Origin of the sequence: Hymenobacter sp. YC55 (genome assembly GCF_029433095.1) — a bacterium.
Classification (GTDB): Bacteria; Bacteroidota; Bacteroidia; order Cytophagales; family Hymenobacteraceae; genus Hymenobacter.
Genome location: NZ_JARNTX010000001.1, coordinates 2,419,987 through 2,535,329, shown reverse-complemented (window position 1 = coordinate 2,535,329; position 115,343 = coordinate 2,419,987). Strand labels below are relative to the sequence as shown.

Genomic DNA, 115,343 nt, shown 5'->3' with positions numbered 1-115,343 from the left:
ATGGCGCCTCGGCTGAGGCGGCCTAAGTTGGTGAGCAGAGTGGGGCGGGCGTCGCCGTCGGGCCAGCCGTAGAGCATGCGGATTTCGCACTTCACTAACCCGTCAGGCGACTGAATAACGGGCTCGTACTGTACTTTACGCTGCAATAGGAAATTGTGCTTGTCGGGTATGACTTCCAGGTCGGCGGCCGTGACGTCGAGTTTTACGCCGCTGCCCGCGAAGGAAAACAGGGGCTTGAGCACGTAGTTTTCCAGGTCGGTAGGGTAGGCGGGCAGTTCGTCGAGGCGGTAGCTTGGAGGAATGTAGGGGCTTTGGAGCAGCGGCAACGTGTACTTGCTGATGCGGAAAAACCAGTTGGGGTGCCCTACCCATTCCACGTCCACGTCGTCGGTCAGCTCAAACTCGGTTTCGAGGCCCGGATAATGCGCTAACTCATCGAAGATGACCCGGTTGTAGATGCGCTTGATAGGAATACGGCGGCTAGCTTGCTCGTAGTACAGCTGCCGGCCTTCCTTGCGTACCTTGGTTAAACACACGGGCGCCACGCCCAAGGCGCGCTTGGTCAGTTCGAAATCAATCCGTGTCTTCTGTTTTTCCGGAAACAGCTCCAGCAGAATAACATTCTCCGGGTTCTCGTCGCCAACAATCAGCTCCCGAAGCTTCTCTATGTAGTCATCGGAGCTAGGGCCCTGAAAAAGGTGCGAAACCGAATCGGGCACGGGAAAGAACCGGCGGTAAACGCCCTGCAAATAGTCCTGAAAGGCATACAGCGAGGGAAATCCTTGTAGCTCAATAAGTTGCGGCTCAAGCTCCCCGCTTGCATTCCGGCAAACCGCGTAGTCAATGGCCAGAAATGAAGTGTGCGCATTCTCGTTCGGCACGCGAAGTGCGGGCGGCACCGCTTGTTCGGTACGGGCCTTAAAGTCGGGTGCCGTCAGGACATCAATAATGCTTTCACCGGCCTCTACCAGCTTATTCCGCAGCGTTGCCGGTACAAAAATCGGCGTTTCGGCCAAGCGGAACTCCAACTGACCCGGCAACTCCTGTTCTATCGTGCGCAACATTTCCTGGTAGCGCTCGGGGCTAAAGGCTTGGTTGTAGCGGGCGCGGAGTTCGGGAATCATAACTTGGTTGTGGAGAGGTTTATTGGAAGGATATAAACGCCTTTGACTAATTCGTCATACTGAGCGCAGTCGAAGCATCTCGCGTGCTGACGTTGCCAAAGTAACTGTCATGCTGAGCGTAGTGCAACGAAGCCGAAGCATCTCGCTCGAATCGTAGGGCAAGCGTTAGGGTTTACCACACTAGCGAGATGCTTCGGCTGTGCTCAGCATGACAATAGTATCACAACGTCAGCACGTAAGTTCTTTATGGAAGGCCTAATACGTGACGCCGGCGGGTTGCTGCTCAGTGGCAGTTGGAGCCAATACCGTTATGGCCTGTCGTAGGAAAGTTGGAATCACGAGAGACTCCGTCAGCTCAATGGTTTCGGGGTCTTGGAGCAGGCGCACCATTTCGTCGTATTTCGCTTCGCCGTGGTTGGCAATGATCTGCTCGCGCTTCTCGGTGGTTTGGAAGTGACGCAGCATGCCTTCGCCATCGGCTTCAGGGTGAAACTGCGTGCCGATGATTTCGGGCGTAAAGCGGATGGCCATGATGGCCCGGTCGAGGGGCACGTGCGGGCGCTCTTTTTCCATGGCCAGAATTTTGATACCCAATTCTGCCAAATGACCCTCGTTGGGCTCAGTAACCTGATAATCGCGCGAATCGACGGAGAAGAAGGGCTCAGGAAGAATGTGCAGCAAAGAATCAGCTTGTCCGTCTTCGGTTTTGTGCATAGGGAAGATGCCAAACGAAGTGGATTTGCGCTTACTCAACAAGCCTACCTTTAAATGCCGGCTGACCAGCTGAAACGAGTGGCAGATCAGAAAAACGTGCTTCTTCTGGTCGTGTTCCCGGTTCCAGGCAAACAAGCTATCGATGAGCTCGAAATAAGGTTTTTCCCAGGCTTCATCGGTTGGGAGAGGACTGCCCGGGCCGCCGCTGGAAATGAAGATATCGTAGCTCAGATCGGGCACTTCTACGTTGGCCCGCACATTGAATACATCGAAAGAAAGGCTAACGGGGCTGGTTTCTTGCGCCCGCCGCACGAGTTGGAGAATACAGCGCATGCCCTCATTGGGAGCATTGTTGTACATATCCAGAATGGCAATTTTCAGAGACTTCATATAGTAGAACCCGCCCGGTGGCTAGGGTATTTTAGAACAGTGAATTGGCTGCCTATATAAGTAGCAGGGGAGTGGCAGCAAAAAGCAAAAGTACAAAAATGAATATTGATCAGCTTTGAGCCAGTGCCAGCTTAGTTGACGACAGAAAACTTTCTGCTACAACCAGCTACACTGCCTCAAAACCGAATCGGAAAGGAGGGAAACGACATCCGGACGCCTAGCGTTTCCTAAATCTGTGATTATAAACCGTGGGTGGTTTCGTTTACAATGAAATCGACCACCTTTTTCAGGTCGTTGGTTTCCTTGAACACCTTGAGCTGCCGGTCGGCGCCGGTGCCCATTTCCAACATTTTGAGCACATATTCCACTTCGTGGCGGCTGCCAAGCTCGTCTAGCACGTCGTCGACGAAATCCAGTAATTCCATAATTAACTCCCGGGTTGGTACCTCCGATTCCTTGCCGAAGTCAATCATTTTGCTGTCGATGCCATACCGCGCGGCCCGCCATTTGTTTTCGTTGATGAGGGCTTTGCGGTAGAGCCGGAAATTGAGGTTTTGGCTCTTGAGCTTGTAGATCTTAGCCACCAACGCCTGCATAACGGCGGCCAGCGCCACAGTTTCGTCTACCCGCAACGGCATGTCGCAGATGCGGTATTCGATGGTGTCGAAGAACGGATGCAGGCGCAGGTCCCACCAAATCTTCTTGCCGTTGTCGATGCAGCCCGTTTTTACTAGCAGCGCAATGTACTCGTCGTACTCGCTGGCGCTGCTGAAGTAATCAGGAATGCCAGTACGCGGAAACCGCTCAAACACTTTGGTTCTAAACGATTTATAGCCTGTTTCGCGGCCTTCCCAGAACGGCGAGTTCGTGGACAAAGCAAAAATGTGCGGCAGAAAGTAGCGCAGCGTGTTCATCACATACACGCCCAGGTCCCGGTTTTCGAGCCCGATGTGCACGTGCATCCCAAAAACAAGGTTGGAGCGGGCGGCTTCCTGCAGTTCCTCTACAATCTTGTCGTAGCGGGCATCGGCCGTAATGGGTTGGTCTTGCCAGCGGGAAAACGGGTGCGTCCCGGCCGCGGCTATCTTGAGCCCGACTTTGTCGGCCAAGTCAATTACCATGCGGCGCAGGTGCGTTACCTGCTCGCGCGCCTCCCCAATGTTGTGGCAGATTGTGGTGCCGACTTCGACCACCGACTGGTGCATTTCGGCTTTCACCTGTTCCTGCAACACCACCTTGCCGCCCTCCACAATCTCCGACATATGGGAGCGTAAGTCACGGGTTTCGGGATCTATCGTCTGAAATTCCTCTTCTATTCCGAGCGTGAATTGGGGCAAGGTCATGGTTAAGGTGGTATAAGTGTAGAATAAGGTCAGTGTATTATGAACTACAAAAACGTCATGCCGAGCTTGCCGAGCATCTCGCGCGCTGATGTCAGATTAGTAATCCAGCGTCAGCACGCCAGATGCTTCGGCTGCGCTCAGCATGACGTTTTTGTACTGTTCGCTATGTTACAAGCTATTCTTTGTCTTTCTTTTTCGCTTTGGGCTTGGCCTCATCGTCTTTTTTCGACGCGGCTTTCTTGCTTGGAGCAACGGCCCCGCCCGCTGAGTTTCGTACGAACGTGCCCCACGTCAGGTTATCGCGGCCGGCTTTGTGGGCCTTGGCGCGGCTGATGGCCAGGTTGGCGGCGGCTTCTACCACCCACTCGAAATTCTGCTGACCTACAGAGTTCACATCGGCATCGGGAGCGGGGTTGCCGAAGTCGATAGCCAGCGGAATACCGTCGCGCACCGCAAATTCCACGGTGTTAAAATCGTAGCCCAGGCCTTGGTTTAGCTTGAGCACGTAGTCTTTCATGGTCGCCAGAAGCTTTTTACCGGCTTGGCCGGTGGTCTTCATTTCGGTGGCGTAGCGCAGGTGGGGCTCGTTGCGGGGCTCGTAGGGCATGATGAGCACGTCTTTGCCGCCGATGCAGTAGCAGCGGAAATAGTCCGTGAACTCCACGGCTTCTTGCAGCAGCATCACCAGCTGACCGGTTTCGTCGTAGGCCCGGAAAAACTCGTGTGGGTTATCGAGCTTGTACACGTTTTTCCAGCCACCGCCCGAATGAGGCTTCATGAAGGCCGGGAAGCCGATTTTGGCAAAGGCCTCGTCCCAGTTGGTCCATTCCAGGTTGCGGAACGAATTGTGGCTGGTGTCGGCGGGGCGCTCTTTCGAGGGCAGAAGCAGCGTGCGTGGCACCGGTACGCCAAGCTGCACGGCCAAGGCGTTGTTGAAAAACTTCTCGTCGGCGCTCCACCAAAACGGGTTGTTGATAACAGCTGTTCCCGTCAGGGCCGCGTTTTTGAGGTAGGCCCGGTAGAAGGGCACGTCCTGCGAAATCCGGTCGATGATGACGGCGTAATCGGTGGGTACCGCCTGCTCAACCTGGTTGATGCTAACGAATTCAGCCGCGAAGCTGCCGCCCGCTTTCTGGTTTACGCGGTCCACGAAGGCCTGAGGGAAGGTGTTCTCCTGTCCGAAAAGGATGCCGATTTTTTTCATAAGCTGAGCCCGGAGGGAAGAGTCCGGGCAGGGTTAAGGTGAGAAGTACAAGCGGAAATCCGCCAAATGAACTCTTAAATCTGCGACAAATAACGGGGAAACATTGCGCGCCACACCGGCCAGTCGTGGGTTCCGAACGGATCCACATCCAGCCAGTGCCGAATGCCTTTGCGGTGCAAAATATCGGACATCTGATAATTAGAGTCCTTACAGAAGTCGTGTTCGGCCGTGCCAAGCACAATATTCATCAGATGGAAATGCTCGCTCTGCGCGTCCGGCATAAAATCCGGCGGGTTGTTGTAGTAGACGTTCTCGTCGTAGTAGCCATCGAGAAACCGCCGAATATTGAAAGCGGCGCCCATGGTAATGAGGTGGGCTACCTGCTCGGGGTGGCGAAAGGCAAAGTTCATAGCGTGAAATCCGCCGAAGCTACAGCCGGCCACCCCAATCTTATCGACGTGGCACTCGCGCTGCAACATGGGCACCAATTCCTGGCTCACCATGCGGTCGTAGCGGATGTGGTTTTGCACCCGCTCGGCCGGATGCAGGTGTTTGCCGTACCAGGTGTGTTTGTCTACGCCATCAATGCAGTAGAACTTGAATTTATGCGTGTCGGCAAACCACTGTACGGCTTCTATCAGTTTGAAATCTTTGGCCTCGTAGTAGCGCCCCATAGAAGTGGGGAAAATAACGATGGGGTAGCCTAGGTCCCCGAAGACCAGCATTTCCACATCGTGGCCGAGATTGTGCGAGTAAAATGGACGGTAGGCTTCCTGCAAAACGGAGTTAGCTAGAGGTGAACAATGACAATAAGAAAAGAATAAGTTGAAACTTATTGAAAATCTCTGCGCTATTCTTTTTTCGCCTAAACGGCTATTGCGAAGGAGAGGTAATTGTAACGGCCAACAATTTTACTTTTGTGGATGTATTTGCCAACTGATTCCGAGCGCACTAGCGCCTTGCAAGTGGTGCGCGACACTGGGCTGCATTCCAATTTTCTGGAGCGGCCCGTCGTGCTCGATGTGGTGTTGCCGCCCGGCTACGACCCTGCCGCGCCCTCGCGCTACCCCGTACTTTGCCTGAACGATGGTCAGGATTTGCGGCGTTTGCGTCTGCCCGCCACCCTCCGCCAACTATACCGGCAGCGCCAATTGGAGCCATTTGTGCTCGTAGCCATTCATGCTCACCAGCGCATTCAGGAGTACGGTACCGCCGCGCAGCCCGACTACCTAGGCCGGGGCAGCCGGGCCGGTCAGTACACCGAGTTTGTATTGCACGAGCTTCTGGCATACGTTCGGCAGCACTACCACGTCACCGCCGACCCCAACCAAACCGTAGTTGGCGGTTTTTCGCTCGGCGGCCTCACCGCGTTTGATTTTGTGTGGCACCACCCCGATGTAGCCACGCGGGCGGGTGCTTTTTCCGGCTCGTTTTGGTGGCGCCGCCGGGCCATTGATGACGGCTACACCGATGCCGACCGGATTATGCACCGCCTTGTGCGGGCCCGCACCGCGCACCCCGACCACCGTTTCTGGCTGCAAACCGGCACCCTCGACGAAACCAACGACCGAAACCACAACGGCATCATCGACTCCATTGAAGATACCCTCGACCTGATGGCCGTGCTGGTCCGTCAAGGCCTGCCCGATGCGCGCATCCGCTACGTGGAGGCGGTGGGCGGCCGCCACAACCAGAATACCTGGGGCCACCTGATGCCCGATTTCCTGCACTGGGCGTTCGGTACGCCCGGTACCCGGCCGCCACTACCCGTTCTGCAAGTCGACAAAACGCAGCTAACAAGCCCCTGGAACATACGGCAGCGACTAAATCGGCGGCGGCACCTCGGCAGTAAGTTTTTTTCGCAGTACTTAGCGGCCTCAGTTCTACCTGTTTCGTCTATGTCCTCTTCGCACCGCCCCGCTGCCGGCCAGTACAACGCCTACTACGACACGTACATTCGCCTCGTGCCCGAGGGCTCCGACCCGCTACTGCAACTCCAGCAGCAACCCCAAGAGTTACACCGCCTCGTCGGCTCTCTCACTAATGAGCAAGCCCACTTCGCTTATGCTCCGGGGAAGTGGACCATCAAGGAGGCATTAGTGCATATAATTGATACGGAGCGCATTTTTGCCTACCGCGCTTTGCGCATTGCCCGCGGCGACCAGCAACCTCTGACTGGCTTCAACCAAGACGAGTACGTGCCTACCTCAGGGGCCAACGACCGTTCCCTGGAAAGCATTCTGAAGGAATATGACGCCGTACGGGCCGCCACATTGAGCTTGTTTGAGTCGTTTCAGCCCGCGGCTTACGACCGGATGGGCGTCGCAAGCGGGTTTCCTGTAAGTGTTCGGGCGTTGGCCTATATTTTACCTGGCCACGAGGCGCATCATCTGCATATATTGCAGGAACGATACCTGCCTCAATTGCCTGCTTAACCAGCAACATGCCGCCAGTAGGCTGCGTTATTTCTTCTACCTCACACTCCTAAAAATCCTCACACCATGGCTAAAGCGCAAGACGCCCGCAAAGAAAAAAAGAAGGAGCCTACCAAAACGACCAAAGAAAAAAAGGCCGCTAAAGAAGAAAAGAAACAAGCCCGCGCCCGCAAGCAAGAATAATTATTAAAAGGCCTAAACGCTACATTCAGTTTAGGCCTTTTTTATTTATTTAATTAATGGAATAAGGTAGCAAAAATAGCATAGGCATAGCAGGGCATGAAGTTTCCTGAAACGCCTGAAGATATTGTGAGTGCAATTCACATTGCTTCTGATAAGTATAAAATTTATGGTGACTTAAGAAGCAGACAATTAATTCGTATGGTAAATGCTGTAGCGGACGATATACTGGTAGAAGCTGTCATTCAAGTATTTGAAGAAACAAATAGGGTAGAGCTCCATTTCTTAGACCAAGAAGTTGTTGGGCGAATTCTAGAGGAAAGAAAACCGTTCACGAGCATTCACCCCGAGAAGCTTATAAAAAAATGTTTGGCGGGTTGGAATAAAAGCGTCGAACAGTTTCCTTTTTGGCTAATCGAAGTTTATGGCAAAGAAAAGACCCAAGCCGCTCTAGCTACTATTGAGACCAACGAGTTATTGAAAATAGAAAGAGAAAAATTAGCCACTTTGCGCTGGTGGATACACAATTTAGTATAGATAGAATAGTATAGATTTTTATAAAGTGTAATACACTTCTTTCTCTTTATCGTGGTGCTTTATATAGCCGTGAAGCGTCAGTTTAATTAATGTTCGGTAGGCGCGGCGCTGCCCAATATTGAGCAGCTTCATATATTGCGGCAGCGTGATACGTGGGTTTTGGCGCAAATAATTTAATACTGCTAGTTCTTCTTTGTTGAGCGGCAGTTTTTCTAGGCGCGGAAATGCTGGCTCGGTGCGTTCTAGTACCCGCTCGGTGAGTTGGCTAGTTTGCACGCTTTCGTCGCGTACGCGCACATAGCCGCGCCAGTCGCCGTCGGCTACTTGGGCGCGGTGCGGCTTGTGCAGGCTCTCGGGTACCGTCACAACTAAAATAGTACGGCCTTCTTCCTCGATTTCTTTGATTCTAAGCTTCAGGGGAGGGTCGGCGTACTGTTCGGCGGCTTGGCGCAGCAGATACATTTCCTCTTCGGCGTCGCGCACGCCCACAATGCGGCCGTCGTCATCGACGCCTACTAGTACCTGGCCGCCGTGGGTGTTGGCCAATGACACCAAGGTGCGTGAAATGCGGGTGGGATGGGTGGTTTTCTTTTTGAACTCCAGTCGTTCCCCCTCGCCCCGGCGGATTAAATCAGTCAGGTCAGACATAAAATTGCGTGAACTTCAGCTGATGTGTTCGGTGAAGACAGTAAGCAACTATAACTAGTAGGAAAACTAACTACAGCTTGAAATCAGGCACCGCTCCCGTACGAAGCGTGGCTGTTTTTCACTTACGTATTTTATCTTGAATCGGAGTAAGAAGGCCTGGCAGAACTTGCTACAGCGATAATCCGGTTTCTTCTTCTGAAATCCGCCAAAGCCGCGCCGCATCAGACCGATTTTGCGAGCGGGAAGAACTCCGCCCGGGCCGGGAGTTTTTGAAGTAGCTGCCACTGACCTTGGCTACTTCCGGAGCAGTTGCAAGATACAGAGTGGTTTGGGCTCCTCGTTCCGGACTAATCATGAAAGGCTTGGCTGGCCACCACAGCAGCTTCATGGCCCAGGAGCTGCCGGCATGAACTAAGCCCGTATTCACTAGCCCGGGATGCAAGCAGTTAGCTGTTACGTTGGTTAGCTCCAGGCGGTAAGCAAGCTCGTTTGTGAACAAGATGTTGGCCAGCTTCGAGTCGGCGTAGGCTGTAAGCCAACTATACTTTTCGGGGGCGTTGCGTACTTCCTGCGAAAACTCAATCTCGCCCAGCCAGTGCGCCTCCGAGGCCACCGTAACAATCCGCCCGGTTTCGGCCGCCGACAGCAAAGGAAGCAGCAACTGCGTAAGCACAAAAACCGACAAGTGATTGGTGACCCAGCTCAACTCGTGCCCTTCCGAGGTAAGGGTGTGCGGGCCGGGCATAATGCCAGCGTTGTTAACCAGGATATCTAGCTTGCTATAGTCCCGATTTACCTCTTCCGCCAATTGCCGCACATTGGCTAGCAACGATAAGTCGCAAAGGCGAATATCAAGCTGCGCATTTGGAACGGCAAACTGAATAGCCGTGCGGGCACGTTCCGTTTTTTCGGGGTTGCGAGCCACTAAAATCACTTTAGCCCCCCGCCGGGCCAATTCGCGTGCCGTTACCAGCCCAATACCACTGCTAGCGCCGGTAACTAACGCCGTTTTACCACTAAGAGAAGTACTTATAGAAACAGCCATGCGCGGCAAATACGGTGTAAGCAAAAACAAGCACAACCGGTGCGTCGGTCTGCGGCTATAAACGAGAAAAAGCTGACGGAAAGTTTATGGAAATTTCTGCAAAGCCGACTTGATAAGTATAAATCGGTCAGGCTGAGCTTGAAACATAAATATGTAGCACCTATTTCAACTAGTGGTAGAAGCCTTAGCTGTCTAGCTGCCAAAAAAATACCGCTTCCCGAAAGAGAAGCGGTATTTTCTAGAGTGGAGAGTGCCAAGAACGCTGCTTAGAAAGGCAGGTCGTTGTCATCATCGGAAGCAATCGGGGCGGCCGAAGCACGCAGATTGGGGTTCTGGTTGGCTGCGGGAGCAGCAGCGCGAGGCGCAGCAGCCTGCTGGCCGTAGCTGCCACCTTGCGGAGCCGAAGCTCCACCGCCTGCTGCGGGCTCAATGCGCCACGCTTCCAAGTTGGTGAAATACAGCATCTGACCATTTTTGTTGAAGCCGCGGCCCCGGAGGTTGAAGGCAATTTTTACCTCGTCGCCCACTTTGAATGGGTCGATGAGGGCGGTTTTATCCTGCACCAATTGGAACTTGATATGCTCAGGGTACTGGCCATCTACAACTTCCAGCACGAACTCGCGCTTGCGGAATTTCTCGCTCACCTGCTGTTCATCGAAGATTTCGTGCAGGCGGCCGGTAGCATCGTAAGCCATAAGGTAAATATTTTGGGGAGTGAAAACAGTAATTCAAACGTACGAAAAAAAACGGGGTTCGGCCATTCGATCGAGCACGGAGTGAGGTCAGCGACCTGCGTATCTTTGGCTTATCTTTTCTTTTTATCCTTGTTTTTTGTCGCGCATGAATCATCCTCTCGCCCTGGCCATTCACGGTGGTGCCGGTACTATTTCTCCCGCTCTCATGACGCCGGAAAAGGAATTTGCCTATCAGGCGGCCTTGCGCGAAAGTCTCGAAGCGGGCTATGAAATTCTACGCCAAGGTGGTCCGGCCCTTGATGCTGTTGAAATGGCCGTGCGCAGCCTCGAAGACAATCCGCTCTTCAATGCCGGGCGCGGGGCCGTCTTTACCCACGAGGGCCATCAGGAAATGGACGCGGCTATTATGGACGGGCGCAATCGGGCCGCCGGCGCTGTGGCTGGGGTGCGGGCAGTGCAGAACCCCATTCGGGCCGCGCGGCTCGTGATGGAAAAAACCGACCACGTGCTGCTCGCTTACCCTGGTGCCGACGAACTGGCATTGGAGTATGGCCTGCCCACCCAACCCGCCGAATATTTTTTCACTGAACACCGCTACACGCAGCTACAGGAAGCTTTGCAGGAAGGGCGGATGCGCCTCGACCACAGCCAAGCTTTACAAACAGCCACGCCGCTCGAAGAACCCGCTGCCTTTCCCAACGAAGACCCGAAAAAGAAAATGGGCACAGTCGGCGCCGTGGCCTGCGACCAGTCCGGCAACTTGGCCGCCGCTACCAGTACCGGCGGCATGACCAACAAGCGCTACTCCCGCATCGGCGACTCGCCCATCATCGGGGCGGGCACCTTCGCCGATAACCACACCTGCGCTATCAGCTGTACCGGGCACGGCGAATTTTTTCTGCGCGCCATGGTGGCGCACGATATCAGCTGCCTGATAGAATACTGCGGCCTAAGTTTGGCCGAAGCCTGTCGCATTGTGGTGCACGACAAGCTTGCGCCCGTAGGTGGGGAGGGCGGCCTCGTGGCCGTAGACGCGGCCGGCAACGTAGCATTGCCCTTCAATTCCGAAGGTATGTACCGTGGGAGCATCACGCCTTCCAACCTCTACATCGGGATTTACAAAGACTAGGAAAACAGTCTGGTTTTTGTACCTATATATATAAGGAGTAGGCGCTGAAATAATTAGCCGCTAGCCAAAAGACAAAAAACCGCGTTTCCAGGCAGGAAACGCGGTTTTTTGTTATAATGTAGCTATGCTTTCTACGAAGCGTCGGTAGAGACGGAAGAAGAGGAAATTTTAGGTTCCTCAACCGTTAGGCGGTCTGACTCGGCCGCTTGAAGAAGCAACTTCAGGTCGGGGTAGAATTCGCGCTGCGTGACATCGTACACGTTGCCTTTCACCAGCACGTGCAGCAGCATGTTTTCAATGGAAATAGCTTCCCCTTTACGAGCAGCGTGAGCATTGTTGTGCTCCAGCTTATGCCCGTCCATAATCACGACCAGGTTGGAGCCGATGGCTTCGAACTGGTGGCCGCCTGTGATGAGTACCCCTGTGTCTTCGCCCAACCCGATGCCAATAAGCTTGGGGTGCAAAGCCACTGCCTCGATAAGACGACCGAACCGACCGCGCTTCACAAAATGCGAATCGATAACTACGTTGTTGAGCAGGCCAAGACCGGTGCCCATCTTCACGGCTCCTTTCATTAAGGCATCCGGTACGCTACCCCCCGCAATCATGGCTTGCGACATGGCCATGGCTCCGGCTGAGGTACCCGCAATGATGAAGTTGGGCGACTCGTAATAGCGTTGTTTCAACACTTGTAGAAACTCAGTACCGCCAAACATTTGGGTGAGGCGCGACTGGTTGCCCCCACTTATCATAACCACGTCGGCGAGGCGCAGGCGCTCCACGTACTCGGGTAGCAAGGCGTCTTCGGGTGTGCGAATGTCCATAATACCTACTTGGTGGCAAGTGAGCATCGCGAAGGAAGTAACATAGATTTTGGCTACCTCCTCCGGTATCATAGAGGCCGTGGTAATAACCTCGATGCGCGGATCTTCTTTACCTGATTCGAGAACTACCCGTTTTAGGATTCCAAGCTCGAAAAAGTTTAGGTAATATTTCTTCTTCGTCCGGGGATTAGGGTAAGTACCCTTGTCTTCATTGCCCCCAATGGCAATGAGCTTACCCAAAGGTTTTGAATTATTCAACGCAAAAAATCAAACTAGTACAACACAATACAAGAGACCATCGCTGCTTAGGAGCAAGCTTCAGGCCAGGCAACTCAACGGTACCTACAAAAAACAACACATAGAGCCAGATTCCTAGCCAGCAGCAAAAGATTACTACATTTTTCAGCTGGCTATAGTGCCCTTGTGTTTAACAGAGTAAGTAGCATTCAGTTGTATTAAACTTGCCCGACCAGCGTATCGAAGGTGCTGGTTGCCACGGAGTGGTAGTTGGGGCGGGCCGCAGCATATAGTTGCCGAGCTCGTTCCAAGCCGCCGGGGGTAGCGAGCATAGCCTTATAGAGTGGCGTCAGAAATTTGCGCCGTCCCACGTGCGTCAAGAATTGGTACAGGGCCTCGTCGGCGGGGGAGTAGCCGGCCGCAATAGTACGCGGGAACCAGGCCGCCAAAATTTCGGCGTTGCCAGACTGCGTGAAGTTGAAAGCTGCATCTAGCTCCGCCAGCTTTTCCGAAGGTAGGCCCGACGGTAACCCATGCAGGAAGTGCACCCATTCGTGGCTGCTCCAACTGGTAGTGCGAAGGTCGGCGGCCGGGGTACCCTGTTGCCAATGTTGCAGGGCCGCGTCCACTGCTTCGAAGCGGGTCGAGCTTACGGGTGGGGCTACAGCCGGAATACCCGGGCCGTTCACCCATGCATCAAGTTGAAGCTTCTCTTCCAAGCCGGGCTGCTTGTCTAGTAGCTCGCGCCGCAGATATGCCACAAACGAGTTGGTGTCCATGCTCTGGAAGCTATGCCGAGCGAAGTACTCCTTAATAAAGGTGTCGAGAGCAGGCCGGCCCACTAGGTATTCGAGCGTGAGCAGGAGGTAGTCGCCCTTTTCATAGGCAATGTCGTTGAGGCCTTCGTCGGGGTCACGGCCCGCTAAGTCGAGGTGCAAGTGGGTGTCTTTGCTCTCGGGCCCAAGCTCCTCAATGGTATGTTGCAAGCCGGTGTGGCCGAGCACTTGTAACATGTCGGAATAAGAGCGGCCATACAAGTTCTCCATAATGCGCCGCTCGAAATAGACGGTAAAGCCTTCGTTTAGCCAGAAATCATTCCATGTTGCATTTGTAACCAGGTTGCCGCTCCAGGAGTGCGCAAGTTCGTGCGCTACTAAACTGGTTAAACTTCGGTCGCCGGCTAGAATAGTTGGTGTTACAAATGTTAAACGTGGGTTTTCCATTCCTCCGAATGGAAAGGAGGGAGGCAGCACCAGCAAATCGTACTGGTCCCAGCGGTAGTGGCCGTACAAAGCTTCGGCGGCAGCCACCATATTTTCCAAGTCTTGAAATTCGCTGGTAGCAACAGGGAGCGTAACAGGTTCAGCGTAAATTCCGGTGCGGGTGCTTAGCGGCTCGAATGCCACATCCCCCACGGCTAGCGCCATCAGGTATGCCGGTATCGGCTGCGCCATGCGGAAGCTATACTCACCACTGGCATTGCGTGCCTGCGGGTTCTCGGCGCTCATCAGGGCTAGCAACTCGACGGGCACTCGCACGTGGGCGTCGTAGGTGAACCGGACCCCCGGCGAGTCTTGGCACGGTATCCAGGTGCGAGCCAAAATGGCTTGCGACTGTGTGAACAGAAACGGGTGCTGCCGACCGGCTGTCTGCTCGGGCGTTAGCCACTGTAGTGCGGCCGCGCCGGGGGTGGTACGGTATCGAATGGTTACCTGCTCGGTCTCGAGTAGAATAGCAATATGTAGACGCTGCCCTAATACCGGGTCGGCCTCGCCTAGCGAGAAGTTGGTTTGCGTTCCGCTTAGGTCGCCGAGCAGTACGGCTTCGATGTCGAGGTTGCGGGTATCGAGCACCAACTCGGTTGCGCGGCTATGATTGACAAGTTGCCAGGTAGCGTACCCGGCCAGAGTACGGGCCTCGAAGTCGACGGCTAGGTGGAGACTAAGATGCTGTACACTCACCTCGGCTGGGCGGGAGTAGCTGTGTGGGTCGGGCATGAAGTGTGGCGTGGTAGGAGCAGGAGTGGTGGACATAGGTCAAGAAGAAAGAGCAAGAGATACAAGGAAAAGTAGCAACACGAGAAGAGCGCAAGGCAGCCTCAAAAATAGACCACCCACCCGTGCCCATTGAGAGGGCGGCGCTGAGAAGGCAGCGCCTGGAGGCGACGAGTGACGAAAAGAAAAAACGAAGGCGCTAAGTGGCGGGGCCTTTGCAATGGCTAGGATGAATAACAAGTGTATCGGCAAAACCCGTTAACTTGCGGGCAGTGGAGAATACGGTAAACCGAGCAACTTATCGACTCGGAAACCAGTAGAACGCGCAACTGACTGTTCGGTTAACTTGGATAGCTTTTTGCACCAAGCCCTGCAGCAGGTATTGTTCGTTCTTGCTTATTCCCACACCTCTGCATGAATTCATTATTTCGACCTGCTTTCTTATCCACGCTGCTGTTTTGGCTACTTAGCCTAACAGGGTTTGCAACTGCCTCGTGCAGCCAGGAACAGAAAGCGCAAATCAAGGAGTCGCTACCTGGTCTCTCATCTAAGGCAGGCGGCGCGCAGCCCAAACTCGACAGCGTGTACATTGTAAAGTACATGAGTGCCGAGCCTAAGTTCAAGGACCAGATTGAATGGGGCAAGAAATTTTACCGGGAGCGAGGCTTCCGGCTTGGCTGGTTTCGCGACCATGAAATAGTTCCTCAGGCTAAGACTATGCTCGGCGTCATCGATAAGGCTGCCGACGAGGGTCTTGATCCTAAAGAATACAAAACCAAGGACTTCGATAAGCTTTTTGCCGATTTAAAGGCTGTTCAAGGCGATTCTACCAAGCGCAATGCCCTGGAGAAAGAGATTGACGTGGCTCTTTCCGGCACGTATTTCAACTGGGCTTCCGACTTCTATCGGGGCATCGTAGACCCACGCAAGGTGAAGACGGTAGCCTGGGATGTGAAGCGCAACAAGATCAAGTTGCACAAGGCCCTCATGACGATTCTGAAGGAGCGGGAAAGTACGTATCCATACTACGAATTCGAGCCGCTGCACCCAGAATACGACCAGCTGAAGAAGGCCTTAGCCAGCTACCGCGACATCCAACGCAACGGTGGATGGCCAACCATTCCGGCCACTACCAAGCTCAAACCTGGGCAAGCATCCCCCGCCGTTTCGGTGCTGCGTCAGCGCTTGCTAGGAGCAAAGCCAAGTGCTGAAAGCGCGCCTCCCGTAGCCGCTAACACATCCGAAACTCCGGTTCAAACGGTGGCTAATAAGTCCACTACGGCGCCGGCTGGTACTTCGCCTACCGAGAAATATGAAGGTGAATTGGTAGCCGCCGTGAAGGAATTTCAAGCCCAAAATGGCCTCAAACCAGATGGGGTAGTAGCGGGTGAAACACTGCGTTTGCTTAACGTTTCGGTAGCTCAGCGCATCGACCAAATCATCATCAACATGGAGCGCTGGCGTTGGATTCCGAAAAAGTTCGAGCCCAACTATCTGCTGGTAAATATTCCCGATTACAAGCTCCACGTTGTCGAAAACAACAAGGAGGCTTTCAACATGAAAGTCATCGTGGGCAAGACGCTTAATGCCACTCCGGTGTTTAGCGACAAGATGGAATCGGTGGTACTGGCCCCCTATTGGAACGTGCCTTTTAGCATTATCGACAAGGAGCTGCGCCCCAAGTTAGCCGCCGATCCGCATGCTGTTTTAGACCGGCTCGACATGGAAGTTGTGAAAGGTTGGGGTGCCAAAGCCACCCCTATCGACCCCACTACTATCGACTGGGCCAACGTGACCCAAGCCACTTGGAAGTACACGTTGCGCCGTCGTCCGGGTCCTAAAAATGACCTCGGAGATGTGAAGTTTATCTTCCCGAACTCTCAGGATATTTACCTCCACGACACCCCCCACGACGAGTTGTTCAGCCAAGCCAAGCGGGGATTTAGCCACGGCTGTGTGCGGGTAGAAGAGCCATTGAAGCTAGCCGAATACCTGCTGCGCGACAAGCCAGGCTGGGACCTGACCAAGATAGAAGAGACGATTGCTGGCGGCCAAGAGCAGTACGTTAGCCTCCCCAAACAGCTACCGGTGTATCTGGTATATTTCACTGCTTGGGTTGATGAAGGCGGCAATGTGAACTTCCGCGACGATATCTATGGTCACGACAAGTCGCTGGCGAAAGAGTATTTCAACTAACCATTAGAGTTGCTCGTATCGCTTATGCTCCTCCGCAGAAGGTAGGCGGCACATAGCAGAAGTCGAAAGTAAAGCCCCACGTATTGCTGCTGGCAATACGTGGGGCTTTTCGCTTATAAGCAGGATAACCAATGCATAATTGCACTCTCGAGGTAGCTTTGCTGATAGCTCATAGCAGCGTTTCGGTAGTCCTAGCCGCTGAAAAATTGGCGTGAGGAACAGCAGAGGATACGTGAACTTAGATTAGAAATTGAACAGCGGCTGTGCGATTAAAAAGCCATAATAGATTACATATGTAATACAATTGTAATCAGTACAGTTCAGCGTTTACAATTGTCATAAGTAAATTAATAGAGGGCTCTTTTGTTAACATTGTTTAACTGCATATCAGGACTGCTTTCGATGTATTATTTGCCGTACATTTGTTAATCAATGCTTTTATAAGCTATGGTTGAACGAATTCGAGAAATTCTAAGCGTCCGTCAGCTGACACCAACGCAGTTTGCTGACACAATAGGTGTCGCACGGCCTATTGTCAGCCATATACTGAGTGGCCGTAACAAGCCGAGTCTGGAAGTGGTGCAGAAGATAATAGCCGCTTTTCCAGATCTGTCGTTGTCTTGGTTGTTAAGCGGTAATGGCCCTATGGAGGCCAGCAACCTGGCAACCGGAGCTGTAGACGCTTCCTCCGAGGAGCAGCCTTCTCGCCGTGTGAGCACCAAAGCATCAGAAACTGCCCGTCCTGCTTCTAATAAAGCAAAAGCGCAACCAGATAAGGTTGAGTTTACAGTAAGCACTCCTGGGGCGTTAAATGAAAGGGGAACTCCCCCGATCTATGCCAACGCCTCTGCTAGCGAAACACCATCTCTGCCTCTGTTTCCAACTCCTACGGCAGTCGCATCAGAGAACAGTCAAAGTGCTGCAACGCCTTCTGTCACAGCGCAGGTACCCCCTGTGCAGCAAGAAAGTGACGTTCACAATCAGGTAGTAGCCACTAAACCAGTGGCTGTTGCTGCCGTTCCTGCTACTGCCGCCACCACTACTTCAGCACCTTCTGCTGCCCAACCTTTCGTTGAGCCCGGAAAGGCCATTCGTCGTATCGTCATCTTCTATCAGGACGGCACGTTTACTGATTACCAGCCCGATAACAAGTAAGAAAAGTAGAGCAACTGCTACTTGATAGCTGCTTGCAACTATGGCCGGTGATAGGTGTCTCTGCAACATGCTAACTACTTCGAGCTATTGCGTGTAGTGCAATTTGGCAGTCCTGTTATCTCTAATGCTGAACACGTAAAAATGCAGGTGCTATTCTCTGCTCCATGTCGAGTGTGTTCATACAAGTCATATTAGTAAAGTTTAGAATTTACAGTGGTGTAACACGTGTACTTGATACGCAAAACTTTGCAGGCATAAGTTGTTGTATATCAGTTAAAAATTTTCATTTGCTTAAGTCAAGATGTAGGTAGTCTAAAGATTGTGGCCCTGTGGGATATAGGCAAAAATGGACGTTGCTAAAATGTCTGTATCTAACCTGTTTCGATGCTAAGGCAATTGACACGAGCTATAGAGTGAAAAATTTATAAAAAGCTTTTTGCTAACGTCGCTAACCCATTTAGCGGTGCTAAAATATTGATACGTCTCTGCCAGCTAATAGAGCAGTTTGCTTAGCGCAGGTGTCCCCCACAAAGCGCTAGGCAAATAGGTTAGAGGAATAGCAAGACTTAAGCAAAACTTACTCGAGTAGGTGACGTATTCTAGACAGATTGCAGTGGCCAATTCGCCGGGTTGTTTACAGATGTATATTTGTAAACAGTAGTGGATTCTACCTTGTGTTGAGTAGATAAATCACTGGACTTACGTTTAACCGGCAGAAGCCGGAAGTACACTTGGCCGTTTTCGGACCGGTGCTTACCTTTGGGATATGAAAAATTTCCGTCTGCTTTTCCTTCTCGCTGTCAGCGCCCCGCTTTTCCTCTCGTCCTGCTCGCAGGCTCCCGATGCCGAAAAAGATCCTGATGCCGATGCCGCTTACAAGCGTGAGCACCGTCAAGAAGGCTACCGCGAGGCGCAGCGCAGCAACCCTAACTAGTAGCAGTTCGGCAACTGCTCTAAGCTCAGCCTATGCCTAGGCTTGACTATAGAGTCTTTTCCTTTTGATATAGCAGCAGCTTTTTACCGTAAAACAAAGCCCCACCAGACGCGCGTCTGGTGGGGCTTTTGATTATATCTGAATTTAGGCCGAAGCTCGTTAGCTCGCTAAGACTGGGGTGCCAGTGGCAGCAGTGATAGGTAGCAGTTCAGGAAGTTGAATACCGGCGAGCAACTGATTTTCGAGCAGCGAGGCCCACGTGCGTAGGTAAAGCACCACGTCGTCGCGCTGGTTGTGGCGCAGAGCATCACGACGCTCGAAAGGAATGGCGGCCCGGATAGTTGGATCGGAGAGGCGCTCCAAGTGCGTGAGGTCGGAACGGGTAAACCCGAGGGCCAGCATTTCATCAATAGTGGCATCAATTGGCAGACCGCTGGTAGGGCAGTAGTCAATCAGTTGCCGCTCCCAATCGCCGTAGCGCTGCATGGCGCGAGCATGAATTTCACCTTTGCTTAAGTGCGTGATAGTCTGGGCCAGGTGGCCACAATTGCAGCTGCCCATATGGCCCCATTGGTACGGAGCCTGAGTAGCTAGGCGCTGAGCCGTGTCGCGGAGTGCCTGAATGACGGGAAGAGTGCTGTGAGCCATAAAACAAACGTCGTCAGAGGAATAAATAGCAACGGCTGTGTAACCGCCGTTTGTAAAATACAGATAACCGCTCTTTTGTTTGCTAAACTGGTTGTTTACCAGCTTCGAAATACCGTTGTAGTCGTCTTGTAGAGCAGTCCGTAGTCAGATTTCATTGAGTTCAATTGCCAAAGCAGTAAACCCAAACAGCCCCGGCAAATGCCGAGGCTGTTTGGGTAATAGATAAAGCAGGGCAGTCAGTTCGCTCTAGCGTCCGTTGCTGCTGTTGCCGCCGCGGTAAGACCTACGGCCTTGGCCTGCGTTAGAGTTGGCTCCACCTGCCGTCCGCTCGCCTGCTGGGCGAGAAGAAGCCGCTGGGCGGTTGCCAGTGGCCCGGTTGCGGTCAGATCCGCCACGCTGGGCGCCGGCCTCGTGGCTAGGACGGGAAGCACGGGGGGCATTTCCTTCCCGACCCGGCCGTGGGGGCCGACCTGAGGGGCCTTTAGGCCGCTTAATAGACTCGCCACCATGCAGCAACACCGGCGCTACCGAGCGGGTGGTGTAAGGATGATTGGTGATAAGGTCAATCTGACGCCGGATTAGCTTTTGAATGTCCTGTAAGTAGGCGCGCTCCTCGTCTTCCACAAACGTAAGGGCAGTACCGAAGGCACCAGCCCGGCCCGTACGGCCAATGCGGTGCACGTAGGTTTCCGGTTCGTTGGGCACTTCGTAGTTAATAACGTGCGTCAGGTCGTCGACGTCGATGCCGCGAGCGGCAATATCGGTGGCTACCAACACGCGGGTGGTACCCGCCTTGAAGTTGTTGAGGGCCCGCTGGCGGTGGTTCTGCGACTTGTTGCCGTGAATGGCTTCGGCAGGAATATTGGCCTTGGCCAGCGTCTTAACCACTTTGTCGGCGCCGTGCTTGGTGCGCGTAAATACCAGCACCCGCTTGATAGCAGCATCTTTGAGCACATGCTCCAGCAAGTCGGCCTTGTCGTTTTTCTCAACCAAGTACACGCCCTGCGTGACGGTGTCAGCCGTGCTCGAAACGGGCGTGACGGCTACTTTCACCGGGTTCGGCTTCAGGATGGTGTTGGCCAGTTCCTGAATCTGGGCGGGCATGGTAGCCGAGAAAAACAGCGTCTGCCGAGAAGTGGGCAGCTTCGGCAGAATGCGCTTGATGTCGTTGATGAAGCCCATGTCGAGCATTCGGTCGGCTTCGTCGAGCACAAACACTTCCACGGTGCGCAAGTCAATAAAGCCTTGGCTTATGAGGTCGAGTAGGCGACCAGGCGTGGCAATCAGCACTTCTACGCCGCGCTTCAGGGTTTGAACCTGCGCGTGCTGGCTTACGCCGCCGAAGATGACAGTGGAGCGCAACTTAGGCAAATGGCGGCCATAGGCCCCAAAGCTCTCGTTGATTTGAATAGCGAGTTCCCGGGTGGGCGTGAGCACCAAGCAACGGATGCGGCCCGGGGCGTGACGCTGTACCTGCGCCGTTTGGTGCAGGATTTGGAGAATGGGAACGGTAAAGGCGGCGGTTTTGCCGGTGCCGGTCTGGGCTACGCCTAGTAGGTCGTGGCCTTCCAGCACCTGCGGGATAGCCTGCTGCTGGATAGGGGTAGGGTTCGTGTAGCCTTCCTCGTGCAAGGCACGCAGGATAGGATCAATCAGGTTTAGTTCGTCGAAAGACATCAAAAAGAAGAAAAGCGAGGCCGAGCCCTAATGGTGGCCAGATGGGCTGTGGGTACTGGGCAAGAATGCAAAGGTCGGTGGTTTTGCGGCGAAAAAGGTGCCACTACGTTCTATTACCGGTACCAGTGAAGGAAAATGCCACCGCTTGGCCGCATATAGATCAAGTAAAAACGGCTCAACTGTAGCAATTGCCCACAAACTGGACTGCATCCTGGAAGGCAAAGAAAGTCGTATAAAATTTGACGCAGCGCTGGTGTAGAGGAAGATAAGTTGCTGGAACGTCTGCCAACCAACGGTAGACTTTCCAGGAATAGAACTTCGTCAACACCTCCCACTACATTTTCCGTTTACTTTTCTGAAAATTCTTCACGATTTGTCTGATCCATGGAAATAATCAACCGAGAAACCGCTTACGATGGTCATTACAAACTAAGGGTGCTCACCCTACAAGACGGCGACGAGCAGCTGAAGCGGGAACGGTTCGAGCCAGGAACCGCCGTAGGGGCCCTGGTGTGGGATACCAAGCAGGAGCGCTACTTGCTAACCCGGCAGTACCGGATAGGGGCAGAAGCCGAGATGGTGGAAATAGCTGCCGGCATGGTCGATGGCGACGAAGCTCCGGAAGCAGCTATTCGCCGCGAAATTCAAGAAGAGTTAGGCTACGACGTAGACCACTTAGAGAAAATTGCCCGCATCTACCCTTCGCCGGGTGCCAACGCCGAGATTATCACCATCTTTTTTGCCGAGGTCAGCAACAAGAGCGGCAAAGGGGGAGGGCTAGAGGAAGAAAACGAGAAGATCGAGCCGGTGATCTTCACGCACGAGCAACTGATTGCCGAACAGTTCGAGGACGCCAAGACACTGATAGCCGCGCAATGGGCGCAGCTACGGAAATAAGGCGTGAAAGCACCTGGTAGATTAGGATTGTTGTGCGGCGCTTGCTGCTAGAGAAAGTTGATTTACAATGCCTGCCTAGAAAATTTTAATGGCACTTAGCTATTAACCTCTACCACAGTACACTGGTGAACATAGCGGTGGCAGCAAACAGAGCGTAAGGGCTGTGCAACCATATGTATAAATAAAAAGCCCTGGTCACCAAATTGGTAGCCAGGGCTTTATAACGAATATATAACGTAACAATAAAGCAAATAAACTTATTGGGTCTTCACGATATACTCAAATGTTTGCTTGGTTTTTGCGTCGTTGATAAGCACTATTAAATCTTGCGGAGTCTCGGTTTTAACAAATGGTATAGTGCGTTTGCTCATATATAAGTCCCGATTCCAGAAGCGGCCATTGCCAGCTTCTAGGGCGGGAAGGTTAAATACTTCCTTGCCTTCCTTGTCTTTGGCAACTACACTCAGAAGGGCTGGATCGGCATTGGCCGAGCCGCGGCGGTACATCGTTACGCTCAGCTCGCCGCCGGGAGGCAACTGGCTGAAGCGCCGCTGGTAGGTGGTATCAGCCCAGTTCTTGATTTTCTTGAGGGCGTCGATTTCGGTGAGCAGATCAGCATAAGGGCGGTAGGCTACACGCGTCACGCAGGCATCCACCTCGGCATCTTCGTCGGTGTTTTTAGTAACGTTTAATACATACTGACACTCCTCATCCTTTTTAGCCACCATGTATTTCTTGCGGGGCTTGCCCGGCATGTATTGGGCCGAAGCCGCTAGGGTGCAAGTCAGGAGAGCCGCCAGGAGAATTATTCTCTTCATAGAAAAATCGAGATTTACAACTGAAATAAAGGTTTCAGGCTCTCAAAGGTAGGTAAGTGGCAAAAGCAGACTTGCTAGATTTCGTCCAAAAACGGGTTTCACCCGGTCGGTGAGGTTGGTTTACTGGTTGGATGACGGATACAACCGGGTTTGGCGAAACATGACGTAACGGTAATAGCCTCGTAACGCCTACTTCATAGGTGAAACCGAATTTTGGGACGGGTATAAACGGCTTTCCTTATGCACGCTCCCCTCACCTTCACCTTGTTGCGCCGGACGGTGCGCGGGCTGGCTTACGTGTTGTTTCAACTGGCTCTCGGGTCAGCCTTTTTGCTTCGCTCTATAGGGGCGTTGCGGATGCCTTTTCGGTTTCACAATGCCGACGAAGATTCGCAGGAAGCATCTCTCACCCGGCGCACACTGCCTAGTGCCCGCCTCAATCCGCGCCCGGCCCTTTGAGTGCTCCTGTCTTGGCTAGCAAGAAGCGCCGCCGGGTGGAAGTGGCCGTGATTTCGGATGTCCATCTGGGCACCTATGGCTGCCACGCCACCGAGCTGCTGCGTTATCTGAAAAAAATAAAGCCCAAAGTGCTGGTGCTTAACGGCGACATCGTGGATATCTGGCAGTTCAGCAAAAGCTACTGGCCGGGCACGCATATGCGGGTCGTACGCCACCTGGCTGGCCTGGCTGCTAAGGGTACCCGCATCCACTACCTCACCGGCAACCACGACGAGCTGCTGCGCAAGTTTGCTGGCACTCGCCTCGGGGCCTTCAGCATCGACAACAAGTTGGTGCTGGACTTGCCCCACGGCAAAACCTGGCTCTTTCACGGCGACGTGTTCGACGTAACGATGCAGCATTCCCGCTGGCTGGCTAAGCTTGGGGCCAAGGGCTACGACTTACTGATTTTAATTAACCGAATGGTGAACTGGGGCCTGTACCGGCTGGGCCGGCCCCGGGTAGCTCTTTCGAAAGCAGTGAAGGACCGGGTGAAAAGCGCCGTGAGCTTGGTGAGCGACTTCGAGAAAACAGCTGCCACTATTGCGGCGGATCAAGGCTATAGCTACGTGGCCTGCGGGCACATTCATTGTCCGGAAATCCGAACGGTCAGCACCTCGAAAGGGGAGGTGGTGTACCTGAACTCCGGCGACTGGGTGGAAAACCTAACGGCTCTGGAGTACACGGCCAAGACCGGCTGGCAACTCTACCGCTACGCCGACGACCCCAACATGCTGCCCGATACCAATCAAGACCCGGAGGAAGTGGACGAGGAAGATTCGGCGGCCGACATGCCCGTGGCCACGCTGCTCGATGGGCTGCTGGCCGAGTTTCAACTGCGCAGATCATGAAGCAGCTATTCCAAGTCCTCACTCTTACTTATCAAGCTTCACTTTTCGAATGCCCCGCATCCTTTACGCCATTCAAGGCACTGGCAATGGCCACCTGAGTCGTGCGCACGATATTGTGCCGTTGTTGCAGGAGCGCGCTTCCCGGGTTGACTTGCTGGTAAGCGGCCCGCCTGCCGACGTGCAGCTGCCCTTCAAAGTGCGTTACCGCTGCCACGGCATGGGCTTTATCTTCGGCAAGAAAGGAGGCATCAACTTCGTCAAGACCTTTTGGCAACTGAATTCGGCGGCCTTTCTGCGCGAAATGCGGCTGCTGCTAGTCGAGGACTACGACGTTGTCATCAGTGACTTCGAGCCGGTGTCGGCGTGGGCGTGCCGACTGCGTGAGGTGCCATGCGTGGCGTTGAGCCATCAGAGTGCCGTGCTGAGTGCAGCTGCCCCGCGGCCCAAGAATGATGATGCCGTGGGCCGGGCTGTATTGCGCTACTACGCGCCCACCACGCAGCAGTTCGGCTTTCATTTCGAGCGCTACGAGCCCCACATCTACACGCCCGTTATTCGGCAGCAGGTTCGGCAGCTAACGCCCCAAAACGATGGGCACTATACCGTATATCTACCGGCTTTCGACGAAGAGACGCTAGTACAGCGGCTGCGCTACCTCAGCCGCGACGTGCGTTGGGAAGTGTTCAGCAAGCACAGTCAGCAAGAGTCGGAACACGGCAAGGTGCGGGTGCGGCCGGTGAGCGGAGCCGCCTTCACCAATAGCCTCGCCCGTAGCGCTGGGGTACTGTGCGGAGCCGGGTTCGAGACGCCAGCCGAGGCGCTGTACCTCGGCAAGAAGTTGTTGGTGGTGCCCATGCGCAACCAGTACGAGCAGAGCTGCAACGGCGCCGCGCTGGCTGGCATGGGCGTGCCCGTGGTGAAGAATCTTAAAGACAAAAGCCTGGACGTCATCGACCAGTGGCTGCAAAATGGCCCTGTGGTGCCTGTAGAGTACCCCGACGAAACAGGCATGGTGTTGGATAGGCTTTTGGCGGAAGTAAGCACGCAAAAAATTATTACTCACCCATTTTAAAGCGGGCCTACTTTTTCAAGCGGTTGACGTATTCGCCTTTTTGGTTGCTACATACTGCTCTTTTTCCAGAGCTCGGGCAGCCAATTTCGTCTGCTGTTTGTCCTACCAAAGTCTGGGGCCCCACCTTCCCCTCGGCTTGTCTGTCTTATGTCCTCTACCGCTCTACCTACTGCCTTTTTCCCACCTACCACACCCGCCAGCTTTTCCCGGGCCGACTTCGGGCCGGACTTTCACTGGGGCGTGTCGGCGGCGGCGTATCAGACAGAAGGAGCGTGGAACCTGGACGGCAAGGGTCCAAGCATCTGGGACGACTTCGTGCGCCGAAAGGGCCGCATCAAGCGTGGCGAGACGGCGCAAGTAGCCACTGACTTCTACCACCGCTGGCCACAGGACCTGGACTTGTTGCAACAAATGGGAATCCGAAATTTCCGGTTTTCCATTGCTTGGTCGCGGGTAGTGCCCCATGGCATGGGGTTGGTGAATCCCAAAGGCATGGATTTTTATGACCGGCTGATAGATGGCTGTTTGGAACGGGGGATAACCCCGTGGCCAACGCTCTACCACTGGGACTTGCCATCGGTGTTGCAGGAGCTAGGCGGCTGGGTTAACCGCGACATTGTGGGCTGGTTCACCGACTATACCCAACGCGTAGCTGCCCGCCTCGGCGACCGGGTGCAAAACTGGATGGTGCTCAACGAGCCGATGGTGTTTACCGGGGCCGGGCACTTGCTCGGTATTCACGCGCCGGGCAAGCGTAGTTTGGGCGCTTTCCTGGCGGCCACGCATCACGCCACGTTGGCGCAGGCTGAAGGGGGGCGGGCCCTGCGTGCCATGCTGCCTACCGATGCTCAGATTGGCACCACCTTTTCCTGCTCCTACGTCACGCCCTGGCGCGCCGACCACGCCCGTGATGCTCGAGCTACCCGGCGCGCCGATGCCTTGCTCAACCGCCTTTTTGTAGAGCCGGCTCTTGGCTTAGGCTACCCAGTAGCGGACGTGCCGCTGCTCGGTTGGCTGGAACGCTACATCAAGCCCGGCGACGAGAAGAAGATGCCATTCAACTTCGACTTTTTGGGGGTGCAGAACTATACGCGTGAAGTGGTGCGGCACTCGCCCTTGGTACCGTTGCTATGGGCATCACTGGTGGGCGCAGCGCGCCGTGGAGTTCCGCACACAACCATGGGCTGGGAAGTGTACCCGGAAAGTATTTACCATATGTTAAAGAAGTTTAGCGCTTATCCAAATGCTCCACGTCTGCTGGTGACCGAGAATGGGGCGGCTTTTCCTGACACGCTAACTTCCGACGGCCGCGTGCACGACGCAAGCCGCCAAGCTTACCTGCAAGCCTGCATCGGGCAAGTGTTGCGCGCACGGCAGGAAGGAATCCCCGTCGACGGGTACTTTGCCTGGTCGTTTACCGATAACTTCGAATGGGCCGAAGGCTACAACCCGCGCTTTGGCTTGGTGCATGTCGAATACGAAACCCAACGGCGCACCGTCAAGGACTCAGGGAAGTGGTATAGTGAGTTTGTAGCGGGGGAAGACCGACGTCAAGCGCAAGCCGCTAGGGCCGCCTCTACTTCTTCCAACCAGTCGGTGTATTTAGCACCCGGTTCTTCTGCCTCCAGCATGTAGCCTAGCAAGGCAACTTAATTCAGGACGGAGCCATTTAATTATTGTTATATGCAAATGATAAACCATCGGTTGTGTCTTTATACAAATGAACATATAGCAAATGGTGCTACTTGTGGATGTGCCTATTGGCTTCACAATTAAATAATTAGCTGATAACTATGCCGTAATACGGTCCCGGTAGCTTTGGTACATCACCTTTCAACTTCATTGGGATGCATCGAACTTTACTTGCAGGCGGTAGATTAGGATTGGTGTTGTGGGCGTTGCAAATGGCTCCAGCAGCTGCGCAGAGTGTTCGCTTTACGGCGGCTACGGCCATAGCCAATGAAACCGCGGGTACCATTAGCGTTCCGGTGGCTATTACCAATTCTGGGGCGGCTAGCACCGTGCAGGTAGCCTTGGTAACCAGCCTAGGCACGGCCACAGCCGGTACCGATTTTACTTATCCGGCTACGCAAACGCTGTCCTTCCCTGCCGAGACGACCATCAACCAAATCCTGACGATTCCGCTGACGGATGACGTGCTGGCTGAGGGAACCGAGTATTTCACGTTGCGCTTGCAAAACCCCACCAACGCTACGCTTACGGCGGGAGCTACGGAAGTGCTGGTCTACATCCGCGACAACGATACGCAGGCGCCAGTCCAGACGCGCAACCTCACGCTCAACCGGCTCGGCTCGTATCAAAACGGCGCTTCAGGTACCAACTCCGCCGAGATTGTGGCCCACGATCCGAGCACCCAACGCCTGTACGTGGCCAACTCAGTTGGAGGGAAACTCGATATTCTAAGCTTAGCCAATCCGGCTGCCATTACGCCGGTTGCTTCCATCAACATCCAGCCGTATGGCGGTATCAACTCGGTGGCCGTGCGCAACGGAGTGGTGGCCTGCGCCATTGAAAATGCCGACCCGCAGCAAAACGGCAGCGTGGTATTTTTCGACCAGAATGGCGCGTTCCTCAAGCAGGTAACGGTGGGCGCGCTGCCCGACATGATTACCTTCTCGCCCAACGGCCAGTTGCTCGTCACAGCCAATGAAGGAGAGCCTAAGTCCGACTACAGCGTGGACCCCGAAGGCTCCGTATCCGTTATCGACTTTTCGGGCGGCGTAGCGGGGGTTACGCAGGCCAGCGTCACGACGGTCGGCTTTGGGGGCTACAACAGCCAGGCTGCCACCTTGCGGGCGGCGGGTATCCGGCTTTATGGCGGCACCGCAGCCGCCCCTAGTTCGGTGGCGCAGGATTTAGAGCCGGAATACGTGGCCGTGTCGGCCGATTCGCGGACGGCCTATATCACACTCCAGGAAAACAACGCCATTGCTACGCTCGACCTAAGCACGCGGCAGTTTACAAGCTTGCGCACCGTCGGCTACCAGGACCACAGCAAGGCCGGGTTTAGCCTCGATGCCTCCGACCAAACACCGGAAATCCTGATGGCTAACTGGCCTATTCGGGGGATGCGGCAGCCCGATGCCATAGCAGCCTTTGAAGTGGCTGGCCAGCGCTACTTACTCACGGCCAATGAAGGCGACGCCCGCGAGTACAACGCCCTCAACGAAATCAACCGTATCAGCGAAGCCGCCTACGTGCTCGACCCGACGGTGTTCCCGAATGCCGCTCTGCTGAAAAACGCACAGGTCCTCGGCCGGCTCAACGTCACAAACAAACTCGGGGACACCGATGGCGACGGGGACTTCGACGAAATTTATGCGCTTGGGGGCCGCTCATTTAGCGTGTACAACGCCAGCACCGGCGCGCTGGTCCACGACAGCGGCGACCTGCTGGAGCGCGTCACCAGCACCGACCCCACTTATGGCGCCATCTTCAACGCTAGCAACACCACCGGCAACCCTGCCCGTAAGAACCGCTCCGACGACAAAGGGCCAGAGCCCGAGGGCGTCACGACGGGTATGATTCGGGACACGGTGTACGCCTTTGTGTCGTTGGAGCGCATTGGGGGCGTCGCGGTATTCAACGTCAACGACCCCGCCCAACCCAAACTGGTGCAGTACGTCAACAACCGCAGCACCACTACCGGCGCCGGTGACCAAGGCCCCGAAGGCATCGTGTTTATTGCGGCCGCCAACAGTCCCACCGGCCAGCCGCTGCTGCTGCTTGCCAACGAAGTGAGTAGCACGGTATCGGTCTACAGCATGCAGGGCGGCGTGCTTAGCAATAAGGCGGCCCGCAATGCCGAGCCATTGCACCTCTATCCAAACCCGAGCCAGGGCGGCAAGGTGCAGTTAAGCCGGCCCGTAAGCGGTACACTCCAAGATGTGCTCGGCCGGCCGGTACGCACATTGCGCAGAGCCCAGCAGTTTGAAACCGCGGACCTTGCTGCGGGCGTGTACGTGCTCCGCGCCGAAGATGGCGCCAGCTCGAAGCTGGTAGTGCCCTAGATCTTGCCCCAGTGTTTTATCCCGCTACGTTACCTCCCTTATCAGTTATTCGAGGTTTATTGTTACGCAAGCTGCAAAGCCCCTACTAGTTAGTAGTAGGGGCTTTTGCTTGCTGATATTGCCGCGTAGCTCGGCGCTTTCAATGGGCTAAAATCCGGTCATCAATTCACCGGGGTTGCTGTATCTTAGCCTGCCGCGGCGCTGTGTCTATCGTTGCTATTCCAAGAAAATGCTCCTTACTATTTCCACCACGCACCAGCCCGCCACCGACTTAGGCTATCTGCTGCACAAAAACCCGGCGCGGCTGCAAGCCGTGGATATTGCCTACGGACAAGCGCACGTCTTCTATCCCGAAGCCAGCGCTACCCGCTGCACCGCCGCGCTGCTGCTCGACATCGATACGGTGGCGCTGGTGCGCAACCACCGGGGCCCGGCCGGCGAAGGCTTTGCGCTAGAGCAGTACGTCAACGACCGGCCCTACGTGGCTTCGTCGTTTTTGAGCACGGCCTTGGTGAAGGCGTTCAACACGGCCATGAACGGCACTTGCAAGGACCGCCCCGACCTGCCCGAAACGCTACTACCACTCGAAGCCACCGTGGCCGCTCTGCCCGCCGCCAGCGCCGAGCAACTGCGCCGCCTTTTCGCGCCCCTCGGCTACGAAGTGGAAACCGACGCCCACCCGCTCGACCCAACCGTGCCAGCCTGGGGCGACAGCCGCTACTATACGTTACGCCTCCGGCACGTCGCCTGCCGCCTGCGCGACCTGCTTACGCACCTCTACGTTCTTGTTCCCGTCCTCGACAACGATAAGCACTACTGGATAGGCCCTGCCGAAGCCGAGAAGCTGTTGCACCGCGGTGCGGAGTGGCTGCCCCAGCACCCCGACCGGGAGTTTATCACGCGCCGCTACCTGCGGTTTGCCGAGTACGTAAACCCGACGCTAAAACGTCTGCTAACTGCCGATGAAGCAGCCACAGACGATATGCAAGGAGCTGTGCCATTAGCGGCGGAAACAGCCGCTGCTGACGATCAAACTACAGGAGCAGAGCAGGCCCTGACGGGTAGCGACAAGGAGCCAACTGCAGAGAAGCAGAAGCTCCACGACCTGCGCCTGGCGCGCGTCGCCGAAGAAATCCGGCGGGTGGGGGCCAAGCGGGTGCTGGACCTTGGGTGCGGAGAAGGCAAGCTAGTGCGCCGCCTGCTTCAGCAGCCACAAATCGAGCACGTCCTGGGCATGGACGTATCGTATCAGGAGCTGGTACGGGCGCAGGAGCGGCTGCACGTTGCCGAGATGCCCCCGCGGCAGCGCGAGCGGCTAACCTTGGTGCAAGGCTCGCTGCTCTACCACGATCCGCGCCTGGCCGGCTACGATGCCGCGGCCGTGGTGGAAGTCATTGAACACTTAGACGAGGGCCGGTTGGCGGCGTTTGAGCAGGTGCTTTTTGCCCGCGCCCGGCCCGGTGTCGTGTTCCTGACCACGCCCAATGCCACTTACAACCAGAAGTTTGAAAAGCTCTCGGCCGGCCAGTTCCGCCATTCCGACCACCGCTTCGAGTGGACGGAAGCACAGTTCAGCGCCTGGGCCGCGGAGGTAGCCGCTCGCCATGGCTACCAGGTACGGGTAGAGCCACTTGGGCCGGAAGATGCACAGGTAGGAGCGCCCTCACAGATGGCTGTGTTTGAAATGATTGGCTAGGGCCGTACTACCTATTCGTAGTTTAACTTGGATACTGGTTTACTAAAGTATACCGGTGCGTTATGAGATACTCGCCTGATTTCTAACGATCTTTGGTTTATGCCACTTCCCGGTTCGTCTCCGCACTTGAATACCAAAGAATGCAACTCCGCCATGCGTTCCGTCCGCGACGCGCTTGACCTGCTCGGGGGCAAGTGGAAATTGGCCATCATTGTGTCGTTGTTGGATGGTCCGAAGCGTTTCAAGCAATTGCAACGTGATGTGTCGGGCATCACGGCCAAAATGCTGAGTAAAGAGCTGAAGGAGCTGGAAGTGAATGGCCTCCTATCCCGTAGCGTACAGGCGGATGTTGCACCTGTGGCGGTTACCTATACCCTGGCTCCTTACGGGGAGACCCTGCTACCCGTCATTGATGCGCTCCACCATTGGGGCAGCCAGCATCGGATGAACATCATGCATCCCCAAGAGCCAGTGGCCGCAAAAACGGAAGTTTCGGCACCAGTGGCGGCCTAATTGATAGGTACTAACCGGTAGCCTAGGCGTTGCTGTTGAGTAGCATCCGCCTCTTTCGTGCAGTTGCATAGTTAAATTCTAGCTAGCGAATAGCCTTTTTGGTTGCGGTGGTAGTCGCCTTCACCACTACGCCCTGCTGTGGCTGCCACTTATCGTATTCCATGTGTTGCGCTGTCTGTTGGGCCACGGCCTCGCCTCGTAACCTGGCGACTACGTGTAGTGCCCCGTCGATACCCGCGGAAATACCGGCGGTAGTAATAATCTGGCCGTTGTCGACGAAGCGAGTGTCGCGCAGAACGTTGGCTTTGGGGTTGGCGCGTTGCAGCGCGTTGATGTAGTTGTGGAAGGTGGTGGCCTGCTTGCCATCGAGCAGGCCTGCTTTACCGAACAAGGCCGCGCCTGTGCAAACCGAAAGCATCACCTCCGCGCTAGTGGCGCAGGTTTGAATCCAACGCACTAGGGGCTCGTTGTGCAGCAGCGGGTCGGTGGAGCCGCCGGGCACCACCACAATGTCGGGCGGCGGGCAGTTGGCGAGGGTGTAGTTGGGCGTAATCTTCACAAAGCCCTGGCTGTTGACTGGCTCCGCCGAAACGGCCACCGTGTACACGTTGAAGCCCGGCGCCACGGCAAATACCTCGCTCGGACCAGCAAAGTCCAGAATTTCCATGCCGCTGAACACCAGAACGGCCACGTTTTTTCGTGGGGCTTCCTGCTTTGCTTGGGCTTTTTGGGCTCGTAGCGAATCAATGGAGGCCACTGACCGTTGCGCCAGCGCCATGCCGCAGTGGCGGCAATTGCCCGGAACAGCGTAGGCCTCCAGGTCACAGTCGGCGCCGCAGGGCGGACAGTACAAGGCTACGGCGCTTGCATCAGTCAACGGCTGAGAGAGGCTTACTGCGGGCCATAGAGCTACCAGAAACAAGACGAGTAGGAGGGAAGGCGCTTTCATAGAACGGATGAGGTAGAAAGGAGAACAGGAGTGGAGCGGGTGGGCTTCGGCGAAATGCGTTGTAATTGCCGCACGCTTTGAAAACCACACCGGGCTGCTATGGCCTCCAGCGTGAGTGCGGGGTCGTGGCGTAGGGTTTCGGCCAGTTCTCGGCGCAGGGCCGTGGTGTACTCGTTGACGCTGATGCCGGTGGCTTTGCGAAAAGTGCGCGTGAGTGTGCGGGGCGTCATGTGCACCAGCTCGGCCAGCGTGGCCAGGGTAGCACCAGCGGCCAGATTCTCCGCCAGCCAGTCTTGCACCTGATGCACAGCCGAGTTGAGGTGATTACGGTAATCGAGGTAAATGCTTTGTTGGCTGTGCCCGGCGCCGCGGCGGGTATACACGACCAACTCGCGGGCTACTTTGGTGGCAAACAATGGCCCGTGCAATTCTTCCAACAGGTACAGCGCCAGGTCGATACCGGCCGTGACGCCCGCGCTGGTGTAGAGGCCGCCGTCGTGCACGAAGAGCGTGTTGGGCTGCGTAATCAGGCGCGGGTAGCGGGCTTGCAATTCTGCCAGTCGCCGCCAGTGCGTGGTGCACTTTCGGCCGTCGAGCAAGCCGGCTTCGGCCAAAACAAATGCTCCGGTGCAGATAGAGCAGATGCGCACCCCGCGCACTTGCTGTTCGCGCAACCAAGTGAAAAACGTTGCCGCTTCCCGCCGAAACTCCGCCGACCGTAGGTAGTCCATTTCCAAGCCCGGCACGAATAGAAAGTCATCTGCTTGCAGGTGCACATCAGCAAACGGTAGCAGCGGCCCCAAGCCCAAGCCTGCCGAACTGCTCGCTGTGCTCTGATAAGAGCAGTACGTCAGCGGGTAGGGCTTATCGTAAGTAGCGGCTTCGTAGAAAACCTGCACCGGCCCGGTTAGGTCCAGCAGGTGCACATGCGGCGGCACGACAAAGACAACGTGGGGCAGGGCTTTCATAGACAACTGATTACAAGGTCAAAAGTACCAGTTGCTGGACACCCATGTTGGTCATTCACCGGACATTTTGGGACAGGTTGAATTCGTTAGCGTGCGAGCAATGGGCAGCAGCTTGTGCAAGGCATGAGGCAGCTGAAATGGCCGATTACAAAGGCAGTGCTTTCCAATAGGACAGTATGCCTATTCATAGCATTTTAGGAAGTAGATTTGAAGGCGCTATTTCAAGCAGCTAGCTTATTCAGACGATGAAAAATTATTTACTCGTTATTCTTTTACTGGCTGTTGTGCCTGCCTTTGGGCAACAAACAAGCACTAGCCCGGCCTCTTACTCAGAACGCAAACTCTCAGTGGGGGTGTTTGGTACCTACAAAACGGTTGGCCTGCAAGCCGACTACCGCTTTGCCAGCCGGTGGGGCGTTAAAGTAGCGGGTGCCCGGCAGTTCGACTACGACCGGGAAAGCGAATATGGCTTGGCGGGTATTGGTCTCTTAACCTATTATCTGCCTACAAATTCGAAAGTGGTAGAGCCGCTGCTCGGCTTGGGCACCGTCCGCTCTTCCTATCATTGGGCGCTTGCGGGCCAGAGCGGCACAGTTACCGATTGGAATGTGGGCGGTGGATTCGGCACCAACTTTCGGTTCAGCGAGCGGTTCAAAACGGGCCTGAATGTGCTGCTAGTCAACGGCTTTCGAGCCGAGTATAATTCAGGAGCAGGCGATATGCTAGTTACCGGCCGAAGGCTGGTAGTTTTCCCCGCCCTAACCTTGGATGCGCTCCTGTAAATCCCTTAGTCTCCCGTTGCAATAGGGTGTTCGTTGCGCGACCATTCACTCCAGGAACCCACATAGAGCTTGGGTACTTCGAGCCCGGCATAGTCGATGGCCAAGAGCGTGTGGCAAGCCGTTACACCGGAGCCGCAGTGCACAATCACCCCCGCCGGGTATTGGTCAATCAAAGTGGAGTACTTCTCTTTCAAAGCTTGGGGCGACAAGAAGTTGCCTTCCGCATCGAGGTTGTCGGTGAATGGCACGTTTACGGCCCCCGGAATATGCCCGGCCACTAAATCAATAGGCTCGATTTCACCGCGGAAGCGGCGAGCTTCGCGCACGTCGATAACTAGGCCTTGGCCGGTTTGGGTGGCTTGTTGCACATCAGCGGCGGTAGCGGTAGGCCACTGCCAACCCGACGTGGGGTAGGGGGCGCTGCTGCCTGCGGCTTCCAGACCCGAGGCGGTGGGTAGTCCGGCGGACAGTGCGGCGGGTAGGCCGCCGTCGAGCACCTGTACCTGAGTATGGCCTGCTGCCCGCAGCATCCACCAGAAGCGCGCGGCGGCATTAGCCCCATTTTTATCGTCGTAGACCACTACGTGCGTGTTCGGTTGGATGCCGAGGCTGCCTAACAGCTTGGCGAACTGCTCTATCGGGGGCAGGGGATGCCGGCCGCCATTGGCGGCATCCACCACTTTCGCCGCCAAGTCCTGGTCTAAGTCAACGTGCCGGGCGCCGGCCAAATGAAGCTGCTGATACTGCTGCCGCGCCTCGGGGCCACTGCGGGCATCAACCAGAACCACTTGGTTGGCGGCGAGTAAGGGCAATAATTCTGTTGACTTGATGACCGGGACCATATTTTTTCGGCGTTTTTGTAGGTTGCCTGTGGTATTGGTCCCAATATTACGGCAAACTGGCAGGTTCAGAGGCGCAAGTTTGTAGCAGCTTTCACCTTGCATCCGCCAGGCCCCATTCGCCTAAGTAATTTGCAGGCGCCGCCCGAGCAAGCTGCAATTGGAAAGGGCACAGCAGCCGTTGCATCCTGCCTGAAGTGGGGCGCTATGCTGCTGGTTTTTCTTTGGTTTTCTATTCTCTCTGTTTGCGTTGCGTATGAAGTTTTTGCTGATGCTGGTACTAACGGTATGCTGGCTGAAGCTGTATGCGCAGGAGCCCGTGGCCACCAGCCTGTATACCGACACCAAGGTGCGTTACCAGTTTTCGTATCCGAGTGCTTGGCAGCGGCACCAAAACGAAGACAAAACGCAAGTAAGCTTTGTGGCCGGTGGCACCGAGCGGCCGGCCGTCGTCACGCTTACTACCCGCCCGCTTCCTGCCGAGCAGAAAGTGCTGGCCAGCCTACTGGCTAGGGGCCAGCAGGATACCTTGTGGCGCAGCATCCTGCGCCTGCCTCGGGCCCAAGTGCTACACCTCGAGCAGCGGACGGCGAGCAGCTACGAAGAACTGCGCTATGAGTACACCTTCGCTGCGCAGCCCGCCCCGGCGGCCCGCACCCGCGTGGTAGGCCGCCGAATATGGCGCGGCGGCGTGGAATTCAACCTGGAGTACCGGGCCGCAACTGCCCAAGACGGCCGTTACCGGACCGAGGGCGCGCAAGCAGTGGAGTCGTTCCGCTTCACGGGCAGCGCACCTACTCCGCCCGTTCCCATCCAACAGTGCGACGACAAGATGTATGGCATTGCGGCCCTGCGCATCGTCAACGACATGTGGGAAGACGACTGCCGCACCATTCACGAGTTTTCTGTCACTGACCCCACCGAGTCCCCGAAAATTCATCGGGAGGTGCTGCCTTTTCAGTCTTACGCCTTAGCCAAGGGCTTCGATAATTGCTTGTATTCGGTGACCAAAGCGCCCACCAACCGGCCCGAATTGGTGTACCGCTACAACCCTACCTCGCGCCAGGGCGAGTACACCACGTGGCGGTTGCCGGCCCAGGGCTCGGAAACCGTCTGGATTTCAGCTGCCACCGATGAGCACGGCGACTTATATTTCATGACGGCCGATGCCAACAAGCTCGTAAAAGTCAGTCCCGCCGATAACTCGGTAACGGTGCTCTGGACCAAGGACCCCGCCCGGCAGACGCCTTATTTCCCAATCATTGGGTTTGCGGGGGCAGGTTCCCACGGCAATTTCTGCATCGATGACGCCAGCACCCTCTACGAGGTGTACAGCACCGATGGCTCTTTGCTGAAAGTAAACATGAGCACTCGTCAGGCTGCCCCCGAAATGGTTACGCTCAGCGGCCTACCCGAGCGGGGCGGCTACAGCGACTTGCTGCTGCAACTAGACAAAGCCGGTCGCCGTCGGCTCTATATGGCGGGTCCTAAATCCTTGTATCGGGTAAACATGGAAACCGGTCAAGCCTACCGGGTCCGTCGGGGCGTTTATACCGATCTGGCGGGCTGCAACTTGTTTCGTGCCGTTCCTCCACCCCCGCCGAAGCCTGCCGCCGGAGCACCGCCGACGGCCCCTACAGCTACCACGTGGCGGGGGCGGGTGCTCGATGCAGTTACCTTACAGCCTTTGCCCCAGGCCCAGTTCCGCCTAAATAATGGCAAAGCGGAAACCAAGGTGCAACTCACCGCCGAAGGCACGTTTGCTGTGCCCGTCACCCCCGACCGGGCGTATAGGGCACACGCCCAGCTCGTTAGCTACCTGCCCACCGACAGCATCTATACCACCCTGGCGGGTCCCTACGTGCAGGATATTCTGCTCCAGCCCCTCACCGTCGGCACCACGCTCCGCCTGAAAAACGTGCAGTTCGACCAAGGCACCACCCGGATGCTCGCCGCTTCCTACGCCACCCTCGACCAGCTGATAGCCGTTATGAAGGAAGACCCGAGCCTGCTGATCGAAATACGCGGCCACACCGACAACGTGGGGCCCCCGGAGAAAAACCAAATCCTCAGTGAGCAGCGCGCCGCCGCCGTAAGAATCTACCTCATTGGGCTAGGCATTTCCGAACAGCGCATCACGAGTGTGGGCTTTGGCGGTACCCAGCCCCGCGCCAGCAACGCCCGCGAGTCCACCCGCCAGCTCAACCGCCGCGTCGAATTTCGCGTGACGGGCGGGCGGTAGACGACAAAGAGTGAAAAGAGGTGCCGTGCTACCTCTGATAAGGCAGAGCAATAAGACCGACGTTGTGGCTTCTAGGCCGCATAGCGGTCATAGGTTTGTAGCAAAAGCAACAAACAACACAACGTCCTGCGCCGCGTAGCGGTGCCAGAACCGTTACATAAGCTAGTAATTCAATACCAGTTTATTCAATCCACTCAAATAGGTACTTCTCATCGTATTCGATGGCAAATTTTTGCAGCAAGGATATGTATTCGTTTCGGAAACTAGTGCGGGCATGATGCTCCGGCTGACGCTGAATGTATTGCACAACTGCATCCAGCTGCGATTTTGCGTAGGAAAAAGCCCCATAGCCTCGCTGCCATGCAAAATGCTTTGGTAGCAGTTGATTGGTATTAATCCAGGTGCTAGAACTGCCTTTGATCTCACGTACTAAATCTGCAATGGCTTGATCGGGGTGAAGTCCAACAAGTAAGTGCAGATGGTCCGGCATGCAATAGATAGCCAAGACTTTGTGACGATGGTCACGGACAATACCGCAGATATATTGCTGCACCCGTTCCCGAACAGATTCGTTGATTAGTCGCTCGCGCCCATGCACGGCAAAAATGAGGTGGATATATAATTGGGTATATGTATTGGCCATATAATGCTAGAGTATTCTGGCACCGCTACGCGGCGCAACAACATAATAACCTGAATCTACAAACCTGTCACCGCTACGCGGTAGGCAGATGCATGAAGTTGGTTGCTAAATCTGAAAATGGTTGGGCGCGTAGCGGCCCATAGGTTTGTAGAAAAAGCCGTAAGAACGGTTAGCGCCGCGTAGCGGTGCCAGAAACGGTAAGGAGACCATGGAACAGGTACCCGTTCACTAAAGCAGCGTGGTATTTATGAGTTGTTGCAAGTTCAACTGAACCGCTCTTAACTCATCAGCACGACCAAGGTTGACAACAATCAGCCTATTAGCTACGCCATTAGCCTGTAGATAGGCCCTTTCTGCCTGAAAAGGCTGATCATCGAGCCAATAAAAATCTGAACTTGTATCGATGGCTTCTGTCTTAAGTGCATCCCAATTAGTTGGCAGAACTGTATGTTTGAGCTTTTCTATCGTTGATGATGGTAAAAAGTGTGACAGGTAACCAAGTACGGATGCGCTGTCACCTTTGCAATGAGTGGTCAGCCAATAACATTCAAAATGTGAGGTTACAAAATCAATGAACACCTCAACTTCTGGCGCCGCCTGCGTGTGTTTAGTTGTCAATAAAACACCGTCGATATCTAAGTAAAGCTTTGTCATTCGGCAAAATTATCAATTGCTATAATGCCTCAATCCCTAGCAACCCTCAAGCTTCCTGAACTATCCCTCGTCTTGCTCATCGGCACCTCGGGAGCGGGCAAATCCACGTTTGCCCGGCGTCTGTTTAAGCCCACCGAAATCGTGTCGTCGGACCAGTGCCGGGCGCTGGTGGCCGATGATGAGAACGACCAAGCCGCCACGCCCGACGCGTTTGCGTTGCTGCATTACCTAGTGGGCGTGCGCCTCAAGCGCGGCCTGCTCACGGTAGTGGACGCTACCAACGTGCAGCCCGAAGCCCGCAAGACGCTGGTGCAACTGGCCCGCGACTACCACATGCTGCCCACCGCCATCGTCCTCGACGTGCCCGACCATTTGGCCGAGAGCCGCAACCGCGCCCGCGCCGAGCGCCGCCACCTCGGCCGCCACGTGGTACCGCAGCAGCGCATGCAGTTGCGCCGCAGCCTCAAAAGCCTCAAGCACGAAGGGTTCCGCCACATCTACCACCTGAACGGCCCCGAGGAAATCGACGCCGTGACGACCGTAGTGCGCGACCCGCTCTACAACAACCGCAAGCAGGAAACCGGCCCCTTCGACATCATCGGCGACGTACACGGTTGCTACGACGAACTGGTGCAATTGCTCACCAACCTTGGTTATACCATCGAAGCCGAGCCGACGCAGGATGCGCGTGATCTAGGTGTGCGCGTGACGGCGCCCGCTGGCCGCCGGGCTATCTTCCTTGGCGACTTGGTGGACCGAGGACCTGCTTCGCCGGCGGTGCTGCGGCTGGTGATGCGCATGGTGCAAGACGGGGTGGCGCTCTGCGTGCCCGGCAACCACGATATCAAGCTGCTACGCCACCTCAACGGCAAGAAGGTAAACGACCAGCACGGTTTCGCCGAGACGCTGGCGCAACTGGCCACGGAGTCGGATACGTTTAAGAGCCAGGTGCGGCAGTTTCTGGATAGCCTCGTGAGCCACTATGTGCTCGATGGGGGCAAGCTGGTGGTGGCCCACGCCGGCTTGCGTGAAGACATGCAGGGGCGGGGCTCAGGCGCCGTGCGGTCTTTCGCGCTGTTCGGCGAAACCACCGGCGAGATAGACGAGTTTGGCTTGCCGGTCCGCTACAATTGGGCCTTAAAGTACCGCGGCCGGGCCATGGTGGTGTACGGCCACACGCCCGTGCCCGAATCGGAATGGCTCAACAATACCATTGATATTGATACCGGTTGCGTGTTTGGCGGCCAGCTCACCGCTTTGCGTTACCCCGAGCGGGAACTGGTAGCTGTGCCCGCCGCCCGCGTTTACTGCGAGCCGACGCGTCCGCTCAACTACCTGCGCCTCCAACAAGAGCAAGCGGCCGCCAACGCGCAAACCACCCCCGACCTCACCGCGCAGCAACAGCACGATGCCTTGCTCGACATCCGTGACGTGATAGGCAAGCAAATCATTCGGCCGCGCCTGTTGCCTTCTGTCACGATTCGGGAGGAAAACGCCATTGCGGCCTTGGAGGTGATGAGCCGCTTCGCCCTCAACCCCAAGTGGCTGCTTTACCTGCCGCCTACCATGTCGCCGACGGAAACCAGCCCGCTGCCCGATTTGCTGGAGCACCCCACCGAAGCGTTCGACTACTACCGCAAGATGGGGGTGGAGCGCGTGGTGTGCGAGGAAAAGCACATGGGTAGCCGCGTGGTGGTAGTGCTGGCTCGCGACGAGGATGTGGCGCGCCGCCGGTTCGGGGTGATTGGCGAGGGGCCCGGCAAGTGCTACACCCGCACCGGCCGCAACTTTTTCACCGACCCCGACCTGGAAAGTGCCTTCCTAGCCCGGTTGCAAGAGGCGCTAACCGGCGCTGGCTTTTGGGAAAAGCACCAAACCGACTGGCTCTGCCTCGATGCCGAGCTGCTGCCGTGGTCGGCCAAAGCGCAGGACCTAATTAAAAACCAGTATGCCGCTGTAGCTGCCGCGGCCAGCGCCGCGCTGCCCCTGGCCGAAGCTGCGCTAGAGCAAGCCACCGCCCGCAGCATCGACGGCCTCGAAGCGCTGCTGGCTCGCACCACCGCCCGCCGCACCGCCGCCGACCACTACGCCGAGGCCTACCGCCGCTACAGCTGGCCGGTGGAGAGCCTCGCCGATTTGCGGTTGGCGCCCTTCCACCTGCTCGCCACCGAGGGCCGCACTTACTTCGACAAAGACCACGCCTGGCACATGGAAACCCTGCGCGCCCTCAGCCTGCAAGACCATGGTTTGCTACGCGCCACGCCCTACCGCGTAGTCGCCACCCAAGACCCGGCGGAAGTGGAAGCGGCCATCCAGTGGTGGACCGACCTCACGGCCGCCGGGGGCGAAGGCATGGTGGTAAAGCCCTACGACTTCATCCCGAAAGGCTCGAAAACCCTGGTGCAGCCCGCCCTCAAGTGCCGGGGCCGCGAGTACCTGCGTATCATCTACGGCCCCGACTACCTGCTGCCCGGTAACCTGGAGCGCCTGAAGGAGCGCACCGTAAAGGCCAAGCGCAACCTGGCCCTGCGCGAGTTTGCTCTCGGCGTGGAAAGCCTGGAACGATTCGTAGCAGGTGCTCCGCTCCGCGAGGTACACCAATGTGTGTTCGGAGTGCTGGCGCTGGAAAGCGAGGCCGTGGACCCACGGTTGTAAAGCCAGAATCAGCTAATGGTTCTAGGAAAATGAAAAGCTTTCTGCTGCCCTTTACTACACTAATCCTGCTTCTTGCGCTTGTAGTAAGTCCGTATGTGTATCACTCAAAAGCACTTACTGATTTGCGCAACAGGTATTACACGCCACCATCGGATTTCCGGAGGCTGCTGAAGCGTTTTCAGCAGCTTAACGCTATTGATCAAGTTATTACTGCTGAAGACGCGCCTATTTTACCAATAGTGTATGAGGAAAAACAAAGTGGTGGTAAGCATGACTATAGAATTCAGTTTGGGGCTAAAGCGCTTGGGTTACGAAAAAGCCAGGTAGTACTGCATAATCCATTCTCTGCTGTCTCTTTTCCTTTATCGTTCTCGGTGCTCTACCAAGGCAACTTAATCGCCTTATTTGAGCCAGGCTATTTTGCCTGCTATCAAATAAAAGGACTAGAAAGAAATAAGCAACTGGAGCAACAGCTCAATACTAAAGAATTTCAGTATCACTGGTTATTAGATAACCAGCTAGTAGGTCTGTCTGGTAAAAACTATTATGTTTTCTCCAAAGCAGGTCAATGGGAGTTATATAAAAAACCAGTTCCTCTCAAAAAGCAGCCTAAGATATTCGAAGATGAACGTTATATATCCTGCATGACGTGTGATGGAGAGTGGGGTGGCCAAATTTATTTTTACGATAAACAAAAGCAAGTTTACTATTTAGCAGAGGCTACATGTGCAAATTCTATTATTAAGAAAGATGGGAAATATTTCGTTCTAGCATCCCATAGCCATATGTTAGGATTTGCTGACTTTCAGCAGATTAACGACCCCGCTGATTTAACGCGCTGGAGCGGAAAACGAATGCCACAGGATAGGGATTTTGAAAGTCGCCGGCGGGCTAAAATAAGTCGTGGTAGAAAACTGTTTGATTATTTAAGTATAGAGGTGTTATCTGCGTTTACACTAAATGCCGAGCAAGTATTTATAGTCAATTGGAATGGTAGTACCTTTTTAGCTACTTGGGCTAACAATATATTTAGTATTGTTGATCCGTTGTTTGATGATGGATTGTATGCATTTGATCCGGTAACAACCACTTACGGATCAAACCTTATATTAATGAATATAGGCTTGAATAGTGAGAGTCCCACGGAGTCTTCATGTATTCTTGTTTCAGGAAAAGACTTAGTTAAGGTTAACTGGACCAAGGAAACTATATCAAAGCCATCGCCTTATCTAGGAACATTGACGGAAGCTGACATGCTTCTCTTAATAAAAGATTCTGCAGATGCTTTGCCTTCATTATAGGTGCTAATTGCTTTTACTGCTGAAATTTTCAATTGCGATGATATTCATATGGCTAGCACTAACGGCTTATCATTCTATTACAAAATTCTCTCATCATATGTAGCTGCGCCTGTAGACTACAATAAAGTGTGCTTATAGTCGACTTCTCTTTTTAAGTGAATTGCGTATGAACGTAGCTTGGGCGGTGGATAGGATAAAGGACGCAGATGCGTAGCCCTTGTGTCCTTTAGTAAGATCCGCCCAAGATGTTTCTAACAGCAACCAATTCATGCAAAAGAAAACAGCGGCTCTTTTACTGGCTCCAGTCCTGACGGCGGGGTTTCTCACGTGGGTTTGGCGGAGCAAACCCTATACTATTCAGGTAGATAATTGTGCGCGTATCACGACAGCAGGCCGTATCCGGTTGGCCTTGCTGCGTCAGCTCATCAAGGGCGGGGCTTCTCGCCGCAAGGTACACTTCCCGAAAGTAACCATGCGTGCTATCGAGCAGCGGGAGGTGGCTACGGCGCACGGCGCGGCTCCTGTCACGTTTTATTGGCCCGAGGCCACTAATGGGCCGCTGCCGGTGTACGTCAACTTTCACGGCGGTGGCTTCGTGCTTGGCTTCCCGGGGCAGGACGACTTGCTGTGCCAGTACTTGGCGCACCATGCGAAGTGCTTGGTCGTGAACGTTGATTACACGCTGGCCCCCGAGCACCCCTTTCCGGCGGCCATCTACCAGTGCTACGAGGTGGTGAAGTGGGTACACGAGCAAGCGGCTACGCTTGGCTACGATGCCAGCCGCTTGGCCATTGGCGGCCACAGCGCGGGCGGCAGCATTGCGGCAGGGGTGGCGCTGCTGGTGAAAGAGCGGCAGGAGTTTGCGCTGGCGTTGCAGATTCTGGATTATCCTTCGCTCAACCTAGCCGAACGCACCAGCCACAAGCACGTCGTGCGCCGCAAGAAGCAGGTACTTTCTGTTGAGTTGGCGTCGTTTTTTAAGCACATGTACGTGCCTTGTCCCGCCGACCGCCTCAATCCGCTGGCGTCACCGTTGCTGGCCGAAGACCTAACCGGCCTGGCGCCCGCCCTCATCATCACGGCTGAGTACGACCTATTGCGCGACGACGGCAACGAATATGCGCAGAAATTGCGCGAGCAGGGCGTGGCCGTCACGCATCAAGAGTTTGAAGGCGTGGACCATGCTTTCACTCACTTCGGCCCCCAAGAGCCCGCCCAACGCGCCTGGAATCTGATGGCTACTTCCCTGAAACAGGCCCTTCACGAAGCCGTTCAACCCAACATAGTAGCCGAAACATCCGCGGATACGGTAACTGCAATGGCATCAAACGTCGTACTACCACACTCCTAAAAGCCAATCTAGCCCAAACAAAAGAACGGTCATGCTGAGCTTGCCGAAGCACTCCGCGTGCTGACACATGAGTAGTAACCGTCATGCTGAGCGGAGTCGAAGCATCTCGCTCGACTCGTTGCACTGCTAAAAGGGTTTACCACACTAGCGAGATGCTTCGACTGCGCTCAGCATGACGGTCATATCGTATTGGTAACCTCAGCACGCGAGGTGCTTCGGCAGCACCTCTGCATGACGGGCTAGGGGATAGGACCTTGACATTTAAACCACTTCTGTATGCCTACTAACACCATTCTTGTAGTCGGCGGCAACGGCATTATTGGCCGCAATGCTGTCAGCTACCTGCTTTCTACCGGCAACTGGAACACCCTGGTCACGTCGGCCTCGGCACTGGATTATGAAACCTCGGCGCACTATGTGCAGCTGGATTTGTTGGACCCGGAAGCGGTAGCCAAGCAGGCCGAGGAGTTGCGCGAGGTTACGCACGTGCTCTACGCGGCGTACATCGAAGGCAAAACCCTCGCCGCCCAAACGGACGTGAACCTGGCCTTGCTGCGCAACCTCGTGACCGGCCTGGAACAAGTGGCTCCCAACTTCCGGCATGTCACTTTCATTCAGGGTGGTAAGGCCTACGGTGCTCACCTTGGCCGCTACAAAACGCCGGCCTTGGAAGCCGACCCGCGTCATTTCCCGCCGAACTTCTACTACAGCCAGGAGGACTTTCTGCGCGAGCAGTCCGCCGGCAAATCGTGGAGCTGGACGGCCGTACGCCCCGATATTGTGGTAGGATTTGCCGTGGGCAACCCCATGAACTTGGCTAATCTGATAGCCGTGTACGCCAGCTTGTGCAAAGAACTTAAGGTGCCGTTCCGCTTTCCGGGCAGCTTGCAGGCCTATCAGGTACTGGTGAACGTGACCGATGCCACGCTGCTGGCCAAAGGCATGGAGTGGGTGGCGACGCACGACGAATGCCGCGAAGAAATCTACAACGTCACCAACGGGGACGTCTTCCGCTGGAGCCAGCTGTGGCCGAAGTTCGCCGAGTATTTCGGGGTGGAATACGCCGAGCCCATCACGTTTCCGCTGCAAGAGTACATGGCCGATAAAGCGGAGCTGTGGCAGCAAATGGTGCAGAAGTACAACCTTAAACCTCATACCTTGGACGAGCTAGCGCAGTGGCCCTTCGGCGACTTTATTTTCAACGTGGAAGCAGATGCCTTTTTCGACGTCAACAAGCTGCGCCGCGCGGGTTTCCACGACATGCACCTCGACAGCTTCACGTCCTTCCGCAATCAGTTCGAGCAGCTGAAAGCCGAGAAAATCATCCCGTAGCGAAAAGCGTGTTATTTAGTTTTGCTTGCCGTTTTCAGCCACTTTAGGGCCGCTGCTACTTTCGTGTCTTTGGTCAGGTCCGTGAAGTTGTCACCGCCGGTAATAAGCTCGTCGGGTGTGACATTGGAGCGGTATACAGCTTTGTTGCGGTCGGTTTCCTGCATGACAGCAATGGTGAGGTAGGAATTGCCGCTGATGCGGTAGCTATTATTGGCGGTCATGGCGCCGTAGGTAGGCTCCCCGAAAAAGCGGGTCGCGGGGCGACCTTTCAGGCTAATGGCAACAATTTCGCCGGAGCTGGCAGTCATGCCGCTCACGAGTACGGCCACGGGCTTATCGGTTTTCCGAACGGGGCAGCGGTTTTGCAAGGTGGTCACCTGTAGGGTATCCATGTAGAAGTTGCCTTGCTTGAGGTACCACTGCTCATCAGGCTTGCCGTCCTTATCCACGAAGCCGCCCAGGTAGCCGTCGCCGATGAGGGGAGCAATGCCGGCGAGCATGGGCGCCATGGCGCCGCCGGTGTTCAGGCGCAGATCGATAATCCAGGCTTTGGCTTTATCGGGGTTGAGGCGGCAAAGGGAATCCTGCACCACTTTGGCCGCGTTGCGCATGGCTTGTAAGCTGCCGCCAGCGTTGATGCCCGGCAACTGCACGTAGCCCACGTTGCCGGGTAGCATTTTCACTAGTACGCCCGGTTTCTTGGCAATGGCCTCTTTCACGGCAGTGTTGGCGTAGGCGGGGCGAGCGGCGTTGTGCCACTTGTAGGTTTTGCCTTGGTATGTCAGCCAGCCATGGTCATCCTTCAACTGCTCGAACACAAACGGGTAAATCGGCAGCAACTCCCGCACCGACTGCGCGCCTTGAACCTTCTGATACACTGTCTGGCGCAGCTGGGGCCAATTTACAGTGCCACGTTCCAGCGAGTACGTCTCCAGCAGCGTCAGACTCTTATCCAGAAAGGTCTTAACAGAATCGGGAAGTGGAGCGAGGGGAGTTTGGGCACTAGATGTGGAGGTAGCCGCCACGCATATGGTCAGTACCAATAATTTTTTCATATCGGGAAGATGCAGCTTCCGCCGAGATGCTTAACAAGTGCCATGTCTGTTCACTATTTTTAAGAATTAATGACTGCACGATCATGCTGACTACGACTACCTATATGCTGTTTTTATGCGTTGGTAGCACGCTTTTTATTTCCTGTACAGGAAAGCCCGAGGTCCAGGAAATAGCGCCCCTTGGGATGCTCGTGGACGAAGATAGTTTGCTTGTGGGAAGGACAAACCTGCAAAAAGCCTGCGCATCATTGCATATCCAGAAGACCAATTCATATGAGGAAACCTATTGCAGTGTTGTTGATTCTAATAGGAGCATACTGCGGGATACAATGTGGTATAGCTGCTATGTAGAGTATGATGCTTATAGACTGTGCTTTGCGGGCAGCAGTAAACGACGAATGCAGTTAACTTCCATTACAAAACAACAACGCGGACGAGATGCTTGGGGACATGCATTGCCTCTGTTGACTGTAGCAGCAATCAGAGAGTCTCGGCACCCATTAATAGGGTACTGTCTCTGCCATCATGAATGATTTTAAATCCGCTGCCTACTCTTCACCAGTAGATGGACTACTTCCCGGCCATACTCTTGTCCCGCGCGCCTTTGAACTCCGAGCCGGCGCGCCACTGCGGGAACGTGGTTTCGCCAGCCAAGCGCTGGCCGACGCGGAAGTAGAGCTGGGCATCCTGGGCTATTCCCGACAGGTCCCAACTCGGGTCGAACTGGTCGGCGGGCTTGTGGTACATGTTGGTGGTATAGTTCTGGCGCTGCTGGGCAATGTACTCCTTGCCTCGGGTGCGGCTCTCGAAGCCGCCGCTGGCGTAGAGGGACGGCACGCCCACGTGGGCGAAGTTGAAGTGGTCGGAGCGGTAGAACATGCCGGTTTCGGGAGTTTGGTCGGGCAGCACGTAGCGGTCTTGCTCTTTGGCTGCCGCGCGGGCATAGTCCTCCAGCTCTGATTGACCGTAGCCGATGACGGTCAGGTCTTTCATCTCACCGTAGGGCCAGAGCATGTCCATGTTCAGGTCGGCTACGGTTTTGTTGAGGGGGTAGGGCGGGTGCTGGGCGTAGTAGGCCGAGCCGAGCAAGCCCTGCTCTTCGCCGGTTACGGCCAGGAATACAATGCTGCGGGCTGGCTTCTGCGGTGCTTTTTGGAACGCTTCGGCGATGCTCAGCAAGGCAGCCAGGCCGGTACCATCGTCCACGGCGCCGTTGTAGATGGAGTCGCCGGCAATGGCTTTGCCCACCCCAAAATGGTCCCAATGCGCCGAGTAGACAATGTATTCGTTGGCGCGGGTAGTGCCGGGCAGCACGGCCAGCACGTTGCGGCTGGTCTGGCGGCGGAGCTTGTTGGCTATGCTGGCCGTAAGCGTAAGGTCGCCGAGGGGGCGGGGGCGGAAGCCGGGCTTGTTGGCCGCGGCGTAGAGTTGGTCGTAGTTCTGGCCGGCGGCCTGGAACAGCTTCTTGGCGGCGTCCATGGTCAGCCAGCCTTCCAGGGCGCACTTATCGGCGCCTTTATTAGGCGTTTGGGCGCGCAGCTTCGGGCTGGTGGCCCCACTCAACACCACCGACCAGGGGTAGGCAGCCGGCTTGGTGTCGTGCACAATCAGCACACCGGCCGCGCCGTGGCGGGCGGCTTCCTCGTATTTATAGGTCCAGCGGCCGTAGTAGGTCATGGCCTTACCGTTGAAGAACGTGGTGTCATTGCCGGCATTGCCGGGGTCGTTGACGAGCACCACCACCGTTTTGCCTTTCACGTCGAGGCCCGCGTAGTCATCCCACTTGTATTCGGGCGCCACCACGCCGTAGCCGGCAAACACCAGCGGCGAGTTCGTGACGGGCACCTGTGGTTGCTCGCGCTGCGTAAAGGCTACGAAATCAGTTTTGTAGTTGAAGCTCAGGTTCTGGCCGCTGCCCTTTATTTGCATAGTGGCAGAGGGGGTGCCGGTAATTTCCACCATAGGCACAGCCTGGAAGTAGCTGCCATCGGGGCCGGTCTGGAGACCGAGCTGTTTGAACTGGTCGGCTAGGTACTTGGTACTGCGCTCTTCACCCACCGTGAACGGCTTGCGGCCTTGCATTTCATCGGAAGAAACGGCTTGCAGGTACTTGCTGATGCTGGCCGTTGAAATAACGCCGGCTGGGGTAGCATCAGGTGCGGCAGCGGAATCAGCAGTGGTAGCTGCGTCAGCAGTAGCGTTGGACTTGGATTGACAGCCGCTCAAAGCCAAGCCAAGTAATACGGAGGCCGTTAGCGGACGAGTACAGGAAAGCAGGAAGGAAAGAGTCATAAAGGCATGTAGGTTGCTAGTTTGGCTGCCAGCGTGTAGAGCCAAGCCGCGCTTGAATTTTGGAAATGTAAGGCAAACTGCGGCCTTCCCCGTCACTGCTTGCTGGATTTTTCCTCGTAGCCGCTTTGCTTTAGAAAGAATTCAAAGTCTTTGGTGGTAAGCATATCAGCTAGAGCTTGCTTCTTGTCGGTAACCCGGGCGTAATAAGACTGACAGATTTTATAGCCTACATAATAGCCTAAATCACAGGGCTTTTCAGGGGTTTCTTGTTCGGAGTTGGCCAGCCAGTTTTTGGTGTTAGTGCCGTGCATTTCTTGCTGAAAGGCGAGCCACAATTGCTGTTCGTGGGCATTGCCGTACAGATGTAGGCGAGCATTATTGCCGAGCGAGCCAGTTACTAATTCTGCTACGAAGTCGGCCATGCCTTCCCGAATAGCAGCGCTAAGTAAGGTGCCGTCATTGCGCTGCTGGACGTTGTGAATCATTTCATGCGTTACCAGATTAGGCATGTTGGTGACGTGGCCGCAACGATTGCGCTGCACCAACGACAGTTCCGAGGTGTCTACGCCGGGACCGTTGGCCGTTTGGTCGGCACCGATAAGTAACCCAGGCGGCTGGGCGGTGCTACCGGCAAAACCGCCGATTACGAAATAGATGTGATTGAAGCGCACCGGCGGATACAGTTCCTGCAACCGCCGGAAGGCTGCTAGTATCTGCGGTTTTTGCTCGGCTATGGCTAGCGTGGTTTGCCGCACCGAGGCGTAGTAGCGCGGCCGTTGGGTGATACGGCGGGCAAAAATTACTGGGTCGGACTTGTATTTGCGCGCATAATACTCTTGAAGACCCTCAGAGGCCCTGCTGAAATATTGATCTTGAAAAACCTGATAAGCCCGAGCGGTATCACGCATGGCAACAGGGTAGGCCTTCCAGAAATTATCGATGTCTTTCGTAACCAGCTTAATATCCTCCACACGCTGAATGCTCGAGCATTGGGTGAGGTTGAATAGCAACAGCGTTCCTAGACTTGTAAGTAGCAGGCGCATAGAAGCAAAAAGGGGGATCGTTTCATTTTCTAGGTTGCTGGTTCTTAATGGAGTAACAAGTGATACGGCGGCCTAGATTTAGTTATTTCACCGGCATAAATACACCGATAATAGTGCACAGAACAATATGTCAACTGCTGGCAAGCGGTTATCAGTTGAAATATTATATCGACCAAATTAGCCTAGTGCGGACCTTATGTTTGCATTATGCCCAAACATACGGCGGAGATTATCTTGCAGAATATTGTCAAGGTTATGCCTTTGGTAATTTATAATTCTCCTATGCTCGCCCGCATCCAAACTGCTCTTAGCCAACTCGAAGCCGCCCACGGTATCCAAATTCTCTATGCGTGCGAGTCGGGTAGCCGGGCCTGGGGCTTTCCCTCCGCGGATTCCGACTACGACGTGCGGTTCATCTACGCCCACCCCACCGACTGGTACTTGACTCTTGATGAGGGCGCTGACACGCTCAACTTTCCAGTAGACGACGAACTGGACCTGGCCGGTTGGGAGCTGCGCAAAGCGCTAAAGCTGCTACGCGGCTCCAATGCGGCGCTTTTCGAATGGCTACAGTCGCCGGTGGTGTATGCGGAAACGACCGACTTTCAAGCGAAACTGACGCCGCACCTGACAAGCTGCTGGAACGCGCGGGCGGGGCTGAATCACTACACCGGACTGATGCGACGCGGGGTAGAAGACGATTTGGTTGCGGCAGACGTGCGGTTGAAGCGGCTTTTTTACGCCCTGCGCTCCTCGCTGGCGGCCCGCTGGATTCAGCTGCACCCCACCGAGGTGCCGCCCATGGAGTTTCGGTTGTTGCGCCAAGTGCTGCCGCAAGAGCTGAACGATACCGTAGACGAGTTGCTGGCTCGAAAGGCCACGGCAGACGAGAAAACCACGGTACCTCGTCCGGCGCTACTGGTCGATTTTCTGCAAGCGGAATACGAGGCCGCGCTGGCAGCACGCGCCACGCTGCCCATTACAAGAGTAGCCGATCCTACGCCCGCGCTAGACGCCTTGTTCCGAACCTTGCTTGTAGCTTCTTCCTAAATCTTTCGCGGACTTCTACGAACCCCTTGCCTCCGTTGCACGAATCAGCATCCGCGCCGAAAGCACAGCCCATGACCATTTCCGACCTGCGCCAGCGCGGCCTTATTCTCTTTGAAGCCATCAGCGGCAGCCGCGCCTACGGTACCAATTTGCCTCATTCCGATACCGATTTGAAAGGCGTATTTATTCTGCCGGAAGAAGAGTTTTACGGGCTCGAATACGTGCCGCAGGTGGCCAATGCCACCAACGACGAGGTGTTTTACGAGCTGCGCCGCTTCGTAGAGCTCTTGCTCAAAAACAACCCCACCGTGCTGGAACTGCTCGGCACCCCGCCCGACTGCGTGGTATACCGCCACCCGCTGTTCGAGGCGTTTCGAGCCGAAGATTTTCTCTCCAAGCTTTGCCGCCAAAGTTTTGCAGAGTATGCCATAGCGCAGATTCGCAAAGCCAAAGGCTTGAACAAGAAAATCAACCATCCCGAGCCCCCAAGCCGTAAATCGGTGCTTGATTTTTGTTACGTGACCGTAGGCGCGGGCGCGCAGCCGGTGCAGCAGTGGCTAACCCGGCAGGGCCTCAGCGCCGCGCAGTGCGGCTTAGCCAACGTGCCCCATCTCACCGACCTCTACGCCGTTTTCATCGACGAAGACCCTGACGGCGGCTACGGCTACCGGGGCCTCGTGCGCGACCCGGCAACTTCGCAGGATGTGCTGCTGTCGGCGGTGCCAAAAGGAGAGGAGCCGGTGGCGTATTTAAGTTTCAACCGCAACGGTTACAGCACCTACTGTCGGGTGTTTCGGGAGTACCACGAGTGGGTCGCCAAGCGCAATGCCGAGCGGTACGAAAACACGGTGCAACATGGCAAAAACTACGACGCCAAAAATATGCTGCATGTGTTTCGGCTGTTGCGCATGGCCGAGGAAATTGCCCTGAACAGCCAGCTCCAGGTGCGCCGCCCCGACCGGGAGTTTCTGCTAGCCATCCGCCGGGGCGAGTTCGAGTACGAGGAACTAGTGCAGCAAGCAGAAACCCTAGTGAAGCGGGTGGAGGCAGCCTTTGCCGCATCCAGCCTACCCGAGGCCCCCGACAAAGCCGCCACTGAGCTACTGCTGGTTCAAACACGGCGGGCGTGGTACGGAGCTGCTAAATAGCAAAGGCCCTTCGCCAAGTGCAGGAGAAGGGCCTTTCTATGGAAGCTACTTAAGTGAAGGCTTGCTCAGATGCGGCTGGAGCGAGTCTGAGTGCGCTTCACTTTAGCGCGGCTGCCTTTGAAGTTGAATAAGCTACGGTGGCCGCGTTTGCGGTGGCCTTTGTAAATTTTATAGCTGGGGCGGTGCGTGTACCGCTTGGCTTTCATCTTGGCGCGAGCATAGGCAGTAGGGCGGCCCGCTTCGGCCGGGGTAGATTCAACACCACTTACGAGTAGCAGGGCAAAAAACAGCAGCAGAGTCCGGATCATAGGGAGTAGGGGTCAGAGTTTACTTACACTTCTATAAACTCAAGAGTGGGGCCAGAAATTGTGCTTCATCCAGAAAACTTGAAATAGTTTCATTATGCTGCGCGTAAAAATTTTGTTATGAGCATGTTAAGTTAAATTTATTCTGGAAAAATTTTAATCGATTCAAGCAAGGACAGAAGTTGTTGCTGTGGTTTTACATAGTCTGTCTGCTACCATAAAGCGCTACAGGCACTTAGAAAGGCGCACTAGGTAGTGGCGAAGCGTATAGAAAGGAGTGCCCTAAAAAAAGTACCTCGTCTGTATGGAATTCAATAGGAAGTGGCATCGGTAGAGAAACGCTCTATCCTTTCCCGCCTATGTCCCGATTCTTACTCACCTTGCTACTCCTGTTTTGGCTGTTTCCTCTGACGCTGCCCGCGCAGCAAAAGCTGGCCCGCGCCCGCCAGCGCAGCTACCTCACCAAAGTATTTCAGCTTACTGAGGCGCAAACCCGGCAACTGTACGAGCAAAACTTAGGCGCCGTCCGGCCCGAGTTCTTCACGCAGCCCGTCGATTCTTTCCCGACCGATAGTGTGCAGATGGCTTTCCGGCGTCCGTTGCCGGCTGGCTACTATCTAGTGGCGCATACCGAAGGGCCGCAGCTGGTGTACTGGCTGCGTTCCGTCACCGACCGTCAGCTTACTATTATCGACAACCAAGTGGACCTGACGGTGCTGGTGCGCGATTCGCTTGGGCACGTGCTGGAAGATGCCCGCGTGACGCTGCCCAAAAACCGACTGGTGCCCTACGATGCCGCTACCCACACCTACCGCCTGCCCGGTAAGGCCAGCCGGCCGGGGCTGCTGGCCGTAACGCACTGCGGGCGCACTACTTACCATGCTCTAAACCAAACATTTCCTTCGCAGCGAGGAACCCGCCGCTCGGCGCTAACTTGGCGCCGGGTGGTAGGGCGCGTAGTGTACGGTTTCCCCTTGGGCTACCTCACGCGGCCAACGCGCAATTTGGTATACAGCCTGCTACATCCTTCCTACGCAACCACCGGGCTGGTGGGCTTGCTGCGCTCGGTGTTCAACGAAGACGTGCGCGACGAGCGGCAAGCCCGCCGGCAAGACAAGCGGGACGGGGAGTGGGCAAGCTATTTGGCGCTGAGCAAACCCCGCTACCGACCTTCTGGCGACACCCTGCGCCTAAAGGCCCGCATCTTGCGCTCACGCGACGGCCGGCCCTACCGGAAGCCGCTGGAGTTGCGCCTATCCGATGGCTACCCCTCCAAGCCCCGTACCATTGCCGTGCTCCAACCCGTGCGGCCCGGTTCCTACGAATACGAACTGCCGCTAACCGACACCCTCGGCCTGCGCTCCGACAAATCGGTGAGCGTGCAGCTGGTGCAGCCCGGCAACCGGGGTAAGACACTGGTTGACGGCAGCTTTCGACTGGAAGATTATGAGCTCAACAACACCCGCTACACCCTGCGTGCCGCCGAAACCCCGCACCGGCGCGGCACTACGCAGGCGCTGTTTCTGCGTGGCCAGGATGCCAACGAACTGAATCTGCTCGATGCGCGGGTGCGCCTGAGCGTGACGCCCGCCACTGTGGGCAGCTTTCCCGGCCGGCAGGTGTTTGTGCCCGATACGCTGTGGACCCGCGCTCAAACTCTAGATGCCACCGGCGAAACCCGCCTCAACCTCCCCGAAACCAGTTTGCCACCCGCCAGCCTGACCTACCAGGTGCAGGCCACGTTCCTCAACGGTGACAACGAGCGGCGCATCGAGTCAACGTCGGTGCCTTACGAACTCGACCCCGGCGAAATCATGCTGACGCTGCAACACGATACGGTGGTGGCCTGCTACCTGGTGCGCGGCAAGGAAAGCCCACATACGGCCACGCTGGACGTGCAAACCGTCAACTTCAATGGCATTACCTCGCAGGCAAGCAGCTCCGTAACGCTGCCATTTACCCGCCCTGTAGACCCGCGCGCTACCAGCTACCGCCTCACCGATGCCGTGGGCCACCAAGCTACATTGCGCCTCGATGAAAGCAACGCGGACCTGCTGCTGCGCTCCGACCGGTCGACCGATTCTGTGGTGCTGGCCGTTGAAAACCCGCGGCGGTTGTCTTTCTGGTATTACCTCTACCGGGGCAACGAACTGATGCGGCGCGGCTACAGCACCGACCTGGCCTTGGCGTTGCCTGCGCCGGGGCCGGAACCGTGGTATATGTCGCTGCACTACTTTTGGGCGGGTGCGCTGCGCAGTGTTGAATACAATGTGCCACTGCCGCAGCACCGCCTGCTGGTGCAGGCCGAGCAGCCCGACGTGGTGTATCCGGGGCAGCGGGTGCAACTGCGCTACACTGTCACGGATGGGGGTGGGCAACCCGTGCCCAACGCCGACCTTACGGCCTACGCTCACACCAGCAAGTTCGAGGTAGCCAGCGCACCGACGTTGCCGGATTTCGAGTTGCCAGTGGCCGGTCGGTTGTCGTTGCGGAGGTTTCAGTTGGGGACTACCTTCGAGAATAAGGTGGATAATCCCGGCCGGAAACCCTTGGAATGGGGTGCCTGGCGCAAGCGCCTCGGCCTCGATTCGTTGCGGTTCTACCAGTTTCTGTACCCCGACTACGGCACATTCCACGAGTACCAACCCGCGCCGGGCGGCATCACGCAGCTTTCGCCGTTCGTGGTCGATTCGGGGCGGGTGCAGCCCACGGTGGCCGTATATGTGGATGGCGTGCCGGTGTACGTGGCGGCCGTCAACCACGAAGAGCCCTTCGCCCTGGTAGCCGACAGTGGGCAGCATACCGTGGCCATTCGCACGCCCACTAGCCTGGTTACCCTGCGCGGCGTGTACCTGCGGCATCTACACAAGCTTACCCTCAGCATCGACCCCAACCGGCCCTGCCACGAGCTGACTGTAGAAAAGCGCGGCCTCCTGACGCCGGCGGAAGTGCAGGAGCTACAACGGTACCTGCTTCTGATAGACCGTAGTGCTATAAACGAGCGGGTACTGCTGCGCCAGGGCAACCGGCTGCAACCCCTCGGCGCCGGCCGCCCCATTGCAAGCAACAGGGACGCCAACCAGCGCTACGATTACGCGTCCTACGGCCACAACAGCAACCAGACGTACCTCGCCGGCCCTTTCCGGCCCGATTCGGTGTTGCTGCGTCGCACCGACGGCCTGCGCCGTCGGTTTCTGCTAGAGCCCATGTACCGCTATACTTTCGAAGCGGGGCTGCTGAAAATGCGTTGTGTGCAGGGCAGTGAGTTCGGAGGATTGACAGCAGCTACTTCCTTCAATCCGTTGCCATTCACCGACTTCGCTTACACCGAGGCTGATATGATGCCGCGCCCCGCCACTAATTTCTATGAGGCCCCAAGCCCCGAGCCGGTACTCAACAATCCGTTCAGCACGCCCACCGGGCAGGGTCGGTTGGTGCTGCGGTTGCCCTTGCCTAAGGCGGATGGGCGCGAAACCCTGCCGCCGGTGCTTTACACGCTGATTTCGCAGCCCGGCAACACCAAGTTCGTGCGGCTGGAACGGTATCTGCCTCAAACCATTCACGCCCTGCCTACGGGTCGCTACCGGGTGGCTCTGCTGCTGGCTGACAGCACGGTGCTGGCTCCTAATGCTGACGTGCGTATTCAGCCCAACGGCACCACCTACGTGCAACTGGAACGCGCTGATTTGCTGCCCAAAGGTGCTGGCAGCCAAGCGTTGCGCCGTCGATTTGCGCGGTTAGTGCGCGAGCGGCTTCCCAAGTACGGGCTGTCTTTCAGGCGGGAACTTCGAGAGGAACGCCGCGAAATCAAGGTAACGGTGCCCGTAGTGCCGCAGGCTGGCTGGCGGGTTCAGCGCGGCCGGGTGGAAGACAAGGAAACCGGTGAAGGATTGCCCGGCGTCACGGTGTTGCTAAAGGGCACCACCATCGGCGTTTCCACGCAGGAGGATGGCAGCTTCGAACTGAGCGTACCGCCGGCGGGCATACTTACGTTTTCCTTTGTTGGATACGTGCCACAAGATCATCAACTCGATGGCCGCGACATAGTGGTAGGAATGGCCGGCGATATCAAAGAGCTGAGCGAGGTGGTCGTGGTGGGCTATGGAGCGCAACGCCGTAGCTACCTTGTCGGCGCAGTTTCCACCGTAACAAGCAGCGCTCTGCAAGGCCGGGTGGCGGGCGTTGCCATCAATGGGCAGTCAAGTGGTTCACTGGCCGTAAGAATCCGGGGTGCTAGTTCCGTCAGCGGCAACGGCGAGCCGCTCCTGATTGTAGACGGGCTGCCGTTTAATGGCAAGCAGTCCGACCTCAACCCCGACGATATTAGCAGCGTCAACGTGTTGAAAGGAGCGGAGGCCGCGGCGACTTTCGGTTCGCGGGCCGCCAATGGCGTCATTATCATCAGCACCAAATCCGGTATCGGGGGCCGTACGGCAGCGGGCCTTGCCTCCGCCGAAGCTACTGGCGCGGATGGTTTGCCGCTCGCTGGCCGCGACCCGCGCCTGGCGCTGCGCCGCCGCTTCTCCGATTCCGGCTGGTGGCGCCCCACCCTCGTCACCGACCAGCAGGGCCGCGCCAGCACCGAGGTAGTGGTGCCCGACGACATCACCGGGTGGGACACCTTCGTGCTGGCTTCCGACGACCACGCTCGTACCGGTAGTTTCACTGCGCTCATGCGCTCCTTTAAAGCCGTGATGGGGGAACTGGCTGCTCCGCGCTTCCTTGTGCAGGGCGACCGGGCGCAGCTTATCGGCAAAACCCTGAACTATCTCCCCGACACCGCCCAAGTCACCACCACCTTTCGGGTAGGCGATGGTCCGGCCCGCACGCAGCGCCACCAGGTAGCCACTGCCGTGCTCGATACCCTGACCTTCACCGCGCCCACTGGTGTTGATTCCGTGCAGGTTAGCTTTGCCCTAGCGCAGCCCAACGGCTACCAAGACGGCGAGCTGCGTTATATTCCGGTGCTACCGGCCGGTACGCGGGAGCGGGTTGGCACCTTCGCCGTACTCACCGCCCGCGACACCACGCTCACGCTGCCCGTGCGGCCGGAGCTCGGTGAAGTGACGGTGCGCCTAGAAAGCGACCCGCTGCCCGCCTTGCTCGAAGAAATTCGTCACGTCCAGCGCTACGCCTACCTTTGCAACGAGCAAGCCGCCTCCAAACTCAAAACCCTGCTGCTCGAACAGCGCATTCGGGAAATCACCAAGCAGCCTTTCACCGGGGAGAAGGACGTAAACCGGCTCATTCGGCATCTGCTGCGGGGCCGACACCAGCCCGAGGGCTTGTGGGGCACCTGGCCGAACGCTGACGTAAGTCCATGGGCTACGCTGCACGTACTAGAGGCCCTGCTCGACGCCGAAAAGCAAGGCTACGCCGTGAAGCTCGACCGAGACGCCCTGCGACTTTATTTGCTTAAGCAGCTTGATAACGCCTTTGCCGATGCCGCCGTCCGGCTGTCACTAGCCTCGTCCCAAGCCGGGCAGCGCCTTGGGTTCAACGAGCTATACTTCCGTTCCGACGACGACCGTATCCGGCTGCTTCAAGCCCTGCACCGCCTTGGTGCACAGCCGGATTTTCAAAGCTATGTGCTACGCCTGGAGCGCGAGCATAAAGGCCGCCAGCCCCTCGACCGGTACCTGGCCCTTACCAATCTGCGTCAGCAGCTGGGCCTGCCTTATCAGCTCGATACGCTCCGGCGCTACCGGCTGCGTACCGAGCTAGGCGGCGTATTCTATGCCGACACCCTGCGCACCGGTTCGTACTACCGCTTTCTACTGCCCGACCGTATCGGCAACACGCTGCTGGCCTACCGGCTGCTGCGTGCCAAGGGTGGCCAGGAAGTGGAGCTGACGCGCATTCGCACGTATCTGCTCAATCAGCGACGCACCGCTAGCCACTGGAGCAGCACCTACGAGGCCGCGCAGATCCTGGAAACCATAGTTCCCGACTTGCTGGTACCGGGCGGTGGGGGCCTGGCAGCACGGGCACAGCTCAGCGGCGCGCTCCAGCAGGAGGTGCGCGAGTTTCCATTTGAAGTGAAGGTGCCGGCGTCGGCGGGGCCGCTGACGCTGCACAAGGAGGGTGGGCTGCCCGTGTATGCCACGGCGTATCAGTCGTTTTGGAATGCCACGCCCGAGGCCAAAGTGGCCCCGTTCATCGTCAGCACCAAGCTGGCCGGGCAGGAGGGAAGCCGGGTGAAGCTGCGCGCTGGTCAGCCCACCGAGCTGCTGGTAACCGTGGACGTGAAGGCCGAGGCCCGCTACGTGCTACTCGAAGTGCCAATTCCGGCCGGCTGCTCCTACGGCGAGAAGGAGCGCGGCAATTCCTTTGAAGTGCACCGCGAGTACCTGCGCCACCAAACGGGCATTTTCATGGATGTGCTGCCCGTTGGCCGCCATACGTTCCGCATTGCGCTGCAGCCGCGCTACCGGGGCCGCTACACCGTCAATCCAGCCAAAGCCGAACTGATGTACTTCCCCACCCGCTTCGGCCGCTCAGCCAGCAAGCAGGCGGTGGTGGAGTAAAAGGTGAAATTGTGAGATAGTGAAATGATGAGTTTATGTTCTGGCGGCGCATATTGCGCCAGTTGCGCAAGCAGAACGTAAACTCATCATTTCACTATCTCACAATTTCACCTTTTGCCTTACTCTTTGCTGCTCTTCGACTACGACGGTACCCTTTGCGATACGCGTCGGGCTATCAAGCATTCCATGCGTCGCACATTTGAAATAATGGGGTACCCGACTCCCGACGAAGCTTTGATGGATGAAGCGGTGGGGCGGGGGCTATTGCTGCCCGAGATGCTGCTCTGGCTTCATCCGCCCGGTACGCCGCCATTGCCCGCCGTTTGGGTGGATACCTACCGCGCCATCTATAACACCGAGTCAGAAGCGCTAGTTACGCTGTTTCCGGGCGTCGAGCAGGTGTTAGGCGATGCCGTCGCCAACGGCAAGGAGTCGGTGGTAATCAGCAACAAGGGGCTGCCGCTGCTGGAAAACTCACTCAGCCGGTTTGGCTTGCGCCACTATTTCAGCCTCGTGCTCGGCGACACTCCAGACCGGCAATTGCCCCTCAAACCCGACCCGGCCATGTTCACCCAAGTGATTCAGCCCCGATTCTCGGCCATTGGCCCCGGTGCCACGCTCATGATAGGCGACACGGTGCCCGACCTGCGCTTTGCCCACAACTGCGGTATTTCCTCCTGTTGGGCCAGCTACGGCTTCGGGCAGGAAAATGATACTATCTCCCTTCAGCCCACCTACCGCATCAATTCCTTGCCAGAGCTACTTCCGCTACTTCAATAAGGCACTGTCCTTACTGGCTTGTATAACCAATTGCTGCTGCACATATAATTGATAGTTAAATGCCTGCAACGTTAGAAGCGCAACTTCGGGCAGCGTTACTCGGGCTTGCCGTTGGCGATGCGCTAGGGGTGCCCGTGGAGTTCCAAAGCCGCGCGGCCCGCCGCTTGGACCCTGTGGTGCACATGCGCGCGTACGGCACCCATAACCAACCCGCCGGCACGTGGTCCGATGATGCATCACTCACGTTCTGCCTGGCCGAAGCTATAGCCGACGGTTTTACAATAGGTAAGGTAGCCAAGAACTGTTGCCGGTGGTACTATATAAACTTTTGGACGCCCCACGGTGTGGTATTCGACATTGGTATCACCACCCGTGAAGCTATCAACCGCCTGAAAGCTGACGATGACCTGATACTAGCCGGCGGCACGGATGAGTACAGCAACGGCAATGGCGCCCTCATGCGCATTCTGCCGCTAGCTTTCTATCGAACAGATGCTCCGTTAACCGAACGCTTCGCCCTTATTTCCGATGTGTCGGCTGTCACGCATGGGCATGTGCGCTCGGCTATTGCTTGCTTTTTATACCTGGAAATGGCGCGTTATCTGCTCGCGGGCCTGACACCAACTGCCGCTTACAGCCAACTATGCCAAACGGTTCCGACGCAGCTTCAGGAATTGAACCTGCCGACTGCTGAGATTGAACAGTTCGAGTACTTGCTTACTGGCCGACTAGCTGATTTCCCAGTGCAAGTGATTCGTAGTGGCGGCTACGTCATGCATACCCTAGAGGCTGCTTTCTGGTGCCTGCTCCGCCACGATACCTTCGCCGAAACCGTGCTGGCCGCCGTCAACCTCGGCGACGACACCGATACAACCGGCGCCGTAGTCGGTGGCTTGGCCGGAATTTGCTACGGCGAAGCTGCCATTCCGGCCGAATGGCTCACGGTGCTGGCCCGCCGCCCCGACATTGAAGATCTTGCAGCTCGAGTAGCCGCTCGGTTGGTCAACTAGTCAACACACTAGTTGAAAGCAAACTAAGAACGGCTGTGCCTTTGTTAGAATTCTCTCTGAAGGGGCAACTGCTAGTAGTAGGGATGGCGCAAAAGCAGAAGCCCCGATGCGTGATTCACGCATCGGGGCTTCTGCTTTTGCATTTCTGCGGTCCGGACGGGACTCGAACCCGCGACCTCCGCCGTGACAGGGCGGCATTCTAACCGACTGAACTACCGAACCAGTTCATGTTACCAAAAAGCTACCTGCTTTTCGATAAGGTGCTGCAAAGGTAGCGTGCGCTACGACATTTCCCAACCCAGCCCCGATAAAATCCGGTCTTTAATGGTGTTTCAGCGTTTTGTAGCTGAGAAACAGCTAGAAAACTTTCTTCCGCTCCTACCACAATCAAGCGTGTGACGAGTGAAGCGCTTCGCTTACCTTTGCCACCTTCCTCTTCTCACCACCAACTCGACGCATTCCTTCCCGGCCAATGCTCCTTGATTTCGAACAACCCATTGCTGCCCTCGAAGGCAAGCTCCGCGAAATGCAACAATTGGCTCTCGACAGCCAGGTAGACGTTTCGGCCGCTGTAGCTGCTCTTGAGGCCAAAATTAAAACCCTTAAAAAGGAAACCTACGCCAACCTGACCCGCTGGCAACGCGTCCAACTTTCGCGCCACCCCGAGCGGCCCTACACGCTGGACTATATCGAGGGCATGACCGATAAGTTCGTGGAGTTGCACGGCGACCGGACCGTGGCCGACGACAAAGCCATGGTCGGCGGGTTTGCCGAGCTAGACGGGCGCTCCGTTATGTTTATTGGGCAGCAAAAAGGCCGCAATACCAAGCAGCGGCAGTTTCGCAACTTCGGGATGCCCAACCCCGAAGGCTACCGCAAAGCGCTGCGCCTGATGAAGCTAGCCGAAAAGTTCGGGAAGCCGATTGTGACCCTGATTGACACGCCTGGTGCGTTTCCGGGGCTGGAAGCCGAGGAGCGAGGGCAGGGCGAAGCCATTGCCCGCAACCTCAAGGAAATGTTTCTGCTGAAGGTGCCGGTTATCTGCGTCATTATTGGCGAAGGAGCTTCGGGCGGCGCGCTGGGCATTGCTATCGGCGACCGGGTGCTCATGCTGGAAAATACTTGGTACTCAGTTATTTCGCCGGAGTCGTGCTCTAGCATTTTGTGGCGCTCCTGGGACTACAAAGAGCAAGCTGCCGAGGCGCTTAAACTCACGGCTACCGACATGCTGGCGGCCAAACTCGTTGATGGAATTGTGAAAGAGCCTCTTGGCGGTGCGCATACCAACGTGCCCAAGATGATTCAGGCGCTCAAGAAAACCATTATTAAGACTCTTGACGAACTAGACGCGCTGCCCCACGAGGAACGCATCAGCCAGCGCATCGACAAGTTCTCGGCCATGGGCGTGGTGATGGAGTAGCTTGAATCGGTGGGTTGTTGAATAGTTGGTTGTTCAACAATTGCAGGCGCAACGAACCGTCAAACAATTCATTCAGCAATGCAAATTCATACGCTCGATACGGGTCTGTTTAAATTGGATGGGGGGGCCATGTTTGGGGTGGTGCCCAAGAGCATGTGGCAAAAGCTCAATCCCGCCGATGACAACAACATGTGCACCTGGGCTATGCGCTGCCTGCTGGTAGAAGATGGCAACCGCCTGGTGCTCATTGACAATGGTATCGGCGACAAGCAAGACCAAAAGTTTCGCGGCCACTTCTACTTGCACGGCGACGACACGCTGGAAAAATCGTTGCGGGCACGAGGCTTTACCGCCGCCGACATTACCGACGTGTTTCTGACCCACTTGCACTTCGACCATTGCGGCGGCTCGGTAGTGCGCACCCCTGACGACAAGCTGCAACTCGCTTTCCCGAATGCCACGTATTGGAGCAACCAAGCGCACTGGGAATGGGCCGTAACGCCCAACCCGCGCGAAAAGGCCAGCTTCTTGAAAGAAAACATCCTGCCGATTCAGGAAAGTGGGCATTTGCAGTTCGTCGTGCCTAGTACCGGCGTGCCCGCTGGCTTGCCTAGTTTTCAGGAAATCATTTTCGCGGATGGGCACACCGAGAAAATGATGCTGCCCATGCTCAATTACAAAGGTCGCACGGTGGTATTTATGGCTGACTTGCTCCCTAGCACTGGGCACGTCCCCTTGCCCTACGTGATGGCCTACGATATGCGCCCGCTTGTAACCATGAGCGAGAAAGAGCAAGTGCTGCGCCGCGCTGCCGATGAAAACTGGGTGTTGGTACTAGAACATGACCCGCGCGTGGAATGCTGCACCGTGCAGCACACCGAAAAAGGAATTCGTTTGGCCGAGACCTTCCGTCTAGACGAATTATAAGGCTAGCAAGTAGTCTTAGCTTTCATCTCGGTTTTCTAACGGCCTAAATATTTTGTTTGACTCCACCAGAAACGAGCCATCAGCAAGCAGCCATTCCCTTGGGCTGGCTTTGTCGGGGGGAGGGGCCCGGGGTATTGCCCATTTGGGGGTACTGGCCGCCCTCGATGAGCTAGCCCTGCCGCTGGCCCGACTGGCAGGAGTTTCGTCGGGAGCTATTGCAGCAACATTTTACGCCGCAGGCTTTGCACCCCGCGAGATTTTGCGGCTCTTCACGAGCGTCAATTTCACGCGCTTAACCCGTATCTCGCTTAGTCGCTACGGCTTATTGCGCCTTGATGCGGTGCAGGTGCTGTTGGCCCAGCACCTAGGGGCCGAGTGCACGTTTGCTGATTTGCAGCGGCCACTTACGCTCGTTGCCACTGACCTAACCGAAGGCATATCCATCTATTTCTCGGAGGGGCTACTAATTCCGCCTCTTCTGGCTTCATCGGCCGTGCCCATTCTGTACCGGCCCGTAGAATTTGAGGGGCGGCAACTCGTGGATGGCGGGTTGCTGAACAACTTACCCGTAGAGCCACTTCTTGACAAAGGCCTGCGGGTAGTAGGCGTCAATTGCAACCCCATCAACCGTGCGGCGCGCGTCACAACATTCCGGACGCTGGTGGAGCGGACGCTCAACTTGGCTATCAATGCCAATACCACGCTCAACAAGATGAAATGCGACTTGCTGATCGAGCCGCCGGAATTGCGCCTATACCGTACGCTAGACTACCGGCTCGCGCAGGAGCTGTTTGATATCGGCTATCAGCATACGATAAGCCAAGCGGCGGCGCTGACGGCATTGCTAAACGCATAGACGGAGGCATTGGTATCTACCGAAAAGCCTTTGTGCCACGCTCAGTGAAGCAACCTGTATCAGACGACGGCCGTTGCACTGGCGTAGTGTCCTTACAGCAACAGTAGGCGAAGCGCGTACTTCGCGCTGCAGCAGGTGGGCCCACTTTCGTATTTCATTCTTTTACTTCTAGCTTTACCCACGGCTCTCACCCACACGAGCCCGTATTCTCTGCATGGCCCGCAAAACCTCTACCTTCTGGTACTACATTTCAAAAGCAATTTTCCGGGTAGCCGGTTGGAAACTCAACGGCGTAGTGCCGCCCAACATCAAGAAGAGCATGATGATTGCTGCGCCGCACACCAGTAACTGGGACTTCATCATGGCCCGCGCTGCCTTCTTCCTCATGGATGTAGACGTTAAGCTAACCATCAAGAAAGAGTGGACGAGCATGCCCGTGCTCGGCGGCTTAGTAAGGTCGCTAGGAGGACTGGCCGTTGATCGCAGCAAAAACAATAGCCTCGTCGATGGCATGGTGCAGCTCTTCAATGAGCGCGACGAACTCGTGATTCTAATTACGCCCGAAGGCACTCGTGCCTACCAACCTCGCTGGCGCAAAGGCTTTTACTTTGCGGCGCTTGGAGCGGGCGTACCTATACTGCTCGGCTTCCTTGATTACAAGAAAAAAGAAGCAGGTGTGGGCCCAGCTATTTACCCCACCGGTGACTATGAGGCTGACCTGGAAAAAATAAAAGCCTTTTACCGTACTAAGCCGGGCCGGTTTCCGGAAAAGGGGGTCCGCTAAAGGAGTAAAAAGCAAAACGTTGAGCGGTTGACTTTTCGAAAATTTATCAACCGGTATATCTATTAATTCAGCCCGGCGTACTCAAGATGGAAAAGCTGCAAACACTACTTTGGATTGTGCTTGGCCTCGGAATCTTTGTGTGGCGCATGGCGCAGAAGGCCCGCGCCATGACGGAGCGCGAGCGGCGGGAGCGTAAGTTTTCCCGGCCCGATAATACGGGAAAGCCCCGGCCAGTAGCTACGCTACCGACTACCTCCTTCGAGGAAATGCTGAGGCAGATGCAAGAGCAGAACCGTACCGGCAATCCAACTCCTGCTTCTACGCGTCCGTCTGCTGTACCCACGCAAACCACGCCAGCCGGTCGGCCACTGCCGCGAGAAACTGCGCCCACCCCGCGTAGCTTAGAGCAAACCACTGCGGAACCAAAGTCATTGGAGAGAAGCAGAGAAGCTCGTTCGTTGGAGGTACCAAGGCATGAGGCGCGCCGGGCCGCGGCATTGCCCCGCGCCAACACGCAGCACGGCCAAGAAGACTACTGGAGCCAGAATCAGGTACGCCGCCGTGAAGAAGCCCGGCTACAAGCCCAAAGCAGCCTCGCCGACCGCCTGCGAAATCCCGCCGACTTGCGGGCCGCGTTTGTGCTAAGCGAAATTCTACAGCGGAAGTTCTAAAGTAACTCGGTCGTTAATCCTGCGTCAGCGCGTAGGTTACGAGGTTAGCGCCCATGCGCAGGGCCGCATCATGCGTGGCGGGCGTGTCTTCGGGATAGGTGCCGATGTCTTCCCAGCCGTTGCCTAGGTCGCACTCATAGCTGTAGAAGCACACCAGCCGGCCTTTGTAGAGCAGCCCAAAGCCTTGGGGCCGCTTGCCGTCGTGCTCGTGCACTTTGGGCAAACCCTTCGGAAACTGAAACTTTTGATGATAAATGGGGTGAGAGAAAGGCAACTCCACAAAGTCCAGCTCTGGAAACACCTTCTTCATCTCGGGCCGGATAAACTTGTCGAGGCCGTAGTTGTCGTCGATGTGCAGGAAGCCGCCGCCTGTTAGGTAGCGGCGCAGGTTTTTGGCTTCGCTTTCCGTGAAAGCCACGTTGCCATGGCCAGTCATGTGCACAAACGGATACGTCAGCAACTCCGGCGAATCCAGCTCTACGGTGGCCTCGTCGGGCGCGATGTTGGTGCGCAACGTCTGGTTGCAATACCGGATCAGGTTGGGCAACGAGGTTTTGTTGGCATACCAGTCGCCGCCGCCGCCGTAGTGCAGCTTGGCTATGCGGAAGCTAGGAGCCAGCGGCGCGGCGGCCGTGAGCGAAAACAGAAGCAGAACGGTCAGCAGGTTTTTCAGCATGGGGTATTCAACGCAAAGCAGGCGTATCATCAAACAAAGTAACAGATAACCGAGAAAGTTCAGGCCGGTCGTGTCAGTTCGAGTTGTTTGTCTATTATTGTTGAACTTGGATTGTGCCGGGGAACATATCGGTGTTAGCGCCCGATGAGTTACTGGCATTTGATTCACTTCTTGCTGATTGATAAAGCACGTACCCAATCACTATACACTACCTATCTATGCTTTCCGGGAATGATTTAATAGCCCTGGGGTTGAAACCTGGCAAGTGGTTCAAAGAGGCCCTTGAGCACATCAACGCTCACAGCCTGGAAGGCGAAGCACTACAAGCCTACCTTGATACGGTGAAGCCCGCACCGGAAATTCCGTTGTTGAAAGAGCCGGTGCCTTTTTACGAGAACATCCGCGCCAACACGCCGGTAGAGCAAGACAATATCGACTATGTAAGGCTGTCGATGCAGCAACTGATGCGTACGCCCACGGTGGTGGCCGGCGCCATCATGCCCGACGCTTGCCCGGCGGGCCCCCTAGGCACTATTCCAGTTGGGGGTATTGTGGTTACGCGCAATGCCATTCACCCGGGCATGCACAGCGCCGATATTTGTTGCTCGGTGATGCTAACCAATCTGGGCAAAGTGAATCCCAAAAGTGTGCTCGACGCTGCGCAGCAGATTACGCATTTCGGTCCCGGCGGCCGCTCGCCCGAGCGGCAGTTTGCGTTGCCCACCGAAATTGAGGCGGAGTTTCAAGCCAACCCGTTCCTTAACTCTTTGCGCAGCCTCAATTTTGCCCGCGAGCATCTAGGCACTCAGGGTGATGGCAACCACTTTCTTTACGTTGGGATTTCGCGCAATACCGGTGACACGGTGTTGGTCACCCATCACGGCTCCCGGGGAGTGGGTGCCGCGCTCTATACGCAGGGCATGAAAGTGGCCGAACGATTCCGCCAAGCTATTTCGCCCGAGACCAACCCGCACAACGCCTGGATTCCTAGCCAATCAGAGGAAGGCAAACAGTATTGGGCGGCGTTGCAAACCATCCGAAAGTGGACCAAGCAAAACCATCTGTGCCTGCATGAGGCTATCAGTAAGCAACTTGGGGCAACCGTGCAGCAGCAGTTCTGGAACGAGCACAACTTCGTGTTTCGCGACGGGGACTTGTACTACCATGCCAAGGGAGCTACGCCGCTAGACCCGAAGTTCATGCCCGACATCACCGGGCCGCGCATTATTCCGCTGAATATGGCCCAACCCATCTTGATTGTGGAAGGCACTACCACCGAAACCAACCTGGGTTTCGCGCCCCACGGGGCCGGCCGGAACCTAAGCCGTACCCGCCACAAGTACAGCAAAGTCGGCCAGACCAAGGAGGACGTATTTGCCGAGGAAACCCGCGGCATCGATGCCCGTTTTTTCTTCAACCAGATTGATATTTCCGAGTTGCCCAGCGCCTACAAGGATGCCAACGACGTCAAGCAGCAAATAACGGATTTCAACCTAGCTACCACTCTCGACGAAATCCAACCCTACGGCTGCATTATGGCCGGCGACTGGGAGCAGGACGCGCCCTGGCGCAAAAAGAAGCTGGCCAAGGAAGCTGCCCGGCTAGCCGCCACCGACTCCCAGGCCGACGGCTCGGCATTACAGGCACAATAACGGCAGGATAGAGGCAGCCAGCCTATTCCCGCACGACATGCACGGTATGCACAGCGGCTAACGCGGCGGTTTCGGTGCGTAGCCGTGAAGCCCCGAGCGTAACGGGGCGGATACCTCGGGCAAAGGCAGCCTCTATTTCCTGCGGAGTGAAGTCGCCCTCGGGACCGATGAGGACGCAGCAGCCGGCACCCTGCGCCGCTACCCGGGCCAGAGGCGTCCGTTCCCCTTCTTCCAGATGCGCAATAAACGTAGTGTCGCTGGTCACGGTGGGCAAAAAGGTCGCGAAGTCTACCAGCTCATCCATTTCCGGCAGCCACGCCTGCCCCGATTGTTTGAGGGCACTAACCGCAATTTTGTGCAGGCGGTCCAGCTTTAGCTCGCGCCGTTCAGAGCGGGCACAGCGCAAAAACGACAATCGGTCGACTCCAATTTCGGTGGCCTTTTCCACTAGCCATTCCATGCGGTCGAGGTTTTTGGTGGGAGCCACGGCTACGTGCACGAAGTAGGGGCGGCGCGGCACTTGTTGCTCCTGCACCACGCGCAGCCGGCAGCGCTTGGCATCGGCGGCCTCCACTTCGGCTTGGAATACACCGCCGCGGCCATTCACCAATTCCACGGCTTCACCCGCTGTTAGGCGCAGCACACGCACCGCATGCTTGCTTTCGTCTTCGGGCAGGGTGTAAGTGGGGCCGGTTAGGTCGGGAGCGTAGAAAGTGTGCGGCATAAAGCAAAGATAAAGGGATACAACACCCAAACAGAAAACCCTGCCAGCCACCCGAGCCAGCAGGGTTTGTGAGAAAGAGGGGCATTACTGCCAGCCGGCAGTGTGGTGGCCGACTCGGTTACTTGAGCGTTTCGTTTAGAATAGCGGCTAGCCGCACGCCGGCCTGCTCGATGCGCTGTTTCATCAGTTCGGAGTGAGCGGGGTAATACTTGTAGTCGACGTCGCCGTTGGCGGGAGTATCTCCATATATCTGCTCACTAGCCTGGTATGATTCCCAAAGCCACTGCTCCGGAGTTGCTTTCTGCCATGCCTTTACTTGACGGCCGCGCAACTGGTGCTCATACTGTCCGGCTATTTCGCTGTAGGTAAGGCCTTGGTAGTCAAGCAAGCCACTGTCCCAGAGGCTGTGCAAGTTGGTATCCTTGCCGCGGTACTTCAGCTTGATGTCGTTGCCACCCTTATCCTCGGCGTGGCCCGCGTGTAGGGGCTGATGCACGTCGCCCACAATGTGGACTACAAACTTGAGCGCCGCTAGGCGCTCAGCCTGCGCCTTCTTAGTATCCTTTAGAATGTCAAGCTGCTTCAACAGCACATTGTAGGCATTAGGCTCGGCTTGAGCTTTGAGCTGCTGCACGTATTGGTCGTGATTTAAGCCTGAAGCCGTATTCACGTAGTGCCAAGGTGCCGTGTCTTTAAACTCCGGGTAGTAGCGGATTTCGTCTGGCCAGGTGCTAACCAGCGGCAGCGTCTCGGTACCTAGTAACTTCTGAACTTCTTTTTTGGCGTGACGAGAGAGGTAATTTTCGGCAATTTTACCAATGGCACGGTGCCCGTCTGCTCCCCAAGCCCACAGGTGGAGAGGAGTGAGGAGCAGCAATAGGACTGGCAGGAAGCGTTTGCGCATGAAACAAAAGAAAAGTGTATTGAAGCCGCAAAACTAGCCTATAAAAGACAACTTTAGGTGCAATGCCGTACTCTTGCTTCGTACACTCAAAGGCAATCAACAGTGCCTATCACAATGACAACTGCAGATTACGGGGCTAGCTTACAATTCGATTACGTAACCACATTTTCTCTGCTTCGAGGTGTCAAATGGGAGCGGGCACAGGTGGCTATTCGCAAAGAAATTGCCGAGAGCCGCAAGCTGCTACTCACAGCAAAAGCAAAGCAACTTCTGGAAATAAGGCAGCGGCTTGCATTGTTGCAGCAGAAAAATAACCTGGATCATGCTCGGCTTACTGAAGGCAAAGAAGCATACCATATTACCGCAACCCCAATTGCCACGTTGCAACGCCAGACGCCGGAAGTCGACAAGCTGCTGACTATTCTAAAGGTGCCTTTCGAGAGCCGTAGTTACTGGATGTGTGGTCCGACTTTCCGCGACGCCCTTGCTTTCTACAATGAAAAGCATCAATTGGTAGCCGTGCTGAATGTTTGCTTTGGATGCGAGCAAATGCAGAATGAAAGCGGAGTGGAAATTCAAGCAGATACCACCGTGTACCCTGCCCTGCATCAATGGTTCTCTGCGCTTGGGCATAAGATTGATGATAATTATTAAAATAAAAGCCCCGCCGGCAGAGGCCAACGGGGCTTTGTTACGATTTGCAGTAACGCTATACGCTTGCTGCTACTTCTGCTTTGGGAGCACCAGCTAAGATTTCGGCATTAGCGAAATCTGCGTATTTCTTGAAGTTTTCGACAAACTTATAAGCCAAGTCAGCGGCAGTTCTGTCATAAGCTTCCTTGTCGGACCAGGTGTCACGCGGGTCGAGAATGTGGTCGGGAACGTTGGGTACGAAGGCTGGCACCTCCACGCCGAAAACAGGATGCTTACTAAATTCGACGTCGTTTAGCTCTCCGTTGAGGGCCGCCGTAATCATGGCGCGGGTGTAGCTCAGCTTCATGCGGGAACCGACGCCGTAGGAACCGCCCGTCCAGCCGGTGTTTACCAGCCAGACATTCACATCCGGATTTTCATCCATCTTTTGGCCGAGCATCTCGGCGTACTTGGTGGGGTGCAGGGGCAGGAATACAGCGCCAAAACACGCTGAAAACGTGGTTTGTGGTTCAGTTATGCCCATCTCCGTGCCGGCAACCTTCGCAGTGTAGCCCGACATGAAATGGTACATGGCGTGGCTCTTGTCTAGCTTGCTGATGGGAGGAAGCACCCCAAACGCGTCGGCCGTCAGGAAGAAAATGTTCTTGGGCGCATCGGCTACCGAAGGCTCAATGGCATTCGGAATAAAATGGATGGGATAAGCCGTGCGAGTATTTTCCGTCACCGACTTGTTGGCGTAGTCTACGGTAGTGGTACCGGGGATAAAGCGGGTGTTTTCAACGATGGCCCCGGTACGAATGGCATTCCAAATTTCTGGCTCTTTCTCGGCGCTCAGGTCGATAACCTTGGCGTAGCAACCGCCTTCGAAGTTGAAAATGCCAGCATCCGGTGTCCAGCCGTGCTCGTCGTCGCCGATGAGGCCCCGGTTGGGGTCGGCGGAAAGTGTGGTTTTGCCGGTGCCCGAAAGGCCGAAGAAAATAGCGGTGTCGCCGTCCTTACCCACATTGGCCGAGCAGTGCATGGGCAGCGTGTGTTTCTGGTGCGGAAGCAGATAGTTTAGTACCCCGAAAATGCCTTTTTTCATTTCGCCAGCATAGCCCGTGCCGCCCAGCAAAATCATCTTCTTCGAGAAGTTGATGATGGCGAAGTTCTTCTGCCGCGTGCCATCAACCGCCGGATCGGCCTCAAAGCCAGGAGCACAGATGATAGAAAAATCCGGCGTCCAGCTGGTGTCCGCACCGGGTGCTGGGCGCAAGAACATATTGTAGCAGAACAAGTTGTGCCAAGCCAACTCGTTTACTACGCGCAGCTTGAGCGTGTAATCAGGGTTGGCGCCCGCATACGCGTCGCGCACGTAGATTTCCTTGTCAGCTAAGTAAGCCACCATCTTTTGGTGCAGCTGATCAAACTTGGCAGCATCAAACGGAATGTTGATGTCGCCCCACCACACGCTGTTAGCCGTGCCGGCATCTCGTACGATAAACCGGTCTTTGGGAGAGCGGCCGGTGAAGGTGCCGGTGTCGGCCATCAAGGCACCTGTGTCAGTTAAGACCCCTTCGTTCCGGCGAAGCGCTTCTTGGACTAGTTCTTCGGGGGAAAGATTGAGATGAACATGGCTTGCTTCAGTGAAACCTAACGGCTCTAAGCAAGCTAAAACAGTGGTGGCGGATTTTGTCATAAAGTCCGAGAACAGGGTGGGAATATGGGTGGATGGGGAATATGGAGGCAAAAATATAGGAAATCGACGATCCGCAATCGTTTCCGGAGACTTATTTAGCGAAAATTCGCTGAAAAAGTTGCAAAAAACTAACAGCTGTCAGTAAACAAAGTTTTGTAGCTTTACTAAACCGCATTTGGTTGCAGCCAGCGGCCACTTTCCCTTTTCACCTCTCTCAAATTTCTTCATGCAGACTACCTCCGCTGTGCGGGAACAGGCACCGCCAGCCGCCCAAACCAGCCATCCTAAAGGCTTGTACCTCCTCTTTGCCACCGAGATGTGGGAGCGGTTCAGTTACTATGGCATGCGCGCTGTGCTGGTGTTGTTTCTCACCAAAGCCATGATGATGGACAAGGCTTTTGCCTCCAAATTTTATGGTGGCTACACAAGTCTTGTTTATCTAACTCCGCTTATTGGAGGCTATATATCAGATCGTTACTGGGGCAACCGGCGGTCCATCATTACCGGCGGCTTGCTGATGGCCGTAGGGCAATTCATTCTGTTCACGTCGGCCTCTTTCTACGGCCCGGCCGATACCCATGGCTTTAGTCATCAATTGCTGTATCTAGGCTTAGGCACTATGATTATCGGCAATGGCTTCTTTAAGCCCAACATCTCGTCAATGGTGGGGTCGCTGTACTCGGCTACCGATTCGCGAAAAGACGCGGCTTACACCATTTTCTACATGGGTATCAACCTCGGCTCCTTCATCGGTAACACGGTCACGAGCCTCATCGGCGACAGAGAGGGGCATCCTGAAATGTTCCGGTGGGCGTTCTTTTCCTGTGGTGTTGCAATGCTATTAGGAACCGTGATTTTCCAGTGGGGAAAAACCAAATACCTGCACACTCCCGAGGGCGAGCAGGTAGGTGAAACTCCAGTTAACTCGCCTGGTGTAAAGGGCGTTTTTGCTTTACTACCGGTGCTGCTGGTTGTTGTACTTGGTTTTTTGTGGCTTGACTCCACTAAGTTCCCCACCATTATGCCGCTGCTGGTGGTTTCTGCGCTAGGTATTGCCACTATGATTCTGTCCGACAAGTCACTCACCAGCGGTGACCGGCAGCGGGTATGGGTGATTTTTGCCGTGTCGTTTTTTGTAGTCTTCTTTTGGGCTGCGTTCGAACAGGCACCTGCCTCGCTCACGTTTTTTGCTGATGAGCAGATGGACCGTACTATTTTCGGTATAGAGCTGCCCGCCAGTATCTTCCAGAATCTAAATGCCATTTTTGTGGTGCTAGGCGCTCCGCTAATGGCTCTGTTGTGGACTGCACTAGGCCGCCGCAATGCCGAGCCGCCTTCTCCCTATAAGATGGCTATCGGCCTAGGTTTGTTGGCCTTGGGCTACGTGGTGATGTGCTTTGGTGTACACACCATGGTGCCCGGCGTGAAAGTGAGTATGTTTTTTTTGGTGGCGCTCTACTTCCTGCACTCCATGGGCGAGCTGTGCTTGTCGCCTATCGGATTGTCGTTGGTAAATAAGCTGGCTCCGCTCAAGTTTAGCTCACTGTTGATGGCCGTATGGTTTTTGGCTAATGCTACTGCCAACTACTTGGCCGGTTTCATGAGCAGCCTCTATCCCGAAACCGGCAAAGCTAATCCGCACTTACTCGGCTTTGAAATTACGGGCCTCTACGACTTCTTCATGGTCTTTGTCGTGTCGGCAGCTGTAGCGTCGTTGCTACTATTTCTTATCAGCGGCCGGTTGGTCCGGGTGATGAATGCCCGTAACTAGCTAAGTCAAGCCCGATAGCTTCATTGTCAATGCCCGGTCTGTTGCAGATCGGGCATTGTTTTGTCAGGACAAAAGACAAGCGTTGTTGGCGTGAGTGCTGCCTTTTCTATAGCAAGCTAGGCCGGTGTAGGTGAGATGCTACGATAGGGACGCCACAACAGGAAAGTAGGGCACTATAACTGCACAAAAAAGCCCCGCCGGACAAATCCAGCGGGGCTTTTTTGTGAGCTAGTAGCTAGCGGCTCGACTTACATCATGCCGCCCATGCCACCCATTCCGCCGGGAGCGCCAGCGTGGCTGTGCTCTTTCTCGGCTTCTGGCTCGTCAGAGATTACACACTCCGTGGTCAGGAGCAGGCCAGCAATAGAAGCGGCATTCTCCAGAGCCAAGCGCGTTACCTTGGTGGGGTCGAGGATACCGGCCGCCATCAGGTTTTCGTACTTGTCTTCGCGAGCGTTGTAACCGTAGTCACCTTTGCCTTCGCGCACTTTCTGTACTACTACCGAGCCTTCGCCGCCAGCGTTGGCAACGATAGTGCGCAGGGGCGACTCGAGAGCCGTGCGGATGATGTTCACACCGGTACGCTCGTCGAGGTTGATGGTGTTCACACCTTCAAGAGCGTCGAGGGCGCGCACGAGGGCTACACCACCACCTGGTACTACGCCTTCCTCAACGGCGGCGCGAGTAGCGTGCAGAGCATCGTCAACCCGGTCTTTCTTCTCCTTCATTTCCACCTCGGTAGAAGCACCGATGTAGAGGATGGCCACACCGCCCGACAGTTTGGCAAGGCGCTCTTGCAGCTTCTCCTTGTCGTAGTCGGAAGTAGTGGTTTCGATTTGGGCTTTGATCTGGTTGATGCGGCTAGTGATGCCGTCTTTCTCACCCTTGCCATTGACAATCGTCGTGTTGTCTTTGTCAATGATGATTTTCTCGGCTGTACCCAAGTAGTCGAGGGTAGCGCTGTCGAGTTTGTAGCCACGCTCTTCGGAAATAACCGTACCGCCTGTCAGGACAGCAATGTCTTCCAGCATAGCCTTGCGACGGTCGCCGAAGCCAGGAGCTTTTACCGCAGCAATTTTCAGCGAGCCACGGAGCTTGTTTACTACCAGCGTAGCAAGAGCTTCACCGTCAACGTCTTCGGAGATGATAACCAAGGGCTTGCCGGTCTGAACAACTTGCTCGAGCACGGGCAGCAACTCCTTCATAGTGCTCACCTTCTTGTCGTAGATAAGGATGTAAGGCGAGTCGAGCTCAACTTCCATCTTCTCGGGGTTGGTTACGAAGTAAGGGGAGAGGTAACCACGGTCGAATTGCATGCCTTCTACCGTTTTTACTTCGGTTTCGGTGCCACGCGCTTCTTCTACCGTGATAACGCCTTCCTTGCCTACTTTGTCCATGGCGTCGGCAATCATCTGACCGATTTCCATGTCGTTATTGGCCGAAATAGCACCTACCTGAGCAATTTCCGAAGAGTTTTCAATCTTCTTCGACTGCGTCTTCAAGTTGGCAACTACAGCTTGTACTGCCTTGTCGATGCCACGCTTCAGGTCCATGGGGTTAGCGCCAGCCGCTACGTTCTTGGAACCAGCCGCATAGATAGCCTGTGCCAATACGGTAGCCGTTGTGGTGCCGTCACCTGCCTGGTCGGCAGTTTTAGAAGCCACTTCTTTTACCAACTGAGCACCCATGTTTTCGATGGCGTCGCTCAGTTCAATTTCTTTGGCCACTGTCACACCGTCTTTGGTGATGCTTGGTGCACCGAATTTCTTGTCGATAACCACGTTGCGGCCTTTAGGGCCGAGGGTCACTTTCACGGCGTTAGCCAGTTTGTCTACGCCACGCTTCAGCTTGTCGCGGCCGTCGGTATCGAATTGGATGTTCTTAGCCATCTTTAATTTAGGATGTTTAGAATCAGGGAGAAAGGAATAGGAACTAGATTACGGCGAAGATATCCGACTCCCGCATGATGAGGTAGTCTTGGCCATCGATGGTGATTTCGGTGCCGGCATACTTGCCGTAGAGCACTTGGTCGCCCACTTTTACTTGAGGCTGGATAGTGGTGCCGCTATCGGCCACTTTGCCTTCGCCTACGGCTACTACTTCGCCGCGCTGTGGCTTTTCCTTGGCCGTATCGGGGATGATGATGCCCGACTTGGTTTTCTCCTCGGCGGCGGCAGGCGCGATAATAACGCGGTCAGCCAGCGGTTTCATGCTAAGCGACATATTGTACGTTTTGGTTGAAAGGTTTACTTGAAACAAGGTGGTGCCCGCCTCCCCTCACTTCTTATGCCAGCCCACCGAAACCTGACAGAATGAACACTAAAAAGGCGCAATGCGTCAGCATTCGCTGCAAAGCCTGCCACACCTGACAGCGCAGCTCCGCCAAAATTTACTTGGCAGAACTGACGTAGGTGAGTCATTACTCTCCTTGAAGGCCACAAAAAAGGGAGCTCTCCGTATGGAAAGCTCCCTTTTTAAATAGGTAGCTATAGAAGTACTACTGCGCTGGCGTAGTAGCAGGTGCCGAAGAAGGCGGCGTTGTGGCAGGAGCAGTAGCGCCGCCTGGAGCTGCCGCGCCACCAGGAGCTGCGGCACCCGGAACTGCAGGTGCAGGAGTTGCGGGCAAACGAGTTTCAAGCGCCTTGCGTTGGTTAACGCTCCGTACTGGGCCTGCACCAGCGGAAGTGCCGCTAAGTACGTGCGTGCCGAGCGTCAGGACCATAAGGCCAATAGCGAAGCCCCAGGTCAAGCGCTCCAGCAAATCGCCGGTACGTTTTACGCCCATTAGGTTGGCAGCGCCGCCCGAGCCGAACTGGCTTGACAGGCCACCGCCTTTCGGATTCTGAGCCAGCACTACAATGGCCAGAAAGAAGCAGACGATAAGAATAATAACAATGAGTGCAGCGTACATCTACTCGGAAGATTTCAGTTGTTGAATTTGGTCGGCAAAGTACGCGCTTTTTTCCGGCTGACGCACCATAAGCTGTTCATATATTTCGATAGCCCGCTCTGTTTTACCTTGTTTGATCAGGATTTTGGCGAGGCTTTCAGATGCTAAAGCGGGCGGCGCATGCGTGCTGCGTGCTGCTAAATCCGTCTGCTCATTGATGGTGGGTAGTACTCCCGGTACTTTCAGGCGGGGCTGCACCTTCAAAAATCGATTAATCAAATCGAAGGACGAGGGTGCAGGTATAGAGCCGGGTTGGCTAGTGCTGGCAGCATGCGCGTGTAGCAGGACGTCAGGCGGAAAAAATTCGGTAGCTGGCAGCGGCTGCGTCAACTCGTCGTCTCGCAGTTGTATTGCATAGCCAAAACGGCTGCCGCCCTCAAGCATGCTATAGGCTAAATCAGTATCAGCTCGGAAAGGAGGAGCGAGAGCCGTAGTTGCCGCCGGCGGAAACAGAGCATAATCTTCTGTTTCTTCGGTGGCCTCTTCCTCGTCATCAAGGCCTGGCAGTTGATACAAAATCGGAACAGGCAGCTTGTTGGGCTCACTCAGCCCGAACTCGAAGCGAGAACTGCCCACTTCAACTGGCGGCCGAATAGGCGGAGCCACCGCTGGCAGTACCTCATCCGACTCTGCGTCGGAAATAGTTGCAACGTCCCCAATGAGGGAAGTATCTGGGTCAATGGACAGGCTGTCCGGACCTTCTTCAAGGGTCGGAAGCGGAGGCTCAGTAGGTTCTGAGTCAGTTGCTTCGGTTTCTGGGTCTAGTGACGAAACAGGCAGAGCTTCGATGCTTTCTTCAGGAGCTTCGGCAACTTCCTCCGGTGTTTCAACTGAAGCCAGCGATTCGGTCGTGTCTGGGCTATGGGGTTCTTCTAACTTTTCCTCCGCCTGCTCATTGGGGGCTTGTTCTGAAGCTATTGGCTCTTGGCTGTCTGTTTCCGAGTCGGTAGTAACTGAATCGAATGCAGGTAGGGGCTCCGGCTCTGAAGCTTCTGGAGTTTCAGCCACAATTTCTTCCACTGCCGTAGTGGCTTCTTCCTCCTGAAGTTCCAGCGGCTGAACGTCTTCCGTAACTAGAGATTGAATAAAGGCAGTGGAACTGCTTGCACTAGCAGTTGAGGCTGGCAAACTAGCTTCAGGCGATGCCGGTAGCTCTTTCGGTGCGGAAAACTCGATGGTAGTGGTTTCGGGAGCGGGCTGTTCGAGCAACTGCCGCAGCAGTTGCCGGTCGGCAGCATAGGTGGCCGCTCGGCGTAGGCGTTGGCTGGCTAACATACTGCCTTGATCGTGGGCAGCTTTGGCTAGCAGCACATGAGCTGTTTGGCAGTAAGGAAAAGCAGTCGCCAGTTGCTCCAGTTCTCGTATTTCAGCTTCTGAAATGCTCCCCACGTGGTTGAGAATGTGCAACAGCGACGCGCGGGTCATAGAATAGAGGGCTGAATGGGTTAATAGATAAATTACTGACTACCAGATTGTAGTTAGTAATTCATGAATTTAAACGCGCATAGCGCGAAGGTTTCAATTGGCAAGAATACGGCATTTAAGTCACTCGGCCGTTGCCTTACCAGTTGGCCACCGACTTATTGAAGGCGTCTGTGATGATGTTTTGCGTAATAGTACGCACTGCAGTTGGGTCATTGTTGATGCGCGCAATATCCTGCGTGGCCGGAAAGTCGCGGTTGCTCTGGAAAGTTTGCTCGAAGTCCTGCGTAGGGTCTTTGGTGTTCGTGAATTTGATGCGCACCTGCATCGTGAGACGGTTCACACCCGCTTGATCCTGGCCGTTCTGCTGTTGAATTGCTGCAGGCGCATAATCAAAAGCAATTATCTCGCCTTCAAACTGTAAGTCCCCGTCACGAGGTACCTGCTTGATGGTAGTATTGCGCTGGAAGTAGTCTTTGAAGTCCTCCGTAAATCGTTGGGGTAGATAGGAAGGACCGTTATTCGATGTGTTCTGAAAAGTGGCAATAGAAATGGTCTTTACGGCCGGATCAATGTTGGTGCCACTAAACGAGTAAACGGAACAGCCAGCCAGGGCCAGGGTGAGAATCAGCGAGCAACTTAGCATCCAAATCAATGGGGATGCCAGCCAATTACGCTTGTTCCAGGTCATATTGCTTGAGTTTGCGGTAAAGTGTGCGTTCGGAAATGCCGAGGTCGTGGGCGGCGTACTTGCGTTTGTTGTGGTGCTTTTTCAGCGCCTTCATAATCATTTCCTTCTCCTTGGCTTCCAGCGAAAGGGTTTCCTCCTCGGTTTCGTGCGGAATATCTTCAACCCGATGGGCTTCTTCCTCATAGTCGGTGGCGTCGTCTACATTGTTGGGCGCCAGAATGTATTCGGTTGGTGCACCATCGGGTGAGGGCTGCCGGAGCGGACGCGGGCCGGCGTCGTAAGGAGCGGGAGCGAGGTTGGTGAACAGGTGGCTGTTCTGACGCAGCATTTCCTGCGCTTCCTGCGGACGCTGGCCGGCGGCCATATCTAGCACCAACTTTTTGAGGTCGGTCATATCGCGCCGCATATCGAAGAGCACCTTGTAGAGCAAGTCCCGCTCCGAATAAGTATTACCCGCTCCATCGGTTGCCGCGCCAGCGGCGTGCAGCAGCATGGGTAGGCGGCTGCTTTGGTCGGCGGGCAGGTACTGACGTAAGCGCCGGGCGTCCACCTCCCGGTCCGTCTCCAGCACCGACATTTGCTCGGCCACATTCTTGAGCTGGCGAATATTGCCGGGGAACCGAAACCGCTGCAAATCCTGCACAGCATCCGGCGTCAACGACACTGGCTTTACCCGGTAACGGTCGGCAAAATCCGTAGCGAACTTTCTGAACAGTAAGTAGATGTCATCGCCTCGTTCACGCAACGGTGGAACAATGATTGGTACCGTGTTCAGACGGTAGTATAGGTCTTCGCGAAAGCGCCCTTCGCGCACAGCGTCCAGCAAATTCACGTTGGTGGCTGCCACTACGCGCACGTCGGTTTTCTGCACTTTGCTGGAGCCAACGCGAATAAATTCGCCGTTCTCGAGTACGCGGAGCAAGCGCGCCTGCGTGCCAAGCGGCATCTCCCCAATTTCGTCGAGGAAGATGGTACCGCCGTTGGTTACCTCGAAGTAGCCTTTGCGCGCTTCTTGGGCGCCCGTAAACGAACCTTTCTCGTGGCCAAACAACTCGGAGTCGATTGTTCCCTCGGGAATGGCGCCGCAGTTGATAGCAATAAACTGCCCGTGCTTGCGCGGCGACAAGGCATGAATGATCTTGGAAAACGACTCCTTACCAGAGCCACTCTCACCGGTAATCAGCACCGTCATATCGGTAGGCGCCACCTGAACTGCCACTTGGATGGCGTAGTTCAGCGTAGGTGCGTTGCCAATAATGCCGAAACGCTGCTTTATGCTTTGTATTTCTGAAGGTGTCAAAGTCGGAAGTTGGTTTTCGTGAGGAAGACGAAAAACTAGGGTAGTTTATTTTATAGTAGGTAGCCCATTGGGCTTTTTACAACTACCAACGATCAATAAAGAAGTTGCCAAATTTCACTGATTTACAACGTCTTCCTCGGCACGTCAACAATAAGATTTCTGGCTCATATTCTTCTACAAGTCCTTCTACAGACCAATTTTGCAGGAATATGCTACGGCTGGAATAGAACAAGTAAGCTTTCTCAGAGACTTGGTTGTGCGCAGCATCGGTAAACACCCGCTCGATTTCACGATAACTAAAAGCGACACCTAGAAAGCTCTGTAGCTGATCAAGCGTTGTGCGCAACTCAGCTTCAATAGTAAGAAGCTGATAGCTCATAGAAGCAAACCCCTGTTCTTAATGGTGAGACCTCAATAGCAGCTGTTGTAGAAGGCTGGTACCGAGCGTATAGAGAATCAAGTTACACGGCTTCGCCTAAGAGCGTACTGGCCGAGCAGCTATGCACAAGCACATCCACGTAGTCGCCTTTTTGGTAGTGCTTCTTAGGGAAGATGACCACTTGGTTCTGGCTGTTGCGGCCGCTTAGGTGCTCCTGGCTGCGTTTCGAGAAGTTCTCCACCAGCACCCGATGCACCTTGCCTACTGCCAGTTGGTTGCGCAGGCGGCTGTGCTGCTGCTGCAAGTCGATTACTTCTTGGAGGCGGCGCTTTTTGACTGGCAGCGGCACATCGTCTTCCAACTTACGGGCGGCTAGCGTGCCGGGTCGCTCGGAGTAGAAGAACATATAGGCCATGTCGTAGTGCACGAACTCCATGAGACTCAGGGTGTCCTGGTGCTCCTCCTCGGTTTCCGAGCAGAAGCCCGAAATCATGTCGGTGGAAATAGCGCAGTCTTCACCCAAGATGCGGCGGATGGCACGTACCCGGTCCTCGTACCAAGGCCGGTCGTAGGTGCGGTTCATGAGAGCCAGCACCCGGGAGTTGCCGCTTTGAGCGGGCAGGTGAATGTATTTGCAGATGTTGTCGTGGCGCGCCATGGTGTGCAGCACCTCGTCGGTGATGTCTTTGGGGTGCGAGGTGGAGAAGCGCACCCGCAACTCAGGGCTAACCAACGCCACACGCTCCAGCAACTGCGCGAAGTTGACGTGCTCGGTACCATCTTCCGAGTCCCACTTATAGGAATCTACGTTCTGACCTAAGAGCGTAACTTCTTTATAGCCAGCGGACACTAAGTCCTGCGCTTCCCGGATGATGCTGTGCGCGTCACGGCTTCGCTCGCGGCCCCGCGTGAAGGGTACCACGCAGAACGAACACATGTTGTCGCAGCCGCGCATGATGCTGATGAAGGCCGTGATGCCGTTGGAATTGAGACGTACCGGCGTGATGTCCGCGTACGTTTCTTCACGGCTCAGCAGCACGTTCACAGCTTTTTGGCCACCGTCTACTTGCTGAATAAGCTGCGGCAAGTCGCGGTAGGCGTCGGGGCCGACTACTAGGTCTACCAGCTTCTCCTCTTCCAGGAACTTGCTTTTTAGGCGCTCGGCCATGCAACCAAGCACGCCTACCAGCAAGCCGGGGTTGCGCTTCTTGTGCCCATTGATTTGGGAGAGGCGCATGCGTACGGTCTGTTCGGCCTTCTCACGAATCGAGCAGGTATTAAGTAGTACCAAATCAGCACCTTCCAGTTGCTCGGTCGTATCGAAGCCCTCTTCAAACAAGATGCTGGACACGATTTCAGAGTCGGAAAAATTCATTTGGCAACCGTAGCTCTCGATATAGAGCTTGCGTTTGCGGCCCGTTTCGGTGGCCGGGCTCACGCGTACGGCACCCGATGGGCTATCCTCGTGCGTGGTAGCGTCCGGGGTGGGAGTAGGCAGGGTATCGAGGAAATCTAAAGTAATCAGCGGTTGAGACATAATATTCGTCGCGGCGTCGTCTTCACGTTCGGGAGAACGGCAAAGGTAGCTGTTTTGGGATGAAAATGACAGAATGGCAGACGGAGGAGCTACTGAAATTACGGAGTAGAGAGGCAAGCACTTAAGGCTCTGAATGTGTGTCTAAAACGTTTAAACCACTAGCTCTTGTCCTACACTTTCGTTACTCCTAGCACTTCTAGCATGGCCTGGGCTTTCAAAAGACACTCTTCGTATTCGCGCTCCGGCACAGAATCGTAGGTGATGGCGGAGCCGACCTGGAAGCTTAAATAGCCCGTATCGGCGCGGTATTGCAGGCTGCGAATAACCACGTTGAACTCGAACTCACCGGTGGGCCACACATAGCCAATGCTGCCGCTGTAGAGGCCGCGTCGGCTGTATTCGTAGTGCTCGATAAGTTGCATGGCCCGGATTTTTGGTGCGCCAGTCATGGAACCCATCGGGAAGGTGGCGAGCAGTACATCGACCAGGTCTGCACCGGTCTGTAGCTCGGCTTGCACCGTCGATATCATTTGCCACACGTGGCGGAAGGAGTAAAGCCCAAACAATTCGGGTACGTGTACCGTGCCCGTTTTAGCAACGCGGGCGAGGTCGTTGCGCACCAAGTCCACTATCATCAGGTTTTCGGCGCGCTCTTTTTCGTCGTGCAGCAGGGTTAGGCGTTGTTGTTCGTCTTCGATGGGCGTGGCGCCGCGCCGAATGGTGCCTTTGATGGGTTGGGAAATAAGGGCCGGGGGATGATGAGCCAGAAACCGCTCGGGCGAGGCGCAGAGCAGGTAATGGTCGTGCCAACGGTAGAAGCCAGCAAAAGGCGTGGGTGACGCCTCGTTGAGTTGGAGAAATACGGTAACCGGATGCAATAGCACTTGCTCGGCGTAAAACTCCTGGCACAGATTCAACTCGTATACCTCGCCATTCAAAATATCTTCCCGGATGGCCGCCACAGCCTTCAAATACTCCTGTTTCGGCATCCGTGGGCGCAGAGCAGGTACCTGGGCAGGCGCTGGAGACGGAATTGGCGTAGCTAAAATAGCTTCTAGTACCCCTGTAGCATTCCCATGAATCTCTACGTAGTCTGCGCGCCAGTGCAACCAGGTTTCGGGTTGAAAGAAATGCAGATGGGGCCAGTCCAAGCCCGCGAAGTTATTGCTAGTCAGGGCTTCCACTTCGTTTTTTACGTCGTAGGTAACGAAGCCGCAAACTGGCGCGGCAACGGGAGTAAGACGCAGCCATTCTCGGAGTTCCGTCAGAGTGCTAGGCGTAGCGGTGGCTTCCGTGGCTACTGCCAACAGTCGGTCGAAGGCACCGGCGGGATAAGCTAAGTCGTTGGGCTCGAAGTAGGCGCAGTGCGTGAAGCCACTGCCCCAATGCAAGGCACGCGTGCGGAAGTCGGAGGGAAGGTCGGTAAGCGGAACAGATAACACAGGGCGAAGATACTAGGTGAGGCAGCCCGTGCGGTTAGCGCGTTGCCAAATGACCTTAGGCAACAACGTCTAGAAAGCCAACTCGGAAGCTGACCTATACAGGTACCTTTCTACGAATTACAATCAGCGGCTAAGCAAGAACAAACGACAGATTACTTCAATTCAGCCAACGCCAACTTGGCTTTGGTGTCGGTGCTGTTTTTGTATTCGTGCTTGGGGTAGCTCAGCGCTTTTTGAAAGTAAGTTTTGGCCGTGTTGGTTTGTCCTTCTGCTTGATACAAATAGCCAAGCTGCAAGGCGGATTGTGGCGCGAAGTAATAAGGGGCATTGCCCGCCAACGCAATAGTGCGGCTGAAAAACACGCGGGCCGAGTCAAGGCGGCCAAGGCCCTGCCAGGCACGGGCGCGGCGGTAAGGTGCTTCTAGCTGGTCTCGCAGGGGAGTAGCGGTGGTAGTATGGAACCCAGCCAGCGTGAGCAGCGCCTCCCGATAATAACCTCCATCGATTTGTAGCCGGGCGCGCGTAAGTTGGCGGTTTAAGGGTTGTTGGTCGTCGTAGAAGCGTTGGGCATAAGTATCCTCTTCCACTATCGTGCGGCCCCCGGCATCAATCTGCCGACGGTACTGGTCGGCGGCGCGGCCGTCATTGGAGAGCCAAGCGGCGAGGTAAAGTTTAAAATAGGCGTCTTTGCGGTAATGTGCGCCTCGGAATTCCTTTAAGAAAAGCTCGTTTTCGCGGCGCGATGCCGCGTACTGGCCTTGGTAGAGCAGCAGGTCGGCGGCCATGTGGCGCAGATAAGGGAGCGGTACGTAGCCGGCTCCCCCGGGGTGGGCCCGGTAAGCAGCCAGCGCCGCATCGGTACGGTGCTGTTTTTTGTTGAGGCTGATCAGCAAGTAGTTGAATAGCAGGTTGTCGGGTTGTTGCCCACTCAGGCGGGAAACGAGTTGTAGCGCTTCAATGGGCTTTTTATAATAGGTTTCCTCCACCAAGGCCAGAATAATCTGAGCTTCCGTTTGGAAATCGTTGGGCTGATGGGCGGCGGCGCGCAGGTTGCTGAGTCCGCTTGTGATGCTGCCAGGCAACCCGAGCAGCTTTAGAAACCAGCGGTACCCTTCCGGCAGCGAGCCAATAAAGAACTGCATCATGCCTAGCGTCTTGCGTGCTGGCAGATAAGCGGGGTAGCGTTTAACCGTGGCCTGCATCTGCTGGTAGGCTTGCCGCAAGTTCCAGGCACCCTGCACCTCGTGCCCAAATGCTACCTGCGCCGCCGCTTGATGCAGCTGAATTTCAGCTCGGGTATAGTGTAGCAGTGCTCCGGTTTCTCTTGACTTTTCCAGCGCTTCTAGCCGCTGGTCCTGCGCCTCAATAGTAGCAGCGTAGTGGCTAGCGTCCTGGCTAACCATTAGTTCTGTGATGCTAAGGCAGTCCTCGACCAAGAGCGTACCGACCGAGTTGGCAACCGTTTCTTGCAGCAAGGTGCGTGCGGCCTCGGGGCGCATTTTCAGCACCTCGGCGTAGGCGCGGGCTTGCCGCGGGGTGAGGGCATTAGGGGCAGCTGCTTCGGGTTGGCGGAATTCCCGCAAAGGCGCGCAGAGCGTTTCGCCAAGGAACGCCGAGAAAAGTGCCAGCAAGACAGCTATCCTTAGCATCCTACAGACAAACCCTCTGCGCACCTCGGCGGGAAATTTCATAGGCAAAAAAAGAACGGCACTGAGGCCGTTCTTTTTTAAAGTCGAAAAGGTGGAGCTTAAGAAATGCGAGCTTCCACGTCAGCCAGAACTCGGCCACAGTGCTCACACACGATGATTTTCTTGTGCGAAATAATGTCAGCCTGACGCTGTGGGGGAACCGTGTTGAAGCAGCCACCGCAAGCATCACGCTTCACCGTTACCACGGCTAAGCCGTTGCGTACGTTGCCGCGGATACGGGTGTAGGCAGTTAGCAGACGCTCTTCTACTGGCTGCGTAGCCGTGGAACGCTCTTCCATGAGTTTTTTCTCATCGGCTTCGCTTTCGCTTACGATGACATCCAACTCAGTTTTTTTGTTGGCCAGGTCTTTCTTACGCTCATCCAACCGCTGCTTAGTGCCAGCTATGTCGGAGTTCTTTAGTTCGATCTGGTACTGCGCTTCCTTGATTTTCTTGTCGGAAATCTGAATTTCCAGCTTCTGCAATTCGATTTCCTTGGCAATTGCCTCGTACTCACGGTTGTTGCGGACGTTCTGCTGCTGATCCTCGTAGCGTTTAATAAGGCCTTCAGCATCTTTAGCGTTTTGCTTGCGCTGCTTGATCTGGTCGTTGAGGGAGGCAATTTCCTCATCGAACTTGCTTACGCGCACCTCGTAGCCAGCAATTTCGTCTTCCAGGTCGCGCACTTCTTCGGGCAAGTCGCCGCGCACGCGCCGGATTTCGTCGAGCTGCGAGTCAATGCGTTGCAGGTTGAGCAGGGCTTCTAGCTTGCTGGCAACGGGTACATCGGCCGGGGCAGTAGCGACGTTATTAGAAGTCATAATGGACGGGGTTGGTATGGGTCTCGGCAATGAAGAGCGCAAAAGTACTACCAAAGGTTGACGCAAGCAAATCCTGGAATATTTCGCCGGTAAATTGTTCGCTCTCGAAATGGCCTACGTCACAGAGCATCAATTGTTTTTCGGCTTGGAAGTACTCGTGGTACTTCAAGTCGCCGGTTACGTAGGCATCGGCACCAGCCGCGCGGGCCTTCCCAATAAGAAAGCTGCCCGCGCCGCCACACAACGCCACTTTTTTTATGGGTTTATCGAACGATGTGTGCTTGACAACTGGTACCAACAACGCCTTTTTCAGTTGGGCCCGAAATTCCTGCGGACTCAGCGCCGTCGGCAGCTCACCCACCATGCCGGACCCTACCTCCTGGTTGGTGTTTTCTAATTTGATGATTTCGTAGGCCACTTCTTCATATGGATGTGCCTGTCGCAAAGCACGTAGGGCGGCGCTTTGTAAGTGTAAGGGTACTATCACCTCTACACGTTCTTCGGGTGTGGTTTCCGGCTCGCCCACTGTTCCTTGAAACGGGTTGGTGCCCGCGCCGGGGGTGAAGGTGCCGATGCCTTCCATCCGAAAGCTACAAGCCGAATAGTCGCCGACCTGGCCAGCACCAGCTGCGTAGAGGGCCGCCAAAACGGTTTCGGTGTGCGTGGCTGGCACATACGTGACGAGTTTGGCGAGCAAGCCGGGCTTGGGGTCGAGGATGCGAAGGTTGACGAGGCCTAGCTTCTCGGCTAGCTTGCGGTTCACCCCGTGGTGCACGTTGTCGAGGTTGGTGTGCGCAGCATAGAGCGCAACATCGTTTTTGATGGCTTTCAGCAGCGTCTGTTCGACTTCGTTGGCACCGGTGAGGCGCTTGAGAGGACGGAATATGAGGGGGTGATGCGCCACTACCACATTGCAGCCCCGCTCGATGGCTTCGTCTACAACAGCTGGGGTGCAGTCGAGAGCAATAAGAACGCCTCGTACCTCCATGTGAGGGTCGCCGCACTGCAGGCCCGCATTGTCATACGATTCCTGGTAGGCGAGGGGAGCGGCAGCTTCGAGCGCGCGGGCTAAGTCTTGGACAGTAGGCATTATGCTAAATCTTTAATCGAAAGTGTCGAGTGGGGTGGCATAGGTATTAGGTATTGATAACAGATCCTAGCACTTCCACATAGCGCGCCACGTGCGTTGACAGTTCGCGACGCTTATACTGCATAAGGTAGCGCGGGTGGTCGAGTACGTGAATCTCGTTGAACAAGCCGAGTTCCTTGTTCAACTGTTCAAACAGCAGCCCATTGCGGCGGCCCAAGCAGATGGCCGCCTTGCGCACCAGTCCTAGCTCGTCTACTTGCCGCTGCAACGAGGCTCGAATATCGGGTTCTAGCGCAGTTGTCAATGCCTTTGAATCGTAGTAGTTGTAGTTTTTGCCATGGCGCAGCAATACCAGTGGGTAGAGGGAACCGACGTAGAAATGCTGATAAAATGTCGTTGGTCCGCCTAATTCTGTTACTACCTTATACACAAACTGGCTGCTTAGTTCTGGGTGCTGCGGCAGCTTATTGGGAATGCCGCAAATGCCAGCAAGCGTAGCCGGATCGGTGAAGGCAACGCCCGTACGGCCCGCACCAAAACGTCCCGGATTGATACCGAGTAAAGCGACTCGGGGGTGCTGGTCGGCGTAGTATTTCTGGCCGAACTGCGTCATCAGATCAGCCGCAGTAGCGTCCTTGTACGGATTATAAGCCTCCACCTCGTCGGGGAGAGTAGGCGGGGCGGGGAAGGTGGAGAGGAAGTGCAGCAGCCGGTCGGCGAAGGAGAGCATACAGTGAAATTTAACGGGCGACCTGCTTGGTACGAGTACCCGATGGGTTTGGTCCGCTAACTTTGCCCACATGCCTCGCCTACTATCCTGGTTGCTGTTGCCTTTTGCCTGGCTGTACGCCGGCATCATGGCCGTGCGCAACTGGCTGTACGACAAAGGCTGGAAAGCCTCGGCGCAGTTCGGCGTGGTGCCCGTCGTGAGCGTAGGCAATTTACGGGTGGGCGGCACCGGCAAAACGCCGCATGTTGCTTGGCTGGTGCAGGAACTGCGCCACCAAGGCCAGCAGCCCGCTATTCTGAGCCGTGGTTACGGCCGCCGCACCCGCGGCTTCCGCCTGGCTAGCCCCACCGAAACGGCAGCCACGCTCGGCGACGAGCCCTTGCAGCAATTCCAGCACTTTTGGGGGCAAGTGCCCGTGGCAGTTTGCGAAGACCGGCAGGCTGGCCTTCGCGCATTGCTGCAACAGCAGCCGACGGTTAGTACCGTGGTTCTCGATGACGCCTACCAGCACCGCCGGGTGCGCCCCGACTTTAGCGTGTTGCTTACCGAGCAGCAACGACCCTTCTACGAGGATGAAGTATTGCCCGCCGGTCGCCTGCGCGAAAGCCGCGCCGGAGCAGTTCGGGCTGACGTGGTGATAGTAACCAAGTGCGAGCCAACTCTAACGACCGCGCAGCAACTTGCAATAGAGCAGCGCGTCCGCCGTTACAGCCGGCCGGGCGTACCCGTATTGTTCAGCACGTATGTGTACGGGGAGCCGGTACCGTTAACTGGCCAGGAGCAGCTCGTTGGCGCATCCTATACCTCGGAAATTGTGTTGCTGACGGGTATTGCGCAGCCAGGGCCGCTACAAGAATACTTGCGAGCAGCTGGCTACCACATCGTACACCACGCCCAATTCAGCGACCATCACGCCTTCACTGTCCAGGAAATTGCGGCAATGAAAGCGTATTACGCGCCAGGACGCCGTATTTTTACAACTCAGAAAGATGCCACCCGTTTGCTCGACCCCGCTCTGCATACGGAAATGGTTGGTCTATCCGTTTTCTACATTCCAATTGCTGTAGAGTTTCTGGCCGACGGGGCAAACCGCCTACGCCAGCTGCTTCCGGCCCCTATTCAGCCCCAAGCTGTTGTCTGACCCCTTGTTCTCCGCGTTTTCAACTTGTAGCCCGCTGCGCCAGCCCATGGTTTTTCTGAACCAGTTTCGGTGCTGCCTGCTGGTGTTGGTGCCCGTGCTGCTCTTGCTAGCCAGCAATACCACCGTACGGGCCCAGATCCTCGACGATTCCACCAGAAACCTCTACGGTGCCCGCACCACTCGGATTATTCGGGAGGAAGACGTGCTGCGCGACCGAACCGAGGGGCGCATCATTGACACCACGCTTACCAATTTTCCCTCGGCCCGCAACTGGTACCACGACAGCACTTTCTATCAGGACTTGGGGCACGTTGGTACGGCCGCCCGGCCACTGCTGTGGCGTACTAATACGCAGCTAGGCACTCGCTTGGGTCGTAATGTTTTCGACCGGTACGTCCGCGACCCGTCTACCATTCCCTACTACGATACCAAGTCGCCCTATACGTTCTTTCGCTTCATTCAAGGCAGCTACGGCGAGCAGGTATTCGAGCTGTCGTACACGCGTAGCATCAACAAGAACGCCAGTGTAGGTTTGGCTTACGAGCGTTTTGCTGCCAATAAGTTGTACTCCACAGTTTCGCGTTCAGGCTTAGTAGAACACACCAACTTCCTGCTCTTTGCCCGCTTTCAAAGCACCGACGAACGCTACCACGCGCTGTTCAACTACAGCAACGTGCGCCATCGATCTGTAGAGCAAGGGGGAATTCAGCCTCAAAAAGACAATTTAGTAGTAAACGGAGACACAACCCGTCGTGCAGACAGGGTACCAGGAGACTTATTTGGTTATGGGGATGAAATTCCTCGTTTATTTCTGGCCACTAATGTAGAGCACCGCGACGGCCTCCGCTTTGTCCAAAGTTATCGTCTTCTCGGCCGTGGTCTTACCGCATACCATATCGTTGACTGGCGTCGGCAGATGAACCGCTTTCAAGATGCTTTTGGAAATATTACAAATACTCCAGGTAGCACTGATGATATAAACTTTTTTGCGGTGAAGTTCCTGAGCCGAACAGCTACCGACGACCGAGCCGAGTTGCATCAAGTGGAAAATACAGTAGGCGTATTAGGCCGCTCCGAAACGGTAACGTATCGTCTCTATAGCCGCATTCGCAATGCCTCGCTGACTACGCGCCGGCGCGTTGGCGAGCCGGGTATTACCGTTCCGGCTCAAGTCGACCCTTACACTAATCTTTTTGTTGGTGGTACGGCTGATTTCCGCTATAAAATATTTGCTGTCGAAACTGCCGGAGAGTATGCCTTTCCGAAGGAATATTGGGCACGTGCTGTGGCTCGGCTCGGACCGCTTAGCGGAGAATTGCTGAGCACTAGTTACTCTCCTACGCTCACGCAGGTGCGATTTAGTGGCAACCACTACCGTTGGGGCAAAGACTTTGATGCCAGCAAATCAGCTTATAAGGAGGACTTAGACCTTCAATTTACGCAAGTCAATCAACTCACAGCACGCCTTGACCAGACGTTGGGGCGGCAGCGCTTGGAAGCGTCGGCATCTGTCATAAACGTCAGTAATCTTGTGTATTACGACGAATTTGCTGAGCCTGCACAGTCAAGTACACCCCGGCAATTGCTTACTGCTTCGGTGCGCCACCGGTTTAGCGTTGGCAACTTGTTTTTCGACAACCAAGTTCACGTAACGAGGGGTGGTCAGGTAGATGAAATTCGTATTCCCGACCTGATTACCAACAGCAAGGTATATTATCAGGGCTACGTGTTCAAGAAAGCGCTGTTTGGGCAAATAGGAGCGGAAGTGTATTATCAATCGAGCTGGAAGCCTTACGACTACAGCCCTAGCACCCAACAGTTCTTCCTGCAAAACCACTTCACGGCTGCCAATTTCGCAGTGGCCGATGTATTCGTAAGTGGCGACATTCGTACAGTAGCCGTCTTCCTGAAAATGGCCTATATCAATCAGGGGTTGTTGCGCGACGGGTATTTTGTGACGCCCTACTATACTAGCCTACCCCGGCGGTTTGAGTTTGGCATCCGCTGGCAGTTCTTCGACTAAGCCGAGACACTGCCGAGTATCTTAGTGGTAAGAAGCAAGTAAGCGAACGGCCTGCTGTAACTGCCCAAAGAGGAAGCAAACGGAACCATCTAGGTCAGCAAAGCACTAGCTGCTTTAATAGGATTTACGCATAGCTTATATGGAACCTCAGGAAAGAGAAAAAACTATCCTCAAACTCAAGCTCAATACCGACCCTCGGTGGGTGGATATTGCCAGCAAAAACATCGAGGACATTCTTGTCGATCATGCCTGGTGTGAACAGAAAGCGGCAAGTACGGGCATCAGCATGATTATCCACTATCCCGAGAAAACCCGGTTAGTAGATGAGCTAACTGATTTGGTAGCCGAGGAGTGGAGCCATTTCGAGCGGGTACTACTGGAACTGCGCAAGCGCGGCTACCAACTCGGGCGTCCTCGCCGCGACGAGTATGTAGTGCAACTGTTGGCCCACGTGCGCAAAGGTGGTCCTCGCGAGCGACAACTCATGGACCAGCTCCTAGTATCGGCCCTCATCGAAGCCCGCAGCTGCGAGCGGTTCAAGCTGCTCTGGAAGCACATTCCCGACCCCGACCTCAGCAAATTTTACTACGAACTGATGGTGTCGGAAGCAGGGCATTTTGTGAGCTATGTCGATTTGGCCAAAGAATACTGCGACCCAAAAGAGGTGGAAATTCGCCTGCAGGAGCTACTCAAGCTGGAAGGTGAAATCGTAACAAACCTACCCGTCCGCGACGACCGGATGCATTAGGAGCAACAGGCAAACAGCAGGTGCCCGTTAAACAATGCCAATCCTTGAGCGTACCCCAGGTGTAGTTTGACTACTACTTTACTACAAGTAAGCTAAATGGCCACTTCCTAAGTAGATAGGAAGTGGCCATTTGCTGTGCTAGATGCGCAAAACTTGCTGAAAAAAACAGGTTATTGCTCTAGTTTCGGTGCTTCAGGGCTATTGGAACGACGTGAGTTCAGCAGTCCCGGCGGTACCGACAAGGCACCGGTATGAGGGTCAATAAGTCCGTTGCGCTCGTCTTCTATGTTCGTGGCCTGGGTATAAACGTCGCCGGCAATGGGGCGGGCGCGTAGCTCTTGCTTGAACAAGCGAATGTCTTCGGTGCGGCTCTCGGCGTCTTTCGGACCGCCGTAGTCGGGGAAGCCAAAACCGCCCCACTCGCTAACCAGCAGGGGCACTTGCTTGCGGTAGAAAAACGGGTCGCCAACAACGAGAGGAAATGCGGCAGTGCCTTCCAACTCGCCTTGTACCAACCGGTCGAGCAATTCTTGCCAGCGGCGCAGGTCGGGGGTGTAGAGGTGGGCCGTGAGGAGGTCGGATTTCAGACGGCCTTCGTAGGAAATGTGGTGCCAGCCGTCGTTATCGACCACCAGAAATTGGGGGTGCGCTATCTGCATGAAGTGGTACATTTCCACAATGTAGCGCTGGGTTTCGGGGTTAGTGGCAATGTCCTGGGCCCCCCAGTCTTCGTTGTAGAGGCTCCAGATAACGACGGCAGGGTGCGTGCCAATCAACGTGAGCATGCGCAGCAATTCGGCCTTGTGGTTTTCACGGCTACGAGCGGTGGAACTGTGCGGGCTCGGTACTTCCACCCACAGCAGCAGCCCCAGCTCGTCGGCTAGGTTGTAGATGCGCGGGTCGACGCCGGCAATGTGCACGCGCACCAAGTTGCAGCCCAGCTCTTTCATGGCGTACATATGCCGCCTGATTTCGGCATAAGTAGCCGTGCCGGGCTGGTACAGAATGCCATCCAAATAGATCGGCTGATTGTTGAGGTACACGTAGCGGCCTCGCGCCTCGATTTTGCGCAAACCGAAATACGTTTCAATTTGAGCCACATAGCCATCTTTATCGACAAGCTGAGCTACGAGTCGGTAAAGATTTGGTGACTCAGGCGACCAAAGACGAGCGTCCGGTAATTCCATCACCACGCGCTGCTGCCGTTGTCCGGCTTCGAGGCGCAACGGAAAATCGGAAGCAGCCAGAGGGGCTGCCTCTGGCTGGGCGTTTCGCTCGAACACTTGCAAGCGTAGTGTGTAGTCGCCTGGGTCGTGAATGCGGGGCGTGAGGGTGAAGCGGACTAATTGGTCTTCCACCACGCTTACTACGCCCACCCGAGAGCGGAGGCGGTTACGCTCTACCATTTCCAGCCAGATGCTGCGCACGGCGCCAGTGGACGTCTGGTACCAAATGCCCCCGCGCTTGTAAACGTGCGACTCTTGCTTGCCCCGCGGCGTTTCGGCGTCCAGCGTATCGGCTACGCGTACCGTTAGTCGATTCACAGGGCGCAGGTATTCGGCCTGCAACTCGTAGGAAAACGACGTGTACTCCCCGTAATGAATTTCTTCGCCTTCAATGGTGCGCAACAGGCGGCCGTTGAGCCAGACACGGGTTTCGTAGCCACAGGCTCCGAAAGTGAGCTGCAGCATAGAGCGGTTCAGCGACTCACCCATTTCGGGCATCGGAAACTCACGCTCATACCAGGCTACTACGCTGTCCTGCCAGGTGGCGGGCTCTTGCTGGCCATGCGCCTGGGCTATGTGCTCTTCAACCGAGCCCGGCCACTGGGCCCGGTGTTCGTAGTAATGACCTAGGTGCCAACCATCACGCAGGCCAGTATCCTCGGTATCTAAGGCAAAGCGCCAGTCGCCATCAAGCAATATGTGGGTGTTGAAGCGTAGGACGGCGCGGGGTAGGGGGTTAAGAAATGGTTCCGGGGCGTTCAGCTCTTCCTGACTAATAGATAAGCCGTAGTTGGTTTGCTCGGAATTCATAAAGGGTTGGTTTAGAAGAATATGAGCCGTTTTTGCGGCCAAAGGCCGAATGCCGTTAACCGGATGACAATGGCTGGGCTTAGGAAAGTACGTGAGAAAAGCCTTTTATGCTGCCCTCTAAACAAATCAGCCTTCTTTTTACTATCCAAAACGTTGTGCCATGGAAGACAGTAATGTTCCGGAATTGTTAACGGCTCGGCTGCTTTTTACTGATAAGCCTGCCTTAGACGCAGCTGTTTTGGCGGCTGCGCTACGAAAAGATTTCGACCAGGTCGATAACCCCACCGACTCTCTTCTGTACTTTTTCCCGGACTATCCTGTCACCTTCAACGATGGCAAGCAGGTGCCCGCACAATTGATGGTAGCCGCCGCGGAAAAACCCTCCGGAGCCGATTATCTGGCGGCAGCCTTGCAGCAAAGTTGGCATTGGCCTGAAGCCGCCACCGTGGTAAACGCCTGTGAGCACGAAGTCATTGTAACCGACTTTCTAACGCGCACCCTCGACTACACCGTTCGGGTGGAGTTGTTTCAGAAGGCACTGGATGCTTTTGTGCGAATCCTTAATCCGCAGGCCATCTACTTTACAACCAGCGACAAAGTGGTAGAGCCGGCCGCTTATCTAGAACGAGGACCAGCCGTGCTGGAAGGCTTGCTGAACGTACGTTTTTTCAATATTGCCGACAGCAACACCCAGGAAATGTTTCTTGATACGCTGGGGATGCACGCGCTGGGCCTGCCGGATTTTCAAATCCGCTTCGCTAACCTTGACCCAAATGAAGTGGTAGGCGTGCTACTGAATTACAGTTACTATACCTTCGAAAACGGAGCCGTTATCGAAGATGGCCATACCATCCAAGGCATCACGCCAGCCGATAAATGGACCTGTCATTACACTGATTCTCAGCTAGGACCTGACCGGCTCGTAATCCAGTTAGAAACCGAACAATAGAAACCACAAAAGCGAGTCCTTCCGCTGAAGAAGAAAACTAAGTGAGCCATCGAGAGGCTTCTCAGATTTCTTCTTCAGCGGAAGGACTCGCTTTTATTAGTACTACAAATCAAGTCTTTTGCTTCTTTTTCTTGGCCGCTGGGAACAGTACGTTGTTCAGAATCAGGCGGTAGCCGGGCGAATTAGGGTGTAGCGCTAAATCGGTAGGTTCTTCTTCTACCAAGTGCTGATAGTCTTCGGGGTCGTGGCCTCCGTAAAAGGTCCAGGTGCCTTTACCTAGCGTGCCGTGCATGTAGCGCACCTCACCCGAGGCCTTGTTGTCACCCATCACCACCACATCCGACTTAATCAGGCTTTTGCGGAATGCGGTGGTCTGACCCATAAAGCCCTTAATGGTTTTCTCGTGGTCCTGCGTGAGCATGGTCGGCACCGGGTCGTACTTGGCCGAGAAAGTGAAGAGCTGGAAGTAGTCGTTGTCTTCGTACACGCCCCGTTCGCGCGGGTCCATGTCGATATTGCTGAACTCGTACACATAAGGGTCGCGCACAATCTGGAAGTCTTTGAAAGCCAGCGTGCGGTTAAAGTTAAGCTTGCTTTGCGCGGCCGGATCGGCGGGGTCACCGTCGTACATGCTTTCGGCCATATCTACGCCTAAGCCAGCCAAAGCAATATCGTAGGTGTCGGTGGCCGAGCACATGGCAAACTGGAAGCCTCCACCCGCAATAAACTCTTGCATCTTAGTCACCACAGCGGCCTTCATCTGCGAGGTTTTGGAGAAACCGTGGCGCTTGGCGGCGGCTTCGGCATCCCGGATTTGCTGCTGGTACCAGGGCCGGTTGCGGTACATAGAGTAAAACTTACCGTTTTGGCCAGTAAAATCCTCGTGGTGCAAGTGCAGCCAGTCGTATTTAGGCAGCTTACCATCCAGCACCTCGTCATCATAAATCTGGTCGTAAGGAATTTCGGCGTAGCCTAGTACCATCGTTACGGCGTCGTCCCAGGGCTGCTTGCCTTTGGGCGTGTACACCGCAATTTTGGGCACCTTCTCCAACTTCATCACGTCCATGTTGGCATTAGGGTCGGCTATTTCCGAAAGAATACTGGTGTATTGCGCTTCGCTGATGACTTGGTAGCTGACGTTGCGCACCGCCATTTCATTTTCCACGCCCGCCGCTACCTCACAGGCAAAAGAGCCGCCACGGTAGTTGAGCAGCCAGTCTACCTCCACCTGCTTGGTAAGCAGCCAGTAGGCAATGCCATACGCTTTCAGGTGCTCTTTCTGCGTATCGTCCATCGGAATAAGTACATGATTGGCGCGAGCCGTCATGGGAGCAGCTAAGCCCGTAGCAAGCAGTAGCAGCAGCAGCAAACGAGAAAAAGACATAAGCAGAAGTTGAGTGCGAAACGCAGAAACGCTACTAGAAGCGCTTGACAAGCTGAAAACAAAGTAAGGTAGAAAGTATAGCTACGTTTTCAGTGAAGCCTAATTTAAGGAATAATGTTCGAAAGTTGGACCTATTGGAGAAACTATAAAATTAAAATAATCAAATATCATTGGCCTCTGCTAACGTCGGCTAAGGGCGTCTTAAATCTGCCGGAAACCCACTACATTGCGTGCCCCATCCAGCTCCTAGAACGGCTATTTTGGTTGTTAAGTTAAGCTGGAATCTGCGCCGCTCGCGCCTTTTTGTTCGGTCGTTATGCATCTGCTAGAAAACATCAAGGAGGCTTTCCGTTCCATTCAAAGTAATCTGCTGCGCACCGTTCTAACGGCCCTCATTGTGAGCATCGGCATCATGGCTTTGGTTGGAATTCTAACGGCTATCGACGCCATGAAGTATTCCCTGAATCAAACCTTCGCCAGCTTGGGAGCCAACTCCTTTGAAATGAAGGCGAAAGGCTACACCAACCGGTTCCGGCGGGGCGGGGTGCAGGGGCGGATTTACCCGCCAATTAGTTTGCTGCAAGCTAAAAAGTACAAGCAGGCACTCGGCGACGAGGCCAAGGTGGGTATTTCTGCTTTTATCTCGGGCGCTACCGAAGTAAAAGCCAATGGTCAGAAAACCAATCCGAACGTGCAAGTAGTTGCCGGCGACGAAAACTACCTGCAAATTCAAAGCTACAACCTCGGAATGGGGCGTGCCTTCTCGCCGCTGGAGCTAGAAAACGGTACGAACGTGGCCATAATTGGCTCGGAGGTTAAAGAAAAACTCTATCCTACAGAAAGTCCGCTCGGTAAGTATGTGTATTTGCTAGGCCGCCGCTTTTTGGTAGTTGGCATGCTCGAAAAAAGCGGCAGTACCGGTCAGGGCGGTGGCGCCGACCGTCTCGTGCTGATTCCGCTGGAAACCGGCAACCAATTACCACGGCAGCGCGCCCTCACTTTCGACGTAAAAACAGCCACCCCTAAGCCCGAAGAACTCAACTACTTGACTGGTCAAGCCACCGGTATCATGCGCGCCGTACGCCACGACCCGTTGAGCCAGGAAGACAGCTTCGATGTAGAGCGCTCTGACTCCATGGCCGCCAAACTCGACGAGTTGTCAGGGGGACTCAAAATGGGGGGCTTCTTGGTAGGATTTATTACGTTGCTTGGCGCCAGCATTGCGTTGATGAATATCATGATGGTGTCGGTTACGGAGCGCACCCGCGAGATTGGTATTCGCAAAGCGTTAGGCGCAACTGCCTTTCAGATTCGCCAGCAATTCCTGATTGAAGCCATTGTCATTTGCCTTATGGGGGGGATGCTCGGCATCATCTTGGGCGTTTCCATGGGCAATGCCGTGTCGCTGTTTGTGGGCGAAGGCACTTTCCTGGTGCCCTGGTTCTGGATGATCCTAGGGCTCGTAATCTGCGTTACGGTTGGACTGGCCTCCGGGTATTATCCCGCCAGCAAAGCCGCCGGCCTCGACCCCATTGAAAGCCTGCGCTACGAGTAGAGGGCAGAGCATCTTGAAGAAACTTTTTCAGTTCAGCTCTCCAATGCTGCACTAGTGCTTCGACTCCAAAGCATAAGTAGTAGGAAGCACTATCAATAACAGGTGCAGAGAGAACAGTTAACACTTTAGTCATTCCAGTTTCTCTATCGGCTGACTGGTAGCTCTCCTGGTATTAACACTTAGCCTTGGCTGTTCTGTCGTTTCCCATACGGAAACCTCTATAGCTACCAACAAAGGAATTGAAATGTACTCTGTGCTGCGAATTGTATATGCTCTACCGAACTGTAGCTATTGCTGTAGTGCCAAAGACGTTTCGTCTGTTTTTAATTGACGCTACGTTTTTCATTGTCGATAAGACAACGCCTATTGCTATGCTAGCAACCTTCACTTACTACTACTGAGTTGAGCTACTCGCGTAGAAAGGATTTGCGCTAGTAGGAGTAGAGCTAACCCGGTTTTGCCCTGACCAAAGCAAAGCGAGTGCCGCCTATACACGTGTAGCGTGTCCGTGTAAGGTCGCTGCACAAACCGCAATAAGACATTTACTGGAGCACCCATAGTCATTCCACAAGGACTATAGATGAATGTTTTGCTCCTGGCATGCCCGAACCACTACCTACTTACTAGCTAGCTCTGTTTTAGAAACCTATACTTCGCAAGTATGCAGTATCAGGAATGCAGACAAGGAAACAGCTCTTCTTACGCGCGGATCGAAGCCAATGGCATAGAGCCGATTTAAAGGCTACAATCAAGGCGTGCAATTCTGGAGGATCTGGCTCAGTATATCAGCCGAGTCACAAGGATAAGCTGCTGTATGTAGCATCTAACCTGTGGAAATCAACTAGAGTGAGTAGCTATTAATACTACTGCCAATGTATGGATATATTTTATACATTTGTTGCAAAGGTATCATATTATGGCAGAGTCAGAAACTGTAGGTCAACGCTTTACTCAACTTATTGCTCATTTGGGGATAAGCAAAAATGCCTTTGCTGCATCACTAGACAAGACAGCAACCGTTATTCAGCATTTGGTGGATGAAAGGAACAAGCCTGGTTTTGACCTTTTGTGTAAGGTGTTTGAGGTATATCCAGATGTATCCAAAGATTGGTTGTTGCAGGGTGAAGGCCCTATGCTAGTTGACGGAAATTTTGCTCCAGTTCAGGAGGCCAAATCAGCCCCAGCAGCAAAAGTAGCTCCGGCTACATCGGTAGCAACGGCGCAATCCCCGCCAGTTGAACCCCAGGACTCGAAGCCGAAAACAGTTTCTCAACCAGTAGAAGCTGAAGCGGCGCTCCCAGCAACAAAGCCGGCGGCCGAACCAACTCCTTTCGCAAATGAGCCAATTCCGCCCGTGCCCGCGCAGCCAGTACCGCAACCTGCGGTAGCCAGTCCGGCCGCAGCGGCTACACCTATACCTACTGCACCTGCGACGACTAACGATGCAAGTTGGCAAACGGCACTTTACACGCAGCAGATGGCGCACCAATTAGCTATGGCAGAGTTGCGTAACCAACACTTACAGGAACAGCAGCGCCTCATGCAACAGATGATGGAGTTGATGCAGCGGCAATTAGCACGGTAATAAAGAGTGCGGATAAGAAAAAGGCCTGGTTTCCACTTAACGGTGCCAGGCCTTTTTCCTATCCGCAATGTTTATTGACTTCAGCTAGTGCTGAAAAACTTCTATGCCTAGCTCTTCCGCTTCCATTATGTTTTGTGGATTCACGGCTGTCAGGCGCAGGCGCTTCAACTCTCCAACTAATAAAGGGTCGTATTTGGCCGTAACGCGGATGTAGTTGGGTGTAAAGCCCTCCATATGACCGTTGGTTACGTCGTCCTCAAACAGCACGGCGGTTTCGGTCCCCACGTGCTGTTCGTAGAAATGCCGCTTTTTCTTTTCCGAGAGGCTACGCAACTGCGTGGTGCGTTCGTGGCGGTGGCGGTCCTGCACGCGGCCAGGCAAGGTGGGGGCTAGCGTGTTTTCGCGCTCTGAATACGGAAAGACGTGCAAGTAGCTTACGTCTAACTCGTTGAGGAACTGGTACGTTTCCAGAAAATCAGCTTCAGTTTCGCCCGGGAAACCCACTATTACGTCAACGCCAATACAGGCGTGGGGCATTACTTCCTTTATAAGCCGTACCCGCTCCACGTACAACTCGCGGCGGTAACGGCGGCGCATCAACCCCAGAATCTTGTTGGAACCCGACTGCAACGGGATGTGGAAATGGGGCATAAACCGCTTAGAGCGCGCCACAAACCGAATAATCTCGTCGGACAGCAAGTTCGGCTCGCAGCTGCTAATGCGAAACCGCTCGATGCCTTCCACTTCATCTAAGGCCCGCACCAAGTCATAAAAATTTTCTTTCCGCTCGCGCTCCGGCCCTTGCAACCCAAAGTCGCCTAGGTTGACGCCAGTTAGCACAACTTCCTTAACACCGGTTCCGGCTAGCGCCTGCACCCGGTCTACTACACTCTGCACGGAGTTGGAGCGGCTATGGCCGCGGGCCAGTGGAATGGTGCAGAACGAGCAGGAGTAGTCGCAGCCATCCTGCACTTTCAAGAAAGTGCGCGTCCGCTCGCCATAAGACTGAGCTGCATGAAACTCGGTAGCCGCCGAAATTGGAGAGGCGTACACCTGGCCTGGCTGGCCGGGTGTCGGCTTACGAAAGCCGGCCAGTGTTTCAACTAACTGAAATTTCTCGGCTGCGCCCAAAACGGCATGCACCCCGGGAATCTCGGCAATTTCCTGTGGCTTAAGCTGCGCGTAGCAGCCTACCACCGTCACAAACGCCTCGGGGTTGTGCTTCAGGGCTTCCTTTACCACTTTCCGGCACTTACGGTCGGCGTGGTCCGTGACGGAGCAGGTATTGATGACGTAGATGTCGGCCGCGTCTTCAAAGGCTACTTTCTCGAAGCCATGTTCCTCGAATTGCCGCCCAATAGCTGACGTTTCCGAGAAATTGAGCTTGCAGCCCAGCGTGTAAAAGGCAACTTTCTTGGTTTCCATAATAAGGTTGCAAAGATACAGCTTACTAGGCTTTGAAAGTTTCATGCGCCCACGCTTTCCTGGAGTCGACCAAGCTTCTCGTGGCTTAGCCGCTCGGAAGACCTAGTAGGTTCGCAGCACAATCCAGCTAAATCGGGCAGGGCTGTGCGGTCTGCATTTCTGGGGTTAACCACGGAAATACACGCTAACGTTCGGCGACAAATTATATTAGTTCGCAGAGGATTATACTACGTTGGAGTAGTAATTCAGAATAGGGAAAGTCGCCGAGGTAGCTTTGATCAAGGGTTGATAAAGACCTCTGATTGCTGCTCTGCTTTCCTGCTATGAAAACTTCTTTATACACGCTGCTTCAACTACTTTTTCCTCGGTTTCAACGCCAACCACAGGCGTTGCCAGTGGTTTCTAAGTCAGCCTGGGCACCATTGCGCCGCACCGGGGCACTATTCTTAGTGATGGTTGCAGCGAATGTGGGCGCATTAGGCATGAGCCGGACCGCGGAGCCCCTAGATGCTAGCGTGGCGGCTGCGCTGCGCATGCAGGCAACGAAGGCTAGTGCAGGTCTGATTAGCGCATTCTATTCCCGCTTGGAGTACGCTCCGGTTTGGACACAGCTGGATGGCCCCACACCAGAAGCCCAAGCTGCCTTGCAGTTGCTGACCCAGGCGCAACGCTTTGGCCTCAAGCCGGCCGAGTACAATGTAGTGCTCTTGCAAACCATGCTGGACTCGTTAACCCAGGGTGGGGCGCAGTCGATGCAGCTGCGCGTGCGCACCGAGCATCAGATTACTGCTGCCCTGTTGCGCTTCGCATATCACTTGCACGATGGCCGCATAACCGACCCTAACCTTCGTCCGGCCCAGCTTGCGGGCGAGCCGATTTTCGACGCCGTGGCCCATTTACAGCAGGCCGTGCGCAGCGGGAACTTCACTGAGTATATGCTGACGGCTCAGCCTACTTCGCGTAGCTACGTGCGTCTGGTGTGGGCTTGGCAGCGCCTGCTGCAAACCGACAGTGTGGCCGCCGAGCGCATGGCGTTATCCGTGGCGCTGAATCTGGAGCGTCTGCGCTGGGAGCCCCGTGCTGACTCGCTCTACTTAGCAGTTAATATTCCAGCGTATAGCCTGCAAGTAGTGCGGGGGGCTAAAGTGGTGGCTACTCACCGCGTGGTGGTGGGCAAAACGGCAACGCCGACGCCAGAGCTTTTCAGTCGGCTAACGTTTTTCCAAGCGGCCCCGGAGTGGCGCGTGCCGCAAAGCATTAGCGCCAACGAAATGCTGCCCAAGCTCCGGCGCGACCCAAGCAGCCTGACGGAAAGAGGGTTTGAGCTGTTTACGGCGGCCGGTAAGCGCGTGAACCCGTACCGGGTGAATTGGAAACAAGTACAGCCCGAGACGTTCGCCTATCAGATCCGTCAGCTGCCGTCGGCTGATAATGCGTTGGGTAATGTGGTGTTTCGGTTTGCTAATCCGTACTCCATCTACTTGCACGATACCCCTACTAAAGCGGCATTTCGGGCCACCAACCGCGCGTTGAGTCACGGCTGCATTCGGGTTGAGAAGCCGCTAGAGCTGGCCCGTTTTCTTTTGCAGCGCGACAACCCGGCCCGCGCCGATGACCGAGCCCAAGACCTGCAAACCAGCCTCAACCGCAGCGAAACCAAAGGATTCGGCTTGCAGGCGCCTGTGCCGCTGCTGGTGCGTTACCTCACTTGCGAAGCCGATGGCGACCGGCTCCGGGTGCTACCCGATATCTACGGCCGCGACCAAGCACTGACCCAGGCCTGGCAAGGCGAGGCCGTTGCGCCTGCCGCCCTGGCTTTGCGCTAGTAAGGCTTCCAGAATGGCCGCTCTTTTACATTCTACGTGAGCAACTGAAAGCTCGCCCCTCACGATAATCCAAATGGAAGCGTGAAGGGCGAGTTTTTGCTTTATATTCTACCTTCCAAACCCACCCAACAAGCGTTTTCGGTTTGCAGGCCTTGCGTCAGGTTGCGTCAGGTGTTACATCGAAAATTATTTTCTTTCCCATGAATGCTCCCCTATCGTCCCACCCTGCCTCTCTCGAACAACTACAGCATGAATTAGCTCAGGCCTGGCAGCGCGTTCGAGAGCTAGAGCAAGCTGCCGCCGCTGCATCTACGCAAGCCACAGACGAGCCCGATGAATTGCAGCTGCGCTTGCTAGCCCGCATTCCTGAATTGAACCCTAATCCGCTGCTGCGCCTGAACCTAATGGGCGAGCAGGTGTATACCAATCCGGCCGCTCAGCAGCTTCGCGGTCAGCTTTCCGAAACCGAGCTCCACGGGTTGCACATGCGACTTGGAAGTTTAGCAAGGCGCAGTTTGCGGCTGAAGCAGCCTCAGCAAGCCGAAGTGCGAACCCAGCAATATTACTTGCAGGCGTATGTAGTGCCATTCGAGGAGGAAGATTGTGTGAATATCTACCTCGCCGACATTACCACGCGGGTGCAAGCGGAGGAGAGCCTACGAGCCAGCGAAGCACGCTTGCGGGAACAGCAGGAGTTCACTCAGCTTGTGCTCGATACTTCGCCTAACCTCATCTACGTGCGCGATTCGCATGCTCGCGTTACGTTTGCGAACCGAGCTATGCGCGACTTCCAACAAACCTTGGGCAATCGGGAAGACCGCGTGGCTGCCGACCCCGAGGGCCAAGAAGCCCGCGAACGGGCCCACTATGCTCGCGCCGATGCCTACGTGCTAGCCACCGGCGAAGAGGTGATAACCGAAGACCCTATCACGCTGCCTACAGGAGAGAAGCGCTGGTTTCAAAGCGTGAAACGCCCACTCCGGCGCCCCGATGGCACCATAGATATTTTGGGGGTGAGCACAGATATTACAGCCCTCAAACAGGCGCAGCACACGCTAACGCAAAGTGAAAAAAAGTACCGCGACCTAGTTTACTATGCGCAAGCGCTGATTTGCACGTACGACCTCAACGGTGTAGTTCTTTCCGTGAACCCTGCCTTGGCGGCGCTGATCGGCCGGCCAATTGCTGAACTGTTGGGTCAGCATGTTGCCGCGTACCTGCTGGCCGACGACCGCGAAGCTTTCGATGCTCAGCTAGCACGTATGGCACATGAAGGGGAAGCGGAAGGTGTGTTGCGGATACAACCAGAGAGTAGCAAGGAACTGCGCTACCTTTTGTCGCGCAATTTTGTGGTGCGCCAGCCGGGCCAAGCTCCCTACGTAATTTCGCACTCGCACGACATAACCGACCGGGTGCGGGCCGAGCAGGAAATGAAGCGGGCCCGGCAGGAAGCTGAAGCTACCGCACGGGCCCGCGAAAACTTTCTGGCCAACATGAGCCACGAAATCCGCACTCCCATGAACGGGGTGCTGGGCATGACGGCCCAACTGGCCAAAACCCGCCTCGACGCCCGTCAGCAGGAACTGGTGCGCATTATCCGTTCGTCGGGTCAGCACTTGCTGGCCGTGCTGAACGATGTGCTGGAAATGGCTAAAATCACGGCGGGAAAGCTGGAACTAGAGCAATTGCCCTTCAATCTGTGCCAATCGATGGAAGCAGCCGTGCAACCTCTGGTTTTGCAAGCGCAGGAGAAAGGCCTGGAGGTGGTAGGCGTGCCGCTGCGCAATTCGTGCCCGGTGCCTTGGATAGTAGGCGATGCGCACCGGCTCAACCAAATCTTAATAAACCTAGTTGGCAACGCCGTGAAATTCACATCCCGGGGGCGTATCACTATCAAGGGGGAAATGCTCAGCGAAACCAAGGATACGCTCACTGTGCGCTTCAGCGTGCAAGACACCGGCCCCGGTATTGCGCCCGAGAAGCAGGCCTACATTTTCGAAAGCTTTGCTCAGGCATACGCCGACACCGCCCGGCAGCACGGCGGCACTGGTTTAGGGCTCACTATTTCGCGGGGGTTGGTGGAGCAAATGGGAGGCCAATTGACCCTGGAAAGTGAAGTAGGCAAAGGAAGCACCTTCGCCTTTACACTGACCTTGCCTAAAGCACCCGCCGAAGCCCTGCCGGCCCTAACCGAAGAAACCGTTGATACGGGCAACTTAACTGGCGTCCGGATACTGCTGGTTGAAGATAACCACATCAACCGTACGGTGGCCCGCATGATGCTAGAGCCCTGGGGAGTAGTACTCGAGGAAGCCACGAGCGGCCCAGCAGCCTTGGCCTTGCTGGAGCAATATGCCTACGACGTAGTGCTGATGGACATTCAAATGCCCGGTATGAGTGGGGTGGAGGTAACGCAACGCCTGCGTGAAATGCCCGACCCCAAACGGGCTGCTACTCCGGTTATTGCCGTCACGGCCAACGCCTTCCGGGCGGATGTAGAGCGCTATCTTGCCGGTGGCTTCAACGACTATCTAGCCAAGCCTTTCGACGAAGAAGAGCTGTATCATAAAATTGAAGTGCTATTAGGCCGCGCGGCTACTCCAACGTATGATCTAACTCATCTGCGCGAGTTAGCGCAGGGCCGTACTGTGTTTGTAGAGCGCTTTATCCGGTCTTTCCTGGCCAATATCCCTGTCAACGTGCAGGAGCTACGAGCTGCCGCTGCTGCCGACAATTGGCAGGAAGTAGCTCGCCTCATCCATCATATCAAACCAAACTTGATAGCCTTATCGGTTGCGGGCACCGATGAGCCGGTGGCGGTACTGGAGCGCGTACACCACACGGCCCCTGAAGCAGACCATCCCCAGTCAGACATCTTGAAACAGGCGCTAAACGACTTATTAAAAGCGGTAGAACAAGCATTGCAAGAACTACCCTCCGAGCTGTCTGCAGTAGGGAGTTAGATGCGTCTTAATACTGAATTATACTATAAGTGCGCGAGGTGGAAAAACTTGTTCATGCACCTCACAACAGGGTATAATGTAGTTGAATAAAATCAGTGGTATTGTACTTTGCTGTAATCAGCTTTTGCGCTCGAACAGAAGACGCAAATCAATCCTGTCTTTGTGCTACACGTTCGCATAGATAAAAGGACCGTTCGTGTAGCATAGCCTATTGTTTAGCGAAATATTCACATAAGCGGGGTGGCAGTATGTAGGTTTGTATTCATAAACACAACTACAGTTCTAAGTTCAAGAGCACCTCACTGCTATGATTACCACTTCTTCTTTCTCTTCGAGACTGATCGATAACATTCACCGGTACTCTCGCTTCTACTTAGCAGGTTTTCTCACCATACTACTAACGGTATTGCTGCTGTTGAGCAACGCATCAGCCAGCGCCGGAACACTTTACTAGTCAACCATAAGTAGTATAAAGCACAAGCACTAGAGCAGATTGCCTTTTTATAATCTGTTCGGGAAATAGAGTAAGAAACGGGCCCCAAACTCAAAGTAGAGTTTGGGGCCCGTTGCTGTTTAAAGCTGTTTTAGCTTTACAAATTGGGCAGACTTCGGAAGAACTCTTCCTGATACGATTTGCCCACGGGTACTTCGTAAGGACCTAACACCAGCATGTTGTCTTCGATAAACGAAATCCGGTGGGTGTTGACGACATACGAGCGGTGAACCCGCCGAAAATGAGCAAACGGCAGGCGCTGCTCCAAGGCCTTGAGCGAAGCATATACAATGTGCTTTTGAGTGGGCGTTACAATCACGGAGTATGTCGACATAGCTTCTATGTAGAGCACTTCGTCGAAATTGAGACGCACCAGCTTGTTGTTTACCTTCACAAACAGCACCGAGCCCTGCGCGGGAACCTGCACTTCGGCGCTGGTGGGTTCAGAGGGGGCTGTTTTGGATGCAGCACGCCGGTCGGCGGCTATGTTCATGGCTTGAACAAAGCGTGCGTACTCCACTGGTTTCACTAGATAATCGGCCACGCGCAGGGCGAAGGCTTCGACAGCAAAGTCGCGGTGGGAGGTAACGAGGATGACTTCTGGCTGCGGTTGAGGCAGAATTTTTACCAAGTCCAGGCCCGAGAGATGTGGCATTTCAATGTCGAGCAGCAGCACATCCACCGAAGGATTGGATTTGAGAAAGGTTAAGGCTTCTATACTGTCGGAAAGCGAGGCCAGTAGCGTGAGAGAATCTGTGAGTTCCACGAAATGCTCGAGCGTCAGACGATTCATTTCGTTGTCGTCGATGATAACGCAGGTGAGGCGGGCGGGGATAGTGGGCATAGCAGATCAGTAAGCTTGGCGTGCTACTTTGGGCCCGCTTAACAGCCCTCATGCCTGCGTGAAATCAATACTTTGCAAGGCAACAGGCAGGCGGTAAGTAGCAGGCGCAGCTACGCAGGTGGACTATTACTACGAAAATAACTGGATTTAAGCTGTTGGGCTCCTGTCGTGTGCGCTTTACTGGTAGCGTCTCTGCGCCAATCGTCAAGCAAGGCGCGCAGTTATTGTTTCCATCAAACGCGGCAAATCCAGGCTGTCAAGCTCCGTTTTCGATAAAAAGAGCTGCCACTCCTTGCCAGTTGCCCTGAAGGCAGCAGGCAACGGATATTCTTGTAGTTGAGGGAATTCTGCCAAAAACTCGTCCCGGTGCAGAAAACGGGTTTTCACGGGCAAAGACTGGATATAGTCTTTCCATTCACTGCGCATGCTGGTGTTGCCGTACGTAACCGCGCACAACGAGCAGGGGTACGTACGGGGCGACAGAATCTTGTGGAATGCATCCAGTGCTCCGTTGAGAAAGCCGCTGTCAGCATTATAAACAAAGAGTAAGTCAGTCATGCATAGGAAAGCTAAGCGTGCCCGAATTACGCATGCTTTAGGTTCCTTACCAAGAGAACGGCAATGAGGGTATTACCGCTTCAGACGCTTACTAGCGGCGGCCGGAGTTAGCTTTATGTACGCAGGCTGGTCACGGTCGGCGGTGAGCTGGCCCGCTTGGTAATGCAGTTCTACCACCTGAATCAGGCTGCGCTTGCTGTCGAGGCCAGCACTAGCAGAAGAGGTGCCCGGGTTGCGACCAGGATGGGTGAAGTAGAACAGAAAGGCCCGGTCGCCTTGTACTAGCACGTCGGGGTGGCCGCCAATAGCCTGGTCAAATGGGCCTTTGCCAGGGAGTTCGAGTAGGCGTTCGGGCTGGCCCTGCCATTGCTTCAGGTCCGAGGAACTGTAAACGCCCAGGCCTTTCCATTTGTCAATTATCATCCAGTAGTGCCCCTGCCACTGAAACACTTTGGGGCCTTCGCCGCGTTCCGTTAGGGCCTTGCCTTTGTCTTGCCAGTGGTAGAGGTCGGGACTGTCGGCATAGTAAATGCTTTTGCCATCCCGCTCGTTGTTGTACCACATACGCCACGTGCCATCGGGCAACTGGTACACGCACGCGTCAATCACTTTATCGGTAGCTAGCACCAAACTCGATTCGTACTTCCAGTTCAGCAAGTCCGAACTAGTTAAGTGTAGAATGCTGCGCGGGTGGTTCCAGTCGGTGAAAATGCCCGGCACGTAAGTCAGAAACATGTGGTACACGCCGCCGTTGTCTTCTATTACATCGGGCGCCCAGTGCGTGTACTGCGGGGTGGGACGGTAGTTGATGTTGGCCGTGTCGCGGTAGCGCCAAGTAGCGCCGCCATCCGCTGATTCGGCAATACCGATGCGGGTGCCATGCACCCACGTGACACCCGCAGCCGTGGTATCAGTAGCACGGCGGTTGGTGTAAAACATAAACCATTTCTTTTCCTTCTTATTCCAGATAATCACTGGATCGGCCGCACCATCATAAATCGGGTCCCGATACAATGGCTTGGGTGCTAGCTTGCCCACCAACTTCTGCTGCGCTAGCATAGTAGAGGGAGCCAGGAGCAACAGCAAAATCAGGCAGCGTAGGAGAAGAGGCATCCTAGACAGGAGTAAGGGTAACACGGGAAAAGACAGCAAGGCACTCCTTTTGCGGTTACGAATTACTAGCTTCCAAGCAGCACGACTATCCTGTGCTCTCCTGCGGCGAGGTTTCAACCAAAGAAGCGCCTAGCTGAGCTAATCTGCTTTATCAGAAAGCCGTTGATCTTTCCTAAGCCCGCGCAACTCGGTCTCGACCATCAACTTATTTCGCCAGATAATCTGCGTAGGTTAGTTGCTCGTAGGCTTGCCCTTGCTGTAACTGCGCGGCTGATACTCCCGCGTCGCGGCGAATTTCTTGGCGCGAGACATTATCGAAAAGCACCAGGCCCGCAGGCGTCACGAAGCCGAATCCATCGGTGTAGCAGTAAAACGCCGACGGCTGACGCACGGGGCGCAGCAGGTCGCGGCTCCAGCGGTAGGAAGCCGTGGGCAGACGCAATTGTGCCAGCAGGGTAGCGGCCACATCGGTCTGGGAGCCTAGGTCCGATACTACGCGGCCTCGCACCTCGGGGCGTAGCGCTCCACCAGCCAGCACCAGCGGAATCCGAAACTTAGCCGGGTCTTCCACGGAATTGTCGCCCGGTAGCTGGTGGCCGTGGTCTGCCGCCAGCACCAGCAACGTGTTATCGTACCAGGGCTGCCGGCGGGCTTCCTGCAGAAAGCGCCCCAGCGCCCAATCGGTATAATACACGGAGTTGCGGAAGAGCGCCGTTTCGTCGGTGCCTTTGAATTTGCGCGCAATCGGAATCTCGAATGGCTCGTGGCTGCTCAGTGTGAAGATGGTGCTAAAGAAAGGCTGGGGCTGTGACCGGAGGTCTTGCAGCACCCGGTCGAATACGATGTGGTCGTGGGCGCCCCACTTCGAGTTTTGCTGGCTTTTAGGAAAGTCGTCGCGCTCGGTCAGCTTCTCGTAGCCAGCCGTTACGAGGTAGCTTTTCATGTTGGCGAAAGCCAATTCTCCGCCATAATAATAGTGGGAACTGTAGCCTACTTGTTTCAGCGACTGACACAGGTGGGCTAACTGTTGGGTTTTGCGCGGATACTTAATAATACTGTTGTTGGGCTGATTGGGAAAGCCGGATAATAGGGCCACCAATCCTTTTTGGCTCCGGTCGCCGGCAGCGTATATGTTATTGAATAAAACTCCCGTGCGAGCTAAGCTGTCCAAATTCGGTGTAATGCCCACCTCGCCGCCCACGCTGCCTACTAGCTTGGACGTGAAGCTCTCCAAAATGATGAATACTACATTCGGGTGCTTACTGCGCAACAGCGTGTGGGTTGTGGAATCGGGAGCTGCCTGTGTATAGGTGTAAAGGGGCTGCACAAGCCGGGTGGCAGTTGAGTCGGGCAGGAAGCGGTAACGGTCGGTGTTTTTGTCGCGCAGCCGAACAGAGTTGGCGACATTCCAGGGTAGGTTCACTGCGGCGTGGTTGGCAAACGGAACGGCCGAGAAGTACACGTCGCTTTGGTTGACGGGAATCTGCTGCAGGCCACCCCGCAGCGGTACCACCAACAAAGCCGTGTATAGCAGCCCAGCCAGCGCCGCCCGTCCGCGCCCAAAACCAACGGGTAGCGGCGGTGTTTTGCCTACTACCTTATTATATAGGAGTACGCCTGCTCCTAAGAGCGCCAGCAGCGCCAGCCCAAGTATCAGCAGAGGCGCACTGCCCGCCGATGCGGCCATCTCAGTGGGGGAGCTTATATACTGCAGCGGAGTAGCATCCATCCGGAAGCCCCACACCCGGTACAGCTCCAGGTCAGCCACGCTCAGCAAGGCTACCAGTAGCCCAGCCACTGCCGTGTAGCTTCTGACAAGTGCCCCAAATGGGAAGCGTGGCCCAAGCAAGGAGCCTAAAATGAAAAGCGTAAAGGGAACAAGGCTCAGATATGCCGTTGTGGAAGCATCTAACCGCAGGCCATAACCGAAGATGCCTGCTAGAGTACTGGCCGGTAGAGGTGCAGTTTTAGAGAAGTGATAAAGCAGAAACAGCGCCTTGGCTACTATGAAATAAGCCAGCCAAAATAAAAAGTAGCGCCACTGAAACTGAAATCGGTTTTTCACGGGGCAAAGGTAATGGTCATGGCCCCGGAACGGTGGGTTTCAACCCGGATTTGCGGTTGTCAACTGTGGCGCTTGCCAGAGCAGCCAGCAAAATCATCTTCACTCGATTTGCGCAATCGATTCCGAAATACCCCTCTTCTCAATATTTTTATCAGTTTTTTTAACGAAGCACCGATTTTAGAGGGGGTAACGGAGAAAAAAGGCTAAGAATTGAAAAATAACTTCCGTTTTTGGAAGGGTGCGTTTGGAAAAGCAAAAAATGCGCTTCACATTTGCCATCATCAAAAACGGCTCATTCTAACCTTCTCACCCTTACATGGCAATTCTTCGCTTCAAAGCACTCGAGTTAGTTGACCAGCGTAAACCGCTGATAATAGAGGGCAATGGTGAGCGTCGCTCCGACACATTCGGCAAAAATGTCTTCAATCTGGAAGCGATGCGGGCAACAATGCCCGGCGAATACTTCAAGAAGCTGCAGGCCGCTATCAAACAAAGCTCTCCAGTAGAGCATAGCGTAGCCGACGCAGTGGCCTCGGCCATGAAAACTTGGGCCATGTCGAAGGGTGCTACGCACTACACGCACTGGTTTCAGCCGCTGACCGGTGCGACGGCCGAGAAGCATGACTCGTTCTTTGATTTAAACTCGGACGGTCGTCCAATAGAAAATTTCAAAGGCTCGGCGCTGGTTCAGCAGGAGCCCGATGCTTCGTCGTTCCCCAACGGCGGTATCCGCAACACGTTCGAAGCTCGTGGCTACACGGCTTGGGACCCAACTTCTCCTGCCTTCATCATCGAAACGGCCGGTGCTAAAACCTTGTGTATTCCCACAATCTTCGTGGCCTACACCGGTGAAGCACTGGACTACAAGGCGCCCCTACTGAAGTCGTTGGCCGCGCTGGAAAAAGCAGCCGTAGACGTATGCCACTACTTCGATAAGGACGTAAGCCGCGTACACACGACATTGGGTATCGAGCAGGAGTACTTCCTGGTTGATAAGGCACTGCACGCCGCTCGCCCTGACCTTGTAATGACTGGCCGTACGTTGTTCGGTCATTCGCCAGCCAAAGGCCAGCAGCTTGAAGACCATTACTTTGGCTCGATTCCGGCTCGGGTGCACGCCTTCATGCTCGATTTCGAGGAAGAAGCCACCAAGCTGGGTATTCCACTGCGCACTCGCCACAACGAAGTAGCACCGCACCAGTTCGAGTGCGCGCCTACTTTTGAAGATGCCAACTTGGCTGTCGACCACAACCAGCTCCTGATGGATCTGATGGAACGCACAGCTGATAAGCACAACTTCCGGGCGCTGCTACACGAGAAGCCTTTTGCGGGTGTAAACGGCTCGGGTAAGCACAACAACTGGGCTATGAGCACCGACACCGGGGTAAATCTGTTGGCTCCCGGCCGTCGTCCGAAAGAGAATCTACAGTTCCTGGCATTCTTCATCAGCACGATCAAGGCAGTGCATACCTACGGTGAGCTGCTGCGCTCTAGCATTGCTTCGGCTTCTAACGACCACCGCCTTGGTGCCAACGAAGCTCCGCCGGCTATCATGTCGGTATTCGTAGGCTCGATGCTGGACTCGGTACTAGATGAGCTGGAGCGCACGGCCAAGCTGCCGCTCGATAAAGGCGACAACATCTACCTGAAGCTGGGTATCGACAAGATTCCTGCTATTCTGCTCGACAATACCGACCGTAACCGGACGTCACCGTTCGCCTTCACAGGCAACAAATTTGAATTGCGCGCCGTAGGTTCATCAGCGAACTGCTCGTCGGCCATGACTACGCTGAATGCCATTGTAGCAGAGCAGCTTATCGACTTCAAAACGTCGGTAGACAAGCTCATCGATCAGGGCAAGAAGAAAGAAGTGGCGATTGTGGAGGTGCTGCGCGAGTATGTTATCAGCTCGAAGAACATCCGTTTCGAGGGCAATGGCTACTCTGACGAGTGGAAAGAGGAAGCCGCCAAGCGGGGTCTTGCTAATGTGCCTACTACACCGCAAGCTTTAGATGCGATGGTAACGGGAGAAGCATTATCTTTGTTTGAGCGCCACAAGATCTTCTCTCACGTCGAGCTGCACGCCCGGCACGAGATTCTGCTCGAAGAGTACATCAAAAAGATTCAAATAGAAAGCCGCGTGATGGGTGATTTGGCCATCAACCACATCATTCCAACCGCAGTAGCCTATCAAACCAAACTGATTACCAACGTACGCGGCCTGCGCGAGTTAGGCCTCGACGATGCCGATACACAAGTAACTGTAGACACCATCAAAGCTATTTCGCGCCATATTACCATCATCAAAACCACTGTGGATGAGATGGTTAATGCCCGCAAAGTAGCCAACAAAATTGACGATACCCGTGAGCGGGCAATAGCCTACTGCGATACCGTCAAAGCACATTTCGATACCATTCGCCGCTCGGTTGATAAACTTGAGCTAATGGTATCCGATGAGGACTGGCCCCTCGTGAAGTACCGCGAACTTTTGTTCCGGCACTAAGCACAGGGTACAGAATCGGGCCGGAGTTGGGTGGGAATTTTCTCCGCGCATCGATTTCAAAAAAGCCGTTTCCGGGTGGGGGCGGCTTTTTTTGTGTGCCTACTGTAATGGTCCAGAATTAGGAGGGCCTATCTTTAAGCTAAGTAATCAGCATTGCCTTGCCGTCTGCTTAGCTAAGGTGCGAGTTACGTTTGCTGGACAACTCGAAGCCATTCCAACGCCTCAACAGTACTGTCGAAGATGTGCATCTGCAGCTTCTCGGTAATACCAGTGTGCATGTTGTGAGCCGAGAAAGCGGCAAAGGATTCGGAACTTACTACGTGAGCAAAATGCGTAAGGCCACTTTGGATAGCTCGTGGGGCCCAATCGGTGGTAAGCCATTCTAGGGCATGATCCCATGGGCCAACTACTTTGCTATTATCATTAAGCATATACGGGCAGTGATTCTCTTCAATAATCTGCAGACAGGTATTAGCCCCACCTACTATGCCAGCGTAGGTCTGGTAACCAATCCAGTTATTGTAAACCACATTCATTGCCTTTAAGTACTCAATGGTGAGATAGACTTCACCGAATGCATTACGTATTTCTGTCCTCATGCTGTAGATAGCCAGATGTCTGCCAAGCAAGTAGAAAAGAGCGTACTGTAAACTGTATGAGTATTCAGAATACTAGATCAACCAAGAGCACCTCAGCTTTTGTTGAGGAACCTTTAACAATACTTGTTCTCAAGAATTAGATAGTTCTAATAATAGCTGTTAATATACGTATAGAGATGAGCTTAGGGATTTGTATAATACTGTCTGATTAGAAAAAAATATAGATTAATTATTCAGTGGTTTACACCAGCTTCCCTATAAACTGCGCTTCAGCTATTTAGTATTCTCAGAAGCAGACTTATTAGCAACTCTCTAGCTTTTAGAAGTTGCTCTAATGAAGAACTCTTATTCCTCGATGTTGCGCGTTAGATACCGCGTCATTAGGCCACCTAGAAAGCCAGAGCCAGCCAACTGAAACAGGTGGTCGATAAAGTCTAATTGCTCTTTGGTGAGCCAGAACTGGTCGGGTGGCAGGAAGACGTGGCAGGCCCGAATTACTAGGGCCACCAGTAGAATAATGCCGGCTACAACCAACAAAACCAGCAAAACCCAGTGCAGTAGATTGCGGGCTTGCTGGTCGCGGCGGTGCTTACCTTTGCGCTTGTCTTCTTCAAACCAGTCTTTTTCCTGCTCGGCAGCTTGCAGAGCCCCGCGTCGGGTCGGACGCTTTTCAGCCTGGATGGCGCTGAGGTCGGGAGTGGGTTTGGGATTAGGCGACGTTGGCACTCGCTAGCATATGGTAGTGCGACTGAATGGCATCGTTGGCAATGGGAACGGCCCGGTTAGCTTTGCCGCCCTTGTTGTGCCATGTGTCAAACCAAGGAGTGCGTTCCTGATGCGTCAGGGCCGATAATTCAACAGCTGAGTAGTCTTTGTACTCTTCCCATACTTTGTCGAGGAAAGCGGCTAGCTCAGGCTTGCTGATGTTGTAGTAGACGCTCTGACCATTAGGACTAAGCATGCCGGCCGGCTCCGTAATAGGAGCACCCCCGTACATCTTGAAGCTGTCGTAAACGGAGGGTACAACCGGCCCATACTTCCAGGCCTGTACAGCCTCGGCAATAAGGGGCTCGCCGGTCAAGCCCAAATACCAGCCGTGCGCCACGTACACGAGCTTCACCAGCTTCATGGGCGTGACAGGAATGCCCGAGTCCAACGACTTCCTGACGAAGTAATTAGCTACTGCAACTGCATTTTCCATGAGTAGGGTATTAATTTAAAAGCAAACAAATATATCGCGAAACACAAAGGTATATACGAACAATTCCAAATAGGTGCAAGCAATTGTTATTTAATTCATACTTAGCCTACTATAAATGAGCTTCAGCTTTTTAAAAAGCTTGGCTTGAGTACGGTAGGAATATAGCATACTCTAGCATCGCACATTTAAAGCTAGCGAAATAAAAAAGCCTCTTCACAACCAGGAAGAGGCTTTTAACACTCGAGCAGTTATTATTCTCTATAAAAGGCTTTTCATAAACTCGTCGTGGAAATCGGTGGCGAAGTGCAACACGTTTTGCAGATGAATGAATTCGGAGGGTTGGTGCGTGGTAGTTAGCACAACTGCCTTCATACTGGCGTTTTGAGCGGCCTCGGCCCCTTTCGGCACATCTTCAAAAACCACGCAGTCAGCGGGTGATACGCCTAGCAACTCGGCGGCTTTTAGGAAGGTTTCGGGGTGGGGTTTGCTTAATACCACATCATCGGCACTTACAATGGCTTTGAAGTAGTGCCGAATGTTCAAGTTGTCGAGTACGAAATCGATATTGAATGGAATAGCAGCCGAGCCAATTGCCATGGGAATACGCTGCTGATGGGCTTCTTCCAGAAAAGTGTGGAGGCCAGGCAGAAGCTGCAAATGCGGAAGAAACTCTTCTTGGTAGCGCTGTTCTTTGGCCACGGATAAGTCCTGCATTTCCTGCTCAGTGAATCTATCGGGCCCAAACATTCTTACTAGAACTTCCTGGTTTTTGCCATACATCTGGGGCTTAACTTCTTCCCAAGTGAAATTGCCGCCTAAGTCGTGGTTGAGGATGTGTTGCCAAGCTCTGGTATGGTATTCCATGTCATGGATCATGGTACCATTCAAATCGAAAATAAAGCCTTTCATAGCTGGAGTAAGAAGGAAAAGATGCGCGCAAACCTACCATTCAACCAGCACAAATGCCGTTGGAACCTAGTTTTTGTGGCGCGGCACATCAGCTATTTGCTGTATTAAGCAATAATGGGAGTTTGTAAATGAATACTTCAGTAATGTATTCTTAACTCCGTCACTAACCAGCAAAGTGAGAATTGGTAAGCTGCAACGTGCGTAAAATTAGCCCGACCAATCTAGGCTACGTTTCGTTATTC

General features: G+C 55.0%; 92 protein-coding genes and 1 tRNA gene (1 of these 93 running past the window's edge). 42 read left to right on the top strand and 51 right to left on the bottom strand.

Annotated elements, in window-relative coordinates; translation table 11 throughout:
- From P1X16_RS10725 to P1X16_RS10705, 5 genes are all read right to left on the bottom strand, one after another.
- On the bottom strand, positions 1-1,124 hold the 5' portion of the coding sequence (locus P1X16_RS10725; RefSeq protein ID WP_277228627.1) for a hypothetical protein. 64 nt of this gene lie to the left of the window's left edge; the window shows 1,124 of its 1,188 coding nt (coding positions 1-1,124); the start codon lies at positions 1,122-1,124; its stop codon lies beyond the left edge, outside the window.
- A gap of 255 nt (positions 1,125-1,379) precedes the next feature.
- Positions 1,380-2,228, bottom strand: a complete 849-nt coding sequence (locus P1X16_RS10720; RefSeq protein WP_277228624.1) for a GMP synthase — start codon at positions 2,226-2,228, stop codon at positions 1,380-1,382.
- A gap of 239 nt (positions 2,229-2,467) precedes the next feature.
- The gene (locus P1X16_RS10715) at positions 2,468-3,565 is read right to left on the bottom strand and encodes a carboxylate-amine ligase (RefSeq protein WP_277229534.1); all 1,098 of its coding nucleotides are present in this window, start codon (positions 3,563-3,565) and stop codon (positions 2,468-2,470) included.
- Between the two features lie 181 nt (positions 3,566-3,746).
- Positions 3,747-4,775, bottom strand: coding sequence for a hypothetical protein (locus P1X16_RS10710; protein WP_277228621.1), 1,029 nt, complete (start codon positions 4,773-4,775; stop codon positions 3,747-3,749).
- A 74-nt stretch (positions 4,776-4,849) separates the two neighbouring features.
- Positions 4,850-5,554: an alpha/beta hydrolase-fold protein gene (locus P1X16_RS10705; RefSeq protein WP_277228619.1), complete on the bottom strand. Its 705-nt coding sequence runs from the start codon at positions 5,552-5,554 to the stop codon at positions 4,850-4,852.
- A gap of 144 nt (positions 5,555-5,698) precedes the next feature.
- Here P1X16_RS10705 and P1X16_RS31325 point away from each other — a divergent pair, with 144 nt between their 5' ends.
- A complete protein-coding gene (locus P1X16_RS31325; protein WP_346771243.1) occupies positions 5,699-7,210 on the top strand; it encodes an alpha/beta hydrolase-fold protein in 1,512 nt (503 codons plus the stop codon).
- 279 nt (positions 7,211-7,489) lie between these two features.
- Entirely contained in the window at positions 7,490-7,927 is a 438-nt protein-coding gene (locus P1X16_RS10690) for a hypothetical protein (RefSeq protein WP_277228615.1), read from the top strand.
- A gap of 18 nt (positions 7,928-7,945) precedes the next feature.
- Here P1X16_RS10690 and P1X16_RS10685 read toward each other — a convergent pair whose 3' ends face one another.
- The 3 genes from P1X16_RS10685 to P1X16_RS10675 all read right to left on the bottom strand — a co-directional run bounded on the left by P1X16_RS10685 (position 7,946) and on the right by P1X16_RS10675 (position 10,315).
- Positions 7,946-8,575, bottom strand: a complete 630-nt coding sequence (locus P1X16_RS10685) for an ATP-binding protein (protein WP_277228612.1) — start codon at positions 8,573-8,575, stop codon at positions 7,946-7,948.
- Between the two features lie 169 nt (positions 8,576-8,744).
- Positions 8,745-9,620, bottom strand: a complete 876-nt coding sequence (locus tag P1X16_RS10680) for an SDR family oxidoreductase (protein ID WP_277228609.1) — start codon at positions 9,618-9,620, stop codon at positions 8,745-8,747.
- A gap of 266 nt (positions 9,621-9,886) precedes the next feature.
- Positions 9,887-10,315 (bottom strand): DUF3127 domain-containing protein, encoded by a 429-nt coding sequence (locus P1X16_RS10675; RefSeq protein WP_245118353.1) that lies wholly within the window; start codon positions 10,313-10,315, stop codon positions 9,887-9,889.
- Positions 10,316-10,460: 145 nt separating this feature from the next.
- Here P1X16_RS10675 and P1X16_RS10670 point away from each other — a divergent pair, with 145 nt between their 5' ends.
- Positions 10,461-11,444: an isoaspartyl peptidase/L-asparaginase gene (locus P1X16_RS10670; protein WP_277228606.1), complete on the top strand. Its 984-nt coding sequence runs from the start codon at positions 10,461-10,463 to the stop codon at positions 11,442-11,444.
- A 131-nt stretch (positions 11,445-11,575) separates the two neighbouring features.
- Here P1X16_RS10670 and P1X16_RS10665 read toward each other — a convergent pair whose 3' ends face one another.
- A complete protein-coding gene (locus tag P1X16_RS10665) occupies positions 11,576-12,508 on the bottom strand; it encodes a cyanophycinase (RefSeq protein WP_277228603.1) in 933 nt (310 codons plus the stop codon).
- A gap of 215 nt (positions 12,509-12,723) precedes the next feature.
- The gene (locus P1X16_RS10660) at positions 12,724-14,538 is read right to left on the bottom strand and encodes a M1 family metallopeptidase (RefSeq protein WP_277228601.1); all 1,815 of its coding nucleotides are present in this window, start codon (positions 14,536-14,538) and stop codon (positions 12,724-12,726) included.
- 375 nt (positions 14,539-14,913) lie between these two features.
- On the opposite strand from P1X16_RS10660, the gene P1X16_RS10655 reads away from it, so the two are divergent.
- From P1X16_RS10655 to P1X16_RS10645, 3 genes are all read left to right on the top strand, one after another.
- Positions 14,914-16,695: a L,D-transpeptidase family protein gene (locus tag P1X16_RS10655; RefSeq protein ID WP_277228598.1), complete on the top strand. Its 1,782-nt coding sequence runs from the start codon at positions 14,914-14,916 to the stop codon at positions 16,693-16,695.
- A 447-nt stretch (positions 16,696-17,142) separates the two neighbouring features.
- The gene (locus P1X16_RS10650; protein WP_277228595.1) at positions 17,143-17,850 is read left to right on the top strand and encodes a helix-turn-helix transcriptional regulator; all 708 of its coding nucleotides are present in this window, start codon (positions 17,143-17,145) and stop codon (positions 17,848-17,850) included.
- A 766-nt stretch (positions 17,851-18,616) separates the two neighbouring features.
- Positions 18,617-18,784: a hypothetical protein gene (locus tag P1X16_RS10645; RefSeq protein WP_277228592.1), complete on the top strand. Its 168-nt coding sequence runs from the start codon at positions 18,617-18,619 to the stop codon at positions 18,782-18,784.
- A gap of 159 nt (positions 18,785-18,943) precedes the next feature.
- Here P1X16_RS10645 and P1X16_RS10640 read toward each other — a convergent pair whose 3' ends face one another.
- Both P1X16_RS10640 and P1X16_RS10635 read right to left on the bottom strand, forming a co-directional pair.
- Positions 18,944-19,432, bottom strand: a complete 489-nt coding sequence (locus tag P1X16_RS10640; protein ID WP_277228588.1) for a hypothetical protein — start codon at positions 19,430-19,432, stop codon at positions 18,944-18,946.
- Positions 19,433-19,678: 246 nt separating this feature from the next.
- Positions 19,679-21,109 (bottom strand): DEAD/DEAH box helicase, encoded by a 1,431-nt coding sequence (locus tag P1X16_RS10635; RefSeq protein WP_277228585.1) that lies wholly within the window; start codon positions 21,107-21,109, stop codon positions 19,679-19,681.
- A gap of 384 nt (positions 21,110-21,493) precedes the next feature.
- Here P1X16_RS10635 and P1X16_RS10630 point away from each other — a divergent pair, with 384 nt between their 5' ends.
- Entirely contained in the window at positions 21,494-22,006 is a 513-nt protein-coding gene (locus P1X16_RS10630) for an NUDIX hydrolase (protein ID WP_277228582.1), read from the top strand.
- 257 nt (positions 22,007-22,263) lie between these two features.
- On the opposite strand, the gene P1X16_RS10625 is transcribed toward P1X16_RS10630, so the two are convergent.
- Entirely contained in the window at positions 22,264-22,824 is a 561-nt protein-coding gene (locus tag P1X16_RS10625) for a hypothetical protein (protein ID WP_277228579.1), read from the bottom strand.
- Between the two features lie 240 nt (positions 22,825-23,064).
- On the opposite strand from P1X16_RS10625, the gene P1X16_RS10620 reads away from it, so the two are divergent.
- The 7 genes from P1X16_RS10620 to P1X16_RS10590 all read left to right on the top strand — a co-directional run bounded on the left by P1X16_RS10620 (position 23,065) and on the right by P1X16_RS10590 (position 31,485).
- A complete protein-coding gene (locus P1X16_RS10620) occupies positions 23,065-23,283 on the top strand; it encodes a hypothetical protein (protein WP_277228576.1) in 219 nt (72 codons plus the stop codon).
- Entirely contained in the window at positions 23,280-24,173 is an 894-nt protein-coding gene (locus P1X16_RS10615; protein ID WP_277228573.1) for a UDP-2,3-diacylglucosamine diphosphatase, read from the top strand. The genes P1X16_RS10620 and P1X16_RS10615 overlap by 4 nt, the downstream gene beginning before the upstream one ends.
- Before the next feature lie 49 nt (positions 24,174-24,222).
- Positions 24,223-25,245 carry a glycosyltransferase family protein gene (locus tag P1X16_RS10610; protein ID WP_277228570.1) on the top strand — a complete coding sequence of 341 codons (1,023 nt, stop codon included), beginning with the start codon at positions 24,223-24,225 and terminating at the stop codon, positions 25,243-25,245.
- Positions 25,246-25,392: 147 nt separating this feature from the next.
- Positions 25,393-26,880, top strand: a complete 1,488-nt coding sequence (locus tag P1X16_RS10605) for a GH1 family beta-glucosidase (protein WP_277228568.1) — start codon at positions 25,393-25,395, stop codon at positions 26,878-26,880.
- 212 nt (positions 26,881-27,092) lie between these two features.
- Positions 27,093-29,276, top strand: coding sequence for a choice-of-anchor I family protein (locus P1X16_RS10600; protein WP_277228565.1), 2,184 nt, complete (start codon positions 27,093-27,095; stop codon positions 29,274-29,276).
- Between the two features lie 229 nt (positions 29,277-29,505).
- On the top strand, positions 29,506-30,972 hold the full coding sequence (locus P1X16_RS10595; RefSeq protein WP_277228562.1) for a 3' terminal RNA ribose 2'-O-methyltransferase Hen1: 1,467 nt from the start codon (positions 29,506-29,508) through the stop codon (positions 30,970-30,972).
- Between the two features lie 153 nt (positions 30,973-31,125).
- Positions 31,126-31,485, top strand: coding sequence for a helix-turn-helix domain-containing protein (locus P1X16_RS10590; RefSeq protein ID WP_277228558.1), 360 nt, complete (start codon positions 31,126-31,128; stop codon positions 31,483-31,485).
- An 82-nt stretch (positions 31,486-31,567) separates the two neighbouring features.
- Here P1X16_RS10590 and P1X16_RS10585 read toward each other — a convergent pair whose 3' ends face one another.
- The gene (locus P1X16_RS10585; protein WP_277228555.1) at positions 31,568-32,434 is read right to left on the bottom strand and encodes a DJ-1/PfpI family protein; all 867 of its coding nucleotides are present in this window, start codon (positions 32,432-32,434) and stop codon (positions 31,568-31,570) included.
- Positions 32,431-33,402: a DJ-1/PfpI family protein gene (locus tag P1X16_RS10580; RefSeq protein WP_277228552.1), complete on the bottom strand. Its 972-nt coding sequence runs from the start codon at positions 33,400-33,402 to the stop codon at positions 32,431-32,433. Before P1X16_RS10580 ends, P1X16_RS10585 begins: the two co-directional genes overlap by 4 nt.
- 245 nt (positions 33,403-33,647) lie before the next feature.
- On the opposite strand from P1X16_RS10580, the gene P1X16_RS10575 reads away from it, so the two are divergent.
- Positions 33,648-34,184, top strand: a complete 537-nt coding sequence (locus tag P1X16_RS10575; protein ID WP_277228549.1) for a hypothetical protein — start codon at positions 33,648-33,650, stop codon at positions 34,182-34,184.
- Between the two features lie 5 nt (positions 34,185-34,189).
- Here P1X16_RS10575 and P1X16_RS10570 read toward each other — a convergent pair whose 3' ends face one another.
- Positions 34,190-34,996, bottom strand: a complete 807-nt coding sequence (locus P1X16_RS10570; RefSeq protein WP_277228547.1) for a sulfurtransferase — start codon at positions 34,994-34,996, stop codon at positions 34,190-34,192.
- A gap of 283 nt (positions 34,997-35,279) precedes the next feature.
- Between P1X16_RS10570 and P1X16_RS10565 the strand changes: the two genes are divergently transcribed.
- Positions 35,280-37,265: an OmpA family protein gene (locus P1X16_RS10565; RefSeq protein WP_277228544.1), complete on the top strand. Its 1,986-nt coding sequence runs from the start codon at positions 35,280-35,282 to the stop codon at positions 37,263-37,265.
- 181 nt (positions 37,266-37,446) lie between these two features.
- Here the strand turns inward: P1X16_RS10565 and tnpA are convergent, their stop codons facing one another.
- Entirely contained in the window at positions 37,447-37,908 is a 462-nt protein-coding gene (tnpA, locus tag P1X16_RS10560) for an IS200/IS605 family transposase (protein WP_277228541.1), read from the bottom strand.
- A gap of 228 nt (positions 37,909-38,136) precedes the next feature.
- Entirely contained in the window at positions 38,137-38,562 is a 426-nt protein-coding gene (locus tag P1X16_RS10555; protein ID WP_277228538.1) for a hypothetical protein, read from the bottom strand.
- 24 nt (positions 38,563-38,586) lie between these two features.
- On the opposite strand from P1X16_RS10555, the gene P1X16_RS10550 reads away from it, so the two are divergent.
- The 4 genes from P1X16_RS10550 (at position 38,587) to P1X16_RS10535 (ending at position 45,201) form a co-directional block, all read left to right on the top strand.
- Entirely contained in the window at positions 38,587-41,217 is a 2,631-nt protein-coding gene (locus tag P1X16_RS10550) for a polynucleotide kinase-phosphatase (RefSeq protein ID WP_277228535.1), read from the top strand.
- Between the two features lie 29 nt (positions 41,218-41,246).
- Positions 41,247-42,518 (top strand): hypothetical protein, encoded by a 1,272-nt coding sequence (locus P1X16_RS10545; protein ID WP_277228532.1) that lies wholly within the window; start codon positions 41,247-41,249, stop codon positions 42,516-42,518.
- A 268-nt stretch (positions 42,519-42,786) separates the two neighbouring features.
- On the top strand, positions 42,787-43,869 hold the full coding sequence (locus P1X16_RS10540; protein WP_277228529.1) for an alpha/beta hydrolase: 1,083 nt from the start codon (positions 42,787-42,789) through the stop codon (positions 43,867-43,869).
- A gap of 276 nt (positions 43,870-44,145) precedes the next feature.
- The gene (locus P1X16_RS10535) at positions 44,146-45,201 is read left to right on the top strand and encodes an SDR family oxidoreductase (RefSeq protein WP_277228525.1); all 1,056 of its coding nucleotides are present in this window, start codon (positions 44,146-44,148) and stop codon (positions 45,199-45,201) included.
- An 11-nt stretch (positions 45,202-45,212) separates the two neighbouring features.
- Here P1X16_RS10535 and P1X16_RS10530 read toward each other — a convergent pair whose 3' ends face one another.
- From P1X16_RS10530 to P1X16_RS10520, 3 genes are all read right to left on the bottom strand, one after another.
- Complete coding sequence (locus P1X16_RS10530; RefSeq protein WP_277228523.1) at positions 45,213-46,256, bottom strand: S41 family peptidase; 1,044 nt, start codon at positions 46,254-46,256, stop codon at positions 45,213-45,215.
- A 570-nt stretch (positions 46,257-46,826) separates the two neighbouring features.
- A complete protein-coding gene (locus P1X16_RS10525) occupies positions 46,827-48,548 on the bottom strand; it encodes a M28 family metallopeptidase (RefSeq protein ID WP_277228520.1) in 1,722 nt (573 codons plus the stop codon).
- A 92-nt stretch (positions 48,549-48,640) separates the two neighbouring features.
- Positions 48,641-49,591, bottom strand: coding sequence for a DUF2268 domain-containing putative Zn-dependent protease (locus P1X16_RS10520; protein ID WP_277228517.1), 951 nt, complete (start codon positions 49,589-49,591; stop codon positions 48,641-48,643).
- A 282-nt stretch (positions 49,592-49,873) separates the two neighbouring features.
- On the opposite strand from P1X16_RS10520, the gene P1X16_RS10515 reads away from it, so the two are divergent.
- The gene (locus P1X16_RS10515) at positions 49,874-50,641 is read left to right on the top strand and encodes a nucleotidyltransferase domain-containing protein (protein WP_277228514.1); all 768 of its coding nucleotides are present in this window, start codon (positions 49,874-49,876) and stop codon (positions 50,639-50,641) included.
- Positions 50,642-50,712: 71 nt separating this feature from the next.
- Positions 50,713-51,789, top strand: coding sequence for a nucleotidyltransferase domain-containing protein (locus P1X16_RS10510; protein ID WP_277228511.1), 1,077 nt, complete (start codon positions 50,713-50,715; stop codon positions 51,787-51,789).
- A gap of 65 nt (positions 51,790-51,854) precedes the next feature.
- Here the strand turns inward: P1X16_RS10510 and P1X16_RS10505 are convergent, their stop codons facing one another.
- Positions 51,855-52,097 (bottom strand): hypothetical protein, encoded by a 243-nt coding sequence (locus tag P1X16_RS10505; RefSeq protein WP_245118307.1) that lies wholly within the window; start codon positions 52,095-52,097, stop codon positions 51,855-51,857.
- 356 nt (positions 52,098-52,453) lie between these two features.
- On the opposite strand from P1X16_RS10505, the gene P1X16_RS10500 reads away from it, so the two are divergent.
- The 3 genes from P1X16_RS10500 to P1X16_RS10490 all read left to right on the top strand — a co-directional run bounded on the left by P1X16_RS10500 (position 52,454) and on the right by P1X16_RS10490 (position 60,411).
- The gene (locus P1X16_RS10500) at positions 52,454-58,621 is read left to right on the top strand and encodes a carboxypeptidase-like regulatory domain-containing protein (protein WP_277228507.1); all 6,168 of its coding nucleotides are present in this window, start codon (positions 52,454-52,456) and stop codon (positions 58,619-58,621) included.
- 114 nt (positions 58,622-58,735) lie between these two features.
- A complete protein-coding gene (locus P1X16_RS10495; RefSeq protein ID WP_277228504.1) occupies positions 58,736-59,401 on the top strand; it encodes an HAD family hydrolase in 666 nt (221 codons plus the stop codon).
- Positions 59,402-59,460: 59 nt separating this feature from the next.
- Positions 59,461-60,411 carry an ADP-ribosylglycohydrolase family protein gene (locus P1X16_RS10490; protein WP_277228501.1) on the top strand — a complete coding sequence of 317 codons (951 nt, stop codon included), beginning with the start codon at positions 59,461-59,463 and terminating at the stop codon, positions 60,409-60,411.
- A gap of 148 nt (positions 60,412-60,559) precedes the next feature.
- On the opposite strand, the gene P1X16_RS10485 is transcribed toward P1X16_RS10490, so the two are convergent.
- Positions 60,560-60,633: transfer RNA gene (locus tag P1X16_RS10485), tRNA-Asp, on the bottom strand.
- Between the two features lie 250 nt (positions 60,634-60,883).
- Here P1X16_RS10485 and P1X16_RS10480 point away from each other — a divergent pair.
- The 5 genes from P1X16_RS10480 (at position 60,884) to P1X16_RS10460 (ending at position 65,069) form a co-directional block, all read left to right on the top strand.
- A complete protein-coding gene (locus tag P1X16_RS10480) occupies positions 60,884-61,831 on the top strand; it encodes an acetyl-CoA carboxylase carboxyltransferase subunit alpha (protein WP_277228497.1) in 948 nt (315 codons plus the stop codon).
- Between the two features lie 78 nt (positions 61,832-61,909).
- Positions 61,910-62,758 (top strand): MBL fold metallo-hydrolase, encoded by an 849-nt coding sequence (locus P1X16_RS10475; protein ID WP_277228494.1) that lies wholly within the window; start codon positions 61,910-61,912, stop codon positions 62,756-62,758.
- Positions 62,759-62,810: 52 nt separating this feature from the next.
- Positions 62,811-63,614 carry a patatin-like phospholipase family protein gene (locus P1X16_RS10470; RefSeq protein WP_277228491.1) on the top strand — a complete coding sequence of 268 codons (804 nt, stop codon included), beginning with the start codon at positions 62,811-62,813 and terminating at the stop codon, positions 63,612-63,614.
- A gap of 214 nt (positions 63,615-63,828) precedes the next feature.
- Positions 63,829-64,398: a 1-acyl-sn-glycerol-3-phosphate acyltransferase gene (locus tag P1X16_RS10465; protein WP_277228488.1), complete on the top strand. Its 570-nt coding sequence runs from the start codon at positions 63,829-63,831 to the stop codon at positions 64,396-64,398.
- 86 nt (positions 64,399-64,484) lie between these two features.
- Positions 64,485-65,069 (top strand): hypothetical protein, encoded by a 585-nt coding sequence (locus P1X16_RS10460; protein ID WP_277228485.1) that lies wholly within the window; start codon positions 64,485-64,487, stop codon positions 65,067-65,069.
- Positions 65,070-65,082: 13 nt separating this feature from the next.
- Here P1X16_RS10460 and P1X16_RS10455 read toward each other — a convergent pair whose 3' ends face one another.
- Positions 65,083-65,745 (bottom strand): DUF4159 domain-containing protein, encoded by a 663-nt coding sequence (locus P1X16_RS10455; protein ID WP_277229526.1) that lies wholly within the window; start codon positions 65,743-65,745, stop codon positions 65,083-65,085.
- Between the two features lie 218 nt (positions 65,746-65,963).
- On the opposite strand from P1X16_RS10455, the gene P1X16_RS10450 reads away from it, so the two are divergent.
- Complete coding sequence (locus P1X16_RS10450) at positions 65,964-67,397, top strand: RtcB family protein (RefSeq protein ID WP_277228482.1); 1,434 nt, start codon at positions 65,964-65,966, stop codon at positions 67,395-67,397.
- A 22-nt stretch (positions 67,398-67,419) separates the two neighbouring features.
- Here the strand turns inward: P1X16_RS10450 and P1X16_RS10445 are convergent, their stop codons facing one another.
- Both P1X16_RS10445 and P1X16_RS10440 read right to left on the bottom strand, forming a co-directional pair.
- The gene (locus P1X16_RS10445; RefSeq protein WP_277228479.1) at positions 67,420-68,121 is read right to left on the bottom strand and encodes a 16S rRNA (uracil(1498)-N(3))-methyltransferase; all 702 of its coding nucleotides are present in this window, start codon (positions 68,119-68,121) and stop codon (positions 67,420-67,422) included.
- 118 nt (positions 68,122-68,239) lie between these two features.
- Positions 68,240-69,025 carry a S1/P1 nuclease gene (locus P1X16_RS10440; RefSeq protein ID WP_277228476.1) on the bottom strand — a complete coding sequence of 262 codons (786 nt, stop codon included), beginning with the start codon at positions 69,023-69,025 and terminating at the stop codon, positions 68,240-68,242.
- 114 nt (positions 69,026-69,139) lie between these two features.
- On the opposite strand from P1X16_RS10440, the gene P1X16_RS10435 reads away from it, so the two are divergent.
- Positions 69,140-69,679, top strand: a complete 540-nt coding sequence (locus tag P1X16_RS10435) for a hypothetical protein (RefSeq protein ID WP_277228473.1) — start codon at positions 69,140-69,142, stop codon at positions 69,677-69,679.
- Between the two features lie 55 nt (positions 69,680-69,734).
- Here the strand turns inward: P1X16_RS10435 and pckA are convergent, their stop codons facing one another.
- Entirely contained in the window at positions 69,735-71,357 is a 1,623-nt protein-coding gene (gene pckA / locus P1X16_RS10430) for a phosphoenolpyruvate carboxykinase (ATP) (RefSeq protein ID WP_277228470.1), read from the bottom strand.
- 226 nt (positions 71,358-71,583) lie between these two features.
- Here pckA and P1X16_RS10425 point away from each other — a divergent pair, with 226 nt between their 5' ends.
- Positions 71,584-73,128 carry a peptide MFS transporter gene (locus P1X16_RS10425; protein ID WP_277228467.1) on the top strand — a complete coding sequence of 515 codons (1,545 nt, stop codon included), beginning with the start codon at positions 71,584-71,586 and terminating at the stop codon, positions 73,126-73,128.
- A gap of 248 nt (positions 73,129-73,376) precedes the next feature.
- Here the strand turns inward: P1X16_RS10425 and groL are convergent, their stop codons facing one another.
- From groL to P1X16_RS10360, 13 genes are all read right to left on the bottom strand, one after another.
- Positions 73,377-75,017, bottom strand: coding sequence for a chaperonin GroEL (gene groL, locus P1X16_RS10420; RefSeq protein ID WP_277228464.1), 1,641 nt, complete (start codon positions 75,015-75,017; stop codon positions 73,377-73,379).
- A gap of 43 nt (positions 75,018-75,060) precedes the next feature.
- Complete coding sequence (groES, locus tag P1X16_RS10415) at positions 75,061-75,351, bottom strand: co-chaperone GroES (RefSeq protein WP_206983612.1); 291 nt, start codon at positions 75,349-75,351, stop codon at positions 75,061-75,063.
- A 274-nt stretch (positions 75,352-75,625) separates the two neighbouring features.
- Positions 75,626-76,039: a preprotein translocase subunit SecG gene (secG, locus tag P1X16_RS10410; RefSeq protein ID WP_277228459.1), complete on the bottom strand. Its 414-nt coding sequence runs from the start codon at positions 76,037-76,039 to the stop codon at positions 75,626-75,628.
- On the bottom strand, positions 76,040-77,503 hold the full coding sequence (locus P1X16_RS10405; protein WP_277228456.1) for a hypothetical protein: 1,464 nt from the start codon (positions 77,501-77,503) through the stop codon (positions 76,040-76,042).
- A gap of 136 nt (positions 77,504-77,639) precedes the next feature.
- The gene (locus tag P1X16_RS10400) at positions 77,640-78,191 is read right to left on the bottom strand and encodes an LptE family protein (RefSeq protein WP_277228453.1); all 552 of its coding nucleotides are present in this window, start codon (positions 78,189-78,191) and stop codon (positions 77,640-77,642) included.
- The gene (locus P1X16_RS10395) at positions 78,172-79,491 is read right to left on the bottom strand and encodes a sigma-54 dependent transcriptional regulator (RefSeq protein ID WP_277228450.1); all 1,320 of its coding nucleotides are present in this window, start codon (positions 79,489-79,491) and stop codon (positions 78,172-78,174) included. The genes P1X16_RS10400 and P1X16_RS10395 overlap by 20 nt, the downstream gene beginning before the upstream one ends.
- Positions 79,492-79,573: 82 nt before the next feature.
- The gene (locus P1X16_RS10390) at positions 79,574-79,870 is read right to left on the bottom strand and encodes a hypothetical protein (RefSeq protein ID WP_277228446.1); all 297 of its coding nucleotides are present in this window, start codon (positions 79,868-79,870) and stop codon (positions 79,574-79,576) included.
- 82 nt (positions 79,871-79,952) lie between these two features.
- A complete protein-coding gene (gene miaB / locus P1X16_RS10385; RefSeq protein WP_277228442.1) occupies positions 79,953-81,407 on the bottom strand; it encodes a tRNA (N6-isopentenyl adenosine(37)-C2)-methylthiotransferase MiaB in 1,455 nt (484 codons plus the stop codon).
- 170 nt (positions 81,408-81,577) lie between these two features.
- Positions 81,578-82,849: an anthranilate synthase component I family protein gene (locus P1X16_RS10380; protein ID WP_277228439.1), complete on the bottom strand. Its 1,272-nt coding sequence runs from the start codon at positions 82,847-82,849 to the stop codon at positions 81,578-81,580.
- A 152-nt stretch (positions 82,850-83,001) separates the two neighbouring features.
- Complete coding sequence (locus P1X16_RS10375; RefSeq protein ID WP_277228437.1) at positions 83,002-84,480, bottom strand: DUF3808 domain-containing protein; 1,479 nt, start codon at positions 84,478-84,480, stop codon at positions 83,002-83,004.
- Positions 84,481-84,596: 116 nt separating this feature from the next.
- Complete coding sequence (locus P1X16_RS10370) at positions 84,597-85,358, bottom strand: C4-type zinc ribbon domain-containing protein (protein WP_277228435.1); 762 nt, start codon at positions 85,356-85,358, stop codon at positions 84,597-84,599.
- The gene (locus P1X16_RS10365; protein WP_277228432.1) at positions 85,348-86,448 is read right to left on the bottom strand and encodes a Nif3-like dinuclear metal center hexameric protein; all 1,101 of its coding nucleotides are present in this window, start codon (positions 86,446-86,448) and stop codon (positions 85,348-85,350) included. Before P1X16_RS10365 ends, P1X16_RS10370 begins: the two co-directional genes overlap by 11 nt.
- Positions 86,449-86,494: 46 nt before the next feature.
- Positions 86,495-87,178, bottom strand: a complete 684-nt coding sequence (locus P1X16_RS10360) for a uracil-DNA glycosylase family protein (protein WP_277228429.1) — start codon at positions 87,176-87,178, stop codon at positions 86,495-86,497.
- Positions 87,179-87,248: 70 nt separating this feature from the next.
- Here P1X16_RS10360 and lpxK point away from each other — a divergent pair, with 70 nt between their 5' ends.
- The 3 genes from lpxK to P1X16_RS10345 all read left to right on the top strand — a co-directional run bounded on the left by lpxK (position 87,249) and on the right by P1X16_RS10345 (position 91,090).
- Positions 87,249-88,319 carry a tetraacyldisaccharide 4'-kinase gene (gene lpxK, locus P1X16_RS10355; RefSeq protein WP_277228426.1) on the top strand — a complete coding sequence of 357 codons (1,071 nt, stop codon included), beginning with the start codon at positions 87,249-87,251 and terminating at the stop codon, positions 88,317-88,319.
- Between the two features lie 46 nt (positions 88,320-88,365).
- Positions 88,366-90,342 carry a putative porin gene (locus P1X16_RS10350; RefSeq protein ID WP_277228424.1) on the top strand — a complete coding sequence of 659 codons (1,977 nt, stop codon included), beginning with the start codon at positions 88,366-88,368 and terminating at the stop codon, positions 90,340-90,342.
- A 139-nt stretch (positions 90,343-90,481) separates the two neighbouring features.
- The gene (locus tag P1X16_RS10345) at positions 90,482-91,090 is read left to right on the top strand and encodes a tRNA-(ms[2]io[6]A)-hydroxylase (RefSeq protein ID WP_277228421.1); all 609 of its coding nucleotides are present in this window, start codon (positions 90,482-90,484) and stop codon (positions 91,088-91,090) included.
- Between the two features lie 170 nt (positions 91,091-91,260).
- Here P1X16_RS10345 and P1X16_RS10340 read toward each other — a convergent pair whose 3' ends face one another.
- Positions 91,261-93,126: a sugar-binding domain-containing protein gene (locus tag P1X16_RS10340; RefSeq protein WP_277228418.1), complete on the bottom strand. Its 1,866-nt coding sequence runs from the start codon at positions 93,124-93,126 to the stop codon at positions 91,261-91,263.
- Between the two features lie 160 nt (positions 93,127-93,286).
- On the opposite strand from P1X16_RS10340, the gene P1X16_RS10335 reads away from it, so the two are divergent.
- On the top strand, positions 93,287-94,075 hold the full coding sequence (locus P1X16_RS10335; protein ID WP_277228415.1) for a DUF4261 domain-containing protein: 789 nt from the start codon (positions 93,287-93,289) through the stop codon (positions 94,073-94,075).
- A 109-nt stretch (positions 94,076-94,184) separates the two neighbouring features.
- On the opposite strand, the gene P1X16_RS10330 is transcribed toward P1X16_RS10335, so the two are convergent.
- On the bottom strand, positions 94,185-95,459 hold the full coding sequence (locus P1X16_RS10330) for an asparagine synthetase B (RefSeq protein ID WP_277228412.1): 1,275 nt from the start codon (positions 95,457-95,459) through the stop codon (positions 94,185-94,187).
- Between the two features lie 316 nt (positions 95,460-95,775).
- Between P1X16_RS10330 and P1X16_RS10325 the strand changes: the two genes are divergently transcribed.
- Positions 95,776-97,014 carry an ABC transporter permease gene (locus P1X16_RS10325; RefSeq protein ID WP_277228409.1) on the top strand — a complete coding sequence of 413 codons (1,239 nt, stop codon included), beginning with the start codon at positions 95,776-95,778 and terminating at the stop codon, positions 97,012-97,014.
- A gap of 916 nt (positions 97,015-97,930) precedes the next feature.
- Complete coding sequence (locus P1X16_RS10320; RefSeq protein ID WP_277228406.1) at positions 97,931-98,599, top strand: hypothetical protein; 669 nt, start codon at positions 97,931-97,933, stop codon at positions 98,597-98,599.
- Between the two features lie 84 nt (positions 98,600-98,683).
- On the opposite strand, the gene mtaB is transcribed toward P1X16_RS10320, so the two are convergent.
- A complete protein-coding gene (gene mtaB, locus P1X16_RS10315) occupies positions 98,684-100,024 on the bottom strand; it encodes a tRNA (N(6)-L-threonylcarbamoyladenosine(37)-C(2))-methylthiotransferase MtaB (RefSeq protein WP_277228403.1) in 1,341 nt (446 codons plus the stop codon).
- Between the two features lie 323 nt (positions 100,025-100,347).
- Here mtaB and P1X16_RS10310 point away from each other — a divergent pair, with 323 nt between their 5' ends.
- Positions 100,348-101,850 carry a L,D-transpeptidase family protein gene (locus tag P1X16_RS10310; protein WP_277228399.1) on the top strand — a complete coding sequence of 501 codons (1,503 nt, stop codon included), beginning with the start codon at positions 100,348-100,350 and terminating at the stop codon, positions 101,848-101,850.
- Positions 101,851-102,050: 200 nt separating this feature from the next.
- Positions 102,051-104,813, top strand: coding sequence for a PAS domain-containing hybrid sensor histidine kinase/response regulator (locus tag P1X16_RS10305; protein WP_277228396.1), 2,763 nt, complete (start codon positions 102,051-102,053; stop codon positions 104,811-104,813).
- Between the two features lie 590 nt (positions 104,814-105,403).
- Here the strand turns inward: P1X16_RS10305 and P1X16_RS10300 are convergent.
- The 4 genes from P1X16_RS10300 to P1X16_RS10285 form a co-directional block, all read right to left on the bottom strand.
- A complete protein-coding gene (locus P1X16_RS10300; protein WP_277228394.1) occupies positions 105,404-106,150 on the bottom strand; it encodes a LytTR family DNA-binding domain-containing protein in 747 nt (248 codons plus the stop codon).
- Positions 106,151-106,354: 204 nt separating this feature from the next.
- A complete protein-coding gene (locus P1X16_RS10295) occupies positions 106,355-106,708 on the bottom strand; it encodes a hypothetical protein (RefSeq protein ID WP_277228392.1) in 354 nt (117 codons plus the stop codon).
- Positions 106,709-106,780: 72 nt separating this feature from the next.
- A complete protein-coding gene (locus P1X16_RS10290) occupies positions 106,781-107,821 on the bottom strand; it encodes a hypothetical protein (RefSeq protein ID WP_277228389.1) in 1,041 nt (346 codons plus the stop codon).
- A gap of 205 nt (positions 107,822-108,026) precedes the next feature.
- Positions 108,027-109,886 (bottom strand): LTA synthase family protein, encoded by a 1,860-nt coding sequence (locus P1X16_RS10285; protein WP_277228387.1) that lies wholly within the window; start codon positions 109,884-109,886, stop codon positions 108,027-108,029.
- A gap of 316 nt (positions 109,887-110,202) precedes the next feature.
- Between P1X16_RS10285 and P1X16_RS10280 the strand changes: the two genes are divergently transcribed.
- Positions 110,203-112,392 carry a glutamine synthetase III gene (locus tag P1X16_RS10280; protein WP_277228384.1) on the top strand — a complete coding sequence of 730 codons (2,190 nt, stop codon included), beginning with the start codon at positions 110,203-110,205 and terminating at the stop codon, positions 112,390-112,392.
- Between the two features lie 185 nt (positions 112,393-112,577).
- Here P1X16_RS10280 and P1X16_RS10275 read toward each other — a convergent pair whose 3' ends face one another.
- The 4 genes from P1X16_RS10275 to P1X16_RS10260 all read right to left on the bottom strand — a co-directional run bounded on the left by P1X16_RS10275 (position 112,578) and on the right by P1X16_RS10260 (position 115,101).
- On the bottom strand, positions 112,578-112,823 hold the full coding sequence (locus tag P1X16_RS10275) for a hypothetical protein (RefSeq protein WP_277228381.1): 246 nt from the start codon (positions 112,821-112,823) through the stop codon (positions 112,578-112,580).
- A 513-nt stretch (positions 112,824-113,336) separates the two neighbouring features.
- Positions 113,337-113,717, bottom strand: a complete 381-nt coding sequence (locus tag P1X16_RS10270) for a hypothetical protein (RefSeq protein ID WP_277228378.1) — start codon at positions 113,715-113,717, stop codon at positions 113,337-113,339.
- A complete protein-coding gene (locus P1X16_RS10265; protein ID WP_277228375.1) occupies positions 113,701-114,192 on the bottom strand; it encodes a type II toxin-antitoxin system antitoxin SocA domain-containing protein in 492 nt (163 codons plus the stop codon). The genes P1X16_RS10270 and P1X16_RS10265 overlap by 17 nt, the downstream gene beginning before the upstream one ends.
- 258 nt (positions 114,193-114,450) lie before the next feature.
- Positions 114,451-115,101: an HAD family phosphatase gene (locus P1X16_RS10260; protein WP_277228372.1), complete on the bottom strand. Its 651-nt coding sequence runs from the start codon at positions 115,099-115,101 to the stop codon at positions 114,451-114,453.
- Positions 115,102-115,343 lie beyond the last annotated feature (242 nt).

What these genes read in the sequence shown, in the direction of transcription:
- P1X16_RS10600 (WP_277228565.1), top strand. Translation starts at nt 27,093, where the DNA reads ATGCATCGAACTTTACTTGCAGGCGGTAGATTAGGATTGGTGTTGTGG.
- P1X16_RS10480 (WP_277228497.1), top strand. Translation starts at nt 60,884, where the DNA reads ATGCTCCTTGATTTCGAACAACCCATTGCTGCCCTCGAAGGCAAGCTC.
- P1X16_RS10475 (WP_277228494.1), top strand. Translation starts at nt 61,910, where the DNA reads ATGCAAATTCATACGCTCGATACGGGTCTGTTTAAATTGGATGGGGGG.
- P1X16_RS10350 (WP_277228424.1), top strand. Translation starts at nt 88,366, where the DNA reads ATGGTTTTTCTGAACCAGTTTCGGTGCTGCCTGCTGGTGTTGGTGCCC.
- P1X16_RS10390 (WP_277228446.1), bottom strand. Translation starts at nt 79,870, where the DNA reads ATGAGCTATCAGCTTCTTACTATTGAAGCTGAGTTGCGCACAACGCTT.
- P1X16_RS10370 (WP_277228435.1), bottom strand. Translation starts at nt 85,358, where the DNA reads ATGACTTCTAATAACGTCGCTACTGCCCCGGCCGATGTACCCGTTGCC.
- secG (WP_277228459.1), bottom strand. Translation starts at nt 76,039, where the DNA reads ATGTACGCTGCACTCATTGTTATTATTCTTATCGTCTGCTTCTTTCTG.
- P1X16_RS10690 (WP_277228615.1), top strand. Translation starts at nt 7,490, where the DNA reads ATGAAGTTTCCTGAAACGCCTGAAGATATTGTGAGTGCAATTCACATT.
- P1X16_RS10310 (WP_277228399.1), top strand. Translation starts at nt 100,348, where the DNA reads ATGAAAACTTCTTTATACACGCTGCTTCAACTACTTTTTCCTCGGTTT.
- P1X16_RS10620 (WP_277228576.1), top strand. Translation starts at nt 23,065, where the DNA reads ATGCACGCTCCCCTCACCTTCACCTTGTTGCGCCGGACGGTGCGCGGG.
- P1X16_RS10345 (WP_277228421.1), top strand. Translation starts at nt 90,482, where the DNA reads ATGGAACCTCAGGAAAGAGAAAAAACTATCCTCAAACTCAAGCTCAAT.
- P1X16_RS10575 (WP_277228549.1), top strand. Translation starts at nt 33,648, where the DNA reads ATGAAAAATTATTTACTCGTTATTCTTTTACTGGCTGTTGTGCCTGCC.
- P1X16_RS10280 (WP_277228384.1), top strand. Translation starts at nt 110,203, where the DNA reads ATGGCAATTCTTCGCTTCAAAGCACTCGAGTTAGTTGACCAGCGTAAA.
- P1X16_RS10505 (WP_245118307.1), bottom strand. Translation starts at nt 52,097, where the DNA reads ATGATCCGGACTCTGCTGCTGTTTTTTGCCCTGCTACTCGTAAGTGGT.
- P1X16_RS10320 (WP_277228406.1), top strand. Translation starts at nt 97,931, where the DNA reads ATGGCAGAGTCAGAAACTGTAGGTCAACGCTTTACTCAACTTATTGCT.
- P1X16_RS10595 (WP_277228562.1), top strand. Translation starts at nt 29,506, where the DNA reads ATGCTCCTTACTATTTCCACCACGCACCAGCCCGCCACCGACTTAGGC.
- P1X16_RS10300 (WP_277228394.1), bottom strand. Translation starts at nt 106,150, where the DNA reads ATGCCCACTATCCCCGCCCGCCTCACCTGCGTTATCATCGACGACAAC.
- P1X16_RS10720 (WP_277228624.1), bottom strand. Translation starts at nt 2,228, where the DNA reads ATGAAGTCTCTGAAAATTGCCATTCTGGATATGTACAACAATGCTCCC.
- P1X16_RS10590 (WP_277228558.1), top strand. Translation starts at nt 31,126, where the DNA reads ATGCGTTCCGTCCGCGACGCGCTTGACCTGCTCGGGGGCAAGTGGAAA.
- P1X16_RS10640 (WP_277228588.1), bottom strand. Translation starts at nt 19,432, where the DNA reads ATGGCTCACAGCACTCTTCCCGTCATTCAGGCACTCCGCGACACGGCT.
- P1X16_RS10340 (WP_277228418.1), bottom strand. Translation starts at nt 93,126, where the DNA reads ATGAATTCCGAGCAAACCAACTACGGCTTATCTATTAGTCAGGAAGAG.
- P1X16_RS10610 (WP_277228570.1), top strand. Translation starts at nt 24,223, where the DNA reads ATGCCCCGCATCCTTTACGCCATTCAAGGCACTGGCAATGGCCACCTG.
- P1X16_RS10490 (WP_277228501.1), top strand. Translation starts at nt 59,461, where the DNA reads ATGCCTGCAACGTTAGAAGCGCAACTTCGGGCAGCGTTACTCGGGCTT.
- P1X16_RS10335 (WP_277228415.1), top strand. Translation starts at nt 93,287, where the DNA reads ATGGAAGACAGTAATGTTCCGGAATTGTTAACGGCTCGGCTGCTTTTT.
- P1X16_RS10540 (WP_277228529.1), top strand. Translation starts at nt 42,787, where the DNA reads ATGCAAAAGAAAACAGCGGCTCTTTTACTGGCTCCAGTCCTGACGGCG.
- P1X16_RS10625 (WP_277228579.1), bottom strand. Translation starts at nt 22,824, where the DNA reads ATGAAGAGAATAATTCTCCTGGCGGCTCTCCTGACTTGCACCCTAGCG.
- P1X16_RS10275 (WP_277228381.1), bottom strand. Translation starts at nt 112,823, where the DNA reads ATGCTTAATGATAATAGCAAAGTAGTTGGCCCATGGGATCATGCCCTA.
- P1X16_RS10295 (WP_277228392.1), bottom strand. Translation starts at nt 106,708, where the DNA reads ATGACTGACTTACTCTTTGTTTATAATGCTGACAGCGGCTTTCTCAAC.
- P1X16_RS10655 (WP_277228598.1), top strand. Translation starts at nt 14,914, where the DNA reads ATGAATTCATTATTTCGACCTGCTTTCTTATCCACGCTGCTGTTTTGG.
- P1X16_RS10500 (WP_277228507.1), top strand. Translation starts at nt 52,454, where the DNA reads ATGTCCCGATTCTTACTCACCTTGCTACTCCTGTTTTGGCTGTTTCCT.
- P1X16_RS10435 (WP_277228473.1), top strand. Translation starts at nt 69,140, where the DNA reads ATGACAACTGCAGATTACGGGGCTAGCTTACAATTCGATTACGTAACC.
- P1X16_RS10265 (WP_277228375.1), bottom strand. Translation starts at nt 114,192, where the DNA reads ATGGAAAATGCAGTTGCAGTAGCTAATTACTTCGTCAGGAAGTCGTTG.
- P1X16_RS10450 (WP_277228482.1), top strand. Translation starts at nt 65,964, where the DNA reads ATGCTTTCCGGGAATGATTTAATAGCCCTGGGGTTGAAACCTGGCAAG.
- P1X16_RS10660 (WP_277228601.1), bottom strand. Translation starts at nt 14,538, where the DNA reads ATGTCCACCACTCCTGCTCCTACCACGCCACACTTCATGCCCGACCCA.
- P1X16_RS10710 (WP_277228621.1), bottom strand. Translation starts at nt 4,775, where the DNA reads ATGAAAAAAATCGGCATCCTTTTCGGACAGGAGAACACCTTCCCTCAG.
- P1X16_RS10510 (WP_277228511.1), top strand. Translation starts at nt 50,713, where the DNA reads ATGACCATTTCCGACCTGCGCCAGCGCGGCCTTATTCTCTTTGAAGCC.
- P1X16_RS10675 (WP_245118353.1), bottom strand. Translation starts at nt 10,315, where the DNA reads ATGGCTTACGATGCTACCGGCCGCCTGCACGAAATCTTCGATGAACAG.
- pckA (WP_277228470.1), bottom strand. Translation starts at nt 71,357, where the DNA reads ATGACAAAATCCGCCACCACTGTTTTAGCTTGCTTAGAGCCGTTAGGT.
- P1X16_RS10565 (WP_277228544.1), top strand. Translation starts at nt 35,280, where the DNA reads ATGAAGTTTTTGCTGATGCTGGTACTAACGGTATGCTGGCTGAAGCTG.
- P1X16_RS10465 (WP_277228488.1), top strand. Translation starts at nt 63,829, where the DNA reads ATGGCCCGCAAAACCTCTACCTTCTGGTACTACATTTCAAAAGCAATT.
- P1X16_RS31325 (WP_346771243.1), top strand. Translation starts at nt 5,699, where the DNA reads ATGTATTTGCCAACTGATTCCGAGCGCACTAGCGCCTTGCAAGTGGTG.
- mtaB (WP_277228403.1), bottom strand. Translation starts at nt 100,024, where the DNA reads ATGGAAACCAAGAAAGTTGCCTTTTACACGCTGGGCTGCAAGCTCAAT.
- P1X16_RS10325 (WP_277228409.1), top strand. Translation starts at nt 95,776, where the DNA reads ATGCATCTGCTAGAAAACATCAAGGAGGCTTTCCGTTCCATTCAAAGT.
- lpxK (WP_277228426.1), top strand. Translation starts at nt 87,249, where the DNA reads ATGCCTCGCCTACTATCCTGGTTGCTGTTGCCTTTTGCCTGGCTGTAC.
- P1X16_RS10650 (WP_277228595.1), top strand. Translation starts at nt 17,143, where the DNA reads ATGGTTGAACGAATTCGAGAAATTCTAAGCGTCCGTCAGCTGACACCA.
- P1X16_RS10555 (WP_277228538.1), bottom strand. Translation starts at nt 38,562, where the DNA reads ATGACAAAGCTTTACTTAGATATCGACGGTGTTTTATTGACAACTAAA.
- P1X16_RS10360 (WP_277228429.1), bottom strand. Translation starts at nt 87,178, where the DNA reads ATGCTCTCCTTCGCCGACCGGCTGCTGCACTTCCTCTCCACCTTCCCC.
- P1X16_RS10305 (WP_277228396.1), top strand. Translation starts at nt 102,051, where the DNA reads ATGAATGCTCCCCTATCGTCCCACCCTGCCTCTCTCGAACAACTACAG.
- P1X16_RS10290 (WP_277228389.1), bottom strand. Translation starts at nt 107,821, where the DNA reads ATGCCTCTTCTCCTACGCTGCCTGATTTTGCTGTTGCTCCTGGCTCCC.
- groES (WP_206983612.1), bottom strand. Translation starts at nt 75,351, where the DNA reads ATGTCGCTTAGCATGAAACCGCTGGCTGACCGCGTTATTATCGCGCCT.
- P1X16_RS10685 (WP_277228612.1), bottom strand. Translation starts at nt 8,575, where the DNA reads ATGTCTGACCTGACTGATTTAATCCGCCGGGGCGAGGGGGAACGACTG.
- P1X16_RS10585 (WP_277228555.1), bottom strand. Translation starts at nt 32,434, where the DNA reads ATGAAAGCGCCTTCCCTCCTACTCGTCTTGTTTCTGGTAGCTCTATGG.
- P1X16_RS10530 (WP_277228523.1), bottom strand. Translation starts at nt 46,256, where the DNA reads ATGAAAAAATTATTGGTACTGACCATATGCGTGGCGGCTACCTCCACA.
- P1X16_RS10550 (WP_277228535.1), top strand. Translation starts at nt 38,587, where the DNA reads ATGCCTCAATCCCTAGCAACCCTCAAGCTTCCTGAACTATCCCTCGTC.
- P1X16_RS10445 (WP_277228479.1), bottom strand. Translation starts at nt 68,121, where the DNA reads ATGCCGCACACTTTCTACGCTCCCGACCTAACCGGCCCCACTTACACC.
- P1X16_RS10680 (WP_277228609.1), bottom strand. Translation starts at nt 9,620, where the DNA reads ATGGCTGTTTCTATAAGTACTTCTCTTAGTGGTAAAACGGCGTTAGTT.
- P1X16_RS10605 (WP_277228568.1), top strand. Translation starts at nt 25,393, where the DNA reads ATGTCCTCTACCGCTCTACCTACTGCCTTTTTCCCACCTACCACACCC.
- P1X16_RS10515 (WP_277228514.1), top strand. Translation starts at nt 49,874, where the DNA reads ATGCTCGCCCGCATCCAAACTGCTCTTAGCCAACTCGAAGCCGCCCAC.
- P1X16_RS10545 (WP_277228532.1), top strand. Translation starts at nt 41,247, where the DNA reads ATGAAAAGCTTTCTGCTGCCCTTTACTACACTAATCCTGCTTCTTGCG.
- tnpA (WP_277228541.1), bottom strand. Translation starts at nt 37,908, where the DNA reads ATGGCCAATACATATACCCAATTATATATCCACCTCATTTTTGCCGTG.
- P1X16_RS10460 (WP_277228485.1), top strand. Translation starts at nt 64,485, where the DNA reads ATGGAAAAGCTGCAAACACTACTTTGGATTGTGCTTGGCCTCGGAATC.
- P1X16_RS10535 (WP_277228525.1), top strand. Translation starts at nt 44,146, where the DNA reads ATGCCTACTAACACCATTCTTGTAGTCGGCGGCAACGGCATTATTGGC.
- P1X16_RS10455 (WP_277229526.1), bottom strand. Translation starts at nt 65,745, where the DNA reads ATGCTGAAAAACCTGCTGACCGTTCTGCTTCTGTTTTCGCTCACGGCC.
- P1X16_RS10645 (WP_277228592.1), top strand. Translation starts at nt 18,617, where the DNA reads ATGAAAAATTTCCGTCTGCTTTTCCTTCTCGCTGTCAGCGCCCCGCTT.
- P1X16_RS10670 (WP_277228606.1), top strand. Translation starts at nt 10,461, where the DNA reads ATGAATCATCCTCTCGCCCTGGCCATTCACGGTGGTGCCGGTACTATT.
- P1X16_RS10365 (WP_277228432.1), bottom strand. Translation starts at nt 86,448, where the DNA reads ATGCCTACTGTCCAAGACTTAGCCCGCGCGCTCGAAGCTGCCGCTCCC.
- P1X16_RS10425 (WP_277228467.1), top strand. Translation starts at nt 71,584, where the DNA reads ATGCAGACTACCTCCGCTGTGCGGGAACAGGCACCGCCAGCCGCCCAA.
- P1X16_RS10635 (WP_277228585.1), bottom strand. Translation starts at nt 21,109, where the DNA reads ATGTCTTTCGACGAACTAAACCTGATTGATCCTATCCTGCGTGCCTTG.
- P1X16_RS10400 (WP_277228453.1), bottom strand. Translation starts at nt 78,191, where the DNA reads ATGACCTGGAACAAGCGTAATTGGCTGGCATCCCCATTGATTTGGATG.
- P1X16_RS10330 (WP_277228412.1), bottom strand. Translation starts at nt 95,459, where the DNA reads ATGTCTTTTTCTCGTTTGCTGCTGCTGCTACTGCTTGCTACGGGCTTA.
- P1X16_RS10630 (WP_277228582.1), top strand. Translation starts at nt 21,494, where the DNA reads ATGGAAATAATCAACCGAGAAACCGCTTACGATGGTCATTACAAACTA.
- P1X16_RS10440 (WP_277228476.1), bottom strand. Translation starts at nt 69,025, where the DNA reads ATGCGCAAACGCTTCCTGCCAGTCCTATTGCTGCTCCTCACTCCTCTC.
- P1X16_RS10405 (WP_277228456.1), bottom strand. Translation starts at nt 77,503, where the DNA reads ATGACCCGCGCGTCGCTGTTGCACATTCTCAACCACGTGGGGAGCATT.
- P1X16_RS10580 (WP_277228552.1), bottom strand. Translation starts at nt 33,402, where the DNA reads ATGAAAGCCCTGCCCCACGTTGTCTTTGTCGTGCCGCCGCATGTGCAC.
- P1X16_RS10520 (WP_277228517.1), bottom strand. Translation starts at nt 49,591, where the DNA reads ATGCGCCTGCTACTTACAAGTCTAGGAACGCTGTTGCTATTCAACCTC.
- P1X16_RS10260 (WP_277228372.1), bottom strand. Translation starts at nt 115,101, where the DNA reads ATGAAAGGCTTTATTTTCGATTTGAATGGTACCATGATCCATGACATG.
- miaB (WP_277228442.1), bottom strand. Translation starts at nt 81,407, where the DNA reads ATGTCTCAACCGCTGATTACTTTAGATTTCCTCGATACCCTGCCTACT.
- groL (WP_277228464.1), bottom strand. Translation starts at nt 75,017, where the DNA reads ATGGCTAAGAACATCCAATTCGATACCGACGGCCGCGACAAGCTGAAG.
- P1X16_RS10525 (WP_277228520.1), bottom strand. Translation starts at nt 48,548, where the DNA reads ATGACTCTTTCCTTCCTGCTTTCCTGTACTCGTCCGCTAACGGCCTCC.